Genomic DNA, 93,702 nt, shown 5'->3' with positions numbered 1-93,702 from the left:
GCGGACCGATGAGCACCGAGACGAAAAGCGGAACCGGCCCGGACCAGACGAAGGAGATGACCATCCGGGAGGCGATTCGGCTCGCCCTCCGCGAGGAGCTCGAACGCGACGATGACGTGTTCGTCATGGGCGAGGACGTCGGCGCGTTCGGCGGCGTCTACGAGGTCACGGGTGACCTCGTCGAGCAGTTCGGCGAGGAGCGCGTCCGCGACACGCCCATCAGCGAGGCCGGCTTCATGGGCGCGGCGGTCGGCGCGGCGGCGACCGGGACGCGGCCGGTCGTCGAAATCATGTTCTCGGACTTCATGGGCGTCTGCTCCGAGCAGATAATCAACCAGATGGCGAAGAACCGCTACATGTTCGGCGGCAAGACGGAGATGCCCGTCACCGTCCGAACGACAGAAGGCGGCGGGAGCGGCGCGGCCAGCCAGCACTCCGGGACGATTCACACGTGGTTCGCCCACTTCCCCGGCGTGATGGCCGTCGCGCCCGCGACGCCGGCGTCCGCAAAGGGCCTCCTGAAGTCGGCCATCCGGTCGGACGACCCGGTCATCGTCTTCGAGAACAAGCAGATATACGAACAGAAGGGCGAGGTTCCGCTCGACGAGGATTTCACTATCCCAATCGGCACCGCGAGCGTCGAGCGCGAGGGCGAGGACGTGACCGTCGTCGCCACCCAGCGCATGGTCGGTGAGTCGGTCGAACTCGCCGAGGAACTCGCGGGACGGACGAGCGTCGAGGTCATCGACCTCCGGTCGCTCTACCCGATGGACACCGAGACGCTGGTCGAGAGCGTGAAAAAGACCGGCCGCCTCGTCATCGCCGACGAGAGCCCGCTGTCGTACGGGACCCACGCCGAGGTGGCGACGCGCGTCATGGAGAACGCGTTTTACAGCCTCGACGCGCCCATCCAGCGGGTCGGCGTCGCAGACGTTCACATCCCCTTCAGCCCCGCGCTCGAAGAAGAGGTGCTCCCCCACGGCTCCGACGTGGAAGCCGCAATCAACCGCATCGTGTAAGTGACGACCGCTATCGGGCTCGTCGTCAACCCCGCCGCCGGCCGCGACATCCGCCGACTCACCGGCGGCGCGAGCGTCAGTAACAACTACGCGAAACGCCGCACCGCGGGCTGCGTCCTCGCGGGGCTGACGCTCGTCGACGACGCGGAGGTGCTCGTCATGCCCGACAACACGGGGCTCGCCGGCCGTATCGTCGACGACGCGCCCGACGGAGTCGGAACCGAGTTCGTGGACATGACGGTCACCGCGTCGGGTCAAGACAGCCGAACGGCCGCGGCCCACTTCGCGGAGCACGCCGACGCCGTCGTCGTCCTCGGCGGCGACGGCACGACGCGGGACGTGGCCCAGACCGTCGACGACGTGCCGGTCGTGAGCATCTCGACGGGGACGAACAACGTCGTCCCGACGCCCGTCGACGGCACCGTCGCGGGCGCGGCCGCCGCGCTCGTCGGAAGCGGCGCAGTCCCCGCCGCGGAGGCGACCACGCGCCACGGAACCATCGAGGTCGACGTGGTCCGGTCCGAGGAGACGATGGTCATCCGTGGCCTCGCCACCGTCGGCGTCCTCGACCGCCCCTTCGTGGGCACGCGGGCGATTCTCGACCCGAGCGACATCGTCGGCGGCGTCGTCTCGCGCTCGTCGCCCGCGGAAATCGGCCTGTCGGGTATCGCCGGCGGTCTCGTCACGCACCGACCGGACGACCCCGGCGGCGTCGGCTTCCGACTGGCCCGTGAGGGGGATGACGGGGGTGACGGGACAGACGCGGCGGGGGCGGCGGACGCGACGACCGGGCCGGCAACGACGGTCAGAGCAATTACCGTCCCCGGACGCCTCTCGGCGGTCGACGTGGCCGAACACCGCGTCCTCGACGACGGCGAGGACTACGCGTTCGAGGTGGACCGCGGGGTGATAAGCGTCGACGGCGAGCGCGAACACGAGGTGCGAAACGGAACCGTCCGCCTCCGTCCGGTAAGCGACGGCCCGCGACTGGTCGACGTCGAGGCGGTCCTCGAACGGGCGGCCGACGACGGGCGCTTCAGGCTCGGGTGAGCCGGCGGGGACGGGCCGGTCGACCCCCCCGACCAGTTCGACCTCTTTTTTCACCGCCCGCCGGCGGCGATGACGAGCGGCCACGGGTTCTCGACGTGTTCGACGAGCGTGCCGAGCATGCGGGCGGCGTCCGCCCCGTCGACGATGCGGTGGTCGAACGACAGCGAAAACGAGATGACCCGCCGGACGGCCACGTCGCCGTCGTCGGTCGGCACGGCCTCCCGGCGAATCGTGTTGACGCCGAGGATGGCGACCTGCGGCGGGTTGATTATCGGGTCGAACGACTCGACGCCGAGGACGCCGAGGTTCGAGACGGTGAACGTCCCCCCCGAGAGGTCGTCCATCGTGAAGTCGCCCGACAGCGCCCGCTGAGTGGTCTCGGCGCGGGTCTCGGCGAGTTCGGAAAGCGACAGCGAGGCCACGTCGCGGACGACCGGTGCGATGAGCCCCTCGTCGACGTCGACCGCGATGCAGACGTTGTGTTCCCCGTGGAGCCGGTGGACGCCGTCTTCGAACGTCGCGTTGAACTCGGGGTGTTCGTCGAGCGACGCCGAGAGCGCGAGGAGCAGGACATCCGTTATCGACACGTCCGCGCCGAGAGCGTCGTCGGCGGCGTTCGCCGCGGCCAACAGTTCCTCCGCGTCGGCGCGGCGGTCGACCGTGACGTGGACCGCCTCGCGGTAGCTCTCTCCGAGGCGGTCAGCGATGGTGCGGCGCATCCCGGATAGCGGCCGCTCCGTTTCGGCCGGTTCGCGCGCGGCAGTCGTGTCAGTCGCAGCGGTCGTGGCGGCTCCGGCGGCCGCCGAGTCGGTCGCCGCCGCAGTCGCGCCGCCCGCCGCCCGCACGTCGGACTCGGTGATGCGGCCGTTCTGTCCCGTCCCCTCGACGGCCTCGATGTCGACGCCGAGTTCGCGGGCGAGGCGGCGGGCGCTCGGCGGGGCGAACACGCGCTTTTCGGCCGCGTCGGCGGTCGCCCCCGCGTCGCCCCCGGCGGATTCCGCGGACTCCGCCGCGGCTTCCACGTCGCTCTCGGTGATTGCGCCCTGTGGCCCGGAGCCATCGACGGTCGTGAGGTCGACCCCGAGGTCGTCCGCGAGTCGCTTCGCACGCGGCGACGCGCGGACCTCGCCGTTCCCGGACGGGCCGTCCGACCCGCTCGGCCGTTGCTTCGTGACCGACGAGGCGTCCCCGGTCGCCGCCGCCGTGTCGGTCGCCTCGGCCGCACCCGAGTCCGCCGCCGCGTCGTCGGCCGCGGCGGGGTCACTCTCGCCCTCACCGACGCCCGCGTCCGCCTCCAACCCGGAGATGTCTTCGTCCGCGCCGGCGACGATTGCCAGCGCACCGCCGGGCGCTGTCGACTCGCCTTCCGCGAGAACGACGCGCCGCAGAACGCCGTCTTCCTTGGCGTCGATTTCCGCGGTCGTCTTCTCCGACTCGATTTCAGCGATTGGCTCGCCCTCGGTGACCTCGTCGCCCTCCGAGACGAGCCACGCCGAAAGCTCGCCGGACTTCATCTCCAACCCCAGTTTGGGCATTTTGACTACGTACGCCATGGCAGTAACATACACAATAGAACGTGATATATCTAGGTCGGCCGAGGCGCGACCACCAGATTTTACTACTAGGTGGTATCATTAGGTAGTATGTCGTTCGACGGCTTCACCGACGCGACGGAAGCACAGGTCACGCGCGCGATTTCGGACTCGTGGATGGAGGAGTTCCGCGAGCGCACCGACACCGAAGTCATCGTCGTCGGCGGCGGCCCCTCCGGGCTCGTCGCGGCCAAGGAACTCGCCGAGCGCGGCGTCGAGGTGACCATCGTGGAGAAGAACAACTACCTCGGCGGCGGCTTCTGGCTGGGCGGCTTCCTCATGAACAAGGTGACCGTCCGCGACCCGGCCCAGCGCGTCCTCGACGAGCTCGGCGTCCCCTACGAGGAGAGCGACGAGGCCGAGGGGCTGTACGTCGCTGACGGCCCGCACGCCTGTTCCGCGCTCATCAAGGCCGCCTGCGACGCCGGCGCGAAGATACAGAACATGACGGAGTTCACCGACGTCGTCCTCCGCGAGGAGGACCGCGTCGGCGGCATCGTCATGAACTGGACGCCGGTCCACGCGCTCCCGCGCGAACTCACCTGTGTCGACCCCATCGCGGTCGAGTCCGACCTCGTCCTCGACGCGACGGGCCACGACGCGGTGGTCCTCTCGAAGCTCTCCGAGCGCGGCGTCCTCGACGTGAACGGCATCGAACACGCCGCAGAACACAACACGGGGATGGACAAGACCGCCGACGGCGAGTACGGCGCGCCCGGCCACGACTCGCCCGGCCACGACTCGATGTGGGTCTCCGAGAGCGAAGACAGCATCGTCGACGCGACGGGCGTCGTCCACCCCGGCGTCGTCGCCTCCGGCATGGCCGTCGCCACCGCCCACCACCTGCCGCGCATGGGCCCGACGTTCGGTGCCATGCTGCTGTCCGGCCGACAGGCGGCGCAGTCCTGTCTCGACGAACTCGGCCGCGACGCGCCCGAAGTGAGCATCTCCGGGCCCGCTCCGGCCGACGACTGACCGTCTCCCGACGGTCCGATTGTCGGTTCCCCCGACGCCTCTGACACTTGTTTCGGGTCGCTCCCGACCCGTTTTCGTCCGTGTCGCAGACGACCTAGAAGTGACGACAGCGCGGCGCTTCTGAATCAGCTACTCGACCACGCCCGCACGGACCCGCGCGAAGCCGAGCGCGTGGGTCGTCTCGCGGGTCACCCGACACCGCGATTCGAGCGCTCGATGGGCCGCCACGAGTCGCCGGTTCAGCAGCTTCGTCGGCGACGCGCGCATCGTTCGCGACCCCGGCGGCGCGGTGGCACGGACGAGCGCCCGAAACGCCGGATTGAGCGGTCGCCAGCGCGGCACGGTCGTCTCCGCGAGGTCGACGAGACAGAGCCGGCCGCCGGAGCCGACGAGGTCCGCCCACGACGAGACCGCGGCCGCGGGGTCGTCGAACATCCCCGAGACGAACGTGCCGAGGACGGCGTCCGGCGATGCATCGAGGTCGCCCGCGACCGGCGGCCGGGTCGCGTCGGCGCGGACGAGGTGGACCTGCGGGAACTCGCGGGTTCGCTCGCGGGCCACGTCGAGGACGCCGGGGGAGAAATCGACGCCGACGACGGTCCCCTCGGGACCGACGCGCTCGGCGAGGTACGGGAGGTTCGCGCCCGTTCCGCAGCCCATCTCGACGACCGTCTCGCCCGGGGCGAGCGCGAGCGCGTCGGCGGCTTCGGTTCGGACGCTCCCGACGCCGGGTGCGCGGCGGGCGAGCGCGTCGTACAGCGTCGCCCAGCAGGTGTAGAACGACTGGGCGACAGCGGAGCGAGAACGGGAACGGGAGCGAGCGCGAGAACGAGACCCGGACTGTTCGGCTGTCATGGGACGGAAGCCTCAGAGCAGGACGCGGACCACGTCGGCGACGGCGGGCGCGTCGGGTCCGAGGATGTACGTGATGGGTTCGATGCCGTAGCCGCCGCTCTGGTAGACGACGAACGTCTCCGGGAGGTCGCGGGCGGTGAGGAGTTCGCGGACCGGGTCGGTCGGCGCGTCCGGGTCGAACTCGATGCACTCGTAGCCCGCGGCTTCGAGGTCCTCGATGACGCCCGCGTCGTAGACGATGTTGAGCGCGGCGTTCACGTCGGCACCGGCGGCGCGGGCCGAAAGCAGGACGCCCGCGACGTGGCCGCTGACGCCGAACTCGGGTTCGCCGGGGACGGTCGCCTGCCCCTTCACGTCGAAGATGCGGCCGGGGATGGCGGCCACGTCGTCGACGCTGTCGGCGTCCGGGAGCGACTCCACGAGGTTGGAGCCGACGTTCGGGATGAGCCCCGCGAAGCCGGAGGTGTTCGTGAGCATGCGGAGGCCGCGGCGGACCGACGAGCGGACCTGCTCGACGGTTCGGAGGCGACCCTCGGGGTCGTGGATGCTTCGGAAGCCGTCGTGGGAGGCGAGTTCGGGCATCACCTCCTCGTGGAGGTCCGAAAGCAGGTCGCCCTCCTCCAGTTGGCGGATGAGAACCTCGGCCTCGACGAGCGCCTGCACGGGCGTCATGTCGCCGGTGGCGAGGCCGTCGCCGACGCGGGAGACGAGGTCGACGACGCGAGGGTCGTCTGCGACCCGCTCGTTCGTGGCGACCTCGCCGTGGGCGTACTTCGAGACGGCGCTCTGGCTGATGCCGAGCGCCTCAGCGACCTCCGACTGGGTGAACCCGCGGTCCCGGAGGTCCTCCGCGAGGAGCGCGCGGAACGTCGGGAGGAACGCGTCGACGACGATTTCTTCGATGAACTTCATTCGTCGCCACCGAACTCGGGGTCCGAACTGAGCCGCGACGCCTGCGGCCCGCGCTGGCCTTGATACTTCGAGCCGCGTTCGACCCCGTAGGGGCGGTCCGCGGGCGACTTCATCTCCGTGAACACGAGCTGCGAGATGCGCATGCCGGGGGTGAGCGCGACCGGGGCGGTGCCGAGGTTCGACAGTTCGAGCGTGATTTGGCCCTCGTAGCCGGGGTCGACGATACCCGCGGTGGCGTGGATGACGACCGCGAGTCGGCCGAGCGACGACCGGCCCTCGACGGTCGCAAGGAGGTCGGCGGGAATCTCCACGCGCTCTTTGGTCGTGCCGAGGACGAAGTCGCCGGGGTGGAGGATGAAGTCGTCGCCCTCCGGGACGTGCGTCTCGCGGACGTACTCGGAGACTTCGTGCTCTCGATTCGGGTGGATACAGGAGATGTTCGTGCGCTGGAACTCCAGGAATTCGGTGCCGAGACGGAGGTCGACGCTCGCGGGCTGGACCTGCATATCCACGTCGTCTATCGGGTCGACCACGAGGTCACCCTCGGCGAGGCGAGCGAGGATGTCCGAGTCGGAGAGTATCATACTCGAAGGGAGCGCGTCGCGGACAAGTAAATCCACCTTCTCGGCGCGGCTCAGAGGAGTTCGAACAGGAGGCCGACGAGGCTCAGGCCGACGGTGACGACCGCGGCCGACTCCACGTCGAGGTCGCGGGCGCGAGCCATCCCGTAGGTGCGGACGTACGTCGCCCACGCGACCGTGACGACCACGACGGCCCCGCTGACGAGGCCGAAGCCGGACAGCGCGGACTGCATCGCGGCGACCGCGGCGTCGGGCGTCGACGGGAGGTCGATTCGCGGGAGGGCGTAGGCGAGGTAGCCGGCGAGCGCGAGGGCGCGGGCCGCGCTCGGGACCATCCCCCACGCGGCGACCGTCAGCGTCTCGGTGAAGTCGCCCTCGCCGCCGACGAGCGACGTGCCGAGGTGGAGCATCGCCCCCTCGAACAGCCAGAACAGCGGCACGCCGAGGAGCATCGCCCACGGGACCCACGAGAGTTCCTGCCAGACGAGGTCGCCGAGGCGCTCGTCGAGCTGTTCGGGCACCGACGGGTCACAGCCCGCCGGCGCGTCCATGTCGTCGAAGGGACCGCCTTCCTCGTAGTTCTCGCACATGAACTCGGGGGCGTGTTGGGGGTTGTCGACGCTGACCCGCTGGTCGAGCTGTTGGGTGAACGTGACGAGGATAGCGCCGGTGGCGGCCGCGACGACGAGCGTCACGAGCGCGACGACGGCGAGTGCCCGCCGGGTGTCGAGCGGTCGCGGCCGCGACGCGAAGTACTCGCGCGGCTTGCGGAGAGGCGTTCGGGGACCTGCCATCGGTCGAACCACGGAAATGTCTGTGAAATGTCTTTTGCCCCGTACGCGACGCCCGCGATGGGAGGACATTTACCGCGTCGGCGGGGAGTAGCGGGCATGAAACAGGCCATCGTCGCACGCGCCGACCTCGGCATGGGCCGGGGAAAGCTCGCCGCGCAGGTCGCCCACGCCTCGCTGTCCGCCTACGAGGACACCGACTCGCAGACCCGGAAGCGCTGGAAGGGCGAGGGACAGAAGAAGGTCGTCCTCAAGGCCAACGGCGAGTCCGAACTGTTCACGCTCGCGGACAAGGCCGAGCGGGCGGGCATTCCCCACGCCATCATCCGCGACGCGGGGCACACGCAGCTCGACCCCGGCACGGTGACGGCGCTCGCCGTCGGCCCCGCCGAGGACGACGACATCGACCGCGTGACCGGCGACCTCTCGCTGTACTGATGCGCGAGGCACACCCGCTTGAGCGCGCGGTCGGCATCGACAGCTACGTGAGCGACGCCGACGGCGTCGGCGGCCGCCTTCGCGTCGCCCCCGAGGATTTCCGCGTGCGCGAACTCGAACTCGACTCGCTGAACGTCCGCCCGCCGGACGCGCCGACCGGCGACTTCCCGAACCTCGTGCTCCGCGTCACGCTCCGCGGCTGGGACACCAACGACTTCGCGGGCCGGCTCTCGGACGAACTCGACGCGAGCAGAGAGCGCGTCTCGTGGGCCGGCACGAAGGACAAACACGCCGTGACCACCCAGCTGTTCACCGTCAACGGCGGCGACGCCGCCGACGTGCCCGAGATTCCGAACGCCGACATCGAGGTCGTCGGCCGCCTCGGCCGCACGCTTGACTTCGGTGACCTCGCGGGCAACGGCTTCCGCATCCGCGTCCGCGACCCCGAGACCCCCGACAACGCCGCGGCCGTCACCGACGCGCTCACCGAGTTCGGCGGCCGCGAGGGCCGCGTGGGCGTTCCGAACTTCTTCGGCCACCAGCGGTTCGGCAGCATCCGCCCGATTACCCACACAGTCGGCCTCCACGTCGTCCGCGGCGAGTGGCGCGAGGCCGTGTTGGCGTACTGCGGCGGGCCGACCGAGGACGAACCCGAGGAGACACAGGCGGGTCGCGCCGTCGTCGACGAGGAAGCCGCGTCGGCCGACCCCGACTGGCACCGCGCGCTCGACCGGATTCCGGGCTACCTCGGCTACGAGCGGGGGATGCTCCACCGACTCGCGGAGGACGGCGCGGAGACCGACGAAGACTGGCGCAACGCGCTCGAATCGGTCCCGTCGAACCTCCAGCGCCTGTTCGTCAACGCCGCGCAGTCCTACGCGTTCAACCGGATGCTCTCGGAGCGCCTCGACCGCGGCCTCCCGTTCGACGAACCCGTCGAGGGCGACGTGGTCTGCTTCGCTGACCGCGACGCGCCCGAGGGACTGGAACTCCCCGACGTGAGCCGCCTCCAGACCGCGACGGGCCGCCGCGTCGATGTCGTGAGCCGCCACATCGAGCGGGGTCGCGCGTTCGTCACGGCCCCGCTCGTCGGCACCGACACCGAACTCGCGGAGGGCGAACAGGGCGACATCGAGCGGGCCGTCCTCGACGACCTCGACCTCGAACCCGGCGACTTCGACCTCCCCGGCAACTTCCGGTCGACCGGGACGCGCCGGGCGATTCTCGTCCGCACCGACCTCGACGTAGAGCGCGAGAGCGGCGACGACGACGCCGCTGGCGGCGCTGACGACCTCGTCTTCGACTTCGCGCTCCCCCACGGCTCGTACGCGACGGCCGTGATGCGCGAGTATCTGAAGGCCGGCCCGCTGGACCTCTGAAAACGAATCGAGACGCGAACTTACTGTTCTACGGCGCTCGCGGCGGGGCTGGCTCCCGCCCGACGCGCCGCGTCCGCGGTGCGCGTGGTCGCGTAGCCGATGGCCGCGGAGGGAAGCGAAAAGAGCGTCGCGGCGACCGCAAAGCCGACCGCGTAGCCGACGGTTCCCGGCTGGAAGCCGGCAGCCTCCGCGGCCGGCGGGAAGTACGCCCACGCGGGGACGGCGAAGGCGAGCGCCGAGACCGCCGCGCCGAGCCGGAGTCGGCCGCGGGCGCTGGCGACGCCGAGCGCGTAGCCGACGGCCAGCGGGAGCGCCAGCGTGGCGGTTCGGGCGACCGCGGGCCCGGCGACGAGGGACGCGACGACGCCGCCGACGGCGACGGGAGCCACCGCGTACAGCGACCCGGTGACGACGCCCCTGGCGTTCGAGCGGCCGGCGAAGACGGCTCCCGCGCCGGCGAGGAGCGCGACGCCCGCGCCGGCGACGACGACCGGCCGGTCGCGGGCGAAGATGGCCACGAGCGGGACGGTCGCCGAGGCGACGAGCGCGAACGCGTGTTCGGCGGTCGTCCGCGTGTCGGAGGGGTCGCGGTGGGCGACGAAGGCGCGGAAGCCCCCGGCGGCGACCCACGCGAGGGCGGCGAACAGCGCCGTCGAAAGCGGCGCGGCCCGACCGAGATACGAGGCGACACCCCGGCCCGTGTCGAGCGCCGATTGGCCAAGTTGCGTGGCGAGACGGACGGTCGTCTCGGGGTCGAGCGCGAGCGCGACCAGTCCGGCGAGACCGGCGAGCGCGAGCGGCGACAGCGACGCGAGAAGGGCGCGGCGGCGCATACGAAGTGGAGTCTCGGACACGGGAACGAATATGTTTCGCCGGGCGAGTCCGCGGCGGGAGTCGCGGCGCGTCCGCCTCGACCCGCATAAACGGCCTTTTGTACGCGCACGACCGACACGTCGATATGCACTGTCGGCGGTGTGGAAATCCGTTAGAGAAGCCGGGAGACTACTGTCTCACCTGCAACACCGCCAACTGCGACGCCGTCGTGGCCGTCTTCGCGGCCGACCGCGCGACGCTGACGTTCCTCGACGACGAAGACGTGCTCGGCGAGACGACGGTCACGACGATACCCGAGTCGAACGACGAGACGAAGGTCGTTCAACTCCGCAACTTCGCCGGCCTCGTCGCCGACGAGATTCGGCGCAAGCGCCCCGAGACGGTGTACGCCGCGGGCGAGCGCGCTCCGCTCCGCGAGACGCGCGCGCAACTCCACCACGAGTTCTACCGCGTCTCCGACGACGACGACCCCGTCCAGCGCGTCCTCGACACTCGCGGCGAGCGGACGCTGGAGGTCGTCGATATCCCGCCCGCCGAAAAGTTGGGCGGGAGCCACAGCACGCTCATCGGCGGACGACGGGGTCGCCGGGCAATCGGCGTCGTCGCCGGCCACCCGCACGTCAAGAAGGTCATCCCCGGCCCCATCGACGCCGGCGGCACCGGGTCGCGGACGGGGCTCCGGGCGAAGGTCACCCGCGCCGACGGCAACGGCAACGTCAGACTCCTCCTGCGAGACGGGTCGAGCGTCCAAGAGAACCGCATCGTCACGACGGCGATGAACCGCGAGACGGGCGAGCGCGTCCGCGACGACCTGAACGAGGCGCTGCGCGAAGACGGGCTCCAAGACGAGTAGCGGGTGAGCGTGCCGAGGCCGGAATCGAGTGAGCGACTCAGGCCGACTCGGTCGCGCCCTCCGGGGCCGTCTCGATGTGAATCGGCTCCGTCTCGTCGGCCTCGCGCTGTGATTCGAACCACGCGACCGTCTCGGCGATGGCGTCCGCCAGCGGCGTCGGTTCGACCGCGTCACCGAACGCCTCGCGGAACTTCGCGTCGCGGACGACGTACGGCTCCTCGAAGGCGTACCGCATCTCCGAGAGCTCCTTCAGCGGCGCGCTCAGGTAGCCGCCGAGCGTCAGCGCGACCCCCGGCGCGGCGATGATGTGCGGGAAGCCGGGGTCGATGTCGGCGGCCTCGTAGACGAGGTCGACGAAGCGGCGCGTCGAGACCGTCTCGGGGTTCGGGACGTGCCAGACCTCGCCGAGCGCCTCGTCGCGCTCACCGAGGAGGACGAGCGCCCGCGCGAAGTCGGGGACGTAGGTGTAGGTGTGGGCGAGTCGCGGGTCGCCGAACACCTTCGCGCGCTTGCCGGCGACGGCGGCCCCGAACACCTGCTCGCCGACGACCGACTCGCGGACGCGCGGGCCGAAGAAGTCGCTGGCGCGGCCGATGGTCGCCTCGATGCGACCCGCCTCGTGGGCGTCGAGGACGATATCGGCGCACTCGGCTCTGGCCTGACCCTTCGGGCCGGTGGCGGCGTACGGGAGGTCTTCGGAGAGACGAGCCTGCACCGGGCCGTACATGTAGAGGTTCTCGGCGACGACGAGGCGCGCGCCGGCGGCTTCGACTCCCGCGACGATGCCGCGGGTGAGGTCGGGGAACAGTTCGGGCCACTGGTCGTACGGCGGTTTGGCGCAGTGATAGACGATATCCGCGTCCGCGAACGCGGTGACGGCGCGGTCGGGGTAGAGCACGTCCGCGAGGCGGCTCTCGACGCCCTCGGGGAGGAAGTCGGGGTCGTGACGCGTCACCGCGGCCACGTCCGCCCCGCGTTCTCGGAGCCGTTCCATCACCGCGAGTCCGACGGGACCGGCACCCACCACCATGTGTTGTGTCATGGTCCCCCGTACGCGCGCCGGCGACAAAGCGGTGTCTAGGGCCGTCAGGTCCCGAGACGACTCGTAGGGTTTATCCATACCGGCGAGGTAGTTCGCGGTACTATGGCCGAGAAGAAGGCACGATCCGTCGGTAGTTCCGGGCGCTTCGGCGCACGGTACGGCCGCGTCGCTCGACGCCGCGTCAAGGAAATCGAAGCAGAGATGCGCAACTCCAAGGTCGACGGCGACGATGTCACTCGCGTCGAAACCGGCGTCTGGAAGAACGAGGAAACCGGCGAGATTTTCACCGGCGGCACCTACCGCCCGCAGACCCCCGCCGGCAAGCAGGTCCGTCGTTCCATCCGCGCCGCGCTCACCGGCGAGGACGAATAACCCACAAGTAGCCTCGACGCTTTACATCTCACAATGAGCTACAAGTGTTCCCGGTGCAAGCGCGATGTCGAACTGGACGAGTTCGGTGGCGTCCGCTGTCCGTACTGCGGGCACCGCGTCCTGCTGAAAGAGCGGTCGCCCAACGTCAAAGAAGTCGCCGTCGAGTAGCGTGCGCCCCGCGCACAGCGCGTCGCTCGAATTCGACTACCCCGACGAGCGGCGCGCGCGCGTCGTCGAGCGGAGCGTCGCCGTCGAGGAAGGCGAGATAGACGACGCCCGATCCGGCGCGCGCGTCGCCCGCGAGGGGCGAACCGTCGTCGTCACCGTCGAGGCCGACGACCTCGTCGCGCTCCGCGCGGGCGTGAACTCGTGGATACGACTCGTAGAGACCGCGGAGCGCGTCGCTTCGGCGGGTGACGCGCTGTCGGAGTCCGCGTAGGAGACCGCGGGTGTTTTAGGGCCGGCGTCCCGTCGGTTCGGGTATGCAGGGAAGCCTACCGCCGGAAGCCCAAGAGAAGCTCGAAGAACTGCAGAACCTTCAGGAGACCGCCCAGAACGTCTCCGAGCAGAAGCAGTCCTCCGAGAGCGCGCTCAACGAGGCGCAGACGGCGCTCACGACGCTCGAAGAGATCGACGGTGACTCGAAGATGTACCGCGAGGTCGGCGAACTCCTCATCGAGACCGACTACGAGTCGGCCAAGGACGACCTCGAAGAGAAGGTCGAGAGCCTCGAAGTGCGCGTCGAGCAGCTCACGAAGCAGGAGACGCGCGTGCAGGAGAAGTTCGAGAGCCTGCAAGAAGAGCTCCAGCAGATGCTTCAGGGCGGCGCGGGCGGCGCGGGTCCGATGGGCCCCGGCGGCGCGTAAATGTCACAGCCGACGGACGAAGAAGTGGTCGAAACCGCCGCGGAGGCGGCTGAAGGCCTCATCTTCGCCCGCTTCAAGCAGTCGCGCGTCAAGGACTTCGACGTCACCGTGACGTTCGAAGACGGCGTCCTCGACGTTGACGTGTACGTCAACGCGCCCGACGACGCCGACGACGCGGAGGCGGTCGCCGATGAGGCGGCGCTGACGGCCCAAGAGGCCGTCGACGAACTGTTCGCGGCCGCCGACGAGGAGTAAGGGACGTTCTCGCGGGCACCCCCCGCACTCGATTTTGTCCGGTGAGCGGCGGCGCTGTGCCGGTCGGCGCGCGAGCCGAACGAGAGAGTCGAACGATTCGTTTCGGATTCCGCAAGTACCACCGCGATTCGGTGCGGAACCGCCCGACACAATTAAACGTGATAGTGGTGTATGGTACCGTATGTCAATTAGAAGGACGCCGAGAGGAACGACCGCGTTGGACCGGTTGCGGGAGCGATACAGCGACGCCGACCTCACCTGTTCGAAATGTGGCTTCACCGACGACGACGGCGAGTGGTCGGCCAAGACGACCGGGTCGAGCGTGTTCTACCGGCGGGTCTGTCCGAGTTGCGGCGCTATCGAGACGCGGACGCTCTCGCTGAAGTAGTGCGGCGGGCAGTTGCTCGTCGCCGGAATCGACTCGCGAGTGGCGACGCTGGAGCCGGAACGAGAGGAAGGAGGGAGCGCCGGGCGGCGACGAGCCGCCGGCGTCGCCTACGCGAGGAAGAACACCAGCAGGCTGACGGCCATCGCCGCGAGGATGAGCGCGAGCGCGAGCGCCCCGCCCATCGAGACGACGACGTTGGCGTGGCTGGCGAGCGTCTCGGTGCGGTCGTTGCCGAAGATGGTCACCTCGGCGCGTTCGGTCGCCATGCCGGCAACGACCGGTTCGGTGTCCGCGAGCGCCTCGTCGACGAGGCGGTCGATGGTCTCGCGGAGTTCGTCGGGGTCGATGGCCGCGCCGACCTGATTTTCCGCCTCGACGGTGTTGACGATGTGGGTGTCCGTCGTCATCACCTCGGCCACGTCGGCTTTCGCGTTCGGCCCGGTCGTGAGCTCCTCGACGATTCGGTCGCGCAGGCCCGGTTCCATGTTGTTGCCGTCGATGAGGACGTACGCGGTCGTCTGGTCGCCGACGGTCGTCGCGGCCACGCGGATGCCCAGCGGGCCGATACCCTCCCGCGGCGTCCAGTCGGTCGGGTCGAACGCCGTTCCCAACGACAGCGACCCGCGCGACGAGGCGGAGAGTTCTTCGCCCGCGAGCCCGGCGGCGGTAATCATGTCGAACGAGCGCTTGCTCCCCGGCGTGACGTGGCCGAGGTCGGGGCCCTGAAGCCCGTTGTTGCAGTTGTGGGCGTCGACGAGAAGCACGTCCCGCAGGCCCGTGGTGCGAGCCTCGGCGGACGCCGAGAGGCCGACCGCGTACTCCACGTCGTCGGCGAACTGGGGGGCGTACGTCGAGACGAGCAGCGCGTCGTCACCGAAGCGCTGGCCGAGCATCTTCGCGTCGCCGGACTGGACGCGGACGCTTTCGGTCACGTCGGGGCTGTACTCGATGCGCTCGTAGGCGTCGTCGGCCGCGTCGAGGACCACGTCGACCTCGCGTTCGGTCACGAGGTTGAAGTCGTGGCCCGCGGTCGCGTGGGGCGGGAACACGAGGCCCTCCGCCCGGCGGGCGACGCGCTCGGGGAAGTTGCCGCCGCCGATTTCGCCCATCGGACCGGGGTGAATCATCGGCAGGACGAACCGGGCTTTCTCGGTTCCGTCGTCGCGTTCGAACGAGAGCACGGTGACGGGGACGATTGCCTCCTGGCCGAGCTGTTCGAAGAAGTCCTCCAGTTCGCGGGTGCCCTCGGCGATGTGGCCGATGAAGCCGCGGATGAAGTCGAGGACCGACACGCCGAGGCCGCGACGCCACGGGCGGTCGACGATGCGGAGGAAGACGTAGACCCCGAGGGCGTACATCACGCAGGTAATCGCGAGGAGCTGGAAGTGGCTCAGCGCGATGGCCGACAGCTCCGGCGGTGCCCGGTCGGGGCGGGCGAGATACGGCATCAGATAGGCGTCGAGGATGGGACCGCCAACCTCGAAGAATCGGAGCGTGCCGCTGTAAACGAACAGGAGCGCGGCTGACGTGAGCGTCTGGATGCTCGCCGGGACCGCCGCGATGAGCAGCGACGACCGCGAGACGGCCATCACGATGAGCAGGCGGAAGGCGAACACCGACGCGAGAGCGATTACGAGCGCGTCGAAGATGAACGTCTGGCCGAGGCCCGTGAAGACGGAGACGATGGCGGCCCCGGTGAGGAACGTGACGATAATCACCTCGCCGGCGAGCGCGAGGAGCGACGAGCGGTTGTGCGTCAGCTTCCCGCCGACGAACCGGTCGACGCCGGTGGTACCGAACGCCGCGACGACGGTCGGAATCCCGATGAAGAAGATGCCTTCCCAAGCGTCTCTCCCGAGGAAGAAGATGCCCCGCCACGAGCCGGCGAGGTCCCCGGAGTCGAACGCGCCGATACCCGCCATCGCGGCGACGAGCAGGGCGAACCCGAGACTCGTGTACCAGCTGGGCGCGCGGAAGATGAACCGCGAGAGCCCGGCGAGGTCGCTCTGGGTGGAGGTCATTTCCCGAACAGACAGAACGGAGGCCGGTAAATGTCTCGGCTTGCTTCCGAGGAACGACTGTGAGAGACTTCATCGTGTCGCGGGATTGCGGTTTTCCGCCGCGGCGACGGAGAAAAAAGCCAGTCGTCGCGGAGCACCCGGTCGCGGTCGAAGGCGACCGACCGCTCAGCTACCGGTTACCGCTCGCAGACCTCGATGAAGTTCTCGAACACTTCCTCGCCCTCGGCGGTGTGGGCGACCTCGGGATGCCACTGGACGCCGTAGAGGTCGCGGTCGGCGTCGCTCATGGCCTCGATGGTACACACGTCGCTCGTGGCGGTGTGGGTGAAGCCCTCGGGAACCTCCTTGACCTCGTCGGCGTGGCTGGCCCAGACGCGGGTCTCGGGGGCGAGCGAGCCGATAAGGGGGTCGTCCTCGTCGAGGATTTCAACGTCCACGTCGGCGTAGCCGCCGTAGTCGCCGGAACCGACGCGCCCGTCGAGTTCCTCGGCGAGAATCTGCATGCCGAGACAGATGCCCAAGACGGGCACGTCGAGGTCGAGATAGTCGGCACTGCGGCCGATGCGGTCCATGTCGGGGCCGCCGGAGAGGACGATGCCGTCCGCGTCGATGTCCGCGGGGTCGGTGTCGTTGTCGACGAGTTCGGTGTCGACGCCGAGGTCGCGGAGCGCGCGCCGTTCGAGGTGGGTGAACTGCCCGTGGTTGTCGATGACGACGATGCGGGTCATGTGCCGGATTGGACCAGCGTGCCTAAAAGTCAATCGAAGAACGGCCGAGATGCGCGTATCCGTGCATCAGATTGGCGCGTCGGGGCGGTCGAGTCGCGACTCACTCGTCGCCGGCGCGGTCCCGCGCCGTCTGGAACCCGAGTTCGTCGAGTTCCTTCGTCCGGCGGCCCTCCCGCTCGGCAATGGCTTCGACATCCGGGGAGGCGTCGTCGTCGATGCGGGCGAACGACTTGTGGACCTTCGTGTGACACCACCGACACAGCGCGACCGTGATTTCGTGAGAGGGTTCGCTGCCGTCACCGTCGCCATCACCGCCGCGGCCGCCGTACGAGAGGTGGTGTGCTTCGAGTAACGGGCGGGCGGTCGAATCGTGGGCCATGCGGACCTCTTCGAGGCCGCAGCGGACGCACTCGCGGCCGTTCGTCGTCGAGGCGTAGTGCGGGCAGTCGCGGAAGTCACAGCCCTCCGCGGCGGCGACGCACTCGTAATCGGCTCGGGCGCGCTCGCGGGCGAACGCCGGGTCGCGGTCGGCGTACTCGCGGGCGAGGCGACACGCGCCGTCGCTCGTGAGGTGGTCGCAGCGGCCGGCGTGGTCGTAGGGGTCGTCGACTCCCACGGGCGTCCCTGTCGGCGTCCGCTCCATGAGGCGCGTTCGGGGCGGGGCGGGCCTAAACGTTGCTCTCGAGGGCGGACGGCCCGCCGTCCCGGCGGTGGATTCATCACGCCCGCCGTCGAAGCCGGCGTCGTGAGACTCGTTCACCGACAGAACGGAGCCCAATCGACCCTCGCGTCGGACGTCGAGACGGCCGACTCGTTTCTCTCGCAGGCGCGCGGGCTGATGTTCCGCGGCTCCGTCCCGGACGACTACGCCCTCGTCTTCCGGTTCGACGACGCCGACCGCCACAGCCTCCACATGGTGTTCGTCCCGTTCGACATCGACGCGCTCTGGCTCGTCGGCGACGAGGTGACGAAGAAAAAGCGGCTGTCGGCGTGGACGGGCATCGGCTTCGGGATGGCCGACACCGTCGTCGAACTCCCCGCGGGCGCGGCCGACGGCGTCGAACCCGGCGACTTAGTCGAGATTACGGAGTGACTCGACGGTCTCGAAGCAACGCTCGTCCAGCGCGGTCCCCGGAGAGACACCAATTTCTGTCGGAACCATCTCTTTTATCCCTTCATCGACAGTTGTCTTCAACTACTATGTCGGGACCTACCACACCGACGGAGGATAGAGTAAGTCGTCGCGAGACGGCTGGCTGTGAAATTCGACGGTTCTAACCCACAAGGACACGATTCTACCGTGAACGAACGATTCGGGAAGACCCCCGAGCTACGCACTTCTGATTCAGTACAGCTCTTAGACACCACGCTCCGCGACGGCGAGCAGGCCCCCGGCGTCTCGCTGACGCCGACCCAGAAGGCCGACATCGCCCGTGCACTCGACCGCGCCGAAGTCGATTACATCGAAGCCGGCAGCGCCTGTACCGGCCCCGGCGAGCGCGAGACGATAAAGCGCGTCACGTCGCTCGGCCTCGACGCGACGGTGACGAGTTTCGCCCGCGGCGTCAAGAACGACGTCGACCTCGCGCTCGACTGCGACGTGGACGGCGTCACGCTCGTCGTGCCGGCGAGCGACCGACACGTCGAGTCGAAAGTCGGGACGACCCGCGAGGATGTCGTCGAGACGACCGACGAGCTCGTCGCCTACGCCAAGGACCACGGCCTCTGGGTCGAGGTCATCGGCGAGGACGGCTCGCGGGCCGCCCCGGAGTTCCTCGAATCGCTCGCGCGCGCCAGCCACGACGCCGGCGCCGACCGCTTCTGTTTCGCCGACACGGTCGGCCACACGAGCCCCGAACACACCTACGAGGTCGTCTCCCGGCTCGCTGAGCTTGGCCCGACCTCGACGCACACCCACGACGACCTCGGCCTCGCGATGGCGAACGTCCACGCCAGCCTCGCCGCGGGCGCGGACCTCGTCCACACCACGGTCAACGGCATCGGCGAGCGCGCCGGCAACGTCGCGCTCGAAGAGGTCGCCATCGCGCTCGACCACTGCTACGACGTGGAGTCGGTGAAGCTCGACGAACTGTACGCGCTCGCCCAGAAGGTCGCGCAGGCCACGGGCGTCGCGCTCCCGCCGAACAAGGCGGTTGTCGGCCAGAACGCCTTCACCCACGAGAGCGGCATCCACACCGACGGGACGCTCAAGGACGACGCGATGTACGAGCCGTACCCGCCGGAGACGGTCGGCCGCGAGCGCCGCCTCGTCCTCGGGAAACACGCCGGGCGCGCCGGCGTCAAGGCCGCGCTGGACGAACACGGCGTCGACGCCACCGACGAGGAAGTCGCGGCCGTCGTCGAGCGCGTGAAGGAACTCGGCGACCGCGGCAAGCGCGTCACCGACGCCGACCTCCTCGCGTTCGCAGAGGACGTTCAGGGCCGCGAGCGCGCCCGACAGGTCGAGCTGCTCGACCTCACGGCCGCCTCCGGCGGCGGCACCCCGACCGCGAGCGTCCGCCTCCGCGTCGAGGGCGAGGAACGCGTCGCCTCGGGCACCGGGTCCGGCCCGGTCGACGCCGCGGTGAAGGCGGTCCGCGAGGCGCTCGGCCCCGACGCCGACGCCCAACTCGACGAGTACCACGTCGACGCCATCACCGGCGGCACCGACGCCGTCGTGACCGTCGAGGTGACGATGTCGCTCGGCGACCGAAGCGTCTCCGTCGCGGCGTCGCACGCCGACATCACGCGGGCGAGCGTCCAGGCGATGGTGGACGCGCTCGACCGACTGCTCGCGCCGAACCACACGTCGCCGACGCCCGCGTCGGCCGACGACTGAGAAGACGACCCTGTCGCGTCGCGGCCGCGTTTTTCTCCCGCTCCCGGGACGACTGAATCCGAACCCGGACTACCGCGTCTCTTTGGCGACGAGGTAGGTCCAGCCGCCGCGGCGCTCGAACCCGATAGCGTCGTCGCCGAGCTCCGTCTCCGCGAAGTCGGCGACGCGGCCGGTCCGGACCGTCGTCACGTCGATGCGTCGCGTCCCGTCCCGTTCGCTCGTGTCCGCGCTTGCTGCGTTCGCACTCATACCCTCGCTGACGCGGGCAGGGGATATGTATCGCATCCTAGGAGAGTGAAAGTGAAATCGAGGGACTTCGCGGCCCCGTGACACTGTGTCGCACACCTTACGCGAGGACGACACTCGAAGCAAGCGTCTCGAAGCGCTCACTCCGGCGCGGAGGCGACGAGAACGATGGTGACGACCACGACGAACGCTGCGCCGAAGTAGCCGGCAACCCGGTAACTCTCGATGAGCACGAGCAAAAACAGGAGGGCGATGATGACGTCGAGTCTGTATTTGAGCGCGGTGTCCATACGGACCGGCATTCGTGTCTAATTAGTAACTGTTTTGGTGGCGTGAAGCGCGCTCCGTCGGGCGTATCAGAACCGATTTGCGAGCCAGTCAGGACTATCGAAACGATGGTTGGGTTCACAGAGCGCGAGCGGTCGGGCGTGTACAAGTCGATTTACGCACGGCGGGACATCAGGCGGTTCAGCGACGATCCGGTGTCCGAGGAGACGCTGGCGCGACTGCTCGATGCCGCGCATCACGCCCCGAGCGTCGGCTTCTCGCAGCCGTGGGACTTCGTCGTCGTCGAGGACGACGAGACGAAAGCGGCCGTCGCGTCCATCGCGGAGCGTGCGATTGCGGCGGCCCGCGAGGGCTATCGAGAGCCTCGAAAGTCGGAGTTCGGTCGGTTGAAGCTGGAAGGAATCACCGACGCCCCGGTGAACGTCTGCGTCACGTGCGACCCGACGCGGGACGCCCCGCACGTCCTCGGGCGCAACACGATGCAGGCGATGGACGCCTACTCGACGTGTCTCGCCGTGCAGAATCTCTGGCTGGCCGCGCGGGCCGAGGGCGTCGGCGTCGGCTGGGTGTCGTTTCTCTACCCCCACGAGGTCCGCGAAGTACTCGGGATTCCGCACCACGTCGAGCCGATTGCGTATCTCTGCGTCGGCTATCCCGAGGACGGCTTTCCCGAGGAGCCGGTCCTCCAACGAGAGGGCTGGCGCGAGCGCATCGACACGAGCGAACTCGTTCACCGGGAGCGGTGGGAGTCTACGTCGGACTGAGAGAATCGGAGTCGCGGCGCGACGAGACGCGCCGCTCGGAACGTTGTGGCCGCGAGAAGCGCCGAGGGTGAGATTTGAACCTCACTCGCTCACTGCGTTCGCTCGCTGGTTCAAATCTCGGGTCGTCGCACAGCCTCGTCACACGGGGCGAGAGACATGAACGTCTCTCGCGGGGTGACGTTCGGAAGAAGCGCCGAGGGTGAGATTTGAACCGCAGTCGCTCCCATGCGGTCGCTCCTTGATTCAAATCTCAGGACGTTGCACACGCGGCCACGGAGTCGCGGCGCGACGAGACGCGCCGCTCGGAACGTTGTGGCCGCGAGAAGCGCCGAGGGTGAGATTTGAACTCACGTGTCCGAATGGACAGTAGATTTCGAATCTACCGCCTTGGCCGGGCTAGGCTACCTCGGCTTCCATCGTTGTCTCTCTCGCGGATAGTTTAATCCGTTTCGATTTCCGAGGGCCGCGGCGGAGAGTCACACGGATGCGGTCGGCGGGTCTACGCCGGAAGGAACCGAGGCGGGTGGGCGAGGTCAGCGACGGGCGACGGGCGGCGAGGGACCGGCCGACCCGAATCCCGCCAACCAACGGGCATAAGTCGCACGCAGACGCGGGACGTGTATGGACATCGACACGGCTAGCGAGACGTGCGCCGAGGTGCTCGACGCCATCTCGGAGGCCGTCATCGCCGACCGAGCCTTCCTCGAAACCGTCCTGACGGGCGTCCTCGCCCGCGGCCACGTCCTCCTCGAAGACGTTCCGGGAACCGGAAAGACACTCACCGCGCGGAGCGTCGCCACCGCGCTCGGGCTGTCGTTTTCCCGCGTGCAGTTCACCCCGGACCTGCTTCCCGCCGACGTGACCGGGACGAACATCTACGACGAGCGCGAGCGGACCTTCGAGTTCTCGCCGGGACCAATCTTCGCAAACGTCGTCCTCGCCGACGAAATCAACCGCGCGCCGCCGAAGACGCAGGCCGCGCTCCTCGAAGCGATGGAAGAGGGACAGGTGACCGTCGACGGCGAAACCCACCAGCTTCCGAGCCCCTTCTTCGTCATCGCCACCCAGAACCCCGTCGAACAGGAAGGGACGTTCACTCTCCCCGAGGCGCAGGTCGACCGATTCGTCGTGAAGTCGGCCATCGGCTACCCCGACCTCGACGGCGAGGTCGAACTCCTCCACCGGCGTGCGGGCCGAAGCGATCAGAGCCCGAGCGTCGAGCGCGTCCTCGACCGCGACGCGGTCGCCGCCATCCGCCGCGCGCCCGAGTCGGTCCGCGTCGAGGACGACCTGCTCGAATACATGGCGAAGCTCGCGCGGGAAACGCGCACCGACCGCCGGGTCCGCATCGGCGTCTCGCCCCGCGGGACCCAACGGCTGTTCGAGGCGACTCGCGCCCGCGCCGTCATCGAGGGTCGCGAGTTCGTCACGCCCGACGACGTGAAACGCGTCGCGCAGTCCGTGCTCGCTCACCGCCTCGTCCTGACGCCGGACGCGCGGGTCGAAGACGTGCGGAAATCGGACGTCGTCGACGACGTGCTCGGTCGAGTGACCGTGCCGACGCTGGAGTAACGGGAGATGGGAGACGCGAGACGTGAAACGGGAGCCGTGAGGCGGACACGGCTCAGCGCGCCACGACCGCCACGAGCGCGACGACGCCGACCAGCAGTAAGACGACGGCCGTGATGGGCTGGCCGCCGGCGGCCGCCCGGTCAGCCCCGTAGACGACGGCCGCGCCGACCGCGAGCACGACGAGCGTCGCCGCCGCGTGGACGAGTTCGAGCCGGAGCGTGTCGGTCTCGCGGCCGAGGTGTGCGCCGACGGAGCGCGCGTTGTCCGCGAGGTCCCACGCGAGTATCGACCCGACCGCGGCGAGCAGAAGCGCCTCCGTCCCGGCCCCGCTCGCACCCGCGAAGAGAAGCGAGAGGAAGAACAGCCCGCCCGCGGCGTCGACGATGCGCCGCGAGCCCCGAACCAGTCCGGCGGCGAGCGCGACCGTCGCGGCGAGGCCGCCGACCGCCGCCGTCGAGGTGGTGAAGCCGAGCGCGAGGATGGCGAATCCGGCGGCCGACAGCGCCAGTGCGGTCCCCGTCCGGGTCGGCTGGCGGGTGATTTCGCTCACCGCGACCACCCCGCTTCGGCCCGCGCGAGCGCGACACCGAGGGATTCGTCACCCCAGTCGACGACGCGGACGCCGCTCCCCCGGAGTTCGCGGAGCCGCAGGTCGCGCTCGATGTGCGCGAGTCGCGCGCCGACGGTCGATGTCGTCGTCGGGTCCGGAGAGACGACCGTCACGGCGTGGCCGTAGGCCTCCAAGCGGCGGGCGACCGAGACGCCGTAGTCGTCCACGAGCGGCGAGCAGAAGATGACCTGCGCGTCGCTGGCGAGTCGACGCCGGAGCCGGCGCACGGCCACGGAGGGGAAAAAGGCCCCGTCCGGCGGCGTCGGCGCGAACGCCGGGTGGGTCGCGAACAGTCGGCGGGCGCGGGCGCGGTGGTCGACGCCCGACGAGGGGGCGAGCCAGCACTCGTCGGGGCCGAACGCGGCGACGCCGACGCTGTCGCCGCCGTCGAGGAGTGCTGAGAAGGCGACGCTCGCGGCGTCCACGGAGCGCTCGACCGCGGTTTCCCCCTCGTCGTCGGGGGCGACGTGCGCCTCAGACCGGGTGTCGACGACGAGGACGACGGACGCCGCGCGCTCCTCTCTGAACTCCACCGTGGCGAGTTCGCCCGTGCGGGCGCGGCGGTTCCAGTCGATGCGCCGAACCGGGTCGCCGTGGCGGTACTCGCGGATGGAAGCGAACTCCAGTCCCGACCCCGGCACGTCGGTCTCGACGCGGCCGGCGTACTTCGAGGTGAGGCCCCGAAGCGGCAGGTCGGCGGTCGCGGCGAGTTCGGGCTCACACCGGAGCGTCGTCTCGGCGTCGACCGTCTCGCGGGACTCGACCGCCCCGCTCGGGTCGCGGACGACGACGACCGTCTCGTCCCACGCGTGCTCGCCGCGGACGGCCGTGACCCTGTACGTCGCGGTCGCGGTCGCGCCCGGTCGAAGCGCCGTCCCCAGTCGGGCGGAACCGTCGACGACGCCGAGTGCCGGCGGCACACCGTCGACGACGCGGAGGTCGAACAGCGTGCTGGACCCCTCGTTGGTGACGCGGAGCGTGACTTCGACCTCGTCGTCGGGGTCGGGCGTCGCGTCCGAAAGGTCGCGCTCGATTCGGAGCGACACCTCGGGAATCGCCGCGACCCGGACGTAACCGAGGACGACGACGCCGAGGCCGGCCGCGAGGAGCAGCGACGATTCGCGGGTGAATACGCCCGCGGCGGCCGCCACGAGGACGAGGCCGTCGAGGCCGGTCCAGCGTTCGGTGTCGAACCCGCGGCTCATCGGCGCTCACCCGCGGGGCCGTCGGGAGTGCCGACTTGCTCTATCGCGGCGACGGCTCGTTCGGCGCGGTCGGTGAGCGACGACCGGCCGGACAGAAACAGGCGGACGCGCTGTCGGAGCGGAATCGAGACGGACGCGCCGAGAAAGCGCGCGGCGACCGGGTCGTCGGTCCACCCGCCGGTTTTGAGGAGCGCGGCCGCTTCCTCGGGAGCGTGACCGCCGCGGGCAACGAGCGCCTCCTTGGCCCGCGTTTCGAGGCGGTCGACGACGCGCTCGCGGGCGGCCCAGCGGGTGCCCTGACCCATCGCAGACACGAGGTCGTCGTCGAAGTCGGCTCCGGGCACCGGGACCGAAATCCGCGCTTCCGGGTCGTCGGTGACCGTGGTGTTCGAGGGCGTATCGCGGCGGCGCTGGACGTACCGAAGCCCCTGGAGCGCCGCGAGCGCCGCGACGAATCCGAGGAAGATGTCCGTCAGTTCGAGGCCGAAGGAGACGCCGGCGACGACCGCGAGTCCGGCGGTCGTGGCGACGACGCCGACGAGCAAGAACAGCCGACGCGTCAGCGTCATCGGTCGTCCCCCGTCGCGTCGGCGTAGGTATCTTCGATGTTCCTGAGCGCGTCGACCGCGCGGCGCTCGCGCTCCGGCGTCGCCTCGAAGCCGCCGTAGCGGACTTCCTCGAACAGCGTCGTCAGGTCGTCCACGTCGTCGCGGTCCATGCCCGCGTCGACGGCCGAGTGGGCGAACTCGGCGGGCGTCGCAGCGCGACGGTTCGGCACGTCGAGGAGCGCGGTCATCTCACCCCACGCGCGGAACACTTCGTTTTCCACGTCGGCGTCGCCGTCTTCGATGCGCTGGGCCGCGGCCCCGGCGGCCCGTCCGACGGCGGCGACGTTCGACCCCTCGTCCTCGTCGGCGGGGTTGACTTCGTCGTCGGCCGCGGGCGAGTCGCCGGTCCCGGTGACGAGCATGAAGGCCGCGACGGCGAGGGCGACTGCGAGCAAGAGGCCGAACAGCAACGTGGGCGGTGAGACGCTCTGCGCCGCGTTCCCGCCGTGGCCGAGACTACCACCGCCGCCGGCGGGGAGAAACGACACGTTTCGCGCGGCGGCCGCGGCACGAGACGAAAACGAGAACTCGCGGCGACATCCCGTGAGGAGGGCGAAAAGCAGGACGACCGGCGGCCCGACCGCCGCGAAGATTGCGAGGGGCGGAAGCAGAGAGCCGGTCTCCCGGTAGGCGTACGCGCCGAGGAGGACGAAGACGAGGGCGACGACCGCGAGGACTCCGGGTGAGAGCAACCACGGGAAACACGGCGTCGGGATGCTGAGACTGCCGGACGAATCACCGGACGGTTGGGTGCCGGTCTCGTCCGTGTCTCCAGCGACCGCGCCGCCGGTCTCGCCGCCACCGAAGCCGGCTGGGCCGCCGCTCGAGACGACGGTCGAATCGATGGTGGCGGCGACGACCGAGAGGGCGACGACCGCGAGGAGGGCCAGTGCGAGCGCGCGGAGGGCGGAACGGTCCACGGGAGTAGGTAACAGCATCCGAGGTAAAGACATTTCGAGGGGCGGGGCGGTCGTCGGAGGGGCGAAGACAGTCGGCCGACCGACCGAATCAAGCGGGTTTCCTGCCGGTTGCCCCGAAGATGACGCGGTCAGACAGGCTATCCGAACAGACCCCCCCTGCAAGTGAACCAGCCGCGGGTGCGGCGGACGAAAGCCGAGGCATGACACCCACACACCACGTTTGCAAGTGAATTGGCGGTGGGAAGGTGGGCCGGGGAGACACACAGACACCACCGTTGCACGTGAAGCGTGGTAACGCCGAGAGGGGGGGTGCCATCGGCGGGCACTCGGAGAGAGCACCAGTGCAAGTGAACCTCGGTCGCGACTCGAACGTCGTTACCCACCACCGTTGCAGGTGATTTCTCCCGAACCGGACCGTTTACGGGCCGTTCACGACAGAAACGTTTGACTGCAAACTGCACCGTGAGCACCGATACATGTCAACGTTTTAGTTGAAAGCATGCACTGTTGTTCTACTAGCTACTCTCGTATCCTCCTATTCACTTGCAAAAGTGGTGTGTGTCTGTTCAAACGAGTTCACACGAACCACGGTATGCGGTACCGAGGGTCAGTTAGAAGGCGACGATTCCGACCCGAACACGCCGCCCGTCCCCCGACGACGCCGCCGCCACAATTCACATGAATCAGATGAAATCGGGGTTTTAAATAAGGGGACGCTACAACGGACCGACGCTAATGCGCCGGTTCGAGCGAAAACAAAACGTCTTCACCAACAAGGACGCCCTCGGGGAGTCCTACAAGCCCGAGCGCATCGAGGAGCGCGACGACGAGATTTCGGAGTACATGGACGCGCTCCAACCGGTCGTCGACGGCTGGGAGCCGAACAACGTCTTCCTGTACGGAAACACCGGCGTGGGGAAGACCGCGGTCACCGAGTTCCTCCTCGAGATGCTCCTCGAAGACGTCTCGCAGTACGACGACGTGGACCTCAGCGTCATCTCCATCAACTGCAAGACGCTCAACTCCTCGTATCAGGTGGCGGTCGAACTCGTCAACGAGCTTCGGCCGCCGGGCGCGGAGATTAGCTCGACCGGCTACCCCCAACAGACCGTCTTCAAGAAGCTGTTTCAGGAGTTGGATGACGTGGGCGGGACGGTCCTCATCGTCCTCGACGAGGTGGACTCCATCGGCGACCGCGACGAACTCCTCTACGAACTCCCGCGGGCGCGCTCGAACGGCAAGCTCGAAGACGCCAAGGTCGGCCTCATCGGCATCTCGAACGACTTCAAGTTCCACGACCAGCTCGACCCGCGCGTGCAGGATACCCTCTGCGAGCGCGAACTTCACTTCCCGCCGTACCAAGCGCCCGAGCTCCAGAACATCCTCGAATCGCGCGCCGAGGTCGCCATCGCAGAAGACGCCTGCGAGGAGGGCGTGCTCAACCTCTGTGCGGCGCTCGCCGCCCGCGACAGCGGGAGCGCGAGACAGGCGCTCGACCTCCTGCGGCTGGCGGGCGAACACGCCGAGAACAAAGACGACGAGCGAATCACGCTCGACCACGTCGACATCGCCCGGCAGAAACTCGAACAGGAACGCGTCGTCGAGGGGATGCGCGAACTCACCGAAAACGGCCACTTCGCCCTCCTCGCAGTCGTCTCGAAGGCCGCCCACGACGAGACACCGTGTCGGATGCGCGACCTCTATCAGGAGTACCTCCGGCTGTGTAACTCCGCTGGCATCGACCCGCTCGCCCAGCGGTCGGTCCACAACCACCTCTCGGACCTCCGGATGCTCGGCATCCTCTCGGCCGAGGAGAACCGAACCGGTTCGCGCGGGAACTATTACAGCTACGCGCTCGACGTGCCGTTCTCCAGCGCGATGGAGGCGCTGTCCGACGTGCTCGCTCTCGACTCGGTCCTCGACGAGATTCGGAAGACCGCGACGCAGGCCGAGGCCGCCTGACCCCACGACGACGCGGTTCCCTCTAAATCGGCGTTCCGAGGTGGTGTGTCACGGGATGTGATACACCGGGCGTGGTGTCTCGGGGGGTGGTACTCCGGGCGTGGTGTCTCGGGATATGATGTTTCGGGGGGCGGTGTGCTGGACTGTGGCGTTCCGAGACGTGGCGTTCCGAGACGTGGCAGTTCGAGGCGGTGGTAGTTTCTTGGTGCGCCGGACAGATGTGTACGGTATGACGAATCTCCCCCCGCGACTCTCCACGGGAATCTCCGGACTCGACGCGGTGCTAGACGGCGGGCTAGTGCCGAACCGAACGTACATGGTCCGCGGAGAATCGGGGGCGGGAAAGACCATCGCCGGCTACCACTTCTTGACCGCCGGACGCGAAAACGACGAGGACGTGCTGTTCATCTCCTTCGAGGAGTCGAACGCCGACCTCCGGGCGAACGCCGGGACGCTCGGGTTCGACCTCTCCGAGGTGCCGATTCTCGACCTGAGCCCGTCGCCCGAGGCGTTCCTCGACGACGAGGCCTACACGATGCTGTCGCCGGGCGAGGTGGAGGGGAGATCCACGACGACCGAACTGAAAGAGGCAATCGAAGAACACGACCCCGACAGAGTCGTCATCGACCCGCTGAGCCAACTCGGTCGGCTCTCATCGGACGGATACCAGTTCCGACGGCTCGTCTCATCGCTCCTGAGCTATCTCAAGCGGTCGGGTGCGACGACGCTGTTCACGAGCCAGCCGTCGAGCGGCGGCACGGACGAGACGCTCGCGTACCTCTGTGACGGCTCGATATCGCTGTCTCGGTCCGATTGGGGGCGGTCGGTCCGCATCGAGAAGTTCCGCGGGTCGGACTCGCAGACGGGGCCGCACGCAATGCGAATCGACGGCGGTCACGGGATGCGCGTCTTCCCGCGGCTCGTCCCCGACTCGCACCACCGCGAGTTCACTATCGAGCCGCTCTCGTCGGGCATCGACGACCTCGACACCCTGCTCGGCGGCGGCATCGAGCGGGGGAGCATCACGCTCGTCAGCGGACCGAGCGGCGTCGGCAAGTCCACCACCGGAGCCGCGTTCGCGCGGGCGACGGCCGAACGCGGCGAGCGCGCCGCAATCTACCTCTTCGAGGAGAGCAAACGGAGCTTCCGACACCGCTCGGAGTCCGTCGGCATCCCGATTGACGACCTCGTCGAGGCGGGAGACCTCCGGGTCGACGCCGTCGAACCGCTCTCGCTTTCGACCGACGAGTTCGCCCAGCGGGTGCGCGCCGAGGTCGAAGCCAACGACACCAAATTCGTGCTGATAGACGGTACCGCGGGCTACCAACTCAGCCTCACCGACGAGCGGAGCGACATCCGCCGCGAACTCCACGCGCTGGCGCGGTACCTCAAGAACATGGGCGTCACCGTCGTGCTGACCGAGGAGGTACAGCAGGTCACCGGCGCGTTCCACGCCTCGGATAACCACGTAAGCTACCTCGCGGACAACATCCTGTTCATCCGCTACATCGAGGTGCGCGGCGAGATTCGCAAGGCCGTCGGCGTCCTCAAAAAGCGGTTCGGCGGCTTCGAGCCGACGCTCCGGTCGTTCGAAATCGGGAGAGACGGCATCACCGTCGGCGAACCGCTCGACGAGCTACGGGGCATCCTCACGGGGACGCCGACGTGGAACGAGGCCGAGTGACCGTGAGCGAAGACGCGTCCCGGAACGGAGCACGTTCCGCGCGCGGCGCGTCCGACGAGGAACGGATACTCCTCGCGGTTCGCGGCGCTCGGGACCGCGAGCTACTGGCAGGCCTCCTCGACGCGTACGAAGTCGTCGTCTGGGAACGCGGCCACGAGGACGAAGCCCAACTTCCGGAGTTCGATCTCTGTATCGTCGACATGCCGACCTACTCGACGGTTGCCGACGCGCTCGACGAGCGCAAAGCCGACGCCGGCGACCGCTTCGTGCCGGTGCTGTTGACGGTCACGCAAGACGAACAGCGCGTCGCTGCACGGCGACTCGACGACGTGCCGGACGACGTGCTCGCGGTCCCCGCACCGAGCGCAGTCATCAGGTCGCGAGTCGAGTCGCTCCTCCAGACTCGACGGCAGTCGCTCCAACTCGCGCTGTACCGCCGCGCGATGGACAGCGCGACGGTCGGCATCACCATCACCGAAGCCGGCGACGACCAACCGCTCACGTACGTCAACGACGCCTTCGAGGAGATGACCGGCTACGACAGCTCGGAGGTCATCGGCCGGAACTGCCGATTCCTCCAAGGGGACGACACCGACCCTGAGGCGGTCGAGACGCTCCACGAGGCGGTCGACGCTGGCGAGAGCGCCGCCGTCGGCCTCACCAACTACCGGAAGGACGGGACGCCGTTCTGGAACGACCTGAAGATATCGCCGGTCTACGACGACGGGGAGCTCACCCACTTCGTCGGGTTCCAGACCGACGCGACCGTCCGCCACGCGCTCAGGAACCAACTCGTCAACGAGACGCAAACGCTCAAACAGCTCTTCGAGACGAGTCCAGTCGGTATCGTGGTCCTCAACGAAGACGAGATAATCATGCGCGCCAACGAGTCGGCCCAAGAGATTCTCGGTCTGGGCCGGTCAGTCGTGCTCGGACAGCCGTACGACGCCCCCGAGTGGGACCTCGTCGACGAGCGCGGAGAGCCGCTCGACCGCGGTGGGCTCCCCTTCGAACGGGCGAGAGAGACCGGTGAGACCGTCAAGGGCTTCGAACACGGCATCGAAGTCGGCGGCGACCGCCGGTGGCTCGTCGTCAACGTCGCGCCCTTGACCGGGAGCAGCGGGGAGCGCATCGGCGTGATTGCCGTCATCGAGGACGTGACCGAACTGAAGCGACAGCAGCGCGACCGCGAGCGACTGCTCGACCTGTTCGACCAGAGTCAGAAAATCGCCTCGGTCGGCGCGTGGGAGTTCAACACACGGACCGGGGAGGTCCTGTTCACGAGCGGACTCGCGGAACTCGTCGGCGTCGATCCGCGGGAGACCTTCGACCTCGAAGAGGCGTTTTCGTTCTACCATCCCGAGGACGAACCCGAGGCCCGAGCGGCGTTCGAACGTCTCGTCGCGACCGGCGAAGAGCAGTCAGTCGAGTGCCGACTGGAGACGAGAGACAGCGAGACGCGCTGGGTGAACGTCCGCGGCGTCGCGGCGCGGGAGACCGACGCCGCCGTCTACCGCGGGACCGTCCAAGACATCACCGAGCGAAAGGCCCGCTCCGAGGAGTTAGAGCGGTACGAGCGCATCGTCGAGACGACGGCCGACCCGATTTACACGCTCGACGACAATCTCCGGTTCGTCCTCGCGAACAGCGCGACCGCCGACCTGCTGGACTGTGACCCCGGCGAACTCACGGGCGAACACGTCTCGGCGGTGTTCGGCGAGCGACACGCCCAGGCGCTCTTAGAGGCTATCGCGTCGCTTCTCTCGGGGGATAGCGCCGAGGAAACCATCGAGACGGTCGTCGTCGACCGAGGCGGCGCTGAGCGACAGTTCCAGACGACTATCGCGGCGAAGTCGTCGGGCGGCGAGTTCGACGGCATCGTCTGCGTCGGCCGCGACGTGACCGAACTCCGGGAGCGCGAGCGGCGGCTTTCGGTCCTCGACCGCGTCATCAGACACAACCTCCGGAACAAGATGAACATCGCGCAGGCGCACGCGGCGATGCTGCTCGAAGCCACCGACGACGCCGACGTGCGCGAGTCGGCGGCGGCCATCGAGCGGGCGGCGGACGAACTCCTCTCAATCGCCGAGACGGCGCGGAAGTTCAGCTCCGCGCTCGACCCCGACGTGACCGAGCGAGTGCAACCGCAGAACGTTGCCGACCGCGTCCGCAGCGTGGTCGAAGGCGCTCAGTTCAGCTACCCCGGGGCGACCATCACCGTCGACGCGCCGGAGAACGTGCGAGCGTTGGCGCACGCGACGTTCGAACTCGCGGTGAACGAACTCGTCGACAACGCCGTCGCCTACGGCGGTGACGACGTCGAAATCGAACTCTCTGTCGCCGAGGCCGACGGTGCGGAGCAAGTGGCGGTTCGAATCGCGGACAACGGGCCGGGGCTCCCCGCGCTCGAACGCGAATCGCTCATGTCCGGGCGGGAGTCGCCGCTTCGGCACACGAACGGGCTCGGTCTCTGGTTCGTCCGCTGGACGGTGACGAACAGCAACGGCACGATGGAAATCAGAGACAACGAACCGAGCGGGACGATTATCGAGCTTCGCCTGCCGAAAGCCTGAGTCCGGGTCTGCGTTCGGCCGGCTCAGGCGGCGGCGAAAACAGAGGCGACCGAACCGACCGCCGTCGCCCCGAGCATCACGCCGAGTCCGAACCCGAGAATTCGGGCCATCGCCCGGCGAGCGTCCGCTTCCGTCCAGCCCGTCCCGGTGTCGAGGTGCGCCTGCATCGACTCGATACCGCGGCCGAGCGCGACCGCCCCGGACCAGCCGAGGAGCCCGAACCCGAAGGCGAGCGAGCCGAGCGCGAACGTCGTCTCGACGCCCGCCGAGAAGTCACCGACGACCGGCCGAGCGACCAGCCAGACGGCGGCGACGAGCGCGCCCGCGAGGGCCGCCGTGCCGACGAGTCGGAGCCGAGTCGCCGCCCGTTCGAGCACGGGAGGCGACGCCGCGTCCGTCGGGTCCGGTGGCGCGGACACGGTCGGTCAGTCGACCGCTTCGCGCATCCGCGGGTCCAGCGCGTCGCGCATGCCGTCGCCGAGGAGGTTGAACCCCAGCACGGTGAGCGCGAGGAAGAACCCGGGGAAGAACGACCACCACCAGACGCCGGTGAGCAGGCCCTGACTCACGCCGTTCGAGAGCATGAGCCCCCACGAGGGCGTGCCGGCCGCGGCACCGAAGCCGAGGAACGACAGCGCCGCGAGGTCGATGATAGCCAGCCCGAAGTTGAGCGTGCTCTGGACCGTGATGGGCGCGAGGCAGTTCGGCAGGACGTGTCGAACCAGCACGCGCGGGTCGGCCGCGCCGAGCGCGACCGTCGCGTCGATGTACTCGTTTTCGAGCACGGTCAGCGCGGCACCGCGGACGACGCGGGCGAACCGCGGCGTGTAGACGAGCGTCAGCGCGGCGACCGCCCGCCACAGTCCGAGGTCGTCGGGGAAGATGGCGACGAGCGCCAGCGCCAACAGCAGCGACGGGAACGCGAGCAGCACGTCCATCGTCCGCATGATGACGTTGTCGGTCACGTCGCCGTAGTAGGCCGCGACGATGCCGAGCCCGACGCCGAGGACGGTCGAGGCGGCGACCGTGACGGTGCCGAACAGCATCGCGTACCACGCGCCGTACGCCACCCGCGGCAGGAGGCTCCGCGCCTGTCCGTCGGTGCCGAACGGGTAGTCGAGACTCGGCGGGGCGCGGTTCGGGTTCGTCCCGAGCTGCGACTGCGTGATGACTTCGAGGTCCAAGAACAGCCGCGCGTACAGCGCGATGACCACCATCGCGACGATGATGGCGATACCGGCGAGTGCGAGGCGGTTCGACAGCAGTCGGGAGACGAACGGCGACGCCGTGAGGCGGTCGACGAGCCCGCGCTGGTCGACGTCGGTCGCCGTCTCGTTCGTGGTCGTGGTTTCCGTGCTCATTGTTCGATCCGCGGGTCAAGGATGGAGTAGGTGATGTCGACGCCGAGGTTGACCAGCGTGAACAGGAACGCGAAGGTCAGGACCGTCCCCTGCACGATGGGGTAGTCACCGACCTTGATGGCCTCGACCAGGAGCGTCCCGATGCCGCCGATAGCGAACACCGTCTCCGTGAGTACTGCGCCGCCGAGCAGGCCACCGAACTGGATGCCGATGACCGTGATGACGGGAATCATCGCGTTGCGGAAGCCGTGCTTCAGGACCGTAATCTTCGCGCCTTGGCCCTTCGCGCGGGCGGTCCGCATGTAGTCCTGCCGGATGACCTCCAGCATCGACGAGCGCATCATCCGGGAGATGAGCGCCATCGAGTAGACGCCGATGACCGACGCCGGGAGAATCATGTGGCGGACCGCGGAGATGAACATGTCCCAGTTGCCCGCGAGGAACGTGTCTACCGTGACGAGGCCCGTCACCCGGATGGCCTCGACGTTGTACAGCACCGAGATGCGACCGCTCGTCGGGAGCCACCCGAGCACCTGCGCGAACAGCAAGATGAGAAGCGGGCCGCTCCAGAAAATCGGCACGCTGATACCGGCGAGCGCACCGATGCGAGTCAGGTGGTCCGTGATGCTGTCCTGCTTGACGGCGCTCAGGATGCCGAGCGGGATGCCCAGCGAGATGCCGATGAGCTGCCCGTAGAGAGCGAGTTCGAGCGTGACCGGCAGCTTGTTGCCGAGCACTTCGCGGACCGGGGTGTTCCGCTGGATGATGAAGGACTCGCCGAACTGGAACTGCGCGGCGTCGGCGAGGAAGCGCCCGTACTGCACCCAGATGGGGTCGTTCAGGCCGAGGCTCTCTTCGACCTGCCGGACGAACTCCTCGCTGGCGCGTTCGCCCGCGATGGTGAGCGCCGGGTCGCCCGGCGAGAGATGCAGGATGGAGAAGACGAGCGACGCCACTCCCACCAACACCGGGACGAGCAACAGCAGCCGCTTGAGTACGAATCGTGTGGAAATCATGAAAGTCGAGGGCGCGGTCAGTTCCTCAGTTCAGGCTGACCAGATTGAGGTACGGACCGCTGATGGCGGCGACCTGGAACCCGCTGACGCGGCTGGAGACGCCGCGAAGCTCGTCCGCGTAGTCGAGGTAGACCCACGGGGCCTCGTCGTGTGCGATCTGGTTCGCCTCGTTGTACAGCGACTCGCGCTCGGCCTCGTCGTAGGTGCTCTGACCCTGTTCGACGAGGTCCATGTACTCGCGGTTCGCCCACGCCGAGCGGTTACTGGTGTTGTAGCCTTCGGCGTCGAAGCTGACCCAGTCCTGTCCCTCCGTGAGTTCGCCCTCCTCTACCTGCGGGTGCAGGAGGACGTACATGAAGTTGTCCGGGTCGGCGTTGTCGGTGTACCAGCCGAGGAAACACGCGTCGTGGCGGCCCTGAGCGGTGTATTCGAGGAACGGCCCGAACGACTGCTGGTTGATGTCGACTTCGATGCCGATTTCGCCGAGGTTGGACGCGACGGTCTCGGCGGTCTGAATCGGCGACGGGTTGTAGCCGCGGGGGTTCTGGAACGTCGCCAGTTCGAACGAGAAGCCGTCGCCGTAGCCGGCCTCTTCGAGGAGGCGCTGGGCCTCCTCGGGGTCGTACGGGTACGGGTCGATGTCGTCGTTGTGGCCGAGGACGTTCGGCGGGAGCGGCTGGCTCGCCTGCGTCGCGAAGCCCGAGTAGATCTCGTTGACGATGGCTTCGGTGTTGATGGCGTGGCTGACGGCCTGCCGGACGCGGCGGTCGCGGAACTCCTCGCGGCTCGCCATGTTGAACGCCATGTAACCGATGTTGATGCCCTCGGTGCGGACGAGGTTCGCGTTGCTGGCGTTTTCGACCTGGACGGACGACTGCGCACCGAGCCCGTCGATGATGTCGAGTTCGCCCGACGCGAGCGACTGCGCGCGCGTCGAGTTCTGGCCGATGGTGACGAAGACGACCTCGTCCACGTTCGGCCCGTCGCCCCAGTACTCGGAGTTGGCTTCGAGGCGGATGATCTCGTTCGCGTCGTCGAGGTTACTCAGCTGGAACGGCCCCGTCCCGACGGGGTTCGAACTGAGTTCCGTCCCGTACTCCTCGATGGCGGCGAGGGAGTGCACCGACGCCGCGAACATCGCCAGATTACGCAGGAACGGCGCGTACGACTGGGTCAGTTGAATCGTCATCGAGTAGTCGCCGTCGACCTGAATCTCGTCGATCCACGAGCCGAGGGTGAACGGCCCGTAGGCGGAGACGTAGTCGTCGCCGGCGTAGTACTCGTAGTCGCTGTCGACGAAGCGGCGATAGGTCGCCACGAAGTCCTCGGCCGTGAACTCCTCGCCGTTGTGGAACATCACGCCCTCGCGGAGCGTGATGGAGGCCGTCTCGCCCTCCAGGGAGTACTCGGTGGCGAGGCCCTGGGTCAGCGTGGACTGGCCCGGCTCGAAGTTGATGAGCGTGTCGTAGAGCTGTTCGGTCACCTTGGCGACCTCGCCGCTCGTGCTGTTCTGGAAGTCGAGCGTCGGAGAGTGACTGCCGCGACCGTAGCGCAGGACCGAGTTCGAACCGTCGTCTTCGGTCTGTTCGGTCTGTTCGGTCTGGTCCGTCTCTCCCTCGGTGGTCCCCTCACCGGATTCGGTGGTGGTTTCCTCGCCGCCGCCGGAACAACCCGCCAGCGCGGCCGTCGCCGCAGCGGTTCCCGCGGCCGTCAGGAACCGACGCCGCGAGACGTTATTGCCATCTTGTGACATACGTGTACCTATTGATGTGCCCCTATAAAAATAACGAAGAATCGTCCACGGGAACGAATGACACCGCCGACCTATTCCGGTAAAAATACGAGCCAATCAAAAAACGTCTGACAGCTGACGAGACCCCGTATCGGGGCCTGCTCGTCGTCTATTCGTCGACGAGGTGACACGCCGCGGGGTGCGTCTGTTCACCCAGTTCGGGCGCGTCGCGCTCGCAGACGCTCTCGAATCGCTCGCGGAGGATTTCGCCCGCTTCGTCCCAGTCGTCGGCGACGACGCGTTCGAGCGCGCGGTCGACGACGCCGCGGAGTTCCGGCGACAGCGAGTTCGACAAGTGCGACTCGCGGAGTTCGTCCACGACGGCGTCGGCGTCGGCGGTGCCGCCGTCGGCGCTCACCGCTGCTTCGGCGCTCGGGTCGCCCGCATCGAGTGCGGCGTCGCGGGCGGTCTCGACGTCCAGCGCCTCGCGCTCGACGCGCTGGCGGAGGTCCATCACCTCGCGGTAGGCCGCCTGCTCGATATCGAGGTCGGCCGGCGGGATGACCTGCGGACACCGCGTCCGGAAGTGACAGCCCGACGGTGGATTGATGGGACTCGGCACGTCGCCTTCGAGGATGATGCGGTCGTCGGTCTCGGCGGCCGGGTCGGGCTCCGGAATCGCCGACAGCAACGCCTGCGTGTAGGGGTGTCTCGGGTCGTCGAACAGCTCGTCGGTCGCCGCGACCTCGACGATTTCACCGAGGTACATCACGGCGACGCGGTCGGAGATGTGCCGGACGACGGAGAGGTCGTGCGCGATGAACAGATACGTCAGCCCGAAGCGCTCTTGGAGGTCTTCGAGGAGGTTGAGAATCTGCGCCTGCACGGACACGTCGAGCGCGGAGACGGGTTCGTCGGCGACGATGAAGTCCGGGTCGACCGCGAGCGCGCGGGCGATGCCGACGCGCTGGCGCTGGCCNGTCGAGCGCGGAGACGGGTTCGTCGGCGACGATGAAGTCCGGGTCGACCGCGAGCGCGCGGGCGATGCCGACGCGCTGGCGCTGGCCGCCGGAGAGTTCGTGCGGGTAGCGGTCGTACTGGCCGGTTTCGAGGCCGACCGCGTCGAGGAGTTGGTGGACCCGACGACGCCGGCGCTCGCTGGTGGAGTCGCCCGGCGTGACGCGGACGGTGACGCCCGAGACGACATCACCCTCGCGCTCGACTTCGACCTCGGTCCGGAGGCGCTCTTCGACGGCGACGTCGACCTCGCCGTCCGCGACGGTGACGGTCACGGCGGCGGTGGCGACGCCGTTCGAGGAGCCGACGATGGCGTCGATTTCGTCGCTCGCGGTGACCGAGACGCGCTCGGCGTCGATGCCCGTCACGGTCACGTCGGCCTCGCCGCGCACCTTCGGGTCCGACTCGGGGAGGTCGTGGACGTCGAGCGGCTCGCGGATGGTCTGGCCGACCGTCATCCGGGGGTCGAGCGACGACATCGGGTCCTGGAAAATCATCTGCATGTCGCGGCGCATCGCGCGGAGTTCGTCGCTGTCGAGCCCCGAGAGGTCCGTCCCCGAGAAGACGACGCGCCCGCCGGTCGGCGGCGTCAGATGCAGGAGGCTCCGCCCGGCGGTTGACTTCCCGCAGCCGGACTCTCCGACCAACCCGAGCGTCTCGCCCTCGTACACCGTGAAGTCGATGCCGTCGACCGCCTTCACGCTCCGGTCGTCCGCCCCGAGGAATCGGTCGAGGATGCCGTCGGCCTGTTCGTAGTACTTCTGCATGCCGTCGACTTCGAGCAGCGGCGTGTCGGAGGGCTCGGTGCCCGTCGAGGCCTCGATGGCGTCACCGCCGTACTCGCTGGTGTCGAAGTCGTCGAGGACGCATTTCGAGCGGTGGTCGACCCCGTCGTCGCCGTGTTGCTTGTAGGGTATCTCACCGGAGGTGCACTCCGGCTGGGCCCACGGACATCGGGGGGCGAAGTGACACCCTTCGGGCATATCGATGAGGTCCGGCACGTTGCCCTCGATGGGCGTCAGGCGCTCTTTGTCCTCGCTCGGGAGCGATTCGAGAAGCGTGTACGTGTAGGGGTGCGAGGGGTTGTGGAAGATTTCCTCGACCGGCCCCTCCTCGACGATTTCGCCGGCGTACATGACCGCGACCCGGTCGCACGTCTCCGCGACGACGCCGAGGTCGTGGGTAATCATGAGCACCGACATGCCGAGGTCCTCCTGCAGGTCGTCGATGAGGTCGAGAATCTGCGCCTGAATGGTCACGTCGAGCGCGGTGGTCGGCTCGTCGGCGACGAGCACGCGCGGCTGGCAGGCGAGCGCGATGGCGATGAGGACGCGCTGGCGCATCCCGCCGGAGAACTCGTGGGGGAACTCGTCGACCCGCGCACCGGGTTCGGGGATACCGACCGATTCGAGCACCTCGATGGTCCGCTCGACGATTTCGTCGTCGATGTCGCGGCTGATTCGGGGGAGCAGTTCGCGGACCGCGTTGAACCACGAGTCCTTGCGACGCCCGCCGTACTGGTGGAGTCGCAGGCTCTCTGCGACCTGCTCGCCCACCGTCAGCGAGGGGTTCAGCGAGGTCATCGGGTCCTGGAAAATCATGCCGAGCTCGCGCCCGCGAACGGCCCGAAGCGCCTCCTCGGGGGCGTCGACGAGATTGACCACGTCGCCGTCGACGAAAGCGGGGTTGTTGTACTCCTCACGGAACTCCTCGGCGAGCCGTGCGCTTTCGAGTTCGACCGACCCCGAGACGATTTCGCCGGGGTCGTCGACGAGGCCCATCGCCGAAAGTGCCGTCACGCTCTTTCCGGACCCGGACTCACCGACCAGTCCGACCGTCTCGCCCTCACCGACCGTGAGGTCGAGGCCGTCGACGGCCTTGACCTGACCGCGGCCGGTCGAGAACTGAGTTCGGAGGTCCGAAAGAGAGAGTAGATTCCTCATTGAATGAGAATGACCTGCATGGGGTGAAATACCTTTTCAATTTTTGCCAGTTGATGCACGGCTGTTGACAACACTCACCATCCAGCAATCGCCAGCATGACGCGCGAACGCGAGCGGCAGCGGCGAGAGAAGCCAAAGTTTAGGTAGCGGACTCCGACACCATGCCGCATGGAAGAACATCCGCTCTCGGACGAGTCGGGCACGTGGGAGACGGTGGTCGCAGAGTGCGAGTCGCTCGCCGACGACTATCGGGAGCGAGACTGGACCGTCGTCGTCGCCCTCCCGGGGGACGTGGTTCCGGTCCCCGCCGCGGGCGACGAAGTGGTCGAACACGTCGGGCTCGACGTGGTCGTCGGCGACGACGTGTACCCCGACCTGGAAGCCGCCGTCGAGGGCGCGACGTTCGACGAGTACGAGGCGTTCCGCGCGGTCTCCGGCGGCCTCGTCTACCTCGCGCTCGTCGTCCGCGCCACCGACGACGAAGTCGCCGTCTGTCTCCCCCTGTACTACCGGCTCGCGGAGTCTGAACGCATGTTCTCGCTCCTCGACGCCGGCGAGACGATGCACACGAAGGTCCACCCGCTCGACCCCGACAAGGGCGTCGAGTTCGTCCACGAGGACCCCGACCCGCTGCTCCCGCCGGACTGGGACGCCGACCTCTCGGACGAGTTCGCGTAGTCGTCGGCTCGCTGAACCGCGTTCCGAACGCGGTTAGCCGCCCCCGCATAGACACCGCTTATACTGGAGGTCCGGTTTCTTTCGGATAGCGACGCGAGGCGCGATCCGATGGAACTCGCAGAGGTGGACTCGGCTGTCCTGTTCGGGTTGATTACGATGGTGACGTGGGGGATTTGGATCGTCGTGGGCAACGCCGCCTCCGAGTCCATGGACCCGCGGACCGCCGCCGCCATCTCGTATCTCGTCGCGGCGCTGCTCGCGTTCGGCTTCATCGTCGTGTCGGACGCGTCGCTCGTCGTCACCGCGAGAGGAGGACTGCTCGCCGGGGTGGCCGGGCTGTGTACCGGCGTCGGCCTCATCTCGATGTACATCGGCTTCACTCACGGGTCGACGACCGTCGTCTCGACCCTCGGAGCCATGTACTTCGTCGTCGCGGCCGTCATCGGCGTCGTGGTTCTCGGAGAGAACCCCACCGTAACGAAACTCACGGGCATCGCGTTCGCCGTTCTCGGTATCGTCTTGGTCACCCGTTGAGTCGCGCCTCGGCCCGTGGTTCTGCGGTCCCGCGTCTATTCCTCGCGCCCGTCGTCGGTCTCCTCGTCGTCAATCCCCCCGTCGCCCGCCGCCTCGCTCACCGAAATCTCCGTCTCGCGGTCCCGCCCCGATTCCCGCTGTAACTCCTCGGCCCGGAGTTCGGCCCGGGTGTAGGCGTCGTACACCGCGTAGAGCCACACCGCGGGCGCGAGGAGGAAGCCGATGAGGACCATCACCGAGGCGGTGGCGACGATGAAGCCGACCGCGAAGACGAGGCCGCGTTCGAGTTCGCGGTTGTACAGCTGTCCGAGGCCGGGGAAAACCGCAGACAACACCGCCGCGACGAAGGGATTGCCGCCCTCGAACAGGTCGTCGAGCGCCGAGTCGACCGACGACTTCGGCGGATCGCGCTGCCGGACCCCGCACTCGGGGCAGATTTCGGCGCGCGCGTCGATGACCGCGCCGCAGTCGCGGCAGAACGCCTCGTCCGGGCCGCGTTCGCGAGTCGGGTCGTCCGTGGAGGGCGGTGTCATACCGGCTATCTGTCGGCCGCGAACGTCAGTCCTGCGGCGGTCAAGCGTCGGGGCGACTCGCGACCGCAGCCGAGGGGGGAGTCCCCTCGGGGACCCCGCTCACAGGCAGAACAGAAACGGCTTCATCAGCGCGACGCGGTCGCCGTCTTCGAGTCGCGTGTCGAAGCCGTCGAGGTTCTCGTTGAACACGCCGTTGACGAGCACGCGGGCGTAGGGTTGCGTCTGCTCGCCTTCGGGGTTCTTCCGCCACGTCCCCGGCGGCCGGTCCACCCGCGCCCACCCCCGCGTCGTCGCGTCCGCCTCGCGCTCGGCGATGACGAGGTCGCGCACGTCGTACGCCGCGAAGAACGCCTCAAGGAACGCCCGGAGCGTCTCGCCCTCGAAGGTGAACTCCGTCCGGTGGGTGCCCGCGGCCGACCTGACGTGGCCGGTCAGTTTGACCTCGACGGTCGTCTCCACTCGCTCGGCTGTCGCCGCCGTCTCCGCCCGCTCGGCTGTCGGTATCTTCATGCGTCCTCATACGCGCCGGGAGAGAATGAGCGAGCCCCCGAACACGTTCGACCGCGAAACGAACACCCGGGGAGAACTGTTGCCTGCCGCACATCTAATTCGTCGGCGGGACGATTCAAAGGCGCAATGCGAATCGTTCCAACTCGCCTGTACGGTGCGGTCGTGCATAGCTCAGTGTTCCTCGGTGCGTCCACCATCGCCGAGGTGTTCGTCGCGTCCGCGCTCGCCGGTATCGGGCCGAACGTCGCCCTCGCCGTCGGCTTTCTCATCACCGTCGGTATCTACAACTTCGACAAACTAGCGGACCTCGACGCCGACGAAGAGAACTACGCGGAGCGGACCGCGTTCGTCGCCGCCCACCCGCGGCTGTACGCCGGCTTCTCGGCGCTCGCAGTCGTCGGCGCGCTCTGGCTCGCCGTCCGGCACGGCGGCGTCTACGGGCTCGGGCTGACGCTGTTTCCGGGCGTCGTCGCGGTGTTTTACAGCGCCCCGGTCGTCCCGCTTCCGTCCGTCGACCGGCTCAAGGATATCTTCCTCGTCAACACGGCGTCGGTGTCGCTCGCGTGGGCGGTCCTCCTCGGCTTCGCCCCGCTCGCGGTCGCCGCGACCGCGCCCGAGTACGCCGCGGGCGCGGCCGTCGCGGCGGTCTGGTTCTTCCTCCGCTCGGCCATCTCGGTCGAGGTCCACAACGTCCGAGACGTGGCGGGCGACGCGCAAAACGGCGTCGAGACCCTGCCGACGGTCATCGGCGTCCGCCGGACGCAACTGACCCTCTACGCGCTGGAACTGGTCTCGGTCGGGCTCGTGTGGGCCGCGGCGCGGGTCGGTGTGGTCCCCGCGTGGGCCCCGTTCGCGCTCTTGCCCGCCGTCGCCTACTCGACGTGGATTACGTACGCGCTCACCGAAACGGACCGGTCGGTCGAGCGGCTCTGTACGCTCCGCGACGCGGAGGGTGTGCTGATGGCCGTCGGCGTCGCGGTCGTCGCCGCGGCCGTCGGAACCGGCGGTACGCTCGCGTAACGCGTCGGTCGGAGACGGGACGCTCGAAACCGGCGCGGAGTCGGACCCGGACCGGGACAGCCGGACCCGGTTCTTGAATACTCTTTTGACATATGGTGTATAATTACCGTGGTAGTGACTCCGAACATCGAGTGGAGGGCCGTCGAACAGTTGGTGTTCGGAGGTGCGGTCGGTCCCCAACTACTCACGCAGCCGGTCTCCCTCGTGGTCATCATCATCGGGCTGATGGTCACGTCCGGCGTCGTAAGCGGCTACGTCGCCCTGTTTGCGTGGCAACGGCGGTCGATGCCCGGAGCTATCGGGCTGGGCGTGCTCGCCCTCGCCAGCGGGTGGTGGTCGTCGGGCTACCTCCTCGAACTCGTCGTCGCGGACGTGACACTCAAGCTCACGCTCGCTGACCTCCAGTGGGTCGGCGTGCTCGTGGCACCCATCGCCTGGTTCTTCTTCGCGTTCTCCTACGCCGGCCGGGACCGATTCACCGCTCGACCGTCGCTTTGCGTCCTCTCGGTGCTCCCGGTAATCGGCCTCGTCGCCGTCTGGACCAACTCCATCCACCACCTGATGTGGACGTCGGTCACCGTCGTTCCCGCCGTCGGCCGGGCCATCACCATCCTCCAGATGGAGTGGGGACCGCTGTACTGGATCGTACTGGGATACAGCTATCTGCTGTGGCTCGCTGGCGCGGTCGTCATCCTCCGAACGGCGCTCGATATGCCGGACATCTACCGGTTGCAGGCGACCACGCTCGTCCTCGGGACGCTGATGCCCGTGCTCGGGAACTTCGCCACGACGCTCCTCGAACTGTACGGCGCGGCAATCGACATGACGCCCGCGGCGTTCACGTTTGCGGGGCTCGCCTGCACCGTCGCTATCAGTCGCTACGAGCTCCTCGAATCCCGACCGGTCCCCCGCTGGGTCGCCCGCGAGCGCGTCGTCGAGACGATGGCCGACGCGGTGGTCGTCACCGATACCAAGTGGCGCGTCACCGACGTGAACCGGGCGGCCGCGCGGGTTCTGAACGACACCGCGGACGAGCTCAAAGGCCGCCCCGTCGGCGACGTTATCGATGAGTTCTCGCCCGACCAGCGGGACACGGACCAAGTCACGGTCAGACTCGGGTCGAGCCAGCGGTACTTCGAACTCCGGACGAGCGCCTTCTGCGACCACCACGGCCGCGACATCGGCCACGCGCTCGTTTTCCGCGACGTGACCGACCGCCGGCTGAACCTCCAACAGCTCGAAGTGATGAACCGCGTCCTCCGCCACAATCTTCGGACCGAAGCGAACCTCCTCGAAGGCTACGCCAACCTCGTCTTGGACGACATCGATGGCGGCGAGTTCGACCACGCGCGGGACCACGCAAAGACGCTCCAAGACCACGCGAAAACGCTCGTCAACATCAGCCAGAAAGCGCGAAAGCTCGGTGTGACCCGCGGCAGCGACGGGAACGGCGACGTTCAACTGCNCCACGCGAAAACGCTCGTCAACATCAGCCAGAAAGCGCGAAAGCTCGGTGTGACCCGCGGCAGCGACGGGAACGGCGACGTTCAACTGCACCCCGCGGCCGTCCAGATACGCGCCGCCGCGGACGCCGTCCGCACCGACTTCACCTGTGCGAACGTCCGACTCGTCGAACTCCCCGACCGCGACGTGGTCTGTGCGCCCACGCTCGAACCGATCGTCCGCGAGCTCGTCGAAAACGGTGTCCAACACAACGGGTCGTCGACGCCGGTCGTCTCCGTGACGGCGGGCTGGGAGGACGACGAACTCGTGATTCGAATCGAGGACGACGGCCCCGGCATCAACGCGAGCGAACTCGCCGCCATCGACGCCCACGGCGAGACGCAACTTCGACACGCGAGCGGCCTCGGCCTCTGGCTGGTGAAGTGGGGCGTCGACCAGCTCGGCGGGACGGTCGTGTTCCATCGCCGCGAGGAGGGCGGGACCGAAGTGGTGCTTCGCATCCAGGCGGTTCGAAGCGAGTGACCCGAGTCCGAGAGCACCCGGACTCCACTCGACCGAGATTCCAATTTTGATAACTACACTCGCGGAGAAAGGTCAATTAACCAACTAGTATCGCGGGATTCGAAGCGCTGGAATCGACGGAGAGCGCCCGAAACCGCCGAGATATTCGATTCCAGAAAACCTCATATCTGTGCCACGACGCGGTAAATTCTTAAATACGAACACTCAGCAAAGCACGGTATATGCCTACTCAAGGCGATAACGCCGGGTCGGAGTCGCCCACCCCGACTCTCGAATTCGGTGCATCCCCGACTTCCGGGGCGGCAGGTGCAGTCCCGGCACCCGTCCCCCCGGACGACCCTCGCGCGTGGTACGCGCCGACCGTCCGTTCGCAGTACGAAGTCGCCCCCGATACCGTCGTCACCATCAGCGACGCGGACCACGGCTTCGACTACGCGGTGCGAGAAGCGACGCTCGGCGCGCGCGAGACCGACGCGCTGGAGACCGTCCGCGACCACTTTTCGACGGTCGTCCGCCGGCGACCGCTCACTCGCGAGGGCGCGGTCGGCCGCGCAGAGGCCGGACTCTCACCGAAGTATCGCCGTATCTTCGACCGGCTGCTCGACCTGACGCCGACCGCTCGGAGACGCGTCGAGCGCCACGCGCTGTCCGAACTTCGGCTCCTCGGAGCAGTCACGCCGCTGGCGCTCGACGATAGAATCGAAGTCGTCGACGCCGGCCGCGGCGACGGCTCCGAGCGACTCGTCGTCCACACCGAGGACTTCGCACCGGCGACGACGACGTTCGACTCCGACGTGCCGTTCGCCGACCGCATCGCCGCCGAGCGAATCGACCACTACACCGTCCCCTTCGCCGGCTACGACGTGGACGTGGTAATCTACCGCGACCGACTCCTCGGCGACGACCGCTTCGCCACGAAGTACGCCGTCCTCGAACCGGACCTCGTGCCCGGCGACGCCGAACTCATCGAGGAGTGCAAAGAGCGAATCTGGGAGGCGAACGTCAACGACGTGGTCGCCGACCGCATCGAGTTCGTCCGCGACCGGGCCCGCGAGTTCCTCTCGCGGCGGCTCACCGCCCGCAACACCCGTGCGTGGGTCGACGCCACGAGCTTCCGGGTCCGCGCCGCGCTCTCGGAGTACGGCCTCGCGCTCCCGCCGGTCGACCGCCGGTTCGCCGAGGACCGTCTCGACGACCTCGTCTACTACGTCCTCCGCGACTACGTCGGCGAGGGCGTCCTCACCGTTCCCATCCGCGACCCCCACCTCGAAGACGTGGAAGCGAACCGCGTCGGCGAACGAATCAAAGTCATTCCGCGGGCGGACGTGACCGGCCACGGCGGCCTGCGGGTGCCGACGAACCTCGTCTTCGAAGACGAGACCGAGTTCACGAACGTCGTGACCCAACTCGCCGCCGCCGACGGCGTGGAGCTGAACGCCTCGAACCCGAGCGCGAAGGTGAACCTCCGACCCGGCGCGGTCGGCGGCGACCCCGCGTCGGCCGACACCGACGAGACGATTCGCTGCGCCGTCGCCCTCCCCGTCATCTCCGAGGGCGGCCCGCACGTCTCGATTCGCAAGCAGACCGGCGACGTGCTCACGCCGGTCGACCTCGTCGAAAGCGGGTCGGTCTCGACCGAACTCGTCACGCTGCTGTGGCTCTGTTACGAACACCACCGCGTCGTCCTCTTTTCCGGCGCGACCGGCGTCGGCAAAACCACGCTGATGAACGCGCACATGCCGTTCGTCCCCTACGACCACCGGCCCATCAGTATCGACGAGGGCTCCCGGGAGGTCCATCTCCCCCACGAGACGGGCGTTTCGTTGACGACCCGCGACCACGAGTCCGAGTTCAAGCGCGTCACGATGGCCGACCTGATGACGGAGGCGAACTACCTCAACCCCGACGTGGAGGTCATCGCCGAAATCAACACGCCCGAGTCGTTCGCCACCTTCGCCGAGACGCTCAACACCGGCCACGGCGTCATCGGCACGACCCACGCCGCAGACATCGAGACGCTCGTCAACCGCGTCATCGAACAGGGGCTCCCGCCGTACCTCCTCCGCGAACTCGACCTCGTCGTCTTCCCGCACAAAGTCGACGGCGAGCGGTACGTCTCCGAAGTCGTCGAACTCGTCCCTGAGTCCGAGTACGACGAAACGTGGGGTCGACGCGGCGTCATCGAGAAGGACGGGCGCACGCTCCACTGGAACACGGTCGGCCGCCGGACCCCGGACGGCTCGTTCGACCTCTCGTACGAACACCCGCAGCTGGGCGACGACCACCGGCGCGTCGGCGTCCGACTGTTCCACCGCATCGCCGAGGCCACCGACCGCGACGTGGAGGCCGTCGAGCGCGAGTTCCACCGAAAACACCGCTACGTGGAGTACCTCGTCCGCGAGCAGATAACCGACGTGGACCGGCTGTTCGGCTTCCTCTCGGACCTCCGGACCGACGAGGCCGCGACGGTCGAGCGCGTCCGCCGACGGATGGCCGAGCGGGATTCGGCCGGCGGAGACAGCGCCGCCCGAGGCGGGGTGGACGACCACACTCACCACCGCGACCGCGACGACGAGGCCGACCCGTGACCGAGTTCGACGCCGGAGCCGACGAGCGACGGGTCGGCCGCGTCCGCTCGCTTTCGGTCCTCGACAGGGCGCTGTACGCGCTGTTCGCCCGCCACGTCGACGCCGGGCGACACGACCGGGACCGCCGCCGCTACCGCGGCACCGACATGCGGATGAGCTTCGACCTCTATCTCGCCCGCGCCTACGGCCTCGCGTGGGCGACCGGTCTGTTCGTCGCGTTCCCGACGGTGCTCGTCGCGCTCGCGGTTCCGGATTCGACGGTCGACGCCGTACTCGACGTTCTTCGGGCGGCGCTCCCGCTTTTCGAACACGTCCCGATACCCGTGGTTCCGCGGCTTCCGGTGGTCGGGGCGTTCGCACTCGCGGTCGCGGTCGCGACGCGGCGTGTCGTCCTCGCCGTCGCCGGGCAGTACCTCGGCTGGCTGGCGACCGCGCGGCGAGAGAACATCGAGCGAACGCTGCCCGGCGCGGTCCGCTACCTGCACGTCCTCTCGTCGGGGAGCGACGGCCCCCGCGGGATGCTCCGCCGCGTCGCTGAAACCGACGCTTACGGCGAGACGGCAATCGCCTTCCGGAGCGTGCTCAACACCGCCTCGCTGACCGGTAACGTGAACGAGGGCCTGCGGCGCGTCGCCCGCGACACGCCCTCCGAGGGGATGCTCGCGCCGTTTCTCCTGAAGTTCCGCGAACACGCCGGACAGGGCAGCGACGCGCTCCGGAACTACATGCGGATGGAGAGCCGGATGCTCGGCCACCGACAGGACCGCGCCCGCGAGCGCGCCGAGGGCTTCCTCGAACTGCTCGCCGAACTGTTCATCGTCCTGCTCGTCCTCCCCTCGTTGCTCGTCATCGTCCTCACGGTGATGAGCGTCATCGCGCCCGGCCTCTCCGCGCCGGTCGCCACGCCGCTCGGCCAGACGACCACGCGCGGCGTCGTCGTCTATTCGAGCGCCGCGTTCATCGTCGGCGTCGGGCTGGGCGCGAGCGTGCTCGTCGCCGGACTCCGACCCCCGGACCAGTCCGTCGAGTACGACCGGCCGGCCGGCGCGTTCCGCGTCCTCGACTCGGCGCTGTCGAATCCGGCCAGCGCGGCCGTCGTCTTCGTCTTCTCGGGGCTCGTCGTGGCCGGCGTCGCCGCGTTCGTCGGTGCCGACGCCGTGGGTGTCGCGCTCGCCGGCTACGTCGCCTACGCGGCCCCGGTCGGACTCGTCGGCGTCCGTCGCGCCCGTCTGGACGACGCGAAGGACCGCGAACTGAAGGATTTCGTCCACGCCGTCTCCGGCCACGTCAACCTCGGTCGACCCTTCGGTGAGGCGGTCGAGCGCGTCGGCCGCGACGTGGACCTCGGCCCGCTCGATGCGGACGTGGCCGACCTCGCGCTCAACCTCCGCTTTACCGCGCCGAGCTCCGGCACCGACGTGAACCTCCGGACGGCCGCGTTGGCGCGGTTCGTCGACCGCGTCGGGACGCCCATGGCCGAACAGACCATCGGCCTCGTCGTCGGCGCGCTCGACGGCGGCAGCGATACCGGGACCGTCTTCGACACGCTCCAGACCGAAATCGGCCGCCTCTACCACGAAAAGCGCGCGCTCCGCTCGGGGCTGCTCGTCTACGTCGCGGTCGGCTGGACGACCGCGCTCCTCGTCGTCGGCATCACCGTCGCCGTCAACGTCCACGTCTTCGACGGCTTCGCCCAGCTTTCGACGCTCTCGACCGGCAGGTCGTTCGCCATCAACGCCGGCGCGGTCGACCTCGAACGCGACCGCTACCGGATGTACGTCGTCACGCAGGCGACGATGCTCGCCTCCGGCTGGTTCGCCGGCACGGCGAGCCGCGGTCGGTACGAGGCGTTGCTTCACTCCGCCGCGCTCGTCGTCGCGTGCTACCTCGTCTACGCCGGGGTGGGCCTGATATGAGCGCCACCCGCGGCCAGGCGAACGTCGTCGGCGTCGCGCTCCTGCTCGGCGTCGGCGTCGTCGCCATCGGCCTCCTGACCGCCAGCGTCGGCGGACTCGTTGACGCCCAGATAGCGAGTGCGGACGCTGACGCCGCCGCGGACGGCTTCTCGTCGTTCCGAGACGGCGTCGTCGCCGCCGCGAACGACAGCTACCCGGTTCGCGTCACCGACGGCGACCTCTCGCGGGTGAACAGGACGGTCCGAATCATCTCGGAGACGAGGCCGACCAGGACCTACGACGCCGACGGGTACGTCGCCGACCTCGGCGGCCATCGGGTCGCGTTCGTCGGCGGCGCGGTCGTCCGCGGCACCGGCGATTCCGCCGCGCTCGTCACGCCCGTTCCGGTGGCGTTCGCGGGCGACGCGGCGTTTCTCACGGTTCCCGTCCTGACCGCCGATGCCACCGATGGCGGTGGGCTCGGGTCGGGTGCGGCGCTCCGAACGCAGACGACGCGAACCGTGACCGACCTCCCGGCCGACGGGTACGCCGTCGCCGTCGAGACGGCGACCCCCGACGCGTGGGAGCGAGCGTTCGAGCGCCGCAGTTTCAACACGACTCGAACCGACTTCGACGGCGACGGCACCGAGAGCGTCGTCGCCACCGTCCCCGACGAGCGGACGCTCACGGTCGCCCGATACGACGTTTCGGTGGTGATTGACCGTGGCTGACGTGGCTGACGCGTCCGAGCCGTCGTCGGTCGCCCCCGACGACTCCGGGCCGGTGACGCCCGCGACCGGCGGTCGAGCCGCCGAGCGCGCCGTGGTCCCCGTCGTCGGCAAGGCGCTCGAAGCCGCAATCGTCGTGCTGTTCGTCGGACTCTTGACGACGGTGCTGTTCGGCGGCGTCGTCCCCGACCACCGCGCCGCGGTCGGTCACGAACTCGCCGACCGAACGCTCGCGGCGGCGACGGAGCAGGTCGAGACGACCGCCGTCGTCCCCGAGTCGGCGGTCCGCGGGTCCAGACGAGTCGACGCGGAGCTCCCGCGAGCGATTCGCGGGAGTTCCTATCGAATCGCGTACGTCCCGAACGCCACGCTCGCGACCGACCCGAACGTGACCGCGCCGGCGCTCGTCCTCGACCATCCGAACGACGCGTTCGACCGGCGACTCCCGGTGATGCTCCCCGACTCCGTGAGCGTCTCGGGCGCGTGGGACAGCGGCAACGACTGCGTGGTGCGCGTCGTGGTCGATGACGACGACGGGACGACGCTCGAACTCGCGAACGGGAGGGCGGATGCGTAGTCACGGCGCGGCGCGCGCACAGACGACGCTCGCCGGACTCGCAGTGGCGCTCGTGCTCGTGACCGCGGTCACGGTCGGGGCCGTCGCCGCCGCCGACCGACTCCTCGCGGACGCGGCCGGCGAGTCGCTCGAACAGCACCGCGCCGAGAGCGCCGCGGACGCGCTCCTCACGGAATCCCCGATTACGTGGTCCGACAACGGAAGCGACGCCGTCGACCTCACGCTCGCGAACGAGACGAACGCGACCGTGCTCGCCGCCGCCGTCCCGCCGCTCCGCGGCGCCGCGTTCCGCGTCCGAGTGGACGGGCGGACCGTCGCCGAGCGGGGTGACCCGTCGAGCGGCTACACGGTCGGCCGCGGCGCGGTCGGCGTCGACCGGCGGACCGTTCGCAGGTCGATTAACCTCTCGGCGGAGCCCAACACGACGCTCACCGGGCGGACGAACCGCACTCGACTCGACGTGAATCCCGCGCCGAACACGACGGTGCAGACGATTTGGGTCGACGACAGGGTCGCACTCCACCAACCGGCCGGAATCGAGGGGGAACACGTCGTCGGGGTATCGTCTCGCCCCGACCACGAGGTCCGCGTCGAAACCACCGGCGACGAGCCGTCCGGGAGCGTCGACGTGTCGGCGACGGCGTTCGATGCGACGGTCGTTCGAATCGAGGTGACCGTGGATGCGTGACCGATGCGGAGAGCGCTCGCGGCGGTTGCGTCGGCACTGCGCGGCCGCCGACAGCACCCGAACGGACGACCGCGGACAGCTCTCGCTGACGGTCGTCGAAGCGGCCGTCGCGACGCTGTTCGTCCTCGCCGTTGCGGCGGGGTTCGCGCTCGTGCCGTCCGCCCCGACCGCCGAGTCGGACGCGCTGGCGCGGCAGGCGACGGACGCCGCGTCGCTGGTGGGGTCGGTCCCCGCCGAGGGCCCGGGAACGCTTCTCGGCGTGGCCTGCGGGTCGCCGGCGGAGTTCGACGACCGAGCGGCGCGGCTTCACGAGGTCGCCGCGGCGGGGCTCCCGAACGGCGCGTTCGTCTCGCTCCGAACCGAAGTCGGGTCGGTCGGGAGACCGCCGCCGGAGACCGCGCGGGTGAGAACCGCGACCGCCGTGGTCCCGCGTTGTACCGCGACGCTGGAGGTGTGGTACCCGTGAGCCGATTCAGCCGCGGTTCGAGCGACGCCGCCGCCTCGGGCGACGACCGCGGCCAGTTGGTGCTCGTCTCCGGAGCCGTCGTCGTCGTCGCGCTACTCACGCTCCTCGTCGTCCACGCGCAACTCGGGTTCGCCGGGGTAACCGAAACGGCCGAGGCACCGCCGCTGGACGATATCGTCGAGACGACCGAAGACGCAGTCGAACTGGCGACCGCGGGCGTCGCGGGTCGATACGACTGGGCGGAGCGAGACGCCGCAGTCGCGGACTTTCGGTCGCGACTCAACCCCGCGCTGACGAACGTCGAACGCGCGCGCCCCGGCGGCGTAGCGTTGACGACGAACGACTCGGCGGCCTCCGGGTGGGCGCTCAGGAACTGCCCCGACGGTCCGTCTCGGGAGTTCGGGCCCTGCGTCGCCGACGACGGCGTCGTGGTCCAAGAGCGCGCGGGCGAGACGACCGTCGTCGCCGTCCTCGTGGACGTTCGCATCGCCACGCCGCGGTCGCGGACGGACCTGACGGTCGCCGCGCGCCCGAACTGAACCCCATCGGCTCGGGTCGTCGCGCACCCCGATGGAGACCGGTCTATCGAGGCCGTACGTTGACAATCAATATTCTGTCTAATTCTGAAAAATATATGGAAATAGACTGTTCAAAAGGAAAGCACCGAACAGACACAGACCGGGCATGAAACATCCATAAAAAGCCCATTATCGCGGACTCAATAGAGGATACTAGTTTCCTCCGCATTGATGGCGTATCGAACTTCAGTTAGCCAAATATCGGCGTTTTGTGGGCCACATATCGATATTTTCGCCTTTCACCCTCCGAGAGAGTCGTTCCCCCTCCGACTCAAATCTATCAATTTTTACTATATCGAAGAAATTTGGTAAGTATTGTTCTGTCTCGGGTGTGGAGCGACTCCGCGGCCGTGTCGGTCGGGTGTGCCTCCGGCCGACTCGAAGCGACTCAGTACGACAGCGTCCACTGGCGGTCGATGAGCCAGTCGTCCAACTTCCCGAGCGGGTCGTCGTCGACGTGCGTGCCGTGGCTCACGAGCACCGTCTCGATGTCGTAGTCGAACAGTTTGACGAGGTTCCGCTCGGCTTCCTCGTGGCTCAGGTCGTTGAACTGCGCCGCCGGCGGGACGAGGAACCCCGGCGGGAGGCCGCGGCGGTCCGACCCCTCGACCACGTCGCCGGCGATGAACACGCCGTCGTCCTCCAACAGCAGGCCGCTGTTTGCGACCGTGTGGCCCGGCACCTGCACGATTCGAATTCCGCCGGCGAGCACGTCGTCGTGGCGGAAGTGGCGGTCGGCATCGATGTCGAGCGCGTCGTAGAAGCCCTTCGCGCCGCCGGGGACGAGCAGTTCGGGGTCGAACGCATCCAACACGGCGGGCGTCCCGCCGAAGTGTCCCTCGTCGCCGTGGGTGATGACGAGTCGGTCGACACCGCCGAACTCCGACTCCAGCACGGACACTAACTCGTCGCCGTCGTCGGGGAATGCCGCGTCGACGAGCGTGGTCGTTCCGGCCGGTCGGTCTTCGATGACGAACACCCGGACGTGGTCGAACTGTATCGTGTACACTCCGTCTGCGACATCTGTCACTGTCATGCGCGGTCGAGACTACGGCGAGTCGCGATAAAAAGGGAGACGCGCGTTCTCACGCGCGTGCAACGCGGCGTTCCGAAGCCGAGCCGACGAGCCTGCGCGGCGGCGCTCCGGGCAGACTCGCGCCCCGACGGGCGCTACTCCTCGTCTGCGAGGGTCGAAACGACCGAGCACGACGCGTTCAGGAGAATCGACTGAGCGACGCTTCCGAACAGCATCTTTCCGGTGCGCGAGCGGCGTCGCGGACTCACCACGATGTAGCTCGCGTCCTGTCCGTCGGCGTACTCGATGACTTCGTCGGCCGGGTTGCCGACGAGTCCCACCGTCTCGTACGGGACGTCCAGTCCCGACACGGAGTCTTCGGCCATCTCGGCGGCGGCCGACCGAATCTCGTCCATATCCTTCGGCTCCTCGGCCTGCGCGCTCGTCAGCCCGAGGTCGATGAACTCCGAGCGGGTCAGCGCGTGGACGACGTGGACCGCTTCGTCGAACGCCGCCGCCAGCGATGCGGCTTCCGAGACAACGTGTGCTGATCGACCTGACCGGTCGACTGCTGCAACAACGACCATACCAGCGTGTACCACGGTGGGATATAATATCGTTTCGCCGAATCTCATTCGGAGCGACCGCCGAGCGCCGCGTCGACGCGATTTGCGGTTTCGGTTCGCGGTCTCGACAGCCAACGCGACACGTGAATTCGACCGTCGAATCGGGTCATTTCAACAGTATCGTAACTAAACCGAAATCGACCGAATTCCATTACAGCACTACGTCCGTAATTCCGGTCCGAGTGGAACGAAAAATACCCCTGTCTTTCAACATCCTCGAAACAGAGCCGATCAGTTCAAGCGGGTCGCCCGCGACATCGACGCCGTCGCGTGGGGTGTAAGAGACCGGAGTGAACAGAATGGAATCGGGAGCCGACAACGCTCCGCCAGCCGTCGTGAGCCGTCTCGGTGTTAGCCTCGGGCGCGCGCCTTGCCGGCTGTCGAAGCACCGCACGCGTCGCGAGCACCGAGCGGTGCGCCGCTCGGGTGCGACCCACGGGAGAAATCAGACGGGGAACGAACGCGGCGTGAGAAAAGCGTCGAGGGTGGCGGCGTTACGCGTTCGCGCGAATCGAGCGCACCGCGGGGAGCGCAATCGCACCCAGACCGAGCAGGATGATGACGAGGGCGATGGGACTCGTGAGGAAGATGGTCGGCGACCCGCCCGAGAGGACGAGCGACCGGCGGAGGTTCTCCTCAGCGATGGGCGCGAGGATGAGCCCGAGCACCATCGGTGCCAGCGGGTAGCCCCGGAGCCGCATCGCGTACCCCAACACGCCCGCGCCGAGCATGATCCACGCGTCGAAGACGTTGCCGCGGAGGGCGATCGCGCCAATGACACACAGCACGAGGATGACGGGCCAGATGTGGGACTTCGGGATGTTGATGAGGCGCGCCCAGTAGTTCGCGCCGAGCATGCCGAAGATGAGGATGAACACGTAGATGAGGAGGAACCCGACGAAGATGGTGTACAGCAACACCGGCTCCTCTTGGTACAGGCCCGGACCGGGGTTCACGTCGTGGACCAACAGCGCGCCGATGAGGATGGCGGAGACGGAGTCGCCCGGGATGCCGAGCGTCAGCGTCGGAATCAGTGCGCCGCCGGTGCTCGCGTTGTTCCCGGACTCGGCGGCCGCGACGCCGCGAACGTTCCCTTCACCGAACGACGGGACGCTGTCTTTGAGCCAGCGGGTGGCCTCGTTGTACGTGATGAACGCGGCGATGTCGCCGCCCGCGCCGGGAATCGCGCCGATGAACGACCCGAGGATGCCCGACCCGACGCTGACCGGCGCGATGGACCGCAGGTCGGAAAGCGAGGGGAACACGCCGGTTATCTCCTGGTCGACGCGGTCGTTCCCGCTGTTGATGCCCTGGGAGTACTTGCGAAGCCCCTCGGCGATGCCGAAGAGGCCGATCATGACGGCGATGAACTCGACGCCGGTGAGCAGTTCGGGGATGTCGAACGTAAACCGGTGGAAGCCGGTCACGGGGTCGATACCGACCGTCGCAACGAGCATCCCGAGCAGACCCGAGACCATCCCCTTGGTGAGCGAGTCGCCGCTCACGCTGGCGATGATGGTCAGCCCGAAGAAGGCGAGCGCGAAGAACTCCGGCGAGCGGAACCGGAGGGCGGCGTCGGCGATGACCGGCGAGAAGAACATCAGCGCGAAGACGCTGATGACGCCGCCGACGAACGACGCGATGGTGCTCACGCGAATCGCGCGACCCGCCTCGCCCTTCTGGGAGAGCGGGTGGCCGTCGAAGATGGTCGCCGCCGCCGACGGGGTACCCGGCGTGCGGATGAGAATCGCCGGAATCGACCCCGCGTACACCGCGCCGCCGTAGATACCCAACAGGAGAATCATCCCCTGACTCGGCTCCATCGTGAAGGTAAACGACAGCAGGACCGCGATGGTCATCGTCGCGGTCATCCCCGGAATCGACCCCATGAGGATGCCGAGGAAGATACCGCCGACCATCAACAGGAGGATAAACGGGTCAGCGAGGTTGACGAGCGCCTGCCCGATGTATTCGACGACCATCAGAAGGTCACCACCAGCGGGAGCTGCGGCAGCAGTCGAGACACCGGGACGATACCCTCAGGGAGGCGAACGAGGAAGATGCGGCCAAAGATGTAGAACAGCGCGATGGGGAACCCAATCGACAGCACTGCGAGCAGCAGCTTCGAGTGGATGTTCGAGTAGTAGAGGACGACCGGCATGAACACCATGGTCGACACGAGGAACCCGAGGAGTGGCATCACGAGTACGTACGCGACGAGGAACCCCGCGACGACGGCCGCGGGCTTGAAGTCGAACTCCGAGATTTCGAGCTCCGTCTCGGACCCCGTCAGCACGTCGATGCCGGCGAAGAAGATGATGCCGACCGACACCGCAATCGGGAAGAACGACGGCCCGACGCCGTCACCCGACGGGAACTGGCTCGCAAAGAAGATGACGACGGCCGAAAACAGGATGAAGAAGACTGACAGCGGACTTGAACGAACGCTCTCCAAGCCGATTCTATCCAAGACGGCCCCGACTTTCTGAATCACCATTATTTGTTCTGCCTCGTGGTATGATACCAAGCAATCGTATGTAATAAACATATTGGTCTTTACCCGCCCGTTCGGGGCTGAAAGTCACGATTTCGACACGAGGACTATGTACGGTCGAGACTATCGTCCAGCCACCGTCGGAGACCGCCAGCGAGACTGGACAACCGCACACTGAAGCGTGGCTCGGCGGGCGGGCGGTACGGTAGCGAAGCCGACATGTTCGCGGGCGACAACGCCGGTTTTCGCGCCCATCGATAGAATTAACCAGCGCTGCGAACTACCGTTCCATCGGAATGAGTGTCAGCAACGTCACCGAGGGTATCGACCAGATTCAGTTCGAACACGTCCGGGTCCTCGTCCTGAAGGACACGCCGACGGGGAAGACGACGCTCGTGGACACCGGCTTCGACGAGGACGGCGAGGAGCTCGTCGAGATTCTGGAGCGGGAGTACGGCGGCGTCGACCGCGTCATCATCACCCACGGCGACCACGGCCACCACGGCGGCCTCCCGTCGGTGATGGAGGCGTTCGACCCCGAACTCGTCGCGTCGGCCAACGAGTCGAAGCTCCACGAGGCCATCGACTACGAGCCGGACGTGACGTTCACCGACGGCGACCTGCTCGACGGGAACATCCGCGTCATCGAGGTGCCGGGCCACACGAAGGCGACCTCGGCGCTCCTGCTCGAAGACCGCGGCATCCTCATCTCCGGAGACAGCCTCGACGGGGCCGACCGCGCGGGCCTCCCGGCCGGTTATCTGCTCCCGCCGCCGGCGCTGTTCAACGACGACCACAAGGCCGCCGAAATCAACCTCTACGACCTGCTCCAGTACGACTTCGAGACGCTGCTCGTCTTCCACGGTTCGCACGTCTTCGAGGACCCCAAGGGCAAGCTCGACGACTTCCTCGTCGAGCGCGAGTGGGACCCCCGGCCGGAGTGACCCCGTCCCGTCGAACCGAGCGGCACCGGCGGTGTCACGATTCCCGATAGCCCACTTCGCGGCATGCTTTTCTGACGACCGACTGCGAAGCGGTCGCTCTGGACCCGGTCCGGCAGAGACAGGCGAGTGGTGAACGAGCCGTGGTGTGAAACGAGCCGTGGCTGAGAACTGAACGGCGGCTATGAAACGATGGCTGAGGGTGACTGCGAGCGAGACGGAATCGGTCGCCTTACTGCCGAAGGACCGAAACGTCGAACACCGGCTTGCAGGTCTCGCCGGCGAGGAACGCCTCGAAGGCGTCTTCGGACTCGGTGAGTCGGAAGCGGTCGTCGAGGAACGTGGCGTGGTCCACGTCGCCCGAGCCGATGAGTCGGAACGCCCGCTCGAAGTCCTCGAACGTCGCGCCGTAGGTACACTGGAGGTCGACCTCTGCGCGGACGAGCGGCGTGAACTCCATCGTGGTCTCGCCGGTCTGGCCGACGAGAACTATCTGGCCGCCCTTGCGGACCTGCTCGACCGCCATCGGCAGGCCCGACGGGTGGCCGGTCGTATCGAACACCACGTCGAAGCCGACGCCGCCGGTCAGCTCGCGCTGGGTCGCGCTCAAGTCGTCTTCTTCGATGTTGACCGCGGGGTAGCCGAGTTCCTCCGCCAGCGGCAGTCGGTAGTTCGTGTCCCGACCGACGCCCGCGACGACGACTTCAGCGCCCTGCGAAGCGGCTACCTGCGCGCAGAGCAGCCCGATGGGACCGGGACCGGCGACGAGCACTCGGTCGCCGGCTTTGACCCGGGAGTTCTGAATGACCGCACGCGTGCAGATCGCCGTCGGTTCGACGAGCGCCGCGTGCTTCGGTTCGACGTTCGACGGGACCGACTGGAGCGCCGACTCGGGGACGGCGATGTAGCCGGCGTACGCCCCGTCGAGGTCGATGCCGGTCAGGACCGCGTTCTGACAGATGCTCTCCTCACCGATTTGGCACTGGAAACACTCGCCGCAGCCGCGAATCGGCCGCTCGACCACGCGCTCACCGACGGAAAACCGGGTGGCGTCGTCGCCGCGTTCGACCACGCGGCCCGTGTACTCGTGGCCGATGACCGTCGGCATGTTCATCCGCTCGAAGGCGGACTTGAACTTGTAGATTCCCGCGTCGCTCCCGCAGAGTCCGGCGTAGTCGACTTCGATGAGGACCTCGTTGGACGCCGGTTCGGGTGTCTCGACGTCGACGAGTTCCATAGCTCCGGGCTCTCGGCTCGTTTTGGCTAACCCGCGCATACATCTCCTTGAATACCGCCGGGGTATAAATCTACGCTCTTGGGGGAGAAGCTTGCGGGCAACGGTCGACACGAACGCGAGCCGTCAAGCGATGTCGCGAGCGCGAGTCCCCGCGAACCCTCCCGTTTCGGCCGGCGCTCGCGGGCGCGCGAAATCGTTCAGAACTGCACCGCGGTATCGACCGTCGCGCCATATTCGGAGCGACCACAATGCTTATTGTATGGATTGTTCAAACATTCGGGTACAATGGGAGACGACACCATTAGCAATCGGAGTGGACGGAGCGCGCTGAACAGACGGAACTTCATCAAGGCCGCCGGCGTCGGCGGGGTTGCGCTCTCGGCCGGCTGTCTCGGCAGCCTCTCGGGAGAGCAAGAGTGGCCCTCCCGTCCGGTCGAGGTTATCTCGCCGTGGTCCGCCGGGGGCGGAGCCGACCGAACGAGCCGCGCGGTCGCAGACGCGGCTGAGAACCACACCGATGTCTCGTGGAACGTCAGCAACCAGACCGGTGGCTCCGGCTCGGTCGGGATGAACGCGGCGGCCAACGCCGAGCCCGACGGGCACACCATCGGCTGTACTGCCCCCGAGATTGCGCTGTTCGAGCACCTCGGTATCGCCGACCTCAGCCCCGACGACATCACGCCCATCATGCAGTACACCGAGTTCCCCGCGGCGCTCGTCGTCAGCGAGGACGCCGAGTTCTCCACGCTCGACGAGTGGATCAGCTACGGGCAGGACAACACCCTGCAAATGGCGAACTCCGGGTTCGGGTCGTCGTGGCACATGGCGGCGGCCGGCATCGCCAGCGAGGCCGGCGTCAACGTCGAGCACATCTCCTACGAGGGTGCCGCCCCGGCCATGACGGCCGTCGTGAACGGCGAAGTCGACTGTACCGCGGTCGGCGCCGCCGAGGTCGCCCCACAGGTCCAAGACGGCGGACTGTCCGCCCTCGGCGTGGCGTTCGACCAGCAGGTCGAAGCGCTCCCGAACACGCCGACGCTCCAGGACCAGGGTCTCGACATCTCCATCGGCTCGTGGCTCGCGCACTTCGCGCCCGCCGGCATCGACGACGAGCTGAAACAACAGCTCGCCGACGTGTACAGCGCCGTCTACGAGGACGACTCGTTCGTGGAGTTCATGGAGAACAACAACTTCATCCGCGTCGAACGCGGCCCCGACGAGCTTCAGGACTTCCTCGACCAGCAGTACGAGTTCTACGGCAACCTCGTCGACGAACTCGGCATCGAAGAGCAGTAACGTCGCCACCGCCGCCATCGAATCCCGTTCCCCGCGACAGAGGCACCCGACTCGACACGTACCCGCGCCCTTCTCTTTTCGTCGGCTCCACACCGCGAGCGGCGGCGGTCCTCACAGCGCGCCCGCGACCCGCGACGCGGACCGCAAGCGTTCGACCGACCGATAGTTTAACGTGAATCGTCCGCATCGGGTCGAGTATGCACACGATAGAGCCCGACGTAGAGCGACCGGACCGCGAACTCGTCGAGGCGTTCGAGGAGATTCCGAGCACCATCGTCTCCGACGTGACCGGCAACATCGGACTGACCATGGACGCCGGCCTGCGCCCGGCCTACGACGGCGTCGAGATGGCCGGGACCGCAGTCACGGTGAAGGCCGCGCCCGGCGACAACCTCATCATTCACAAGGCGATTACGCTGACCGAGCCGGGCGACGTGCTCATCATCGACTGCGACGGCTACACCGACACCGGCCACGTCGGCGAACTGATGTGCACCTCGTGTCAGGCGAACGGGCTCGCCGGACTGGTCATCGACGGCGCGTACCGCGACAGCCGCGAAATCGCCGAGATGGAGTTCCCGGTGTACGGCCGCGGCGTCAACCCCCAAGGGCCGCTCAAGCAGGACCCCGGCTCCATCAACGTCACCGTCTCCGTCGGCGGCGTCAGCGTCGACCCCGGCGACATCGTCATCGGCGACGACGACGGACTCGCGGTCATTCCCCGCGAGGGAGCCGAGGAAGTCCTCGAACGCGCACACGAGAAGCTCAGCGCCGAGGATTCCGTCCGCGAGGAAGTCCTCGAGGGCGAGTACCTCTACGAGCTCAACGGCTACGACGAACTGTTCGAGAACCTGACCATCGTCGGTCCCGAAGACTCGATTCAGTAACGTCACCGAAGACGCGGCGAGCCGCGACGACGACCGACTCGAACAGTCCGCACGTCGACTGGCATGCCACCCGGCGACCCGCGTTTTTTGCGAGCATCCGACCCGTGGCGAGCGACGCCTCGACCCGTGACGCGGGTAGCCGAGGCGTTTGCCACCTCGAGCTCCAACATCGTTGAAACGAATCGGTGCTATTAGGGACGCGGTGGCCCATCGTCAAGTCATGACGAACTCCACCGGTTCGGGCTCGCGGCGGATACAGAGCGTCGAACAGGCGTTCGACATCATCCGATATCTCCGCGAAGTCGACGGCGCGACGCTGTCGGAGACCGCCGAGGACATGGGGCTGCCGGTCAGCACGGCGCACATCCATCTGGCGACGCTCGTGGACACCGACTACGTCGTCAAGGTCGGAAGCGAGTACCATTGCAGCCTGCGGTTCCTCGAGATGGGCGGGGCGATGCGCGACAGGATGGCGCTGTACCGGGTCGCCAAGCCGGAACTCGACGAACTGAAAGAACAGACCGGCGAGCACACCAACGTGACCGTCGAGCAAAACGGGTTCGCCGTCCAGCTCTACAAGGCCCAGAGCCCGGAGTCCATCGACGACGACGCGCCGCTCGGCGACCACCTCTACCTCCACTCGACGGCGACGGGAAAGGCGATGCTCGCGGAGCACTCGCGGGACGAGGTCGACCGCATCGTCGACCGCCGCGGCCTCCCGGCCCTGACCGACGCCACCATCACCGACCGCGAGGCGCTCCACGAGGAACTCGAAGCGATTCGCGACCGCGGCTACTCCATCAACCGCGGGGAACACTACCCCGGCGTCTGCGCGGTCGGCACCGCCATCGTCTCCGAGCCGGACGACGCCGTCGGCGCGATAAGCATCAGCGGCCCGATGAGCCGCATCGAGGACGGCCGCATCGAAGAGGAACTCGGCCCGGCGCTCCTGAACAAGAAGAACATCATCGAGCTGAAAATCAAGCAGTACTGAGCGGGCGACCGAAGCGGCGTCGGCCGCGGTCGCTGCGCTCGGCGGCGGTCTCCCGTCGTCTCACTCGGGCGGGCTGTCCCACTCGGAGCCGTCGTCGGCCGGTTCGTAGTCGAGGACCGCCTTCGCGTGGTCGATATCGAACCAGCGAGCCTTGTTGCCGCTCACCGCGTAGAACGTGTCGTAGGTGACCGAGTCGTCTTCGAGACAGCATTCGAGCAGGTGCGCGAAGTCACGCTGCGAGGTCCACGTCGCCTTGAGCCGCTTGACCATCTCCTCGTACTCGTCGCTCCCGCGCTCCCACGAGCCCGTCTGTGACTGGTCCCACACCTCGCCGTCCTCGACTTTGTGCTCGTCGCCGCGGTCGACGCCGCGCTCAGCGTCGCCGTAGGGGTGGTCGTACCGCTCGGTCCGCACGCTGGAGATGCGAATCGAGTAGACCTGGCTCGGCGCGCCGTCGCGGCGGGCGTGCGTCCGGCAGATGTGCTCGCCGAACATCTTCGAGGCACCGTAGTAGCCGTCGGGCTTCGGGAGCGTCTCGTGGGAGAGCCGGAAGGGGTCGTACTTGCTGGGGTAGTCCTCCCCGTAAAGGTCGGGCGCGAGGTCCTCCTCGTACAGCCCCATCACGCGCTGGGAGGAGGCGTAGATGAGCTTCTCGACGCCGGCGTCCTCCATCGCCTTGAGGACGTTGTACGTGCCCATGATGTTCGGCTCGACGATGTCCTCGAAGGCCGCGCCCGCGTCGGACTGCGCGGCGAGGTGGATGACGGCGTCCTGCCCGTCGAACGCCGGGCGGATAGCCTCGTAATCCGCGATGTCTGCGACGAACGTCTCGTACTCCGGGTGTTCGGTCCGGTCGAGATACGTGAACTCGTACTCGTCGCGTTCCGCGAGGTGGTTGAGAATCGCTTCGCCCGCCTCACCGAACGGACCCGTGACTAGGACTTGCTGCGTAACCATCGATACTGAGGGATACGGAACTCCCCGATTTAAATCTTGGTGGCGGCGGTAAGTTCGTCTCGCTCGGAAACGCGCCGCTTCGACCGCCCGTATTTCGACATCGTTGAAACAAATATAGACTGTAAAACCATGATGATTACAAGACTAGGTTTGTTATAGTTATCCGCGAAACGCCGTCGTCGACCGAGATTCGTGACTCTCGGATGATTCCAACATTGTCAAAACGGCGGCGTGCGTGACTGTGTGTCGGGTTTCGAGGGACTGACAGGTGACGGCGAAACGCGCTCGGCGGGGAACTATTTTTATACGAGTGCTTGGTATCAAGTTCCATGGCTGCGGACGCATACGCGTTGGCCGGAGTGACCGAGACGCTGACCGAAGCGGCGGCCGCGGAGGGCATCGCGGACTACGTCGAGTTCCGGATGGACGGGGCGTCCACCCCGCTCGACGCGCTCGACGAGTACGACGGGTCGGTCCCGCTCATCGTCTCGAACCGGCCGGAGTGGGCCGGTGGAACCGCCGCCGAGTCCGACCGGCTGGAGACCCTCGCGGCCGCCGCCGCGTTCGACGCCGTCGAGATGGTCGACGTGGAACTGCGGACGATTCGTGAGTGCGGATGGCTCCGAGACGAACTGCGCGAGCAGGGCGTCGAACTCATCGTCTCCCACTACGACCGCCACGAGAAACCCCAGAAATCAGAGCTTTTGCAGATAGTATCAGAGTGCAATAACTACGGCGACGTGGCGAAACTCGTCGTCACCGCCGAGGAGAAAACCGACTCGCTCGCGCTGTTGCAGTCGTTCAATACCGCCTCCGAACGGGGGATGCGAGTTACCGGCTACGCGCTGGGCGAAATCGGCCGTCACACCCGAGTCATCGGCGTGTTCTACGGTGCGTCCATCGCCTATGCACCCATCGTCAGCGACGAGCGCGCTCCGAACGACATCGACCTCGGAAAGCTGTCGAACCTCGTCGAGTGGGTCTCTACGGCCCGGTGAGCCCGTCGAGTCGGGAACGGCGAATCGACGGGTCGACCGCGCCGAACCGGGCGGTTCGCCCACGGAATCGTCCGCGACTGTCGGTGTGTCGGACCGGCCCGACGCGGGAGTGTTGTACCGACGAGACGTTAATAATATCAGATATAGTGTAACCAAAGAAATCAGAGATATCTCGACCGGATAGGGCCGACTCGTCCGGGCGAGACGCCGTTCGAGTCGGGGTGGTCGCCCGGCCGGGCGACCGAACGACTCGACTGGGCGGCTCACCGACTGCGCGCGCCCACGTCGGTCGCCGGCAGACGCCGACTGCCGGTATCCGGTCGCCTCGTCGGAGAACAGATAGCCGAGCGTTGACGCCGAGCGCCGAAGGTTTCTCGTCAGTGTTCAAATTAGTGCCTCATAATCGTCGGCTCATAGCCGGTATCTTCGATGAATATTCCGGGGAAACCGCCGAAAACGGCGTCTCTCACCGCCTACGAGGGGGTGAGAACTCTTGCGTCGACAGCTAAGATTTATACGCGATGGGATGATAGGCGTTCACATGAAACTCGACGAGTCTGCACTGGCGGCAACAACAAACGACCTCACACGAGAGGTAGACGCACGAGGGGTGGCAGACCTCATCGAATTCCGAATGGACCAAGCGGACGACCCGCTCGAACAACTCGCCGCGTACGACGGCGAACTCCCGATAATCGCGACCAATCGCGCACGGTGGTTCGGGGGAAAGGCAAGCGACACCGGACGATTGGACGACCTGTTTTCCGCATCTCGGTACGACGCCGTGGAGTTCGTCGACATCGAACTCGAGACCGTCCGCGCCAAGGAGTGGCTGGCCCACGAGTTCCGCGAGAACGACGTGCAGCTCATCATCTCGCATCACGACTTCGATGAGACGCCCGACCGCGAGGTGCTCGACGCCATTATCGAGCAGTGCGCGGAGTTCGGTGACGTTGCGAAGGTGGCGGTGTACCCCCAAAACCAGCGCGACACGCTCACGCTCTTGGAGGCCGTCAACGACGCGACCAACCGCGGCATCGACGTGGCCGGTATCTCGATGGGCGAACTCGGGAGTCACACCCGCGTCATCGGCCATCTCTACGGGTCGAAGCTCGGCTACGCGCCCCTCCTCGCGGACGACAACGACTACGCGCCGGGGCAGATTCCGCTCGAAAAGCTCGCCTCGCTCATCGAACTCACGAAAAACGAGCGCGTCGACGGACGGGTCATCGACACGATTCGGAGCGAGGTGTCGGTGCCGAAGGAACTGACGCTCTCGGACTGACGACCCCGACTGTCGGCCGCTCGCCGTCAGCAGACTCGTTTCATCTCTTCTCGCCGCGGACTCGTACTCGTCGCCCGGCGTCAGTCGTCGAGTCGCTCGATATCCGTCAGCACCGCGCTCGCCGTTTCTGGACCGCCGGCCCCGCGCCCGGTGATGCCCAGTCGGCCGCAGTAGTCGGCTTCGATTTGGACGGCGTTTTCGGTCCCCGACGGGGCGACCGCCCCGTTTGCGGACACCAGTCGCGGGCCGACGCGGACCGAACCGTCCGCGACTTCGACGATGAGTCGAATCGTCTGGCCGTCTTCCTGCGCGAGGTCGAGCATCCCCCCCGAGAGCTCCTGAATCCCCTCGACCGCGGCGTCGTCGAGCGTGAACTCCGTCTCGCCCTCGGCGAGGACGTTGGCGACGATGACGCCCTTGAGCGCCGTGTCCGTGCCGTCGACGTCGAAGGTCGGGTCGGCCTCCGCGACGCCGAGGTCCTGCGCCTCCGCGAGGACGTGTTCGTAATCGAGTCCCTCGGCGGCCATCCGCGAGAGGACGAAGTTCGCCGTCCCGTTCAGCACGCCGTACACCGCCGACACGCGCGACGGGCTCACGTCCTCGATAGTCGAGAGGATGGGGAGCGCGCCGCCGACGGTCGCGCCGAAGCGGACGGTCCCCTCGCTTTCGGCTTCGAGCGCGCGCAGGTCGGCGTAGCGTTCTGCGACCGGGCCTTTGTTCGCGAGCACGACGTGGCGGTCGTCGGCCAGCGCCCGCTCGACGTGCGAAAAGCCGGGTTCGGCGTCACCGAGCGTCGTCGGCGTCGCCTCCACTAACACGTCGTAGTCGGCGTCGAACACCGCTCCGGGGTCCGCCCCGCCGACCACGCCGTCTTCTCGCTTCTTCGACAGCACCGCGTCGGCGTCGATGCCGTCGGCGTCGACGACGGCGCTGTCGGAGTCAGCGAACGCGGTCACGACGTGGCCGTGTTCGGCGGCGAGTTCGACGACGGAGCTGCCGACCGCACCGGCACCGAGGACGCAGAGCCTCACGGGCGACCCCCCACAGTCAGCGGCTCGACGAGCTGGAGGTCCTTCTCGTCGGCGATGTCGCGCATGGCCGAGAGGACGTCTTCGGTCGACCCCGATTCGGCGGCCAGTTGGAAGCGGGCGCTGGAGACGTCGATAGAGCCGGCGGGTGCGGACAGCGAGATATCGGTGACGGTCGCGTTCCGCGTCGCCTCAATCTGCGTCAGCGTGTCCGAGAGATCCGTCTCGATGAGGTGACCCGAGAGGATGATAGTCAGGCGCTCGCTGTACCGCTCGGTGCCGGCCTGGATGACGTTGATGCCGGCGTCGCTCAGCCCCTCGACGATGTTGTCGAAACGGTCGGGCGTCGCCTCGATGTCGACTTCCACCGGGATGTAGCCGCGCGGGGTGACGTTGCCGCGCTCGTGGAAAATCGAGAGGAGGTTCCCCCCGTGTTCGGCGATGGGTTGCAGCGACCGCAGGAGTTCGCCGGGCTCGTCGACCAGTTCGAGTCGAAGCGTGTACGCCTGCACGTCGTTGTGGACCTCACTCATCTGTCCAACACCGTACTAACGCGTCGTTCATTGTCGAAGTTCGTTCGAGCACACCCATATACGTATTGCGTTCGAACGGGTCGGGCACCGGCCCCGGGCGCGGCCGTCGCCCCGTCTGCTGTGAGAGAGTCATCGCTGAGGGTTCGCCGTACGCGCGTCGGCCCGAAATGTGCACAGGTTCGCTACAAAGATTACCGCGCTGGGAGGCCGACCCGTGAATGGAGAGGTTCATATAATACACAATAGTATATCGGAGAGAATTCGGGAGGGGTTTTTGAGAAATCTAAGTTCGAAGACACCAGTCGCGAATTTACACTACTTATTTCGGTTACACAGTGTATTGGAGACCCGATAGAGCTTGTCCAAAACTCAATTCGAGAGAACCAAACGCCGCTCGTCTTCTGTCCCTTTGTTGTGTCTGTTAGGAGCAGTACTATCTGCTGGACTCTGAGACGATGCACAGACAATAGTTAACAGCTCACACAGCGTAGAGTTTGGTGTATCCGCCGCCGGCGGTAAGCGAGAACGCTGCGGTCTGCGGACGGGTGCGACGGAGCGGAGAGAACAAGAATGGCATCAGCAAGCACACCGACACCGACGCCGACCGGGAACGAGCGACTCGCTCGACGCTTCCCGGAGGAAGTCGCGAGCGAGGGGAACGTCGGTCTCATCGACGAGATTTGCACCGCGGACGTTATCGACCACAGTCCGCTCGGGGAGGTCCGCGGACGCGACGAACTCAAAGCCCAGATTTCGGGACTCCGAGAGTCTTTTTCGGATTTCTCGGCCACGGTCGAAGACGCGATTACAGAGGGCGACACGGTCGCCATGCGCGTCACGCTCCGCGGGACCCACGACGGCGCGTTCATGGGTATCGAACCGACCGGGAAGACCATCGAGGTCGGCAACATGGTGTTCACCCGCATCGAAGACGGCGTGATTGCCGAGCGGTGGGTCCAACCGGACATGCTCGGCATGCTCACGCAACTCGGCGCTGTCGAACTGCCTACGGCGTGAGACGCGCCGAGACCGATATGTTCTGCGCGGCGACCGCGCGGCTCGACGGATGAGAAGGAAGAGCGCGGACGACCGGGCACCCGCCCGCACTCCACGGACACTGGGGAAAAACCTCCCCTGTATACGCAACCCAAGTGCAGGTATCTACCTGCAGTAGACGCGTACTACGTCCTCCGTTAAAACATTTTTCAAATGTCATATGCTGCGTGTGTTCAGAACGCACGCCTGGCGGCCGAACGGTCAGCCGTCGAACGTCGAAAGGCGGCGGCGCTCCTGTGCGAGGATTCGCTCCCAGTAGTCGAACAGGATGCTGTCGAGGTCGTACACGTCGGCGATGCGGCGGACCCACTCGTCGTCCGAAAACAGCAGTCGTTGGAAGCTCCGCACGTCGGGGTCGAGTTCCTCCCGCCGGCCGGCGTAGTAGGCGACGGTCTGCTCGCGGGTCCGCTCGACCAACAGCGGCGGGACGAAGATGCCCGACTCACGGGCGACGTAGGTGAACCACTCCAGATGGAGGACGGCGTCGGCGAGGACGAACCGCTCGGTGAAGCCGTCGACGCACGCCGTCGCGGGGCGGCCGTCGACGTACACGTCTTCGGGGCGGGAGAACCGCGGCACCGACAGGTGCGGGAGGTCGTCGGCGTACTGCTCGGCGACCCGCCGGAGTCGGTAGTCGGCGTAGGCGCACGGGGCCGCGAGGCCGAGTTCGTACCACAACGGCATCCACTGACAGAACGGGTCGCAGAACGCCGCGTCGGCCAGTAGATCTGCGGCGACGGAGCGGGCGAGGTCCGGGGGCAGGTCGGTTCGCCCCGCGCGCATGGCGTCCGTCGCGCGGACCACCCGCGACTCGAAGTCGCCGACGCGAAAGCCCATGCCCGCGGCCACGTCGTGGACGTACTCGGCACCGATTCGGTACCAGTCTGCGAAGTCGGCGGGCCGGCGGAGTCGAAGGAGGCGCAAAACGGTCACAGGGGAGCTACGGGCGACGGCGGTTTGGCTCTGTCCCCGCTCCGCGTCGGCGGCCGCGACGCGAGTGCGGCAGCTACCGCCGGTCGAACGAGAGCGCGAGCGGCGTCTCGTTGCGCAGGTTGTCGCTGACCGGGCAGCGCGCTTCGACCGCGGCGAGCCACGCGTCGATGGTTTCGGCGTCGGCGTCGACGTCGGCGGTGACCGCGACGCGAATCTCCTGGTAGCCGGCGCGGCCGTCCTCGCGCTTGCCCATGAACGTCGCGGGGTTCAGGTCGCCCTCGATGGCGATTTCGAGGTCGCGAACGTCGAGGTCCATCTCGCGGGCGACGACGTGAGCCGTGACGTTCAGACAGCCGGCGAGCGCACCGAGGACGTACTCGACGGGGTTCGGGCCGGCGTTCGCCCCGCCCAGCGATTCGGGCTCGTCGACGACGAACTCGAAGTCGCGGACGGAGACGCGGGTCTCGGTCGGTGATTCGGCCGCCGCAGCGACGGCGAACGTCAGGGGTTGGTTCTGGGTCTGGGATTTCTCGGCGGACATACCTAGAGAGAGACACCGCAGAGCGATAGCCACAGAAGACGGTTCTCAACCGTCGAGAAGCGTGTCAGCGACTGTCCGGGCCGGCGTCTATCGCGGCCGACTCGTCGGCGTCGTCCGCCAGCACGTCGTCGAGCCCCCACTCCGACGCCCTCGCGCGGGCCTCCTCCCGGGCCTCGGACCGAATCTCCTCGATGGCGTCGGCGTCGGCGAGGAACGCTTCGACCGCGCTCTGGTCGCGGCTCTCCTCGCGGCGCGCGGCGGGGGCGGCGTCGAGGGTCTCTGTCGCCAACCGCTCGTCGCCGGCGAGGACGCGGGCCGGCTCGCCCGGCGGGACGCGGAACTCCTCGACCCCGTGGGCGTCCGCGAGCTCCGCGGCGTCGACGGCGTGGACCGCGGCGCGGGTCGGGCCGGTGACGGCGAACCCCTCCAGCCCGTCGCGGCCGCCGACCTCGCGTTCCGTGTCGTAGGCGAGGACGGGAACTCCGTCTTCGAACGTGACGACGCCGCGGGTGGTCTCGCCGAGCAGGAGCGCGTCCTGCGGCTCGAAGACGACGTAGCCGGTGAGTTCCTCGTCGAGCACCGTCCGAAGCACCGCCGCCGCGTCGTCGACGACGCGCGACCGATGGAGTTCGCCCCGCGGGATTCTCATATTCGCTCGGGGACGACGGCGCTTTTGAACCGCTCTGCGACCTCGCGGCCGTCGCCGTCGCGCACGTCGAGTCGGGCGGCCGCCTCGCGGAAGGCGTCGGCGGCCGGGTCGTCGGGGGCGTGCGCGAGGAGAGGTTTTCCCTCGCGGCGGGCCGCGCGGACCGCGTCGCTCTCGGGGACCGACGCGAGCGTCTGTCCCCCGAAGTAGCGGCCGGCCTGCTCGGCGATTGTCTCCACGTTCTCGTCGGGGCGCACGCGGTTGAACACCACGCCCGCGGTGTCTGTGCCGTAGGAGTGGGCGTACTCCTGGACTTTCAGCCCGTCGGACAGAGACGGCACGGTGGGCTGGAGGACGACGACGATGCGGTCCGCGAGGACGACGGGGAGCACCGCGCTCTTCGAGCCGAGCGCGGCGGGCGAATCGAGGAGCAACACGTCCGTGTCGGCCGCGAGCTCGGCGACCACGTCGCGGAGGCGACCCGGGTCCGCGGCCTCGAACGCCGCGAGACTCGTGCCGCAGGGGACGACCGACAGCCCGAACCGCTCGTACACCGCCTCGGACACCGCGGCGTCGCGCTCGTCGACGAGTAAGTCGTGGAGCGTCACGTCGGCGTCGTCCAACCCGGCGTGGAAAAGTAGGTTCGCCATGCCCGTGTCCGCGTCGATTACGGTCACGTCGTACTCCTCGGCGAGCGCCATCCCCAGCGCGAGCGTACTCGTCGTCTTCCCGGTGCCGCCCTTCCCGCTGGCGACGGCGAACGCCTCGACCATGCCCCCACGTGCCCGGCGATTTCGCATAAGTGTTCGGAACGGGGGTGGACGCGCGCCGACGGACATCGTGTCAACTAGTAACAAGCATTAATAGTGAGGCCAACAGTGTGTGAAACGACCACCGATGTTCAGAATTGCCATCCAATCGTTCGCTTTCGCAGTCGAGGATTCGACGTTCGCGGTGTACGCGACCCTCCTCACCATCGCGTTCATCGTGTACCTGAATCGGTGACGGCGGTTCGAATCGCGGCGCGCAACCGAGTTCCGCGGCCCCATCCGGGACGGAACTGCGACCGTCGGCTGGCGTCGGCTCGGCGGCGAGTCGTCGGTGAGTCGGCGTTCGCGTCCCGGCGAGCGCGTCGGTGGGTGACGCGGTTGCTCAGGTCGCCTCGGCGAGCGCGTCGAGCAGGCGGTCGTTCTCGTCCGGGCGGCGGACGCTGATTCTGACGTGTGAGTCGAGGCCCTGATAGTCGCGGGCGTCGCGGACGGCGAAGCCGCGCCGTCGGGTCTCGCGGAGTACGCGGTCGACATCGTCGGCGCAGAACAACACGAGCGCGCTGTCGGCGGGGTGCGGGTCGTAGCCGAGTCGGTCCAGCCCCGCAATCACCCTCGGGCGCTCCCGTTCGACCCGGTCGCGAGTCGCTTCGAGGAAGGCGTCCTGTTCGAGACAGAACGTCGCGACCTCCACCGCGGGGGCCGACAGCACCCACGTACAGCGCGCCCGCGAGAGCCGGTCGCCGAGGTCGCCCGCCGCGGCCGCGAAGCCCGCGCGGAGCGAGGGGACGCCGAAGACGTTCGTCACCGAGTGGAGCGCGATAACGCCGTCGAGGCCGGCCGTGCTCGGGAGGCGCGTGAAGCCGAGGTACGTCTCGTCGACGATGACGGGCGTATCGCCCCGGCGGCAGTCGTCGATGAACGCCCGAAGCTCGTCTCGCGGGTACGCGGTCCCGACCGGGTTGGCGGGATAGCTGAGAATCACCGCCGCGTGCTCGGCGGGGTCGACGGTTTCGAGGAGGCGGTCGTGCGGAACGTGGACCGGTTCGCCCCCCTGGAGCCGGATTTCGCGGGCGTACTCGCCGCAGCAAGGTGCCGGAAGCGCCACGCTGTCGCCGGGCGAGACGGTCACGCCGGCGGCGAGTCGGAGCGCTTCGATGACGCCAGCGGCGGGGATAACCTCGTCGGGGTTGCAGCCGACGAACTCCGCGGCGGCGACGCGGAACCGCGAGTAGTCGTCCAGCGAGTCCCGCCGCGCCGTGGCGAGCGCCGATTCGTAGACGCCGGCGAGGCCGGGCGGGCGTTCCGGGTTCGAGCCGGTGCTGAAATCGACCAGCGAGTGGTCGGCGGTCCCGCCGTGAGTCACATGGTCGACGTCGGAAACGGAACCGGGGTCCATACCGACCTGCTAGCTACCAACCATAATCAAGGCTTCTCCGGGGACCACTTAGCTACCACCGTGGATTCCTCGGCCGGAAACGCGTTTCGCCGGCAGTTCTCAAACCGGAGCGACGGTCGCGCGGTCGTCGGCGACGACGCCGTAGTTCGCCTCGTCGACGCCCCGCGGTATCGGCTCGGCGTCGTACCGTGAACCGAGGCTCGCGAGCACCGCGTCGCGGACGCAGACCCGGACCGCGTTGCCGACCTCGGTCGCGCTCCCCGAGAACGTCGCCGGGTCGCCGGCGGGGTCGCACGCGGCGACGACCGCGTCGGTCGTCGTCCCCGGTGCGCCGCAGCGCGCGAGGAGCGTCGCCGCCTTCGCCTCGGCGGCCACGGCGACGAGGTTCGCGAGCGCGCCCGGCTCCAGCGACCGTGTCGTCCCGACGAAGACGTTGACCGTTCCGACCGGGTCGTCTCGGTCGTCTCGGTCGTCGTCGGCCGCCGCGTCAGGCGCGTCCGACGCGTCGCCCCACTCGCGCGGGTCGTCGTCTATCGGGAGTTCCGCCGGATTCGACACGCCCGCGGTGGCGACGACTTCGACCGGGCCGAACCGGGCGCGTCGGGCGTGTTCCTGCCCGACGCCCGTCAGGAGCGTCGGCCCGCGCTCGTCGAAGCCGGCCGCCGAGAGCCGCCGCTCGACGTACGCGTCGAGGTCCGTCTCGGGCCACCCCTCGGGGACGGTGACGTTGAACGCGGCGTCGGCCCGCGACTCGCCGCCGGCGTAGCCCGTCGAGAGCCAGCGCGTGTTCGGACGGGTCAGCCGACAGACGCCGTCGCGGCGCGTCGCCTCAAACATCGTCGGCGGCGGCGGCGAGCGCCCGGAGCAGTTCGTCGTTCTCGTCGGGGCGTTTCACCGCGACGCGGACGTGCGAGTCGAGCGTCGGAAACGTCGTCGCGTCCCGGACGGCGACCCCGCGGTCGCGGGCGGTCTCGACCACCGCGTCGACGTCGCGGTCGCCGACATCAACGAGGAGAAACGGCGCGTCCGACGGGGACACCGCAAAGGCCTCGGACAGCGTCTCGCGAAGTCGCTCGCGTTCGGTCGCGACGCGCGATCGCGTTCGCGAGACGAACTCGGCGTCGTCCATGCAGTACGCGCCGACGGCGGCCGCGGGCGTCGAGAGCGACCACGCCCGCCGGGCGACGGCGAGTCGGTCGCCGAGGTCGCCGGTGGCGACGGCGAACCCGGCGCGGATGCCCGGCAGTCCGAACATCTTCGTCAGCGACCGGGCGACGACGACGCCGGGTTCGCCCGCGAGGCTCGGTTCGTCGGTGAAATCGAGGAACGCCTCGTCGACGACGAGAGCCGTGTCGGCCTCGCGGCAGCGCGCCGCGAACGCCCGGAGGTCGGCGGCGGGCGCGAGTTCGCCCGTCGGGTTGTTCGGGGTGCAGACGACCGCGACCGCGTGGTCCGCGGGGTCGGCGTCGAGAATCGCGTCGTGGGCGACCGCGACCGGCTCCGCCCCTTGCAGGCGAATCTCGCGGTCGTACTCCCCGAAGCTCGGTTCGGGGACGAGCGCGGTGTCGCCCGGCGAGAGCGTCACTTCGAACGCGAGTCGCAGGGCTTCGAGGCCGCCGGCGGTCGGCACGACCGCCTCGGGGACACAGCCGACGTAGTCGCCGGCGGCCGCCCGGAAGTCGGCGTAGTCGTCGTCGGGGTAGCGAGTCGAGGCGTCGAACGCCTCGCGGTACACCGCCTCGACGCCATCGGGACGCTCGGGGTTGGTGTTCGCGCTGAAGTCGAGGACGGTCGGGTCGGTGGTGCCGCCGTGGGGGACGCGGCTCCCCGCCCGGACGGACTCAGGGTCCATCGTCGATGTCTGCGTCGGCATCGACGCCGCCAGCGTCGGCTCCGCCGGCGTCGGCCGCCGCGGTTCCGGTTCCGGTTCCGGCCTCGACGGCATCGGGGTCCAGCGTCGAGAGCGCGTCGAGCGTGGCCGCCTCCACGTCGTCGAGGACGCCCATCCGGTCGGCGAGCATGAGCGCGCCGCCCATGCCCGCGCCCTCCTTGGCCTCGCCCGCGGCGTAGCGGTCCAGCGGGTGCGTCTCGAAGCCGGGGTCGGTGACGGTCAGTTCGAGGTCGAACGCCTCGGCGGCGTCGGCCAACTCGGGCACGTCCTCAGCGAGGTACGATGTCGTTGCGAGCGTCAGGTCGCCGTTCGCGCCGGCGTGGCGAGCGAGCGCGGCGGCCGCGAGCAGTTGGGTCCCGCCGCCGAGCGTCACGTCGACGCCGCTTTCGAGCGCGCCGACGGTGAGGCCAGCGACGACCGGAAGCACCGGGTCGCCGAGGTAGCGAGCGGCGCGCCGGGGTTTGTGGGCCGCGAAGCCGGGTTCGACATCGCTGGCTTCGAACGCCTCGGCGACGACCTCCTCTTTCAGGCTCGTCGGGTTGTCCGGGAGCGACGACGAGACGGGGAACTCCTCGCCGAGCGCGCGGAACACGGCGAGCGCGGTGGTCGTCCCGCCGGGGACGGTCTCACCGATGACGAGTTCGTCTTCGGGGAGCGCGAGGCCCATCCGCCGGGCCGCCTCGAACGCCCCGGGCGCGGTCGGGACCGGTTCGCTCTCGCGGATGTCGCGGCCGGGCCGCGCGCCCACGTCGATGGTCGGCGCGGCGCTCGGCTTGGCGAGGCCGGCGTCCACGGTGAGCACGTCGAAGCCGGTGAGCTGCTTGACGGCGCGGGTGACGGCCGCGGGCGTCGGACAGCCCGTCGGACTGACCGGCGTCACCGGCGAGCGGACCGGCTCGCCGTACTCGATGATTTCGGCGTCCGCGCTCGGCGTGTGGCCGACGAGCGACGGCTCCGCGCCGGCGGCGCTGATGCCGGGAATCTTCGCCGTCTCGGTCGTACCGGCGACGAGGACTACTCGCATCGGTCCTCCGCGAGCGCGATGTCTGTCGGGCGGTTCACGTTGAGTGCGAGTCTGGTGTCTGTGGAGAGGTACATGGTCGAATCGGTGTCTGTGTCTGCGTCGGTGTCGGTGTCAGTAGGGGTTCTCGCCTCAGCGTCCGCGGGGCCGACGACGCCCAGCCCGGTCGGACAGACGGCGGTCCCCTCGTGGTCGAACACGAGCGCGTCGTCGACGCTGGCTCCGAGGTCGCGCTTCAGTTCGACGGGGACGCACGCGGTGGCGGCCCCGCCGTCCGCGGCCGCGACGACCGCATCGACGTGTTCGGGAGCGACGAGCGGCAGGTCGGAGACGACGGTGACGACCGGCCGCCCAACGCGGTCTAACGCGAACCCGAGGTCGGAGACGTAGCCGTCACCGGGGGCCTCGATGGGGTCGAGACCGAGGTCGGCGGCGCGGTCGCGGGTGTTCGGCGTGTGCGGCGAGGTGACCGCGCGGACGGTCTCGACGCTCGATTCGCGGAGCGCCGCCGCGACCCGGTCGAGCATGGGCCGCCCGCAGATGTCCACGAGCGGCTTTTCGACCGGCGCGTCGAGGCGAGTGCCGCGGCCGCCGCACATCACGAGAGCGTCCACGTCACCACCCCCGCGTGGACGGCCGCGGCGCGGGCCAGTTCGTTCGTCGCGCCCAGCAGGTCGCCCGAGACGCCGCCGAGGCGGGCGCGACCCCACGAGCGAACGAGGAGCGCGACGACCGGCCCGCAGCAGAGCGCCGCGACGACGGCGGGGCCGCCCGTGGCCGGCGCGAGCGCGACGACCGGGAGACAGGCCGCGGCGACGGCGAGAAGTCCGGCGGGACTGTTCTCACCGACGAGCGCCGAGCCGAGTCCCTCGTGGGCGGGCGCGCCGAGACAGACCAGCGTCGCCATGCCGGCTTTCGCGCCGACCTCGGCGGCGAGCGCGATTGCGACGGCGGCCGTGAGGCCGACGCGACCGCCCGCACCGGCGAGGCCGAACGCCCCGAGCGCGAGGACGACGAGCGTCAGTCCGAACGCGAGCAGGCCGCCGACGCCCGTCTGCGAATCCTTCAGGACCGACAGCCGGCGGTCGGCGTCGCCGTGGACGACCGCGGCGTCGCCGAGGTCCGCGAGGCCGTCGGCGTGGGTGACGCCCGTCACGAGATACAGCGTCACGAGGTACAGCGCGGCCGCGGTCGGAATCGGCAGCGGGACCACGAGCGGGAGCGCGGCCAGCGCGCCGACGACGTAGCCGGCGAGCGGGAACGCCACGGGCGCGCGCCTGAAGGCGTCCCAGTTCGCCTCGTCGCCGCCGACGGGGAGGCGGGTGAGAAAGCCGAGCGCGCCGCGGAGGGCGGTCAGAACCACGCGACCACCCCCGCGGCGGCGAACGCGAGGAGGCCGGCCCGCGAAACGAGTCGGACGCCCCGCGCGGCGGTCGCCGCGTCGGGGGGCTCGGGACCCCCGTCGAGCAGGTAGTGCCCGGGCTTTTCCAGTCGCGTTTCCAGCAGGACCGCGAGGGTCGCCATCGGCCACCCCGAGTTGGGCGACGACGGTCGCCGCGCCAACTCACCGACCCGCGTCACCGTGGCCGGCGCGCCGGCGACGACGGCCAGCAAGACGGCCGAGACGCGCGCCGGAAGCCACATCACCGCGTCGTCGAGGCGGGCCGGGGCGCGGCCGACCGGCTTGTGTCGGTAGCCGAGCATCGAATCGAGCGTGTTGACCCCCTTCACCCACGCGGCCGCGCCGACCGCGAGCGGGAGCGAGACGGGCGCGAAGAGCGTAAACGCGAGCAAGGGGGCGACGAGGCCGTCGGCGAGGTTCTCGGCGGCGCTCTCGACGGCGGCGCTCCGGATATCGGCCGCCGACAGCGACGACGGGTCGCGCCCGGCCAGCGCCCGGAGTTCGTACCGGGCGGTATCGAGGTCGGATTCGTCCGCCGTAGCCGAGACGACCGTGTCCGCCGCGTCGAGCAACATGCGAAGGCTCGTGGTCGAAAACAGCGCGACCGCGGCGATGGCCGCGCCAAGCCACGGCGAGACGAGCGTCGCACCCCACGTCGCGCCCGCGGTGACGCCCGCGGCGAGCGCCGGAAGCGCGACGGCCGCGACCCCGCCGACGAGCGTCGGACGGGACCACTCGCGGTCGACGGGCGAGACGAGTCGACCGAGCAGCGCGACCGGGTGGACGCGCGCCGGCGGTTCGGCGAATCCTCGGTCCAGCGCCGCGGCGGCGACGACGGCGGCCGCGGCGGTCACGGGCACGGGTCCTCCCCGGCTCGCAGCCTCGCCGCGACCGATTCGAGCGTCGTCTCCCGGCGGTTCACGAACCGGCCGCCGACCGACTCGATGCCGCCGTCTGCGTCCGGGTCGTCGCCGACGTGGAGCAACTCGGCCGCGTCGACGCCGAGGCCGCGGGCCGCCGCCTCGAACGCCTGCGCGTGGGGCTTCCGCCAGCCGCAGGCGACGCTCGTCGTGATGTCGTCGAAGCCGCGTCTGTCGAGGTCCGAGCGGATGAGCGTCCGGGCGACGAGTTCGGGAACGGAACAGTTCGAGAGGAGGCCGACCGGGCCGGCCTCGCGGGCAGCCGCGACCGCTTCGACCGCGCCGGGACGGGTTGTCACCTCGGGGTCGAACGCCGTGATGACCGCGCGTCGGGCGGCGTTGTCCGGGGAGGCGACGCCCCGAGACCGGAGCGCCGCGGCGACGTGCGCCGGAAGCGGGACCTCCGCTCCCTCGGGCGCGTCGATGTGGACCTCGCGGTAGGCGTCGTCCCAGTCGTCGGGGACGGCGACGCCGTACTCGCGGAGCGCGTCCGCGACCGCCGAACCGGGGTCTGACGGGTACTCGGCGTCGACGAGCGTGCCGAAGAGGTCGAACGTGACTGCCACTAGAATTTCATTGGCGAAACTGTACTTGAATATAGCGAAGCGGGGGGTTCGCCCGCGGGGTCACTCACCACCGATGGTGGACGTGTTCTCGCGCGTACGCGTTGTATGCTTCTTCGACGCGCTCGAACTGGTCTGCCGACAGCGGTGGGAGCGACGCCGCGGCGACGTTGTCGCGGATGTGTTCCGGCGTCTTCGACCCGGGAATGACGGTGCTCACGGCGTCGAACGAGAGAATCCAGCGGAGCGTGAACTGCGCGAGCGAGACGCCCTCGGGGACGACCTCCTGTATCGAATCCGCGGCTTCGAGACCGTCTTCGAACGGGATTCCGGCGAACGTCTCGCCCACGTCGAACGCCTCGCCGTGTCGGTTGAAGTTCCGGTGGTCGTTCTCGGCAAACTCTGCGTCTGCGGATAGGGCTCCGGTGAGCAGCCCCGACGCGAGCGGGACGCGGACGATAACGCCGACGTTCCGGCGCTTCGCCTCCCGGAAGAACAGCTCCGCAGGTCGCTGTCGAAGCGGGTTGAAGATTATCTGCACCGTCTCCACGCCGTCGTACTCGATGGCCTTGAGCCCCTCTTCGACCTTCTCGACGCTCACGCCGTAGTGGTCGATTTTCCCGGCGTCGCGGAGGTCCGACAGGGCATCGAACACCTCGGGCTGGTAGTACACCTCTCGCGGCGGGCAGTGAAGTTGGACGAGGTCGAGCGAGTCGACGCCGAGGTTGTCCCGGCTCCGGTCCACGAACCGTTCGAGGTTCTCGCGGTTGTAGCCGTCGGCCTCGTGGGGGTCGAGCCGCCGCCCCGCCTTGGTGGCGACGGTGACGTCGTCGTCGCGGTCCGCGAGCACGTCACCGATGCGGCGCTCGCTGTCGCCGTCGCCGTACACGTCCGCGGTGTCGAGGAAGTCGATGCCCGCGTCGAGCGCCGCCTCGATGGCGTCGTACGCCTCGTCGTCGGTCACCGAGCCCCAACTTCCGCCGAGCTGCCACGTCCCCAGCGCGATTTCGGAAACGTCGAATCCGGTCGTGCCGAGCGGTCGAGAATCCATGCCGTTTGCTTCCGAACAGACGGGGGTAAATCACGGGGTCGCGGCGAGATATACTCCGATTGTTCGTGTGGGATTCGGTGGCGGGAAATCGAAAACGAGCGTGGTGTCCCACCTCGACGACAGTCCGCGCTCCCCGATTTGAACTCACTCGCAACGCTGCGCGTGCTCGCTGCTCAAATCGGTTCGACATATTTTGCAAGCAAAAGTCCGCTCTCCCCGATTTGAACGGGGGACAAGCCGATCTACAGTCGGCTGCTCTGCCAGGCTGAGCTAAGAGCGGTCACCGATTCGTATCCGGTCGACGCCTTTAACCATTATCATTCTCGCCGCCGCGTGTGCTGTGTGTCAGACAGGTGCGAACATTGATATGCCGCCGAGATAATCCCGGAGTAATGAGTAAAATCACGTTCCGCGCCGACGACGCCCTCGTCGAGCGCTTGGACCGCCTCGACACCTCGAAAAGCGAGGTGATGCGCGAGGCCCTCCGCCAGTACCTCGACGAACTGGAACGTGACGACGGCGCGGACGCCGCGGACGACACCGCCGGTCTCGACGGCGCGCTCTCCGCGCGGGTCGAGGAACTCGTCGACGAGCGACTGGACGAACGGCTCCCGTCGCTCGTCGAGGAAGCCGCGGCGGCCCGCGAGTCCGAGCGTCCGACGCCCTCGGACCTGAACGTTAACATCAACGTGGATGGTTCGAACGGCGAATCTCGCGTAAACGCGGGTGTCGACGCCGAATCGACCCCGAGTACGGTTCGTAAGACACGGGACGAACTGGAGTCCGGCGACGCGGACGACCCCGACATGACCTGTGGCCAATGTGGCGAATCCGTGGGCCCAGACCATGTTTACTGCCCGAACTGCGGTGAAAAGACGTCCCACCGCGTGTTCTGCGAGTGCGGCGACGAGCTCCGCTCCGACTGGGCGTTCTGCCCCGACTGCGGCCGCCGGACGCCCGCGGCCGACGTTCTGGAACAGGCATAACCGGCGATTAAAGCCCCCTATACGGGATATTCAGCCCCTGTCTTACAACCGCCGTTACATTTATATTCTATCCCTCTGTGGTGATTATCGCGTAAGACGGTTGTCTTACAGCCACCCGACGGCGGCCCGTATCCCGGCGTCGTCCGTCGGTTTTCGGGTGTAAGACACTCGCACACGAGTGCGGCGCGCCGTCTTACCGGGGGAATGTAAACATGGAGCGTGTGACACTACGAATTCCGAAGCAGCAAATCGAGGAGGTCGAGCGGATGGTCGAGACGGGAGAGTTCCCGAACCGATCCGAAGCCATCCGTTCCGCCGTTCGCGATATGCTCAATGAACAGACGACCGACAAGCGACAGCGCGAATCTACCAGCAAGCGCGGCTGGGCAAAGGTGTAACTATGCAGGATATCGTTCGCGAGGCGATGGAACGGGACGAGGCCGAGCGTCAGACGCAGTCGTCGCTCGAAGACAGCGACGACCAGTTCGGTGACCCGCGAATCGTCATCGTCGGTGCCGGTGGTGCTGGCAACAACACCATCAACCGCCTGTACAACATCGGTGTCGAGGGGGCCGACACGGTCGCCATCAACACCGACAAGCAGCACCTGAAGATGATCGAAGCGGACACGAAAATCCTCGTCGGGAAGTCCCTGACGCAGGGTCTCGGTGCCGGTGGTGACCCGTCGATGGGTGAGCGCGCGACCGAGATGGCACAGGGCACGATCAAAGACGTGCTCGGCGACGCCGACCTCGTGTTCGTCACCGCGGGGATGGGTGGTGGCACCGGGACCGGTGCGGCCCCCGTCGTCGCGAAGATCGCAAAGGAGCAGGGCGCAATCGTCGTGGGCATGGTCTCGACCCCGTTCAACGTCGAGCGCGCCCGCACGGTCAAGGCCGAGGAGGGACTCGAAAACCTCCGCAACGAGGCCGACTCCATCATCGTGCTGGACAACAACCGCCTCCTCGATTACGTCCCGAACCTGCCCATCGGCAAGGCGTTCTCGGTCATGGACCAGATTATCGCCGAGACCGTCAAGGGCATCTCGGAGACCATCACGCAGCCGTCCCTCATCAACCTCGACTACGCCGACATGTCGACCATCATGAATCAGGGCGGCGTCGCGGTGATGCTCGTCGGCGAGACCCAGGACAAGAACAAGACCCAAGAGGTGGTCAACGACGCGATGAACCACCCGCTTTTGGACGTGGACTACCGCGGTGCGTCCGGTGGCCTCGTCCACATCACGGGCGGTCCCGACCTCACGCTGAAGGAGGCCGAGGGAATCGCGAGCAACATCACCGAACGGCTGGAAGCCGCCGCGAACGTCATCTGGGGCGCTCGCATCCAGGACGAGTACAAGGGGAAAGTCCGCGTCATGGCCATCATGACGGGCGTCCAGTCCGCGCAGGTGCTCGGCCCCTCGACCCAGAAGCAGGCCGACAAGTCGCGTCAGAGCATCCAGTCCCGAGAGTCACAACAGCAGCACTCGGGTTCGGAGTTCGATAGCTCGGAGCGAGCCCAGACGGCCCAGAGCGGCACATGGTCCGACGGCGGCCGCGACGAAGTCGAGAAGAACAACGGTCTCGACGTCATCCGGTAACGCCCTGTCTGACCCGCGCGGACGCCGCCGCGCCCGTCGGGTTTCGTGGGTTCTTTTTGGCTGACGTGGATTTCTTCGACCGCGAGCGTCGCCGCCGATTCGGTCGACGCGACCGCACCCGGTTCTGTCTAACCCGTAAGACGCGTCAGAAAACGAGTTCCGTGTCGTTCCGTGGCCGCTCAGACCGCTTCTATCGACTCGATGAGCCGGCACTTCCGACAGACGTCGCCGGCGGTTTTCGACCCGCAGCGCTCGCAGTCGTTGAGGTCGACGCGACCCTCGCCGCGGTACTCGCGGGCGGTCAGTTCGGCCAACTCCTCGTAGCCCGCCATGATGGAATGTCGGGTGCCGGGGTGGTTCTCTTCGAGTTTCAACAGCAACTGCTGTATCTCGCCGCGGTAGGCCTCAGAAGAGTGCGGACACTCGGTGATGTGTGCGGGCAGGTCCTTCAGGTGGGCGTAGAGCGCGACTTCCTTTTCGGGCACGTCGCGCAGCGGCTTGGCCCGCGGGATGAACTCGCCGGCGTCGCGACGCTTTTCGAAGTCGCCGATGCTGGCGTCGAAATGCTTTGCGACCTGCTTGAGGTCGCCCTCGAAGAAGTTCATGAGCGCCGTCTGCGCCTCGTCGTCGAGGTTGTGGCCCGTGAGCAGTTTGTCCGCGCCGAGCTCGTCGGCGAAGCGTTCGAGCAGGTCGCGGCGGAACACCCCGCAGTAGGCGCAGGCGGCCATGTTCTCGGGGTCCTTCTCGACCACGTCGTCCATCTGGACGCCGAACTCGTCCTCGTAGGTGACCAGTTCGTGGTGGATGTCGAGGTCCTCCGCGAGTTCGACGCAGGCGTCGACGGACTTGTCGCGGTAGCCCTCGATGCCCTCGTGGATGGTGAGGGCGACGAGTTCGATGCGCGGGTCGCGCCCGAACGTGTCGTCGAGGATGTGTGTGAGGACGACGCTGTCTTTGCCCCCGGACAGCCCGATAACCCACGTCTGTGGGTTCTCGGGACTGGCGTCGCGGGGCAGCATGTTGTCCTCGCGGATGCGGCGGCGCACGCGTTTCTCGACCGAGGCGCAGAAGTGGTCGTCGCAGAGATGGGCCCCGGAGTAAGCCGCGTGCATCACCGCGTCGCGGCCGCACTTGTCGCACTCCATTGCCGGTCGCTTGCCCGGCGGGAGGGATACGGGTTTCGCCTCGGGGCGACCGCGGCGTCGCTCGCGCGCCCGGCGACTCGACCGCACTCGGTCACGCTCGGTCGCAACCGGTTTGACCCTCCGAACCCCACGGACAGTCGATGGACAGAGACGCCGCCCTCGACCGCGTCGACGCCGTCGTCGACGCCGTCGAGTCCGAGACGCTCCCCGTCCCGGTCCGCGAGGTGTGGGTCTACGGCGACGTGGCGCTCGGCCTCGACCCCCTCGACCGGCTCGACGTGTACGTGACGAAAGACATCCTCCTCCGCGGCGACCCCGACGCGGCCGAATCGTTCGAGCGGTCCCACGGCGTGAAGGGCGTCGGCAAGAGCGTCCGCGCCGAGTGGGCGCGCGAACACCCCGACCTGCTGCGAGCCAACGCGAACGGCTACGCGGCCCCCGAGAAGTGTCTCGCCGCCCACCTGCTCCCCGACGACGACGAACCGGTCCACCTCGAAGTGTGCAACGCCTCCTTCGAGGACAACGTCACCCAGCGGCTGAAAGGTGCGGTCGAACGCGAGGCCTACGAGCAGATTCTCGACCCCCGCGGCGTCTGTCTCTACGCCGACGGCCAGCGCTCGTCGGACGCGATGTCGAAGCTCCGAAACGGCGAGTTCGCCTTCCCGACGCTCTCGGGCGCGCTGGAGATGCTCGGACTGGAGGGCGACGAGGCCGAGACGGCCGTCGAGGCGATGCGAGCTTATCGGGCCGAACAGACCGGCACGTCGGTCCGCGGCGACGTGGTCTGAGGCCGGAGTCGAGTCGAGGCCGCGACGACTCGAAGTCGAAACCGAGTCAGAGCCGACCGGCTACCAATCGCGGTCGGCGTCGCGACTGCGGCCGCGGTCGTCGGTGCGGTCGGCTTCGCGGCCGAACTCGTCGCCGCGGCCGCCTCCGCTCGGGCGTCGGTCGGTCCCTCGGCCGCGTTGTTCGTTGTAGCGCCGCCCCTCGTCGCGGGCGCGACGCTCCGCCTCCTCGCGACTCATCGTCGGCGGGTCGCGCGTCTCGTCTCGAATCGCGGCGTAGAGGGCGATTGCGGCACCGATGCTGAGGATGACGAAGAGGAAGACGACGAGACCACCGGCGGGCATACGTTCACTCGCGGGCGCGAAAACCGAAGTCGTTTCGGAGGTACACTTTTCATCGAGGTAGTTCAACGGTTCAACATGAGCCCTCCACCAAGCGCCGACCGCGACGGCTGTCCGAAATGCGGCCACTCCGAGACCGAAATCGACTCAATCGCTACCACGGGAGGCGGCCTCTCGAAGATGTTCGACATCCAGAACCGACAGTTCACCGTCGTCTCGTGTGCGAACTGCGGCTACTCCGAACTCTACCGCGGTCAGTCCAGCGGGAACTTCGTCGACCTATTCCTCGGCTGAGCGCCCGCGCGCAGTCGGTTACGACTCCGCGCCGCCGTCCTCTGACATCCACTTTTCCCCCCACTCGTAGATATCGTCGAACGCGGGGAGCAGTTCCTCGCCCTTCCGCGTGAGCGAGTAGTACACCGCGATTGGACTGCCGTCTTCGACCTCCCGCTCGACGTAGCCCAACTCTTGGAGGTCGTCCAGCACGCGCGAGAGCGTCTGCGAGTTCGCGCCCGTCGCGCGCTTGAGTTCGTTGAATCGGAGGTCGCCCTCGCGCAGTACGTGGATGACCGTCATCCGCCACCGCGAGCCGATCTCTTCGAGCGTCTTGATGACCGGACACTGTTCGTACTTCGCTTCGAGGTTCTGGTGCGGTGACATCGACGTGACCTACTCACACCGAGGTTCGCTTAGCTATATTAAACTCACTCTCGTTGACCAAGTATGACGATGTGACCGCATCGTCGCGGCGAATCGAGCGGCGAACACACTCACGACACGACCGACAACACGCCCCACAACACACCCATCATGAACGTACTCCTCCTCGGTGCGAGCGGCCGAATCGGCACGCGAATCGCCAACGAACTCCTGAACCGCGGCCACGCGGTGACCGGCGTCTCCCGAAGCGGCGAAATCGACGGCGTCGACGACCCCGACTTCTCGGCGGTCGCCGGCGACGCGACCGACGCCGACCAACTCGCGCGACTCGCCGCGGGCCACGACGCGGTCGCCTCCGCGCTCGGCCCGAGCGACGACGAGTCGCCCGATGTCCTCGTCGAGATGCTCGACGCCGTGGTCGACGGGATGCGCCGCGCCTCGGTCGACCGCCTCGTCTGGACCGGTGGCGCGGGCATCCTGAACGTCGGCCCCGACACCCGACTCATCGACTCGCCGGAGTTCCCCGACGAGTGGAAGCCCGTCGCCAGCGCCGCCATCGAGGCGTACGGCCTGCTCGAAGACGCCGACGACCTGCGATGGACCTACGTCGCGCCCGCGGCGCTCATCGAACCCGGCGAGCGGACCGGCGAGTTCCGGACCGCCCGCGGCGAACTCGTCGCCGACGAGGACGGCGAGAGCCGCATCTCCATGGAGGACTTCGCAATCGCCTTCGCGGACGAACTGGAGAGCGGCGACGCGGTTCACGAGCAGCTCGCGGTCGGCTACTGAACGGACGGTCTCGTTTTTCGGCCGGCAACTCGGCCATCGATTCAGCCCGTCGGCGACCCGAACTACACCCGCCCAGTCGTCACATCGAACGGGACGACCTCGGCCCGACGGTACTCGCCGTCTCGAATCTGCTGGACGACCTCGCGGCCCATCTCGCGCCACTCGCGGCGGACGGACTCGTAGGAGTCGTCGTCGAGTCCCCGGCGGAGGTCGGCCTCGTGGCGGTCCAACCCCTCGCCGGTCGCTTTCTTGGCCGCGTTCCGCACGTCGTGGTCGTCGTACGGCGGCTCGGTCAGTTTGCGGTGGTGGTATCGGCGGGTCCCGACGACCGACAGGCCGGCGTCGTCGAACAGCCCACGGACGCGGGCGCCGAGCGCCACGTCGGTCGCCACGCCGTCGCGGAAGGCGTCTCTGACGCGGCGGTCGAGCGCGGCCTCGGATTCGACGGTCGAGTCGACGCCGACGGCGGCGTTGTCGGGTTCGACCGTCGCTACGAGGTCCGACGAGACGCGGGCGAACTCGCTGAGCGCGGCCGTCGGCTCGGGGAGGTTCACGAGGAGCGCCTGACAGACGACCAAATCGAAGCTGTCGTCAGCGAAGGGAAGTCGGGTCGCGTCGCCGGCGACCGTCTCGATGCCGGCGCGGTCGGCGGCGACAGAAAGCAGGTCGGTGTCGGCGTCGACGCCGACGACGCGGGCGTCGGCGGCCTCCGCGAGGACGCGCGTGAACTCGCCGGTCCCGCAGCCCACGTCGAGGATGCGGGTCCGCCCGCCGAGGTCGAGGTCCGCGAGGGCCGCGCGGGAGTCGTCCCACATGCCGTCTCGCGTCCGCCGGAGGTACGATTCGGAGAAACGTCGCACACGCGGAGTCGGGCGCGGCGACCCAAAAAACAGTCGAAACGGTCGATGCGGGGGCTCAGCGACGGCCGCTGGGTCCCGACCCCCGTTCGGCGTCTTACTCCGCGTCGGCGCGGAGTTCGCGGACGCGGTCGATGTTCCACGCGAAGCCCTTGCCGTCCTCGGTGGGCGTCTCCAAGACGAGCGGCACATCGTCGTCGACGACGGCGTCGTGGTTGATGAACGCGCGCATGCCTTCCTCGCCGATGAGGCCCTCGCCGATGAGGGCGTGTTCGTCCTTGTTCGTCCCGCACTCGTGTTTCGAGTCGTTGAGGTGGACGCACTTGAGGTGCTCCAGTCCGACCTCGGCGTCGAGTTCCTCGAACGTCTCGTCGACGCCCGCGGCCGTCGAGAGGTCGTAGCCCGCGGCGAACGCGTGGGCGGTGTCGAGACAGACGTCGAGGTCCTGTTCGGACTCCTCGAGGACGTAGCCGAGGTGGGCGAAGTCGTCGCCCATCTTCGTGCCCGACCCCGCGTCGGACTCGATGAGGACGGTGACGCCGTCGGGGATGTCGAGGTCGTCGAGGACGGAGACGGCGTTGTCGAGACCCCGCTGTTCGCCCGCGCCGGTGTGGGCTCCGAGGTGGACGTTCACGTACTCGATGCCGAGTTTGTCGGCCATGTCGACCTCCGTCTGCATCGAGTCCAGCGACTTCTGCCGGAGGCCGTCTTTGGGCGTACAGAGGTTGACAAGGTACGACGAGTGGATGACCCACGGCCCCGACAGTTCGTCGGCGGTCTGCTCGCGGAACAGTTCGGCCTCCTCGTCGGAGATGTCGGGGTCGCGCCACACCTGCGGCGAGGTGGTGAAAATCTGCCCGCAGTTGCCGCCGAAGGCGACCTGCCGGAAGACGGCGTTGGCGACGTTACCGTGCGGTGGCGTCTCGTCGTCGGACGAGACCTTCGAACTGGACATCGAGACGTGTGCGCCGACGTGCATGCAGAATCCGACGGGGTACCCGAACAAAGGGACTTCGGAGTTGTCGGCGGCCGCTCAGTCGGACCGCGACCCCGGCCGGCGGCGCACCCAGTCGTCGGCGCGGTACTTCTCGTCGACTTTCTCGCGCGCGCGGTCGAGTTCGCCGCCGGTCCACGCGCCCTCCTCGGCGTCGACGAACTCCGAGAGCGACTCGGTCAGCGCCGCGACGAACGCCTCGCGGGAGGCGTCTGCGAGTTCGTCGATGCCGACGACGCGCTCGCGGAACGCCTCGGGCGTCACGTCGTGGCCCTCGAACACGCCGAGGTGGGTCTCGGCGTCGACCGAGTAGGTGAGAGAGCCGTGTTGGACGACGGCGTCGCGGCGGCGGTACTGGGCGTTGCCCGCGACCTTCCGACCCGCGGCGACCATGTCGTGGGCGGGGTGGAGCGCCCGCAGATAGCACGCGGGGTGCCAGATGACGGGCACGTCGTCGTCGACGAAGTTCACGTCCACGCCGACCGCGCGAATCGCGTCCAGAATCGGCTCGCACAGCAGGTGATAGCAGTCCATGAGGTCGCCCGGGAGCTCCGATTTCGGCGCGGCGATGGAGTAGGCCACGTCGCCGCGGCGGTCGTGGTAGATGCCGCCGCCGCCGGTCTGTCGGCGGGTCACGTCGATTCCCTCGCGGTCGCAGTAGTCCCAATCGACCGTCTCGGGGTCCTGTCCGTAGCCCAGCGAGAGGCAACTCGGCTCCCACGAGTAGACGCGGACGGTCCGAGGGCCGCCCGCCGCGGCCGTCTCGCCCGCGACCTCGTCGAGCGCCATCTGCATCGGCCCCGGTCGGACCTCCTCGCGAATCACCCGCCACTCGCGGTCGGCAATCGACCCCTGCGCGTCGTTCATACGTCGGCTTCGTCCATCCGGGGGAAAGCGATTTCGACGCTCGGCCGCCGCGCGTCACCCGGCGTCGCCGCGACGGTCCTCCGCCGAGCGCCCGCCCGCCGGCGCGGCCGGCGCGGCCGACGCGAGCGATTCCGTTAAACCGCGCCGCGATGACGTGGGACCATGAAGTTCACCCGCGTCGCCCTCGCCGCGACAGACCCCATCTCGCTGTGTGAGTTCTACGTCGAGACGCTCGGCTTCGCGGCCGTTCCCGGGTCGCAGCGCGCTGCGACCGCCGGGGAGACGACCCTGTGGTTCGAACTCGGCGACACCGACCCCGGTCACCTCGCGTTCACCGTCGCCGCCGCGGTCGACTCCGTGGTCGCGTGGCTGGACGACCAAGCGGGCGTGGACGTGCTCGACACCGACGCGGGGCCGAGCGTCCGGTTCGACTTCCTCGGCTGCGACTCCGTCTACTTCGAGGACCCGGAGGGCAACGTCGTCGAGTACGTCTGCTACGACGGCGACGCCGCGGGCGAGTTCGACCCGGCGACCGACCTCCGCGGCGCGACCGAGGTCGGGATGGCCGTCCCCGACGTGGCGTCGTTCGTGACGTCTCTGACCGAGGCGCTCGGCATCGAACCGCTGGAGTCGTTCGAGGGCGGCGACCTCGTGTTCGTCGGCGACCGAGACGCCCGTTTCGTCGTCTCGCCGGTCGGCCGCCCGTGGTATCCGACCGACAGCGAGGCGACCGTCGGTCCGGCGTCCGCGCAGTGCGACGCCGACGGCGTTTTCGACCCCGAGGGGCTTCCCTACCGCGTCAACGCCGAGTGACAACTCGTTTCAGAGAAGCGTTATTAGTATTAGGAGAGTCAACGAACCGTGAACGTCTCTCGTCTCGTCAGCGCGGGGTCGCTCAGTCTCACCGGAGTAGCCCTGTTCGCCGTCGTCTCGAACAGCGTCGCCTCGGTCGCATCCGACCTCGCCGGCCTCGTCGCCGCGGCCTTCGGCCTCATCATCTCCGTGCTCTTCGTCGCCGGCGGCCCCGCCGTCTACCGGAGCGACCTCAAGACCGATCACGTCGCCCGCGTCGCCGGCTGGAACCTCCTCGGCGTCGTCGTCACCGTGTTCGTCCTCGCGCTCATCGGGAGCTACCAGCGGGCCGCGGGCGGGACGGTCAGCGAGCCGCTTTTCAGCGCCGCCGTGGTCGTCGGCGTGAGCGCCGTCGCGCACGTCCTCATCGGCCTCAACGACGTGCGCCGGATTCGGACCCGCGAGCTCTCGGAGCAGTACAAACGCTCCGCGGTCATCAACCGCCTCGTCCGCCACAACCTCCGGCACACCGCGCAGTTGCTCCTCGGCTGGGGTGACCGACTCGCCACCGACGGCGGCGACGACGAGACCGTCCGTATCGGCCAGCGGCTGAAAGCGACCGGCGACGACCTCGGAGCGATGAGCGACCAAGTGAAGACCGTCACCCAGCTCGTCGACAACGACCCCGAAGGCGAGACGGTCGACCTGCGCGAACTCCTCGGCCCGCTCGTCGACGACCGCCCGGCGGCCAACCCGGAGGCGACAATCACCGTCCGCGGCGACGGTTCCGCGGCGGTCGTCGGCGGGAAGAAGCTGCAAATCGCGTTCCGCGAAATCGTCGATAACGCCCTCGAACACGCCGGGAGTGCCCCGACGGTCGAAATCGCGTACGAGCGCGTCGGAAGCGAGGTCGTCGTGCGAATCGCGGACGACGGCCCCGGCATCCCCGACCACCAGCGCGAACTCATCGAGCAGAACGTCGAAGAGAGCGACCTCGCCCACGGCAACGGCCTCGGCCTCTGGCTCTCGAAGTGGATCGCGGAGGCCTACGGCGGCGAACTCCGACTCCCGGAGACCGACGACGGGGAGGGGGCAGTCGTCGAGTTCCACCTCGACGCGGCCTGAGGCCACAGTCTCGGGGGCGGTGAGAGCGCGACTTTTCGCAGGGTATAGCCAACTGAATCAGCCGCTCAGTAGCGCTGTAACCAGTCAGGAGAGTGTTTCTGGTGCGGGGGTCAGTCCGAGCGGTTATACCCACCGAGCGGAATTATCCCACAATGCGCGAGGTCGTGTTCACCATCGAGTACGAGCGAGGGGCCGACCCACTGATGGATGCCTTCATCGAGTCTCCCGATTTGTACGCGCGGTCGATGCAGGTGCAAGCGACCAGCGAGGCAGTATGGGGCGTCGAGAAGCTCGTTGGCCCGCCGTCCGCCCTCGACGAGTACGACACGCGCCTCAAACAGGCTGCCCGGGATTCGAGTTTGGTCGGGATGTGCGGCGCACCGGTCACCGAGTACAGGTGCGAGATGCTCTCGTCGAACCCGGAATCGCGGAAAATCTACTCGCTCCAGCGGGAAGGCGACGGCCCGCGGTCACTCCCGATCGCCGCCGCGAACCACCTCGGTGAGGGTGTGATACTGCGGTCGGAACGCCACGGCGACCAGTTCCGCTGGCACCTCCTCGTCGACGGCTCGCTCGGAGCCTTACACGACGACGTTCGAGCGAATCTCCGCGACGGACTTTCGCTGACGGTCGAACGACTCGGCGAACCCCCCTGTCTGCTCGAAGATGGACGGACACAGCACGACCTTACGACAGCGCAAAAGACGGCACTGGAAGCCGCGCTCACTCGCGGCTACTACGAAGAACCTCGGAAGGCCTCGGTCAGCGAGATCGCCGAGGAGATCGATGTGCCGAGTTCCACGCTCCAGTACCGACTCAACCGAGCCGAGGCGTGGCTTGCCGAACAGTTCGCCGCCGACTCGATGACCGTCGATATCGACACGTCCCTCGACCTCGGGGACGTTGAGTTCATCGAGTAGTTGCCACCACGCCCGAACCGGGGGAGTTGGAATATTTCAGAACAAACCGTAACCGGTCAACTCCCCAAGCGAGGTGCGTATGACAAACGACTCCGAGATTCGCGTACGACTCGTGCGAAACGCGACGGTGCTTGCGACGGTCGGTGACACCACGTTCCTCGTTGACCCCATGTTCACGCCGCAGGGCGAGATGCCGACGGTGACGGACAATCCGGCGGTGCCCGAGTTCCTCACGACGGCGAACCAGAAGCGAAATCCGTTAGTGCCGCTCCCGGATGTCGAACTCGACTACGACGCCGTGGTCGTCACGCATCGCCACCCCGACCACTGGGACGAGGCAGCCAGAGAGGAACTCGATGCGGACGTGCCGCTGTTCTGCCAGCCCGAGGACGCAGACGCGTTCAGCGACGAGGGCTTCACCGACGTGCGACCCGTCGAGGACGAGACGTCGTTCGACGGGGTGGCGATTCACCGGACGCCGGGCCAGCACGGCCACGGCGAACTCGCCGAGGGGATGGGCCCTGTCTCGGGGTTCGTCTTCGAGGGCGAGAAATCGCTGTACATCGCCGGGGACACCATCTGGTACGACCCAGTAGCGGAAGCGCTCGACCGGTTCGAACCCGAGATGGTCGTCCTCAACGGTGGGGAAGCACAGTTCGACCAGGGCGAACCAATCACGATGGGCGTCGAAGACATCGCGGCCGTCCGGGAGGCCACGGCTGCGACCGTGGCAGTTGTCCATATGGAAGCCATCAACCACTGTCTGCTCTCCCGTGAGGAACTGCGAGCGGAAACCGAGAACGTCCTCGTCCCCGAAGACGGTGAGCAGGTATCTCTGTAACGGCAGCTCCACGGGGCGACGGTAGAACGGTAGGTAGGCACTGTGCGTAGCAACTCCTCCAGTCAGTTCTGACGGGGGCTCCGGCGTCCACACCGTCCTCCGAAACTGCGTGAGTCGTTACGCCCGATTTCGTATCGTCACATGCAATTTATCACGGGCGACGTTCGCCGACTCGCGGGCCTTTTACGCCTCGCCGACGGACGGACGTGCATGGTACGGAACGTCGCCGGCGTCATGGCCGAACTCGAACCCGAGGACTTCTATCTCCTCTCGGGCGTCGAGCAGGGCATGCGCTTCAGCGAGTGGGTCAACCGGGGGAAGCTCCCGAAGAACTCGGGGCTGACCGCCGAGGAGGTCGACTACCGCATCGACCGCTGTATGACCCGCGAGCTCATCGAGCGCAAGACCATCCAGTACGAGGGGTACAAGCTCACGGTCGAGGGGTACGACGCGCTCGCCCTCCGGACGTTCGCCCAGCGAGACACCATTCAGGGGTTCGGCGCGCCCCTCGGCGTCGGCAAGGAAAGCGACGTGTTCGAGGTGCAGTCGTTCAAGCCGCTGGCGCTCAAGTTCCACCGCGAGGGGTACACCAACTTCCGCGAGGTGCGCCGCGAGCGCGACTACACCTCCGAGAACCACCACGTCTCGTGGCTCTACACCGCGCGCAAGGCGGCCGAACGCGAGTACGAAGCGCTCGAAACCCTCTTTCCGGAGGTGTCGGTGCCGCGTCCCGTCGACCACAACCGCCACGCGATCATCATGGCGAAGCTCGACGGCGTCGAACTCGCCAAGGCGAAGCTCGAATCCGAGCAGGTGACGGGCGTCCTCGATTTGATTCTCTCCGAGATGGCCGACGCCTACGCGGCCGGCTACGTCCACGCCGACATGTCCGAGTACAACGTCGCGGTCGGCGAGCGCGGCGTCACGGTGTTCGACTGGCCGCAAGCCGTCCCGACCGACCACGACAACGCCCGCGAACTCCTCGCGCGCGACGCGAAGAACATCGTCGGCTACTTCCGCCGCAAGTACCCCGGCGAGATGCCAGACGACGTGGATATCGACGCGCTGTCGGCCGCCATCGCCGAGGGCGAATTCGAGCGCGTCGGCGAGTTCGCCGTCTGAGCCGTCGAGACTCCCCCGCTTTCTCTCGCTGTTCGTGTGTCTCCGAGCGACCCGGTAGTGACTCGGTTTCGACGCCGATAAACCAAATTGCGCGATACGAAATGCCGTTTTTCGAGAAAACACGGACGCTGACCGGCGAGGCGTCGCTCGGTGAGACAGGTGTCAGAAAGGCCAGCCGAACTACCGAGAAGGAACTGCGCGACGCGCTCGCCTACTCGGCCGCCGTGAACTCCACCGCGTCGGCCTCGAAGTCCTCGACGAACGCGCCCTGTCCGCCGATGCTGTAGGTGCCCTCGTCAGTTTCGACGACGAAAGCGTTCTCGACCGGGAAGGAGTTGTTCGCGGGTTCGAGGAGGCCCTGCCGGATGTCCACCACGCGGCCGTGGAGTTCGGTCGGGCCGTCGGTGTGAACCATCCGTCCGGTGACCGTCACGTCGAGGTCGATGCCCGCGCGCTCGCAGAGGGCGGCCTGCAGGACGGCGTGGCGGAAGTTGTGGTACGTCGCCGGGAGCGGGTCGGGGTCGGTCGTGTACGCCTCGGCGGCCATCGGCCAGTAGTTCCCGAAGAAGGAGCCGACGATGACCGGGCCGAGGTGCGGTTGGGCGAAGACGATGGCCTGCGACTCGGAGTTCGACCGGGCGACCATCTCGCCGGGGGAGATGAGCCCCGTTCGCGAATCGACGGTCAGCATCGTGGGCATGAGTTCGTGCCAGACGCGCACGAGCGAGGCCACGCCGTCGAGCGCGAGGTCGTCGTGCGGTTCGACGCCGCTGACGACGAGCGAGACGAGGACGCCGCGCTCGCGGGCCGCCCGGAGTTCGTCTTCGACCTCGTCGAGCACGTCGTAGGGGAGCGACAGCGTGATTTCGGACTCGGCGCGGCCGACGAGTTCCCCGATGCGCTTGAGCACCGTCACGCGGGATTTGATGACCTCGAAGCGCTCTTGGTCGCGGGCGGTGGCCGTGTAGCGCTCCTCCAGCGCGGGGCGCATGGATTCGACGCTCTCGGAGAGGGATTCGATGACCTCCATCGGCGGCAGGGGCCGAATCGTCGTCGGCACGACGTGGTCGTTAACCTCCACGAAGCCGCGCGATTCCAGTTCCTTGCTCACGCTGTAGACGTAGCGCTTGGAGACGCCCGCCGCGTCGGCGATCTGGCTCGCCTTCGCCTCCCCGAGTTCGAGCAGAGTCAGATACGTGTCGACGACCTTCTCTGAGAGCCCGAACTGCTCCAGGAGGTCGGCGAGTTCCCGGTCGTCCATGCTCGGACTGTCATCGACCATGATACTTAATGGCTCGAATCACCGACGGCGCGGAGCACG

The 93,702-nt window shown here is 68.0% G+C and carries 98 protein-coding genes, 2 tRNA genes and 1 pseudogene; 48 read left to right on the top strand and 53 right to left on the bottom strand.

The annotated features are described in order from the left end of the window. The first annotated feature begins 8 nt into the window (after nt 1-8). Both C458_RS16605 and C458_RS16600 read left to right on the top strand, forming a co-directional pair. A complete protein-coding gene (locus C458_RS16605) occupies nt 9-1,019 on the top strand; it encodes an alpha-ketoacid dehydrogenase subunit beta (protein ID WP_008577460.1) in 1,011 nt (336 codons plus the stop codon). Beyond that, entirely contained in the window at nt 1,020-2,069 is a 1,050-nt protein-coding gene (locus C458_RS16600; protein ID WP_008577458.1) for an NAD(+)/NADH kinase, read from the top strand. Between the two features lie 50 nt (nt 2,070-2,119). On the opposite strand, the gene C458_RS16595 is transcribed toward C458_RS16600, so the two are convergent. After that, the gene (locus tag C458_RS16595) at nt 2,120-3,622 is read right to left on the bottom strand and encodes a 2-oxo acid dehydrogenase subunit E2 (RefSeq protein WP_049897061.1); all 1,503 of its coding nucleotides are present in this window, start codon (nt 3,620-3,622) and stop codon (nt 2,120-2,122) included. A 90-nt stretch (nt 3,623-3,712) separates the two neighbouring features. On the opposite strand from C458_RS16595, the gene C458_RS16590 reads away from it, so the two are divergent. Beyond that, nucleotides 3,713-4,636 (top strand): sulfide-dependent adenosine diphosphate thiazole synthase, encoded by a 924-nt coding sequence (locus tag C458_RS16590; protein WP_008577453.1) that lies wholly within the window; start codon nt 3,713-3,715, stop codon nt 4,634-4,636. Nucleotides 4,637-4,765: 129 nt separating this feature from the next. Here the strand turns inward: C458_RS16590 and C458_RS16585 are convergent, their stop codons facing one another. Genes C458_RS16585 through C458_RS16570 form a run of 4 tightly spaced genes read right to left on the bottom strand, consistent with a single transcriptional unit; the run spans nt 4,766 to nt 7,778 of the window. Continuing rightward, the gene (locus C458_RS16585; RefSeq protein ID WP_008577451.1) at nt 4,766-5,491 is read right to left on the bottom strand and encodes a class I SAM-dependent methyltransferase; all 726 of its coding nucleotides are present in this window, start codon (nt 5,489-5,491) and stop codon (nt 4,766-4,768) included. Between the two features lie 12 nt (nt 5,492-5,503). Beyond that, a complete protein-coding gene (locus C458_RS16580) occupies nt 5,504-6,403 on the bottom strand; it encodes a thiamine-phosphate synthase family protein (RefSeq protein ID WP_008577450.1) in 900 nt (299 codons plus the stop codon). Beyond that, nucleotides 6,400-6,987 (bottom strand): dCTP deaminase, encoded by a 588-nt coding sequence (gene dcd, locus C458_RS16575; RefSeq protein WP_008577448.1) that lies wholly within the window; start codon nt 6,985-6,987, stop codon nt 6,400-6,402. Before dcd ends, C458_RS16580 begins: the two co-directional genes overlap by 4 nt. A gap of 50 nt (nt 6,988-7,037) precedes the next feature. Continuing rightward, nucleotides 7,038-7,778, bottom strand: a complete 741-nt coding sequence (locus C458_RS16570) for a Yip1 family protein (RefSeq protein ID WP_008577445.1) — start codon at nt 7,776-7,778, stop codon at nt 7,038-7,040. Nucleotides 7,779-7,874: 96 nt separating this feature from the next. On the opposite strand from C458_RS16570, the gene pth2 reads away from it, so the two are divergent. Both pth2 and truD read left to right on the top strand, forming a co-directional pair. Then, on the top strand, nt 7,875-8,213 hold the full coding sequence (gene pth2, locus C458_RS16565; protein ID WP_008577443.1) for a peptidyl-tRNA hydrolase Pth2: 339 nt from the start codon (nt 7,875-7,877) through the stop codon (nt 8,211-8,213). Continuing rightward, nucleotides 8,213-9,592 (top strand): tRNA pseudouridine(13) synthase TruD, encoded by a 1,380-nt coding sequence (gene truD / locus C458_RS16560; protein WP_008577441.1) that lies wholly within the window; start codon nt 8,213-8,215, stop codon nt 9,590-9,592. The genes pth2 and truD overlap by 1 nt, the downstream gene beginning before the upstream one ends. A gap of 20 nt (nt 9,593-9,612) precedes the next feature. On the opposite strand, the gene C458_RS16555 is transcribed toward truD, so the two are convergent. Beyond that, nucleotides 9,613-10,425 carry a hypothetical protein gene (locus tag C458_RS16555; protein WP_008577439.1) on the bottom strand — a complete coding sequence of 271 codons (813 nt, stop codon included), beginning with the start codon at nt 10,423-10,425 and terminating at the stop codon, nt 9,613-9,615. 125 nt (nt 10,426-10,550) lie between these two features. Between C458_RS16555 and C458_RS16550 the strand changes: the two genes are divergently transcribed. After that, a complete protein-coding gene (locus tag C458_RS16550) occupies nt 10,551-11,279 on the top strand; it encodes a DUF2103 domain-containing protein (RefSeq protein WP_008577437.1) in 729 nt (242 codons plus the stop codon). 37 nt (nt 11,280-11,316) lie between these two features. Here C458_RS16550 and C458_RS16545 read toward each other — a convergent pair whose 3' ends face one another. Then, nucleotides 11,317-12,321: an NAD-dependent epimerase/dehydratase family protein gene (locus C458_RS16545; protein WP_049897062.1), complete on the bottom strand. Its 1,005-nt coding sequence runs from the start codon at nt 12,319-12,321 to the stop codon at nt 11,317-11,319. Nucleotides 12,322-12,423: 102 nt separating this feature from the next. Between C458_RS16545 and C458_RS16540 the strand changes: the two genes are divergently transcribed. The 6 genes from C458_RS16540 (at nt 12,424) to C458_RS18215 (ending at nt 14,202) form a co-directional block, all read left to right on the top strand. Then, nucleotides 12,424-12,693, top strand: a complete 270-nt coding sequence (locus tag C458_RS16540; RefSeq protein ID WP_008577433.1) for a hypothetical protein — start codon at nt 12,424-12,426, stop codon at nt 12,691-12,693. A 33-nt stretch (nt 12,694-12,726) separates the two neighbouring features. After that, nucleotides 12,727-12,861, top strand: a complete 135-nt coding sequence (locus C458_RS16535) for a DNA-directed RNA polymerase subunit P (RefSeq protein ID WP_004044283.1) — start codon at nt 12,727-12,729, stop codon at nt 12,859-12,861. 1 nt (nt 12,862) lies between these two features. Next, the gene (locus C458_RS16530; protein WP_008577430.1) at nt 12,863-13,132 is read left to right on the top strand and encodes a KEOPS complex subunit Pcc1; all 270 of its coding nucleotides are present in this window, start codon (nt 12,863-12,865) and stop codon (nt 13,130-13,132) included. 43 nt (nt 13,133-13,175) lie between these two features. Continuing rightward, entirely contained in the window at nt 13,176-13,559 is a 384-nt protein-coding gene (locus tag C458_RS16525; RefSeq protein WP_008577429.1) for a prefoldin subunit beta, read from the top strand. Further along, nucleotides 13,560-13,814, top strand: a complete 255-nt coding sequence (locus C458_RS16520; RefSeq protein WP_008577427.1) for a DUF3194 domain-containing protein — start codon at nt 13,560-13,562, stop codon at nt 13,812-13,814. A 181-nt stretch (nt 13,815-13,995) separates the two neighbouring features. After that, nucleotides 13,996-14,202: an HVO_0649 family zinc finger protein gene (locus tag C458_RS18215; protein ID WP_144860029.1), complete on the top strand. Its 207-nt coding sequence runs from the start codon at nt 13,996-13,998 to the stop codon at nt 14,200-14,202. 107 nt (nt 14,203-14,309) lie between these two features. On the opposite strand, the gene C458_RS16515 is transcribed toward C458_RS18215, so the two are convergent. The 3 genes from C458_RS16515 to C458_RS16505 form a co-directional block, all read right to left on the bottom strand. Then, on the bottom strand, nt 14,310-16,223 hold the full coding sequence (locus tag C458_RS16515; protein ID WP_008577423.1) for a DUF2070 family protein: 1,914 nt from the start codon (nt 16,221-16,223) through the stop codon (nt 14,310-14,312). Nucleotides 16,224-16,399: 176 nt separating this feature from the next. Further along, nucleotides 16,400-16,951, bottom strand: a complete 552-nt coding sequence (locus tag C458_RS16510; protein WP_008577421.1) for a GMP synthase subunit A — start codon at nt 16,949-16,951, stop codon at nt 16,400-16,402. A 100-nt stretch (nt 16,952-17,051) separates the two neighbouring features. Continuing rightward, on the bottom strand, nt 17,052-17,594 hold the full coding sequence (locus tag C458_RS16505) for a hypothetical protein (protein WP_008577420.1): 543 nt from the start codon (nt 17,592-17,594) through the stop codon (nt 17,052-17,054). 102 nt (nt 17,595-17,696) lie between these two features. Here C458_RS16505 and C458_RS16500 point away from each other — a divergent pair, with 102 nt between their 5' ends. After that, complete coding sequence (locus C458_RS16500; protein ID WP_008577418.1) at nt 17,697-18,044, top strand: DUF192 domain-containing protein; 348 nt, start codon at nt 17,697-17,699, stop codon at nt 18,042-18,044. A gap of 207 nt (nt 18,045-18,251) precedes the next feature. Next, on the top strand, nt 18,252-19,790 hold the full coding sequence (locus C458_RS16495; protein WP_008577416.1) for a (R)-citramalate synthase: 1,539 nt from the start codon (nt 18,252-18,254) through the stop codon (nt 19,788-19,790). 69 nt (nt 19,791-19,859) lie between these two features. Here the strand turns inward: C458_RS16495 and C458_RS16490 are convergent, their stop codons facing one another. Both C458_RS16490 and C458_RS18575 read right to left on the bottom strand, forming a co-directional pair. After that, nucleotides 19,860-20,039 carry a hypothetical protein gene (locus C458_RS16490; RefSeq protein ID WP_008577414.1) on the bottom strand — a complete coding sequence of 60 codons (180 nt, stop codon included), beginning with the start codon at nt 20,037-20,039 and terminating at the stop codon, nt 19,860-19,862. A gap of 137 nt (nt 20,040-20,176) precedes the next feature. Beyond that, nucleotides 20,177-20,326: a hypothetical protein gene (locus C458_RS18575; protein ID WP_008577412.1), complete on the bottom strand. Its 150-nt coding sequence runs from the start codon at nt 20,324-20,326 to the stop codon at nt 20,177-20,179. 105 nt (nt 20,327-20,431) lie between these two features. Here C458_RS18575 and bluB point away from each other — a divergent pair, with 105 nt between their 5' ends. After that, entirely contained in the window at nt 20,432-21,088 is a 657-nt protein-coding gene (bluB, locus tag C458_RS16485) for a 5,6-dimethylbenzimidazole synthase (RefSeq protein ID WP_008577411.1), read from the top strand. Nucleotides 21,089-21,414: 326 nt separating this feature from the next. Here bluB and C458_RS16480 read toward each other — a convergent pair. Beyond that, a tRNA-Ser gene (locus tag C458_RS16480) sits at nt 21,415-21,499 on the bottom strand. Nucleotides 21,500-21,709: 210 nt separating this feature from the next. Between C458_RS16480 and C458_RS16475 the strand changes: the two genes are divergently transcribed. Beyond that, on the top strand, nt 21,710-22,660 hold the full coding sequence (locus tag C458_RS16475; RefSeq protein WP_008577408.1) for a MoxR family ATPase: 951 nt from the start codon (nt 21,710-21,712) through the stop codon (nt 22,658-22,660). 52 nt (nt 22,661-22,712) lie between these two features. On the opposite strand, the gene C458_RS16470 is transcribed toward C458_RS16475, so the two are convergent. Genes C458_RS16470 through C458_RS16455 form a run of 4 tightly spaced genes read right to left on the bottom strand, consistent with a single transcriptional unit; the run spans nt 22,713 to nt 26,003 of the window. Then, complete coding sequence (locus tag C458_RS16470; RefSeq protein ID WP_004044297.1) at nt 22,713-23,219, bottom strand: hypothetical protein; 507 nt, start codon at nt 23,217-23,219, stop codon at nt 22,713-22,715. Next, nucleotides 23,207-24,475, bottom strand: a complete 1,269-nt coding sequence (locus C458_RS16465) for a DUF58 domain-containing protein (RefSeq protein ID WP_008577406.1) — start codon at nt 24,473-24,475, stop codon at nt 23,207-23,209. Before C458_RS16465 ends, C458_RS16470 begins: the two co-directional genes overlap by 13 nt. Then, nucleotides 24,472-25,044 (bottom strand): hypothetical protein, encoded by a 573-nt coding sequence (locus tag C458_RS16460; RefSeq protein ID WP_008577404.1) that lies wholly within the window; start codon nt 25,042-25,044, stop codon nt 24,472-24,474. Before C458_RS16460 ends, C458_RS16465 begins: the two co-directional genes overlap by 4 nt. Beyond that, a complete protein-coding gene (locus C458_RS16455; protein ID WP_008577402.1) occupies nt 25,041-26,003 on the bottom strand; it encodes a DUF4129 domain-containing protein in 963 nt (320 codons plus the stop codon). The genes C458_RS16460 and C458_RS16455 overlap by 4 nt, the downstream gene beginning before the upstream one ends. Before the next feature lie 735 nt (nt 26,004-26,738). Between C458_RS16455 and C458_RS16450 the strand changes: the two genes are divergently transcribed. The 3 genes from C458_RS16450 (at nt 26,739) to C458_RS16440 (ending at nt 32,222) form a co-directional block, all read left to right on the top strand. Beyond that, a complete protein-coding gene (locus C458_RS16450; RefSeq protein ID WP_004065096.1) occupies nt 26,739-27,965 on the top strand; it encodes an orc1/cdc6 family replication initiation protein in 1,227 nt (408 codons plus the stop codon). A 229-nt stretch (nt 27,966-28,194) separates the two neighbouring features. Then, a complete protein-coding gene (locus tag C458_RS16445; protein ID WP_081603271.1) occupies nt 28,195-29,649 on the top strand; it encodes an ATPase domain-containing protein in 1,455 nt (484 codons plus the stop codon). Continuing rightward, nucleotides 29,646-32,222 carry a PAS domain S-box protein gene (locus C458_RS16440; RefSeq protein ID WP_008577397.1) on the top strand — a complete coding sequence of 859 codons (2,577 nt, stop codon included), beginning with the start codon at nt 29,646-29,648 and terminating at the stop codon, nt 32,220-32,222. Before C458_RS16445 ends, C458_RS16440 begins: the two co-directional genes overlap by 4 nt. A gap of 23 nt (nt 32,223-32,245) precedes the next feature. On the opposite strand, the gene C458_RS16435 is transcribed toward C458_RS16440, so the two are convergent. From C458_RS16435 to C458_RS18850, 5 genes and pseudogenes are all read right to left on the bottom strand, one after another. Further along, nucleotides 32,246-32,641 (bottom strand): hypothetical protein, encoded by a 396-nt coding sequence (locus C458_RS16435; RefSeq protein WP_049897063.1) that lies wholly within the window; start codon nt 32,639-32,641, stop codon nt 32,246-32,248. 6 nt (nt 32,642-32,647) lie between these two features. After that, nucleotides 32,648-33,583 carry an ABC transporter permease gene (locus tag C458_RS16430; protein ID WP_004065104.1) on the bottom strand — a complete coding sequence of 312 codons (936 nt, stop codon included), beginning with the start codon at nt 33,581-33,583 and terminating at the stop codon, nt 32,648-32,650. Next, the gene (locus C458_RS16425) at nt 33,580-34,599 is read right to left on the bottom strand and encodes an ABC transporter permease (RefSeq protein WP_008577393.1); all 1,020 of its coding nucleotides are present in this window, start codon (nt 34,597-34,599) and stop codon (nt 33,580-33,582) included. The genes C458_RS16430 and C458_RS16425 overlap by 4 nt, the downstream gene beginning before the upstream one ends. A gap of 25 nt (nt 34,600-34,624) precedes the next feature. After that, nucleotides 34,625-36,352, bottom strand: coding sequence for an ABC transporter substrate-binding protein (locus C458_RS16420; protein WP_008577391.1), 1,728 nt, complete (start codon nt 36,350-36,352; stop codon nt 34,625-34,627). A gap of 148 nt (nt 36,353-36,500) precedes the next feature. Further along, nucleotides 36,501-39,291, bottom strand: a pseudogene (locus tag C458_RS18850) (dipeptide ABC transporter ATP-binding protein). Between the two features lie 168 nt (nt 39,292-39,459). On the opposite strand from C458_RS18850, the gene C458_RS16410 reads away from it, so the two are divergent. Further along, nucleotides 39,460-39,969, top strand: coding sequence for a hypothetical protein (locus C458_RS16410; protein ID WP_008577387.1), 510 nt, complete (start codon nt 39,460-39,462; stop codon nt 39,967-39,969). A gap of 108 nt (nt 39,970-40,077) precedes the next feature. After that, nucleotides 40,078-40,503 (top strand): EamA family transporter, encoded by a 426-nt coding sequence (locus C458_RS16405; protein WP_008577385.1) that lies wholly within the window; start codon nt 40,078-40,080, stop codon nt 40,501-40,503. A gap of 35 nt (nt 40,504-40,538) precedes the next feature. Here the strand turns inward: C458_RS16405 and C458_RS16400 are convergent, their stop codons facing one another. Both C458_RS16400 and C458_RS16395 read right to left on the bottom strand, forming a co-directional pair. After that, nucleotides 40,539-41,036, bottom strand: coding sequence for a maltose ABC transporter permease (locus C458_RS16400; RefSeq protein ID WP_008577383.1), 498 nt, complete (start codon nt 41,034-41,036; stop codon nt 40,539-40,541). A 99-nt stretch (nt 41,037-41,135) separates the two neighbouring features. Next, on the bottom strand, nt 41,136-41,546 hold the full coding sequence (locus C458_RS16395; RefSeq protein WP_008577381.1) for a MoaD/ThiS family protein: 411 nt from the start codon (nt 41,544-41,546) through the stop codon (nt 41,136-41,138). 126 nt (nt 41,547-41,672) lie between these two features. On the opposite strand from C458_RS16395, the gene C458_RS16390 reads away from it, so the two are divergent. The 9 genes from C458_RS16390 to C458_RS16350 all read left to right on the top strand — a co-directional run bounded on the left by C458_RS16390 (nt 41,673) and on the right by C458_RS16350 (nt 52,033). Beyond that, on the top strand, nt 41,673-42,566 hold the full coding sequence (locus C458_RS16390; RefSeq protein WP_081603272.1) for a UbiA family prenyltransferase: 894 nt from the start codon (nt 41,673-41,675) through the stop codon (nt 42,564-42,566). A 114-nt stretch (nt 42,567-42,680) separates the two neighbouring features. After that, on the top strand, nt 42,681-44,552 hold the full coding sequence (locus C458_RS16385) for a histidine kinase N-terminal 7TM domain-containing protein (RefSeq protein ID WP_008577378.1): 1,872 nt from the start codon (nt 42,681-42,683) through the stop codon (nt 44,550-44,552). A 221-nt stretch (nt 44,553-44,773) separates the two neighbouring features. Further along, on the top strand, nt 44,774-47,140 hold the full coding sequence (locus C458_RS16380; protein ID WP_008577376.1) for a type II/IV secretion system ATPase subunit: 2,367 nt from the start codon (nt 44,774-44,776) through the stop codon (nt 47,138-47,140). Then, nucleotides 47,137-49,056 (top strand): type II secretion system F family protein, encoded by a 1,920-nt coding sequence (locus C458_RS16375; RefSeq protein ID WP_008577374.1) that lies wholly within the window; start codon nt 47,137-47,139, stop codon nt 49,054-49,056. Before C458_RS16380 ends, C458_RS16375 begins: the two co-directional genes overlap by 4 nt. Then, the gene (locus C458_RS16370; protein ID WP_008577372.1) at nt 49,053-49,766 is read left to right on the top strand and encodes a hypothetical protein; all 714 of its coding nucleotides are present in this window, start codon (nt 49,053-49,055) and stop codon (nt 49,764-49,766) included. Before C458_RS16375 ends, C458_RS16370 begins: the two co-directional genes overlap by 4 nt. Nucleotide 49,767: 1 nt before the next feature. Further along, entirely contained in the window at nt 49,768-50,340 is a 573-nt protein-coding gene (locus C458_RS16365) for a hypothetical protein (protein ID WP_081603273.1), read from the top strand. Beyond that, complete coding sequence (locus C458_RS16360; RefSeq protein ID WP_008577369.1) at nt 50,333-51,028, top strand: hypothetical protein; 696 nt, start codon at nt 50,333-50,335, stop codon at nt 51,026-51,028. Before C458_RS16365 ends, C458_RS16360 begins: the two co-directional genes overlap by 8 nt. After that, nucleotides 51,021-51,494: a hypothetical protein gene (locus tag C458_RS16355; protein WP_008577367.1), complete on the top strand. Its 474-nt coding sequence runs from the start codon at nt 51,021-51,023 to the stop codon at nt 51,492-51,494. Before C458_RS16360 ends, C458_RS16355 begins: the two co-directional genes overlap by 8 nt. Then, a complete protein-coding gene (locus C458_RS16350; protein WP_008577365.1) occupies nt 51,491-52,033 on the top strand; it encodes a hypothetical protein in 543 nt (180 codons plus the stop codon). The genes C458_RS16355 and C458_RS16350 overlap by 4 nt, the downstream gene beginning before the upstream one ends. Before the next feature lie 427 nt (nt 52,034-52,460). Here C458_RS16350 and C458_RS16345 read toward each other — a convergent pair whose 3' ends face one another. The 4 genes from C458_RS16345 to C458_RS16330 form a co-directional block, all read right to left on the bottom strand. Further along, complete coding sequence (locus C458_RS16345; RefSeq protein ID WP_049897064.1) at nt 52,461-53,108, bottom strand: MBL fold metallo-hydrolase; 648 nt, start codon at nt 53,106-53,108, stop codon at nt 52,461-52,463. Nucleotides 53,109-53,242: 134 nt separating this feature from the next. After that, nucleotides 53,243-53,674, bottom strand: coding sequence for a universal stress protein (locus C458_RS16340; RefSeq protein ID WP_008577361.1), 432 nt, complete (start codon nt 53,672-53,674; stop codon nt 53,243-53,245). A 533-nt stretch (nt 53,675-54,207) separates the two neighbouring features. Continuing rightward, nucleotides 54,208-55,695 carry a tripartite tricarboxylate transporter permease gene (locus C458_RS16335; RefSeq protein ID WP_006600663.1) on the bottom strand — a complete coding sequence of 496 codons (1,488 nt, stop codon included), beginning with the start codon at nt 55,693-55,695 and terminating at the stop codon, nt 54,208-54,210. Beyond that, nucleotides 55,695-56,210, bottom strand: coding sequence for a tripartite tricarboxylate transporter TctB family protein (locus tag C458_RS16330; RefSeq protein WP_008577359.1), 516 nt, complete (start codon nt 56,208-56,210; stop codon nt 55,695-55,697). Before C458_RS16330 ends, C458_RS16335 begins: the two co-directional genes overlap by 1 nt. Nucleotides 56,211-56,503: 293 nt before the next feature. Here C458_RS16330 and C458_RS16325 point away from each other — a divergent pair, with 293 nt between their 5' ends. Next, the gene (locus C458_RS16325) at nt 56,504-57,151 is read left to right on the top strand and encodes an MBL fold metallo-hydrolase (protein ID WP_008577357.1); all 648 of its coding nucleotides are present in this window, start codon (nt 56,504-56,506) and stop codon (nt 57,149-57,151) included. Between the two features lie 229 nt (nt 57,152-57,380). Here C458_RS16325 and C458_RS16320 read toward each other — a convergent pair whose 3' ends face one another. Then, a complete protein-coding gene (locus tag C458_RS16320) occupies nt 57,381-58,424 on the bottom strand; it encodes a zinc-binding dehydrogenase (RefSeq protein WP_008577355.1) in 1,044 nt (347 codons plus the stop codon). 246 nt (nt 58,425-58,670) lie between these two features. Here C458_RS16320 and C458_RS16315 point away from each other — a divergent pair, with 246 nt between their 5' ends. The 3 genes from C458_RS16315 (at nt 58,671) to C458_RS16305 (ending at nt 61,562) form a co-directional block, all read left to right on the top strand. Continuing rightward, nucleotides 58,671-59,681 carry a tripartite tricarboxylate transporter substrate binding protein gene (locus C458_RS16315; protein ID WP_004044327.1) on the top strand — a complete coding sequence of 337 codons (1,011 nt, stop codon included), beginning with the start codon at nt 58,671-58,673 and terminating at the stop codon, nt 59,679-59,681. A gap of 197 nt (nt 59,682-59,878) precedes the next feature. Beyond that, nucleotides 59,879-60,568 carry a 4-carboxy-4-hydroxy-2-oxoadipate aldolase/oxaloacetate decarboxylase gene (locus C458_RS16310; protein WP_004065137.1) on the top strand — a complete coding sequence of 230 codons (690 nt, stop codon included), beginning with the start codon at nt 59,879-59,881 and terminating at the stop codon, nt 60,566-60,568. 220 nt (nt 60,569-60,788) lie between these two features. Next, entirely contained in the window at nt 60,789-61,562 is a 774-nt protein-coding gene (locus C458_RS16305; RefSeq protein WP_008577354.1) for an IclR family transcriptional regulator, read from the top strand. 60 nt (nt 61,563-61,622) lie between these two features. Here C458_RS16305 and C458_RS16300 read toward each other — a convergent pair whose 3' ends face one another. Then, entirely contained in the window at nt 61,623-62,519 is an 897-nt protein-coding gene (locus C458_RS16300) for an NAD(P)-dependent oxidoreductase (protein ID WP_008577353.1), read from the bottom strand. Between the two features lie 329 nt (nt 62,520-62,848). Between C458_RS16300 and C458_RS16295 the strand changes: the two genes are divergently transcribed. After that, nucleotides 62,849-63,517: a type I 3-dehydroquinate dehydratase gene (locus C458_RS16295; RefSeq protein WP_008577352.1), complete on the top strand. Its 669-nt coding sequence runs from the start codon at nt 62,849-62,851 to the stop codon at nt 63,515-63,517. Between the two features lie 610 nt (nt 63,518-64,127). Continuing rightward, nucleotides 64,128-64,802 carry a type I 3-dehydroquinate dehydratase gene (locus C458_RS16290; RefSeq protein WP_008578422.1) on the top strand — a complete coding sequence of 225 codons (675 nt, stop codon included), beginning with the start codon at nt 64,128-64,130 and terminating at the stop codon, nt 64,800-64,802. 80 nt (nt 64,803-64,882) lie between these two features. On the opposite strand, the gene C458_RS16285 is transcribed toward C458_RS16290, so the two are convergent. Then, a complete protein-coding gene (locus tag C458_RS16285) occupies nt 64,883-65,833 on the bottom strand; it encodes a homoserine dehydrogenase (RefSeq protein ID WP_008577350.1) in 951 nt (316 codons plus the stop codon). Then, nucleotides 65,830-66,363, bottom strand: coding sequence for an amino acid-binding protein (locus C458_RS16280; protein ID WP_008577349.1), 534 nt, complete (start codon nt 66,361-66,363; stop codon nt 65,830-65,832). The genes C458_RS16285 and C458_RS16280 overlap by 4 nt, the downstream gene beginning before the upstream one ends. Before the next feature lie 570 nt (nt 66,364-66,933). On the opposite strand from C458_RS16280, the gene C458_RS16275 reads away from it, so the two are divergent. Continuing rightward, the gene (locus C458_RS16275; RefSeq protein ID WP_008577347.1) at nt 66,934-67,380 is read left to right on the top strand and encodes an ester cyclase; all 447 of its coding nucleotides are present in this window, start codon (nt 66,934-66,936) and stop codon (nt 67,378-67,380) included. Nucleotides 67,381-67,620: 240 nt separating this feature from the next. Here the strand turns inward: C458_RS16275 and C458_RS16270 are convergent, their stop codons facing one another. The 14 genes from C458_RS16270 to C458_RS16205 all read right to left on the bottom strand — a co-directional run bounded on the left by C458_RS16270 (nt 67,621) and on the right by C458_RS16205 (nt 78,833). Then, nucleotides 67,621-68,352, bottom strand: a complete 732-nt coding sequence (locus tag C458_RS16270; protein WP_008577346.1) for a hypothetical protein — start codon at nt 68,350-68,352, stop codon at nt 67,621-67,623. 73 nt (nt 68,353-68,425) lie between these two features. Further along, the gene (locus C458_RS16265; protein WP_008577345.1) at nt 68,426-68,893 is read right to left on the bottom strand and encodes an OsmC family protein; all 468 of its coding nucleotides are present in this window, start codon (nt 68,891-68,893) and stop codon (nt 68,426-68,428) included. A 64-nt stretch (nt 68,894-68,957) separates the two neighbouring features. Continuing rightward, complete coding sequence (locus C458_RS16260; protein WP_008577344.1) at nt 68,958-69,542, bottom strand: hypothetical protein; 585 nt, start codon at nt 69,540-69,542, stop codon at nt 68,958-68,960. Then, nucleotides 69,539-70,312, bottom strand: coding sequence for a P-loop NTPase (locus C458_RS16255; protein ID WP_008577343.1), 774 nt, complete (start codon nt 70,310-70,312; stop codon nt 69,539-69,541). Before C458_RS16255 ends, C458_RS16260 begins: the two co-directional genes overlap by 4 nt. A gap of 379 nt (nt 70,313-70,691) precedes the next feature. Then, the gene (locus C458_RS16250) at nt 70,692-71,705 is read right to left on the bottom strand and encodes a histidinol-phosphate transaminase (protein WP_008577341.1); all 1,014 of its coding nucleotides are present in this window, start codon (nt 71,703-71,705) and stop codon (nt 70,692-70,694) included. A 99-nt stretch (nt 71,706-71,804) separates the two neighbouring features. Next, nucleotides 71,805-72,542 carry an adenosylcobinamide amidohydrolase gene (locus C458_RS16245; protein WP_008577340.1) on the bottom strand — a complete coding sequence of 246 codons (738 nt, stop codon included), beginning with the start codon at nt 72,540-72,542 and terminating at the stop codon, nt 71,805-71,807. Further along, complete coding sequence (cobD, locus tag C458_RS16240; RefSeq protein ID WP_008577338.1) at nt 72,535-73,557, bottom strand: threonine-phosphate decarboxylase CobD; 1,023 nt, start codon at nt 73,555-73,557, stop codon at nt 72,535-72,537. Before cobD ends, C458_RS16245 begins: the two co-directional genes overlap by 8 nt. After that, nucleotides 73,547-74,620: a nicotinate-nucleotide--dimethylbenzimidazole phosphoribosyltransferase gene (locus C458_RS16235; RefSeq protein WP_008577337.1), complete on the bottom strand. Its 1,074-nt coding sequence runs from the start codon at nt 74,618-74,620 to the stop codon at nt 73,547-73,549. Before C458_RS16235 ends, cobD begins: the two co-directional genes overlap by 11 nt. Then, nucleotides 74,611-75,216 (bottom strand): GTP--adenosylcobinamide-phosphate guanylyltransferase, encoded by a 606-nt coding sequence (locus C458_RS16230; protein WP_008578425.1) that lies wholly within the window; start codon nt 75,214-75,216, stop codon nt 74,611-74,613. The genes C458_RS16235 and C458_RS16230 overlap by 10 nt, the downstream gene beginning before the upstream one ends. After that, a complete protein-coding gene (gene cobS, locus C458_RS16225) occupies nt 75,216-75,980 on the bottom strand; it encodes an adenosylcobinamide-GDP ribazoletransferase (RefSeq protein ID WP_008577333.1) in 765 nt (254 codons plus the stop codon). Before cobS ends, C458_RS16230 begins: the two co-directional genes overlap by 1 nt. Then, nucleotides 75,971-76,879 (bottom strand): CobD/CbiB family cobalamin biosynthesis protein, encoded by a 909-nt coding sequence (locus C458_RS16220; RefSeq protein ID WP_008577331.1) that lies wholly within the window; start codon nt 76,877-76,879, stop codon nt 75,971-75,973. The genes cobS and C458_RS16220 overlap by 10 nt, the downstream gene beginning before the upstream one ends. Further along, a complete protein-coding gene (locus tag C458_RS16215; protein ID WP_008577329.1) occupies nt 76,870-77,505 on the bottom strand; it encodes an HAD family hydrolase in 636 nt (211 codons plus the stop codon). Before C458_RS16215 ends, C458_RS16220 begins: the two co-directional genes overlap by 10 nt. A 64-nt stretch (nt 77,506-77,569) precedes the next feature. Continuing rightward, on the bottom strand, nt 77,570-78,553 hold the full coding sequence (locus tag C458_RS16210; RefSeq protein ID WP_008577328.1) for an aldo/keto reductase: 984 nt from the start codon (nt 78,551-78,553) through the stop codon (nt 77,570-77,572). A 206-nt stretch (nt 78,554-78,759) separates the two neighbouring features. Next, nucleotides 78,760-78,833, bottom strand: a tRNA-Tyr gene (locus C458_RS16205). A gap of 112 nt (nt 78,834-78,945) precedes the next feature. On the opposite strand from C458_RS16205, the gene C458_RS16200 reads away from it, so the two are divergent. The 3 genes from C458_RS16200 (at nt 78,946) to ftsZ (ending at nt 81,142) form a co-directional block, all read left to right on the top strand. Continuing rightward, complete coding sequence (locus C458_RS16200; RefSeq protein WP_008577327.1) at nt 78,946-79,539, top strand: zinc ribbon domain-containing protein; 594 nt, start codon at nt 78,946-78,948, stop codon at nt 79,537-79,539. A 212-nt stretch (nt 79,540-79,751) separates the two neighbouring features. Next, entirely contained in the window at nt 79,752-79,937 is a 186-nt protein-coding gene (locus tag C458_RS16195; RefSeq protein WP_004973176.1) for a ribbon-helix-helix domain-containing protein, read from the top strand. A 2-nt stretch (nt 79,938-79,939) separates the two neighbouring features. Further along, a complete protein-coding gene (gene ftsZ / locus C458_RS16190; protein WP_004044352.1) occupies nt 79,940-81,142 on the top strand; it encodes a cell division protein FtsZ in 1,203 nt (400 codons plus the stop codon). 179 nt (nt 81,143-81,321) lie between these two features. Here ftsZ and C458_RS16185 read toward each other — a convergent pair whose 3' ends face one another. Beyond that, nucleotides 81,322-82,287, bottom strand: coding sequence for a TIGR00269 family protein (locus tag C458_RS16185; RefSeq protein WP_004044353.1), 966 nt, complete (start codon nt 82,285-82,287; stop codon nt 81,322-81,324). Nucleotides 82,288-82,427: 140 nt separating this feature from the next. Here C458_RS16185 and C458_RS16180 point away from each other — a divergent pair, with 140 nt between their 5' ends. Continuing rightward, entirely contained in the window at nt 82,428-83,075 is a 648-nt protein-coding gene (locus tag C458_RS16180; protein ID WP_008577324.1) for a hypothetical protein, read from the top strand. A gap of 60 nt (nt 83,076-83,135) precedes the next feature. On the opposite strand, the gene C458_RS16175 is transcribed toward C458_RS16180, so the two are convergent. Further along, a complete protein-coding gene (locus tag C458_RS16175; protein WP_008577322.1) occupies nt 83,136-83,417 on the bottom strand; it encodes a hypothetical protein in 282 nt (93 codons plus the stop codon). 75 nt (nt 83,418-83,492) lie between these two features. Here C458_RS16175 and C458_RS16170 point away from each other — a divergent pair, with 75 nt between their 5' ends. Further along, a complete protein-coding gene (locus C458_RS16170; RefSeq protein WP_004044356.1) occupies nt 83,493-83,708 on the top strand; it encodes a zinc ribbon domain-containing protein in 216 nt (71 codons plus the stop codon). 18 nt (nt 83,709-83,726) lie between these two features. On the opposite strand, the gene C458_RS16165 is transcribed toward C458_RS16170, so the two are convergent. Then, entirely contained in the window at nt 83,727-84,074 is a 348-nt protein-coding gene (locus tag C458_RS16165) for a helix-turn-helix domain-containing protein (protein ID WP_008577318.1), read from the bottom strand. Between the two features lie 150 nt (nt 84,075-84,224). Here C458_RS16165 and C458_RS16160 point away from each other — a divergent pair, with 150 nt between their 5' ends. After that, a complete protein-coding gene (locus tag C458_RS16160; RefSeq protein ID WP_008577315.1) occupies nt 84,225-84,863 on the top strand; it encodes an NAD(P)-dependent oxidoreductase in 639 nt (212 codons plus the stop codon). Nucleotides 84,864-84,925: 62 nt separating this feature from the next. Here the strand turns inward: C458_RS16160 and C458_RS16155 are convergent, their stop codons facing one another. From C458_RS16155 to C458_RS16145, 3 genes are all read right to left on the bottom strand, one after another. Beyond that, on the bottom strand, nt 84,926-85,723 hold the full coding sequence (locus C458_RS16155) for a methyltransferase domain-containing protein (protein WP_008577313.1): 798 nt from the start codon (nt 85,721-85,723) through the stop codon (nt 84,926-84,928). A 94-nt stretch (nt 85,724-85,817) separates the two neighbouring features. Next, nucleotides 85,818-86,699: a deoxyribonuclease IV gene (locus C458_RS16150; RefSeq protein WP_008577310.1), complete on the bottom strand. Its 882-nt coding sequence runs from the start codon at nt 86,697-86,699 to the stop codon at nt 85,818-85,820. 54 nt (nt 86,700-86,753) lie between these two features. Further along, nucleotides 86,754-87,581, bottom strand: coding sequence for a biotin/lipoate A/B protein ligase family protein (locus C458_RS16145; RefSeq protein WP_008577309.1), 828 nt, complete (start codon nt 87,579-87,581; stop codon nt 86,754-86,756). A gap of 162 nt (nt 87,582-87,743) precedes the next feature. On the opposite strand from C458_RS16145, the gene C458_RS16140 reads away from it, so the two are divergent. The 5 genes from C458_RS16140 (at nt 87,744) to C458_RS16120 (ending at nt 92,381) form a co-directional block, all read left to right on the top strand. Then, nucleotides 87,744-88,394, top strand: coding sequence for a VOC family protein (locus C458_RS16140; protein ID WP_008577307.1), 651 nt, complete (start codon nt 87,744-87,746; stop codon nt 88,392-88,394). Nucleotides 88,395-88,442: 48 nt separating this feature from the next. Further along, nucleotides 88,443-89,498 (top strand): sensor histidine kinase KdpD, encoded by a 1,056-nt coding sequence (locus C458_RS16135; protein ID WP_008577305.1) that lies wholly within the window; start codon nt 88,443-88,445, stop codon nt 89,496-89,498. A gap of 152 nt (nt 89,499-89,650) precedes the next feature. Then, a complete protein-coding gene (locus tag C458_RS16130) occupies nt 89,651-90,418 on the top strand; it encodes a helix-turn-helix domain-containing protein (RefSeq protein WP_008577303.1) in 768 nt (255 codons plus the stop codon). Between the two features lie 79 nt (nt 90,419-90,497). After that, a complete protein-coding gene (locus C458_RS16125; RefSeq protein WP_008577301.1) occupies nt 90,498-91,259 on the top strand; it encodes an MBL fold metallo-hydrolase in 762 nt (253 codons plus the stop codon). 210 nt (nt 91,260-91,469) lie between these two features. Next, a complete protein-coding gene (locus tag C458_RS16120) occupies nt 91,470-92,381 on the top strand; it encodes a serine/threonine-protein kinase RIO2 (RefSeq protein ID WP_008577299.1) in 912 nt (303 codons plus the stop codon). A gap of 211 nt (nt 92,382-92,592) precedes the next feature. On the opposite strand, the gene C458_RS16115 is transcribed toward C458_RS16120, so the two are convergent. Continuing rightward, the gene (locus tag C458_RS16115; RefSeq protein WP_008577297.1) at nt 92,593-93,663 is read right to left on the bottom strand and encodes a TrmB family transcriptional regulator sugar-binding domain-containing protein; all 1,071 of its coding nucleotides are present in this window, start codon (nt 93,661-93,663) and stop codon (nt 92,593-92,595) included. Between the last annotated feature and the right edge of the window lie 39 nt (nt 93,664-93,702).

Origin of the sequence: Haloferax sp. ATCC BAA-644 (genome assembly GCF_000336975.1) — an archaeon.
Taxonomy (GTDB): Archaea; Halobacteriota; Halobacteria; order Halobacteriales; family Haloferacaceae; genus Haloferax; species Haloferax volcanii.
Note: the sequence above shows the minus strand (reverse complement) of the source record. Positions and strands in the feature narration are given on the sequence as shown.

What these genes read in the sequence shown, in the direction of transcription:
- C458_RS16605 (WP_008577460.1), top strand. Translation starts at nt 9, where the DNA reads ATGAGCACCGAGACGAAAAGCGGAACCGGCCCGGACCAGACGAAGGAG.
- C458_RS16595 (WP_049897061.1), bottom strand. Translation starts at nt 3,622, where the DNA reads ATGGCGTACGTAGTCAAAATGCCCAAACTGGGGTTGGAGATGAAGTCC.
- C458_RS16590 (WP_008577453.1), top strand. Translation starts at nt 3,713, where the DNA reads ATGTCGTTCGACGGCTTCACCGACGCGACGGAAGCACAGGTCACGCGC.
- C458_RS16585 (WP_008577451.1), bottom strand. Translation starts at nt 5,491, where the DNA reads ATGACAGCCGAACAGTCCGGGTCTCGTTCTCGCGCTCGCTCCCGTTCC.
- C458_RS16580 (WP_008577450.1), bottom strand. Translation starts at nt 6,403, where the DNA reads ATGAAGTTCATCGAAGAAATCGTCGTCGACGCGTTCCTCCCGACGTTC.
- dcd (WP_008577448.1), bottom strand. Translation starts at nt 6,987, where the DNA reads ATGATACTCTCCGACTCGGACATCCTCGCTCGCCTCGCCGAGGGTGAC.
- C458_RS16570 (WP_008577445.1), bottom strand. Translation starts at nt 7,778, where the DNA reads ATGGCAGGTCCCCGAACGCCTCTCCGCAAGCCGCGCGAGTACTTCGCG.
- pth2 (WP_008577443.1), top strand. Translation starts at nt 7,875, where the DNA reads ATGAAACAGGCCATCGTCGCACGCGCCGACCTCGGCATGGGCCGGGGA.
- truD (WP_008577441.1), top strand. Translation starts at nt 8,213, where the DNA reads ATGCGCGAGGCACACCCGCTTGAGCGCGCGGTCGGCATCGACAGCTAC.
- C458_RS16555 (WP_008577439.1), bottom strand. Translation starts at nt 10,425, where the DNA reads ATGCGCCGCCGCGCCCTTCTCGCGTCGCTGTCGCCGCTCGCGCTCGCC.
- C458_RS16550 (WP_008577437.1), top strand. Translation starts at nt 10,551, where the DNA reads ATGCACTGTCGGCGGTGTGGAAATCCGTTAGAGAAGCCGGGAGACTAC.
- C458_RS16545 (WP_049897062.1), bottom strand. Translation starts at nt 12,321, where the DNA reads ATGACACAACACATGGTGGTGGGTGCCGGTCCCGTCGGACTCGCGGTG.
- C458_RS16540 (WP_008577433.1), top strand. Translation starts at nt 12,424, where the DNA reads ATGGCCGAGAAGAAGGCACGATCCGTCGGTAGTTCCGGGCGCTTCGGC.
- C458_RS16535 (WP_004044283.1), top strand. Translation starts at nt 12,727, where the DNA reads ATGAGCTACAAGTGTTCCCGGTGCAAGCGCGATGTCGAACTGGACGAG.
- C458_RS16525 (WP_008577429.1), top strand. Translation starts at nt 13,176, where the DNA reads ATGCAGGGAAGCCTACCGCCGGAAGCCCAAGAGAAGCTCGAAGAACTG.
- C458_RS16520 (WP_008577427.1), top strand. Translation starts at nt 13,560, where the DNA reads ATGTCACAGCCGACGGACGAAGAAGTGGTCGAAACCGCCGCGGAGGCG.
- C458_RS18215 (WP_144860029.1), top strand. Translation starts at nt 13,996, where the DNA reads ATGTCAATTAGAAGGACGCCGAGAGGAACGACCGCGTTGGACCGGTTG.
- C458_RS16515 (WP_008577423.1), bottom strand. Translation starts at nt 16,223, where the DNA reads ATGACCTCCACCCAGAGCGACCTCGCCGGGCTCTCGCGGTTCATCTTC.
- C458_RS16510 (WP_008577421.1), bottom strand. Translation starts at nt 16,951, where the DNA reads ATGACCCGCATCGTCGTCATCGACAACCACGGGCAGTTCACCCACCTC.
- C458_RS16505 (WP_008577420.1), bottom strand. Translation starts at nt 17,594, where the DNA reads ATGGAGCGGACGCCGACAGGGACGCCCGTGGGAGTCGACGACCCCTAC.
- C458_RS16490 (WP_008577414.1), bottom strand. Translation starts at nt 20,039, where the DNA reads ATGAGTGCGAACGCAGCAAGCGCGGACACGAGCGAACGGGACGGGACG.
- C458_RS18575 (WP_008577412.1), bottom strand. Translation starts at nt 20,326, where the DNA reads ATGGACACCGCGCTCAAATACAGACTCGACGTCATCATCGCCCTCCTG.
- bluB (WP_008577411.1), top strand. Translation starts at nt 20,432, where the DNA reads ATGGTTGGGTTCACAGAGCGCGAGCGGTCGGGCGTGTACAAGTCGATT.
- C458_RS16475 (WP_008577408.1), top strand. Translation starts at nt 21,710, where the DNA reads ATGGACATCGACACGGCTAGCGAGACGTGCGCCGAGGTGCTCGACGCC.
- C458_RS16465 (WP_008577406.1), bottom strand. Translation starts at nt 24,475, where the DNA reads ATGAGCCGCGGGTTCGACACCGAACGCTGGACCGGCCTCGACGGCCTC.
- C458_RS16460 (WP_008577404.1), bottom strand. Translation starts at nt 25,044, where the DNA reads ATGACGCTGACGCGTCGGCTGTTCTTGCTCGTCGGCGTCGTCGCCACG.
- C458_RS16450 (WP_004065096.1), top strand. Translation starts at nt 26,739, where the DNA reads ATGCGCCGGTTCGAGCGAAAACAAAACGTCTTCACCAACAAGGACGCC.
- C458_RS16445 (WP_081603271.1), top strand. Translation starts at nt 28,195, where the DNA reads ATGACGAATCTCCCCCCGCGACTCTCCACGGGAATCTCCGGACTCGAC.
- C458_RS16430 (WP_004065104.1), bottom strand. Translation starts at nt 33,583, where the DNA reads ATGAGCACGGAAACCACGACCACGAACGAGACGGCGACCGACGTCGAC.
- C458_RS16425 (WP_008577393.1), bottom strand. Translation starts at nt 34,599, where the DNA reads ATGATTTCCACACGATTCGTACTCAAGCGGCTGCTGTTGCTCGTCCCG.
- C458_RS16420 (WP_008577391.1), bottom strand. Translation starts at nt 36,352, where the DNA reads ATGTCACAAGATGGCAATAACGTCTCGCGGCGTCGGTTCCTGACGGCC.
- C458_RS16410 (WP_008577387.1), top strand. Translation starts at nt 39,460, where the DNA reads ATGGAAGAACATCCGCTCTCGGACGAGTCGGGCACGTGGGAGACGGTG.
- C458_RS16405 (WP_008577385.1), top strand. Translation starts at nt 40,078, where the DNA reads ATGGAACTCGCAGAGGTGGACTCGGCTGTCCTGTTCGGGTTGATTACG.
- C458_RS16400 (WP_008577383.1), bottom strand. Translation starts at nt 41,036, where the DNA reads ATGACACCGCCCTCCACGGACGACCCGACTCGCGAACGCGGCCCGGAC.
- C458_RS16395 (WP_008577381.1), bottom strand. Translation starts at nt 41,546, where the DNA reads ATGAAGATACCGACAGCCGAGCGGGCGGAGACGGCGGCGACAGCCGAG.
- C458_RS16390 (WP_081603272.1), top strand. Translation starts at nt 41,673, where the DNA reads ATGCGAATCGTTCCAACTCGCCTGTACGGTGCGGTCGTGCATAGCTCA.
- C458_RS16380 (WP_008577376.1), top strand. Translation starts at nt 44,774, where the DNA reads ATGCCTACTCAAGGCGATAACGCCGGGTCGGAGTCGCCCACCCCGACT.
- C458_RS16370 (WP_008577372.1), top strand. Translation starts at nt 49,053, where the DNA reads ATGAGCGCCACCCGCGGCCAGGCGAACGTCGTCGGCGTCGCGCTCCTG.
- C458_RS16360 (WP_008577369.1), top strand. Translation starts at nt 50,333, where the DNA reads ATGCGTAGTCACGGCGCGGCGCGCGCACAGACGACGCTCGCCGGACTC.
- C458_RS16355 (WP_008577367.1), top strand. Translation starts at nt 51,021, where the DNA reads ATGCGTGACCGATGCGGAGAGCGCTCGCGGCGGTTGCGTCGGCACTGC.
- C458_RS16345 (WP_049897064.1), bottom strand. Translation starts at nt 53,108, where the DNA reads ATGACAGTGACAGATGTCGCAGACGGAGTGTACACGATACAGTTCGAC.
- C458_RS16340 (WP_008577361.1), bottom strand. Translation starts at nt 53,674, where the DNA reads ATGGTCGTTGTTGCAGCAGTCGACCGGTCAGGTCGATCAGCACACGTT.
- C458_RS16335 (WP_006600663.1), bottom strand. Translation starts at nt 55,695, where the DNA reads ATGGTCGTCGAATACATCGGGCAGGCGCTCGTCAACCTCGCTGACCCG.
- C458_RS16330 (WP_008577359.1), bottom strand. Translation starts at nt 56,210, where the DNA reads ATGGTGATTCAGAAAGTCGGGGCCGTCTTGGATAGAATCGGCTTGGAG.
- C458_RS16325 (WP_008577357.1), top strand. Translation starts at nt 56,504, where the DNA reads ATGAGTGTCAGCAACGTCACCGAGGGTATCGACCAGATTCAGTTCGAA.
- C458_RS16320 (WP_008577355.1), bottom strand. Translation starts at nt 58,424, where the DNA reads ATGCGCGGGTTAGCCAAAACGAGCCGAGAGCCCGGAGCTATGGAACTC.
- C458_RS16315 (WP_004044327.1), top strand. Translation starts at nt 58,671, where the DNA reads ATGGGAGACGACACCATTAGCAATCGGAGTGGACGGAGCGCGCTGAAC.
- C458_RS16310 (WP_004065137.1), top strand. Translation starts at nt 59,879, where the DNA reads ATGCACACGATAGAGCCCGACGTAGAGCGACCGGACCGCGAACTCGTC.
- C458_RS16305 (WP_008577354.1), top strand. Translation starts at nt 60,789, where the DNA reads ATGACGAACTCCACCGGTTCGGGCTCGCGGCGGATACAGAGCGTCGAA.
- C458_RS16300 (WP_008577353.1), bottom strand. Translation starts at nt 62,519, where the DNA reads ATGGTTACGCAGCAAGTCCTAGTCACGGGTCCGTTCGGTGAGGCGGGC.
- C458_RS16295 (WP_008577352.1), top strand. Translation starts at nt 62,849, where the DNA reads ATGGCTGCGGACGCATACGCGTTGGCCGGAGTGACCGAGACGCTGACC.
- C458_RS16280 (WP_008577349.1), bottom strand. Translation starts at nt 66,363, where the DNA reads ATGAGTGAGGTCCACAACGACGTGCAGGCGTACACGCTTCGACTCGAA.
- C458_RS16275 (WP_008577347.1), top strand. Translation starts at nt 66,934, where the DNA reads ATGGCATCAGCAAGCACACCGACACCGACGCCGACCGGGAACGAGCGA.
- C458_RS16265 (WP_008577345.1), bottom strand. Translation starts at nt 68,893, where the DNA reads ATGTCCGCCGAGAAATCCCAGACCCAGAACCAACCCCTGACGTTCGCC.
- C458_RS16260 (WP_008577344.1), bottom strand. Translation starts at nt 69,542, where the DNA reads ATGAGAATCCCGCGGGGCGAACTCCATCGGTCGCGCGTCGTCGACGAC.
- C458_RS16255 (WP_008577343.1), bottom strand. Translation starts at nt 70,312, where the DNA reads ATGGTCGAGGCGTTCGCCGTCGCCAGCGGGAAGGGCGGCACCGGGAAG.
- C458_RS16250 (WP_008577341.1), bottom strand. Translation starts at nt 71,705, where the DNA reads ATGGACCCCGGTTCCGTTTCCGACGTCGACCATGTGACTCACGGCGGG.
- C458_RS16245 (WP_008577340.1), bottom strand. Translation starts at nt 72,542, where the DNA reads ATGTTTGAGGCGACGCGCCGCGACGGCGTCTGTCGGCTGACCCGTCCG.
- cobD (WP_008577338.1), bottom strand. Translation starts at nt 73,557, where the DNA reads ATGGACCCTGAGTCCGTCCGGGCGGGGAGCCGCGTCCCCCACGGCGGC.
- C458_RS16235 (WP_008577337.1), bottom strand. Translation starts at nt 74,620, where the DNA reads ATGCGAGTAGTCCTCGTCGCCGGTACGACCGAGACGGCGAAGATTCCC.
- C458_RS16230 (WP_008578425.1), bottom strand. Translation starts at nt 75,216, where the DNA reads ATGTGCGGCGGCCGCGGCACTCGCCTCGACGCGCCGGTCGAAAAGCCG.
- C458_RS16210 (WP_008577328.1), bottom strand. Translation starts at nt 78,553, where the DNA reads ATGGATTCTCGACCGCTCGGCACGACCGGATTCGACGTTTCCGAAATC.
- C458_RS16200 (WP_008577327.1), top strand. Translation starts at nt 78,946, where the DNA reads ATGAGTAAAATCACGTTCCGCGCCGACGACGCCCTCGTCGAGCGCTTG.
- C458_RS16195 (WP_004973176.1), top strand. Translation starts at nt 79,752, where the DNA reads ATGGAGCGTGTGACACTACGAATTCCGAAGCAGCAAATCGAGGAGGTC.
- ftsZ (WP_004044352.1), top strand. Translation starts at nt 79,940, where the DNA reads ATGCAGGATATCGTTCGCGAGGCGATGGAACGGGACGAGGCCGAGCGT.
- C458_RS16185 (WP_004044353.1), bottom strand. Translation starts at nt 82,287, where the DNA reads ATGGAGTGCGACAAGTGCGGCCGCGACGCGGTGATGCACGCGGCTTAC.
- C458_RS16180 (WP_008577324.1), top strand. Translation starts at nt 82,428, where the DNA reads ATGGACAGAGACGCCGCCCTCGACCGCGTCGACGCCGTCGTCGACGCC.
- C458_RS16175 (WP_008577322.1), bottom strand. Translation starts at nt 83,417, where the DNA reads ATGCCCGCCGGTGGTCTCGTCGTCTTCCTCTTCGTCATCCTCAGCATC.
- C458_RS16170 (WP_004044356.1), top strand. Translation starts at nt 83,493, where the DNA reads ATGAGCCCTCCACCAAGCGCCGACCGCGACGGCTGTCCGAAATGCGGC.
- C458_RS16165 (WP_008577318.1), bottom strand. Translation starts at nt 84,074, where the DNA reads ATGTCACCGCACCAGAACCTCGAAGCGAAGTACGAACAGTGTCCGGTC.
- C458_RS16160 (WP_008577315.1), top strand. Translation starts at nt 84,225, where the DNA reads ATGAACGTACTCCTCCTCGGTGCGAGCGGCCGAATCGGCACGCGAATC.
- C458_RS16150 (WP_008577310.1), bottom strand. Translation starts at nt 86,699, where the DNA reads ATGCACGTCGGCGCACACGTCTCGATGTCCAGTTCGAAGGTCTCGTCC.
- C458_RS16145 (WP_008577309.1), bottom strand. Translation starts at nt 87,581, where the DNA reads ATGAACGACGCGCAGGGGTCGATTGCCGACCGCGAGTGGCGGGTGATT.
- C458_RS16140 (WP_008577307.1), top strand. Translation starts at nt 87,744, where the DNA reads ATGAAGTTCACCCGCGTCGCCCTCGCCGCGACAGACCCCATCTCGCTG.
- C458_RS16130 (WP_008577303.1), top strand. Translation starts at nt 89,651, where the DNA reads ATGCGCGAGGTCGTGTTCACCATCGAGTACGAGCGAGGGGCCGACCCA.
- C458_RS16125 (WP_008577301.1), top strand. Translation starts at nt 90,498, where the DNA reads ATGACAAACGACTCCGAGATTCGCGTACGACTCGTGCGAAACGCGACG.
- C458_RS16120 (WP_008577299.1), top strand. Translation starts at nt 91,470, where the DNA reads ATGGTACGGAACGTCGCCGGCGTCATGGCCGAACTCGAACCCGAGGAC.
- C458_RS16115 (WP_008577297.1), bottom strand. Translation starts at nt 93,663, where the DNA reads ATGGTCGATGACAGTCCGAGCATGGACGACCGGGAACTCGCCGACCTC.